Origin of the sequence: Haemophilus sp. HN_Hi16, assembly GCF_049823435.1 — a bacterium.
Taxonomy (GTDB): Bacteria; Pseudomonadota; Gammaproteobacteria; order Enterobacterales; family Pasteurellaceae; genus Haemophilus; species Haemophilus influenzae_D.
Window position 1 is genome coordinate 1,497,172 of record NZ_CP187500.1, and the last position, 115,343, is coordinate 1,612,514.

At 37.8% G+C, this 115,343-nt stretch carries 97 protein-coding genes, 1 tRNA gene and 4 pseudogenes (2 of these 102 only partly in view); 42 read left to right on the plus strand and 60 right to left on the minus strand.

Features of this window, described 5'->3' with window-relative positions:
• Both ACPT9C_RS07445 and ACPT9C_RS07450 read left to right on the plus strand, forming a co-directional pair.
• Positions 1-418 carry the 3' portion of a helix-turn-helix domain-containing protein gene (locus ACPT9C_RS07445; protein WP_080358487.1) on the plus strand. 245 nt of this gene lie to the left of the window's left edge, so only the last 418 of its 663 coding nucleotides appear in the window; the start codon falls outside the window, past its left edge; its stop codon occupies positions 416-418.
• Between the two features lie 215 nt (positions 419-633).
• Positions 634-1,058 (plus strand): annotated as a pseudogene (locus tag ACPT9C_RS07450) (IS1595 family transposase); the annotation flags it as partial.
• On the opposite strand, the pseudogene ACPT9C_RS07455 reads toward ACPT9C_RS07450, so the two are convergent.
• From ACPT9C_RS07455 to ltnD, 8 genes and pseudogenes are all read right to left on the minus strand, one after another.
• Positions 1,058-1,260: pseudogene (locus ACPT9C_RS07455) on the minus strand (cyclase family protein); the annotation flags it as partial. The pseudogenes ACPT9C_RS07450 and ACPT9C_RS07455 sit on opposite strands and share 1 nt — an antisense overlap.
• 11 nt (positions 1,261-1,271) lie before the next feature.
• Positions 1,272-2,615, minus strand: coding sequence for a phospholipase (locus ACPT9C_RS07460; RefSeq protein WP_050949268.1), 1,344 nt, complete (start codon positions 2,613-2,615; stop codon positions 1,272-1,274).
• Between the two features lie 58 nt (positions 2,616-2,673).
• Complete coding sequence (locus tag ACPT9C_RS07465) at positions 2,674-4,140, minus strand: GntP family permease (RefSeq protein WP_050949269.1); 1,467 nt, start codon at positions 4,138-4,140, stop codon at positions 2,674-2,676.
• A gap of 8 nt (positions 4,141-4,148) precedes the next feature.
• Complete coding sequence (gene denD, locus ACPT9C_RS07470) at positions 4,149-5,096, minus strand: D-erythronate dehydrogenase (RefSeq protein WP_050847019.1); 948 nt, start codon at positions 5,094-5,096, stop codon at positions 4,149-4,151.
• A 55-nt stretch (positions 5,097-5,151) separates the two neighbouring features.
• Positions 5,152-5,928, minus strand: coding sequence for a 2-oxo-tetronate isomerase (gene otnI / locus ACPT9C_RS07475; RefSeq protein ID WP_111695614.1), 777 nt, complete (start codon positions 5,926-5,928; stop codon positions 5,152-5,154).
• A 2-nt stretch (positions 5,929-5,930) separates the two neighbouring features.
• Positions 5,931-6,563, minus strand: coding sequence for an aldolase (locus ACPT9C_RS07480; protein WP_050949271.1), 633 nt, complete (start codon positions 6,561-6,563; stop codon positions 5,931-5,933).
• Entirely contained in the window at positions 6,560-7,801 is a 1,242-nt protein-coding gene (gene otnK, locus ACPT9C_RS07485) for a 3-oxo-tetronate kinase (RefSeq protein ID WP_050949272.1), read from the minus strand. Before otnK ends, ACPT9C_RS07480 begins: the two co-directional genes overlap by 4 nt.
• 2 nt (positions 7,802-7,803) lie before the next feature.
• Positions 7,804-8,709, minus strand: coding sequence for an L-threonate dehydrogenase (ltnD, locus tag ACPT9C_RS07490; protein WP_015702001.1), 906 nt, complete (start codon positions 8,707-8,709; stop codon positions 7,804-7,806).
• A gap of 170 nt (positions 8,710-8,879) precedes the next feature.
• On the opposite strand from ltnD, the gene ACPT9C_RS07495 reads away from it, so the two are divergent.
• From ACPT9C_RS07495 to ACPT9C_RS07505, 3 genes and pseudogenes are all read left to right on the plus strand, one after another.
• Positions 8,880-9,638 (plus strand): DeoR/GlpR family DNA-binding transcription regulator, encoded by a 759-nt coding sequence (locus ACPT9C_RS07495; RefSeq protein ID WP_041175318.1) that lies wholly within the window; start codon positions 8,880-8,882, stop codon positions 9,636-9,638.
• A gap of 45 nt (positions 9,639-9,683) precedes the next feature.
• Positions 9,684-10,337, plus strand: a complete 654-nt coding sequence (locus ACPT9C_RS07500; RefSeq protein ID WP_118879830.1) for an IS1595 family transposase — start codon at positions 9,684-9,686, stop codon at positions 10,335-10,337.
• Positions 10,338-10,358: 21 nt separating this feature from the next.
• Positions 10,359-11,225: pseudogene (locus tag ACPT9C_RS07505) on the plus strand (sodium-dependent transporter); the annotation flags it as partial.
• Positions 11,226-11,594: 369 nt separating this feature from the next.
• On the opposite strand, the gene ACPT9C_RS07510 reads toward ACPT9C_RS07505, so the two are convergent.
• The 9 genes from ACPT9C_RS07510 to modA all read right to left on the minus strand — a co-directional run bounded on the left by ACPT9C_RS07510 (position 11,595) and on the right by modA (position 21,093).
• Positions 11,595-12,821, minus strand: coding sequence for a fimbrial protein (locus tag ACPT9C_RS07510; RefSeq protein ID WP_050948440.1), 1,227 nt, complete (start codon positions 12,819-12,821; stop codon positions 11,595-11,597).
• Positions 12,814-13,443: a fimbrial protein gene (locus ACPT9C_RS07515; RefSeq protein WP_240030870.1), complete on the minus strand. Its 630-nt coding sequence runs from the start codon at positions 13,441-13,443 to the stop codon at positions 12,814-12,816. Before ACPT9C_RS07515 ends, ACPT9C_RS07510 begins: the two co-directional genes overlap by 8 nt.
• A gap of 13 nt (positions 13,444-13,456) precedes the next feature.
• The gene (locus ACPT9C_RS07520) at positions 13,457-14,077 is read right to left on the minus strand and encodes a fimbrial protein (RefSeq protein ID WP_240030871.1); all 621 of its coding nucleotides are present in this window, start codon (positions 14,075-14,077) and stop codon (positions 13,457-13,459) included.
• Positions 14,078-14,092: 15 nt separating this feature from the next.
• Positions 14,093-16,675: a fimbria/pilus outer membrane usher protein gene (locus tag ACPT9C_RS07525; protein WP_118879834.1), complete on the minus strand. Its 2,583-nt coding sequence runs from the start codon at positions 16,673-16,675 to the stop codon at positions 14,093-14,095.
• A gap of 116 nt (positions 16,676-16,791) precedes the next feature.
• Positions 16,792-17,499 carry a fimbria/pilus periplasmic chaperone gene (locus tag ACPT9C_RS07530; protein WP_423717257.1) on the minus strand — a complete coding sequence of 236 codons (708 nt, stop codon included), beginning with the start codon at positions 17,497-17,499 and terminating at the stop codon, positions 16,792-16,794.
• A gap of 78 nt (positions 17,500-17,577) precedes the next feature.
• Entirely contained in the window at positions 17,578-18,183 is a 606-nt protein-coding gene (locus ACPT9C_RS07535; RefSeq protein ID WP_240030872.1) for a fimbrial protein, read from the minus strand.
• A gap of 253 nt (positions 18,184-18,436) precedes the next feature.
• Positions 18,437-19,492, minus strand: coding sequence for a molybdenum ABC transporter ATP-binding protein ModC (modC, locus tag ACPT9C_RS07540; protein WP_050948446.1), 1,056 nt, complete (start codon positions 19,490-19,492; stop codon positions 18,437-18,439).
• Positions 19,479-20,207, minus strand: a complete 729-nt coding sequence (gene modB / locus ACPT9C_RS07545; protein WP_050948447.1) for a molybdate ABC transporter permease subunit — start codon at positions 20,205-20,207, stop codon at positions 19,479-19,481. The genes modC and modB overlap by 14 nt, the downstream gene beginning before the upstream one ends.
• 121 nt (positions 20,208-20,328) lie before the next feature.
• Positions 20,329-21,093 (minus strand): molybdate ABC transporter substrate-binding protein, encoded by a 765-nt coding sequence (modA, locus tag ACPT9C_RS07550; RefSeq protein ID WP_050948448.1) that lies wholly within the window; start codon positions 21,091-21,093, stop codon positions 20,329-20,331.
• Between the two features lie 137 nt (positions 21,094-21,230).
• Between modA and ACPT9C_RS07555 the strand changes: the two genes are divergently transcribed.
• Complete coding sequence (locus ACPT9C_RS07555; protein WP_050948449.1) at positions 21,231-21,998, plus strand: TOBE domain-containing protein; 768 nt, start codon at positions 21,231-21,233, stop codon at positions 21,996-21,998.
• 58 nt (positions 21,999-22,056) lie between these two features.
• Here ACPT9C_RS07555 and lsgF read toward each other — a convergent pair whose 3' ends face one another.
• Genes lsgF through lsgA form a run of 6 tightly spaced genes read right to left on the minus strand, consistent with a single transcriptional unit; the run spans position 22,057 to position 27,732 of the window.
• Positions 22,057-22,860: a lipooligosaccharide biosynthesis galactosyltransferase LsgF gene (gene lsgF / locus ACPT9C_RS07560; protein WP_050948450.1), complete on the minus strand. Its 804-nt coding sequence runs from the start codon at positions 22,858-22,860 to the stop codon at positions 22,057-22,059.
• 14 nt (positions 22,861-22,874) lie between these two features.
• On the minus strand, positions 22,875-23,756 hold the full coding sequence (lsgE, locus tag ACPT9C_RS07565) for a lipooligosaccharide biosynthesis N-acetyl-glucosamine transferase LsgE (protein WP_050948451.1): 882 nt from the start codon (positions 23,754-23,756) through the stop codon (positions 22,875-22,877).
• 11 nt (positions 23,757-23,767) lie between these two features.
• On the minus strand, positions 23,768-24,541 hold the full coding sequence (gene lsgD, locus ACPT9C_RS07570) for a lipooligosaccharide biosynthesis galactosyltransferase LsgD (protein WP_050948452.1): 774 nt from the start codon (positions 24,539-24,541) through the stop codon (positions 23,768-23,770).
• An 11-nt stretch (positions 24,542-24,552) separates the two neighbouring features.
• Positions 24,553-25,614 (minus strand): lipooligosaccharide biosynthesis family 4 glycosyltransferase LsgC, encoded by a 1,062-nt coding sequence (gene lsgC, locus ACPT9C_RS07575; RefSeq protein WP_050948453.1) that lies wholly within the window; start codon positions 25,612-25,614, stop codon positions 24,553-24,555.
• Between the two features lies 1 nt (position 25,615).
• A complete protein-coding gene (lsgB, locus tag ACPT9C_RS07580; RefSeq protein WP_050948454.1) occupies positions 25,616-26,530 on the minus strand; it encodes a lipooligosaccharide biosynthesis sialyltransferase LsgB in 915 nt (304 codons plus the stop codon).
• Positions 26,527-27,732, minus strand: coding sequence for a lipooligosaccharide flippase LsgA (gene lsgA / locus ACPT9C_RS07585; RefSeq protein ID WP_050948455.1), 1,206 nt, complete (start codon positions 27,730-27,732; stop codon positions 26,527-26,529). Before lsgA ends, lsgB begins: the two co-directional genes overlap by 4 nt.
• A gap of 131 nt (positions 27,733-27,863) precedes the next feature.
• Between lsgA and ACPT9C_RS07590 the strand changes: the two genes are divergently transcribed.
• A complete protein-coding gene (locus tag ACPT9C_RS07590; protein WP_050948456.1) occupies positions 27,864-28,607 on the plus strand; it encodes a YdcF family protein in 744 nt (247 codons plus the stop codon).
• Between the two features lie 79 nt (positions 28,608-28,686).
• On the opposite strand, the gene ACPT9C_RS07595 is transcribed toward ACPT9C_RS07590, so the two are convergent.
• Positions 28,687-29,361: a cytidylyltransferase domain-containing protein gene (locus ACPT9C_RS07595; RefSeq protein WP_050948457.1), complete on the minus strand. Its 675-nt coding sequence runs from the start codon at positions 29,359-29,361 to the stop codon at positions 28,687-28,689.
• A 113-nt stretch (positions 29,362-29,474) separates the two neighbouring features.
• On the opposite strand from ACPT9C_RS07595, the gene ACPT9C_RS07600 reads away from it, so the two are divergent.
• Positions 29,475-30,137 (plus strand): NAD(P)H-dependent oxidoreductase, encoded by a 663-nt coding sequence (locus ACPT9C_RS07600; protein WP_050948458.1) that lies wholly within the window; start codon positions 29,475-29,477, stop codon positions 30,135-30,137.
• Positions 30,138-30,183: 46 nt separating this feature from the next.
• Here ACPT9C_RS07600 and apbC read toward each other — a convergent pair whose 3' ends face one another.
• Positions 30,184-31,296 carry an iron-sulfur cluster carrier protein ApbC gene (apbC, locus tag ACPT9C_RS07605; RefSeq protein ID WP_423717256.1) on the minus strand — a complete coding sequence of 371 codons (1,113 nt, stop codon included), beginning with the start codon at positions 31,294-31,296 and terminating at the stop codon, positions 30,184-30,186.
• A gap of 150 nt (positions 31,297-31,446) precedes the next feature.
• Between apbC and metG the strand changes: the two genes are divergently transcribed.
• Both metG and tehB read left to right on the plus strand, forming a co-directional pair.
• On the plus strand, positions 31,447-33,495 hold the full coding sequence (metG, locus tag ACPT9C_RS07610; RefSeq protein ID WP_050948460.1) for a methionine--tRNA ligase: 2,049 nt from the start codon (positions 31,447-31,449) through the stop codon (positions 33,493-33,495).
• Positions 33,496-33,607: 112 nt separating this feature from the next.
• A complete protein-coding gene (gene tehB / locus ACPT9C_RS07615) occupies positions 33,608-34,468 on the plus strand; it encodes an SAM-dependent methyltransferase TehB (protein WP_050948461.1) in 861 nt (286 codons plus the stop codon).
• 43 nt (positions 34,469-34,511) lie between these two features.
• Here tehB and gloB read toward each other — a convergent pair whose 3' ends face one another.
• Together gloB and ACPT9C_RS07625 are read right to left on the minus strand one after the other, a co-directional pair.
• A complete protein-coding gene (gene gloB, locus ACPT9C_RS07620) occupies positions 34,512-35,228 on the minus strand; it encodes a hydroxyacylglutathione hydrolase (RefSeq protein ID WP_050948462.1) in 717 nt (238 codons plus the stop codon).
• Positions 35,229-35,399: 171 nt separating this feature from the next.
• Positions 35,400-35,471: pseudogene (locus ACPT9C_RS07625) on the minus strand (carboxymuconolactone decarboxylase family protein); the annotation flags it as partial.
• Positions 35,472-35,641: 170 nt separating this feature from the next.
• On the opposite strand from ACPT9C_RS07625, the gene ycaO reads away from it, so the two are divergent.
• Both ycaO and gyrA read left to right on the plus strand, forming a co-directional pair.
• Entirely contained in the window at positions 35,642-37,405 is a 1,764-nt protein-coding gene (ycaO, locus tag ACPT9C_RS07630; protein ID WP_425627458.1) for a 30S ribosomal protein S12 methylthiotransferase accessory factor YcaO, read from the plus strand.
• A 569-nt stretch (positions 37,406-37,974) separates the two neighbouring features.
• Positions 37,975-40,617 (plus strand): DNA topoisomerase (ATP-hydrolyzing) subunit A, encoded by a 2,643-nt coding sequence (gene gyrA, locus ACPT9C_RS07635; protein WP_425627459.1) that lies wholly within the window; start codon positions 37,975-37,977, stop codon positions 40,615-40,617.
• A gap of 54 nt (positions 40,618-40,671) precedes the next feature.
• On the opposite strand, the gene metX is transcribed toward gyrA, so the two are convergent.
• A complete protein-coding gene (gene metX / locus ACPT9C_RS07640) occupies positions 40,672-41,748 on the minus strand; it encodes a homoserine O-acetyltransferase MetX (protein WP_425627460.1) in 1,077 nt (358 codons plus the stop codon).
• 157 nt (positions 41,749-41,905) lie between these two features.
• Between metX and ACPT9C_RS07645 the strand changes: the two genes are divergently transcribed.
• Entirely contained in the window at positions 41,906-42,586 is a 681-nt protein-coding gene (locus tag ACPT9C_RS07645; protein WP_050948466.1) for a SanA/YdcF family protein, read from the plus strand.
• 903 nt (positions 42,587-43,489) lie between these two features.
• Complete coding sequence (locus ACPT9C_RS07650; protein ID WP_239683294.1) at positions 43,490-44,800, plus strand: hypothetical protein; 1,311 nt, start codon at positions 43,490-43,492, stop codon at positions 44,798-44,800.
• Between the two features lie 72 nt (positions 44,801-44,872).
• On the opposite strand, the gene folC is transcribed toward ACPT9C_RS07650, so the two are convergent.
• Together folC and accD are read right to left on the minus strand one after the other, a co-directional pair.
• Positions 44,873-46,177 (minus strand): bifunctional tetrahydrofolate synthase/dihydrofolate synthase, encoded by a 1,305-nt coding sequence (folC, locus tag ACPT9C_RS07655; protein ID WP_050948467.1) that lies wholly within the window; start codon positions 46,175-46,177, stop codon positions 44,873-44,875.
• Position 46,178: 1 nt separating this feature from the next.
• A complete protein-coding gene (gene accD / locus ACPT9C_RS07660) occupies positions 46,179-47,069 on the minus strand; it encodes an acetyl-CoA carboxylase, carboxyltransferase subunit beta (RefSeq protein WP_050948468.1) in 891 nt (296 codons plus the stop codon).
• 194 nt (positions 47,070-47,263) lie between these two features.
• Between accD and ACPT9C_RS07665 the strand changes: the two genes are divergently transcribed.
• The gene (locus ACPT9C_RS07665; protein ID WP_050948469.1) at positions 47,264-48,655 is read left to right on the plus strand and encodes a DegQ family serine endoprotease; all 1,392 of its coding nucleotides are present in this window, start codon (positions 47,264-47,266) and stop codon (positions 48,653-48,655) included.
• Positions 48,656-48,707: 52 nt separating this feature from the next.
• Here ACPT9C_RS07665 and mfd read toward each other — a convergent pair whose 3' ends face one another.
• From mfd to ACPT9C_RS07700, 7 genes are all read right to left on the minus strand, one after another.
• Entirely contained in the window at positions 48,708-52,148 is a 3,441-nt protein-coding gene (gene mfd / locus ACPT9C_RS07670; protein ID WP_050948470.1) for a transcription-repair coupling factor, read from the minus strand.
• A gap of 102 nt (positions 52,149-52,250) precedes the next feature.
• Positions 52,251-52,424, minus strand: a complete 174-nt coding sequence (locus ACPT9C_RS07675; protein WP_005657572.1) for a DUF5363 domain-containing protein — start codon at positions 52,422-52,424, stop codon at positions 52,251-52,253.
• Entirely contained in the window at positions 52,421-54,391 is a 1,971-nt protein-coding gene (locus tag ACPT9C_RS07680; RefSeq protein WP_050948471.1) for a tRNA(Met) cytidine acetyltransferase TmcA, read from the minus strand. Before ACPT9C_RS07680 ends, ACPT9C_RS07675 begins: the two co-directional genes overlap by 4 nt.
• 4 nt (positions 54,392-54,395) lie before the next feature.
• Entirely contained in the window at positions 54,396-54,737 is a 342-nt protein-coding gene (locus ACPT9C_RS07685) for a SirB2 family protein (protein ID WP_050846956.1), read from the minus strand.
• Between the two features lie 61 nt (positions 54,738-54,798).
• Complete coding sequence (ettA, locus tag ACPT9C_RS07690; protein ID WP_050848571.1) at positions 54,799-56,469, minus strand: energy-dependent translational throttle protein EttA; 1,671 nt, start codon at positions 56,467-56,469, stop codon at positions 54,799-54,801.
• Between the two features lie 94 nt (positions 56,470-56,563).
• On the minus strand, positions 56,564-56,827 hold the full coding sequence (locus ACPT9C_RS07695; protein WP_061671384.1) for a type II toxin-antitoxin system YafQ family toxin: 264 nt from the start codon (positions 56,825-56,827) through the stop codon (positions 56,564-56,566).
• The gene (locus tag ACPT9C_RS07700) at positions 56,824-57,099 is read right to left on the minus strand and encodes a type II toxin-antitoxin system RelB/DinJ family antitoxin (RefSeq protein ID WP_050948473.1); all 276 of its coding nucleotides are present in this window, start codon (positions 57,097-57,099) and stop codon (positions 56,824-56,826) included. The genes ACPT9C_RS07695 and ACPT9C_RS07700 overlap by 4 nt, the downstream gene beginning before the upstream one ends.
• A gap of 351 nt (positions 57,100-57,450) precedes the next feature.
• Between ACPT9C_RS07700 and zevA the strand changes: the two genes are divergently transcribed.
• Positions 57,451-58,071: a zinc transporter binding subunit ZevA gene (zevA, locus tag ACPT9C_RS07705; RefSeq protein ID WP_050846950.1), complete on the plus strand. Its 621-nt coding sequence runs from the start codon at positions 57,451-57,453 to the stop codon at positions 58,069-58,071.
• Between the two features lie 2 nt (positions 58,072-58,073).
• The gene (gene zevB / locus ACPT9C_RS07710; protein WP_050948474.1) at positions 58,074-59,048 is read left to right on the plus strand and encodes a zinc transporter permease subunit ZevB; all 975 of its coding nucleotides are present in this window, start codon (positions 58,074-58,076) and stop codon (positions 59,046-59,048) included.
• Between the two features lie 175 nt (positions 59,049-59,223).
• Here the strand turns inward: zevB and ACPT9C_RS07715 are convergent, their stop codons facing one another.
• Complete coding sequence (locus ACPT9C_RS07715) at positions 59,224-59,418, minus strand: hypothetical protein (protein WP_050948475.1); 195 nt, start codon at positions 59,416-59,418, stop codon at positions 59,224-59,226.
• 225 nt (positions 59,419-59,643) lie between these two features.
• Positions 59,644-59,865, minus strand: a complete 222-nt coding sequence (locus ACPT9C_RS07720; protein ID WP_050948476.1) for an ESPR domain-containing protein — start codon at positions 59,863-59,865, stop codon at positions 59,644-59,646.
• Between the two features lie 312 nt (positions 59,866-60,177).
• Between ACPT9C_RS07720 and ACPT9C_RS07725 the strand changes: the two genes are divergently transcribed.
• A tRNA-Asn gene (locus ACPT9C_RS07725) sits at positions 60,178-60,253 on the plus strand.
• A 419-nt stretch (positions 60,254-60,672) separates the two neighbouring features.
• Positions 60,673-62,712, plus strand: coding sequence for an excinuclease ABC subunit UvrB (uvrB, locus tag ACPT9C_RS07730; RefSeq protein ID WP_005628806.1), 2,040 nt, complete (start codon positions 60,673-60,675; stop codon positions 62,710-62,712).
• Positions 62,713-62,742: 30 nt separating this feature from the next.
• Here the strand turns inward: uvrB and ACPT9C_RS07735 are convergent, their stop codons facing one another.
• Complete coding sequence (locus tag ACPT9C_RS07735; RefSeq protein ID WP_192888181.1) at positions 62,743-64,668, minus strand: LTA synthase family protein; 1,926 nt, start codon at positions 64,666-64,668, stop codon at positions 62,743-62,745.
• A gap of 267 nt (positions 64,669-64,935) precedes the next feature.
• Positions 64,936-67,206 (minus strand): NADP-dependent malic enzyme, encoded by a 2,271-nt coding sequence (locus ACPT9C_RS07740; protein ID WP_050948477.1) that lies wholly within the window; start codon positions 67,204-67,206, stop codon positions 64,936-64,938.
• Between the two features lie 197 nt (positions 67,207-67,403).
• On the opposite strand from ACPT9C_RS07740, the gene ACPT9C_RS07745 reads away from it, so the two are divergent.
• The 3 genes from ACPT9C_RS07745 (at position 67,404) to ACPT9C_RS07755 (ending at position 70,017) form a co-directional block, all read left to right on the plus strand.
• Positions 67,404-68,024: a DUF1919 domain-containing protein gene (locus tag ACPT9C_RS07745; RefSeq protein WP_050948478.1), complete on the plus strand. Its 621-nt coding sequence runs from the start codon at positions 67,404-67,406 to the stop codon at positions 68,022-68,024.
• A gap of 96 nt (positions 68,025-68,120) precedes the next feature.
• Positions 68,121-68,819 carry a 16S rRNA pseudouridine(516) synthase RsuA gene (gene rsuA, locus ACPT9C_RS07750; RefSeq protein ID WP_050948479.1) on the plus strand — a complete coding sequence of 233 codons (699 nt, stop codon included), beginning with the start codon at positions 68,121-68,123 and terminating at the stop codon, positions 68,817-68,819.
• 1 nt (position 68,820) lies between these two features.
• Positions 68,821-70,017 (plus strand): Bcr/CflA family multidrug efflux MFS transporter, encoded by a 1,197-nt coding sequence (locus ACPT9C_RS07755; protein WP_061671383.1) that lies wholly within the window; start codon positions 68,821-68,823, stop codon positions 70,015-70,017.
• 32 nt (positions 70,018-70,049) lie between these two features.
• Here ACPT9C_RS07755 and ACPT9C_RS07760 read toward each other — a convergent pair whose 3' ends face one another.
• Positions 70,050-70,850 carry a hypothetical protein gene (locus ACPT9C_RS07760; RefSeq protein WP_050948481.1) on the minus strand — a complete coding sequence of 267 codons (801 nt, stop codon included), beginning with the start codon at positions 70,848-70,850 and terminating at the stop codon, positions 70,050-70,052.
• Positions 70,851-70,948: 98 nt separating this feature from the next.
• On the opposite strand from ACPT9C_RS07760, the gene ACPT9C_RS07765 reads away from it, so the two are divergent.
• Positions 70,949-71,611, plus strand: coding sequence for a trimeric intracellular cation channel family protein (locus tag ACPT9C_RS07765; RefSeq protein ID WP_050948482.1), 663 nt, complete (start codon positions 70,949-70,951; stop codon positions 71,609-71,611).
• Between the two features lie 20 nt (positions 71,612-71,631).
• On the plus strand, positions 71,632-72,885 hold the full coding sequence (proA, locus tag ACPT9C_RS07770) for a glutamate-5-semialdehyde dehydrogenase (protein ID WP_050948483.1): 1,254 nt from the start codon (positions 71,632-71,634) through the stop codon (positions 72,883-72,885).
• An 85-nt stretch (positions 72,886-72,970) separates the two neighbouring features.
• Here proA and dnaJ read toward each other — a convergent pair whose 3' ends face one another.
• Positions 72,971-74,119, minus strand: a complete 1,149-nt coding sequence (gene dnaJ, locus ACPT9C_RS07775; RefSeq protein ID WP_048949919.1) for a molecular chaperone DnaJ — start codon at positions 74,117-74,119, stop codon at positions 72,971-72,973.
• A gap of 227 nt (positions 74,120-74,346) precedes the next feature.
• Positions 74,347-76,254, minus strand: coding sequence for a molecular chaperone DnaK (gene dnaK, locus ACPT9C_RS07780; RefSeq protein ID WP_050948484.1), 1,908 nt, complete (start codon positions 76,252-76,254; stop codon positions 74,347-74,349).
• 252 nt (positions 76,255-76,506) lie between these two features.
• Here dnaK and ACPT9C_RS07785 point away from each other — a divergent pair, with 252 nt between their 5' ends.
• Positions 76,507-77,949, plus strand: coding sequence for a YdgA family protein (locus ACPT9C_RS07785; protein ID WP_050948485.1), 1,443 nt, complete (start codon positions 76,507-76,509; stop codon positions 77,947-77,949).
• 144 nt (positions 77,950-78,093) lie between these two features.
• Here ACPT9C_RS07785 and mgsA read toward each other — a convergent pair whose 3' ends face one another.
• The gene (gene mgsA, locus ACPT9C_RS07790; RefSeq protein WP_012054689.1) at positions 78,094-78,552 is read right to left on the minus strand and encodes a methylglyoxal synthase; all 459 of its coding nucleotides are present in this window, start codon (positions 78,550-78,552) and stop codon (positions 78,094-78,096) included.
• A gap of 299 nt (positions 78,553-78,851) precedes the next feature.
• On the opposite strand from mgsA, the gene aceE reads away from it, so the two are divergent.
• From aceE to hda, 8 genes are all read left to right on the plus strand, one after another.
• Positions 78,852-81,512 carry a pyruvate dehydrogenase (acetyl-transferring), homodimeric type gene (gene aceE, locus ACPT9C_RS07795; RefSeq protein WP_050948486.1) on the plus strand — a complete coding sequence of 887 codons (2,661 nt, stop codon included), beginning with the start codon at positions 78,852-78,854 and terminating at the stop codon, positions 81,510-81,512.
• Positions 81,513-81,573: 61 nt separating this feature from the next.
• Positions 81,574-83,466, plus strand: coding sequence for a pyruvate dehydrogenase complex dihydrolipoyllysine-residue acetyltransferase (aceF, locus tag ACPT9C_RS07800; RefSeq protein WP_423717253.1), 1,893 nt, complete (start codon positions 81,574-81,576; stop codon positions 83,464-83,466).
• 131 nt (positions 83,467-83,597) lie between these two features.
• Entirely contained in the window at positions 83,598-85,022 is a 1,425-nt protein-coding gene (lpdA, locus tag ACPT9C_RS07805; RefSeq protein ID WP_005657612.1) for a dihydrolipoyl dehydrogenase, read from the plus strand.
• A gap of 158 nt (positions 85,023-85,180) precedes the next feature.
• The gene (gene apt, locus ACPT9C_RS07810; RefSeq protein ID WP_014550691.1) at positions 85,181-85,723 is read left to right on the plus strand and encodes an adenine phosphoribosyltransferase; all 543 of its coding nucleotides are present in this window, start codon (positions 85,181-85,183) and stop codon (positions 85,721-85,723) included.
• An 11-nt stretch (positions 85,724-85,734) separates the two neighbouring features.
• A complete protein-coding gene (gene dnaX / locus ACPT9C_RS07815; RefSeq protein ID WP_050948488.1) occupies positions 85,735-87,801 on the plus strand; it encodes a DNA polymerase III subunit gamma/tau in 2,067 nt (688 codons plus the stop codon).
• 139 nt (positions 87,802-87,940) lie between these two features.
• Complete coding sequence (gene upp, locus ACPT9C_RS07820) at positions 87,941-88,567, plus strand: uracil phosphoribosyltransferase (RefSeq protein WP_050948489.1); 627 nt, start codon at positions 87,941-87,943, stop codon at positions 88,565-88,567.
• Between the two features lie 103 nt (positions 88,568-88,670).
• Entirely contained in the window at positions 88,671-89,915 is a 1,245-nt protein-coding gene (locus tag ACPT9C_RS07825; RefSeq protein ID WP_050948490.1) for a nucleobase:cation symporter-2 family protein, read from the plus strand.
• Positions 89,916-89,980: 65 nt separating this feature from the next.
• Positions 89,981-90,676, plus strand: a complete 696-nt coding sequence (hda, locus tag ACPT9C_RS07830) for a DnaA regulatory inactivator Hda (protein WP_005689548.1) — start codon at positions 89,981-89,983, stop codon at positions 90,674-90,676.
• A gap of 29 nt (positions 90,677-90,705) precedes the next feature.
• On the opposite strand, the gene yciH is transcribed toward hda, so the two are convergent.
• The 7 genes from yciH to cmk all read right to left on the minus strand — a co-directional run bounded on the left by yciH (position 90,706) and on the right by cmk (position 96,138).
• The gene (yciH, locus tag ACPT9C_RS07835) at positions 90,706-91,026 is read right to left on the minus strand and encodes a stress response translation initiation inhibitor YciH (protein WP_005657626.1); all 321 of its coding nucleotides are present in this window, start codon (positions 91,024-91,026) and stop codon (positions 90,706-90,708) included.
• Positions 91,027-91,032: 6 nt separating this feature from the next.
• Positions 91,033-91,725 carry an orotidine-5'-phosphate decarboxylase gene (gene pyrF, locus ACPT9C_RS07840; RefSeq protein WP_005657628.1) on the minus strand — a complete coding sequence of 231 codons (693 nt, stop codon included), beginning with the start codon at positions 91,723-91,725 and terminating at the stop codon, positions 91,033-91,035.
• 23 nt (positions 91,726-91,748) lie between these two features.
• Positions 91,749-92,939, minus strand: a complete 1,191-nt coding sequence (gene lapB, locus ACPT9C_RS07845) for a lipopolysaccharide assembly protein LapB (protein ID WP_005652936.1) — start codon at positions 92,937-92,939, stop codon at positions 91,749-91,751.
• Positions 92,939-93,232 carry a LapA family protein gene (locus ACPT9C_RS07850; RefSeq protein ID WP_005652934.1) on the minus strand — a complete coding sequence of 98 codons (294 nt, stop codon included), beginning with the start codon at positions 93,230-93,232 and terminating at the stop codon, positions 92,939-92,941. The genes lapB and ACPT9C_RS07850 overlap by 1 nt, the downstream gene beginning before the upstream one ends.
• 75 nt (positions 93,233-93,307) lie before the next feature.
• Positions 93,308-93,592, minus strand: a complete 285-nt coding sequence (locus ACPT9C_RS07855; RefSeq protein ID WP_005652932.1) for an integration host factor subunit beta — start codon at positions 93,590-93,592, stop codon at positions 93,308-93,310.
• A 122-nt stretch (positions 93,593-93,714) separates the two neighbouring features.
• Positions 93,715-95,364: a 30S ribosomal protein S1 gene (gene rpsA / locus ACPT9C_RS07860; RefSeq protein ID WP_050948491.1), complete on the minus strand. Its 1,650-nt coding sequence runs from the start codon at positions 95,362-95,364 to the stop codon at positions 93,715-93,717.
• A gap of 102 nt (positions 95,365-95,466) precedes the next feature.
• Positions 95,467-96,138: a (d)CMP kinase gene (gene cmk / locus ACPT9C_RS07865; protein ID WP_050948492.1), complete on the minus strand. Its 672-nt coding sequence runs from the start codon at positions 96,136-96,138 to the stop codon at positions 95,467-95,469.
• Positions 96,139-96,306: 168 nt separating this feature from the next.
• On the opposite strand from cmk, the gene pdxS reads away from it, so the two are divergent.
• The 4 genes from pdxS to ACPT9C_RS07885 all read left to right on the plus strand — a co-directional run bounded on the left by pdxS (position 96,307) and on the right by ACPT9C_RS07885 (position 102,845).
• Positions 96,307-97,182 carry a pyridoxal 5'-phosphate synthase lyase subunit PdxS gene (pdxS, locus tag ACPT9C_RS07870; protein ID WP_050838452.1) on the plus strand — a complete coding sequence of 292 codons (876 nt, stop codon included), beginning with the start codon at positions 96,307-96,309 and terminating at the stop codon, positions 97,180-97,182.
• On the plus strand, positions 97,183-97,764 hold the full coding sequence (gene pdxT, locus ACPT9C_RS07875; RefSeq protein ID WP_021035026.1) for a pyridoxal 5'-phosphate synthase glutaminase subunit PdxT: 582 nt from the start codon (positions 97,183-97,185) through the stop codon (positions 97,762-97,764).
• Positions 97,765-98,133: 369 nt separating this feature from the next.
• Complete coding sequence (locus ACPT9C_RS07880; RefSeq protein ID WP_076773374.1) at positions 98,134-99,732, plus strand: lactate permease LctP family transporter; 1,599 nt, start codon at positions 98,134-98,136, stop codon at positions 99,730-99,732.
• A 287-nt stretch (positions 99,733-100,019) separates the two neighbouring features.
• Positions 100,020-102,845: a TonB-dependent receptor domain-containing protein gene (locus ACPT9C_RS07885; RefSeq protein WP_050948493.1), complete on the plus strand. Its 2,826-nt coding sequence runs from the start codon at positions 100,020-100,022 to the stop codon at positions 102,843-102,845.
• A gap of 84 nt (positions 102,846-102,929) precedes the next feature.
• On the opposite strand, the gene ACPT9C_RS07890 is transcribed toward ACPT9C_RS07885, so the two are convergent.
• From ACPT9C_RS07890 to dsbC, 4 genes are all read right to left on the minus strand, one after another.
• Positions 102,930-103,619, minus strand: a complete 690-nt coding sequence (locus ACPT9C_RS07890; protein ID WP_050948494.1) for a 5'-methylthioadenosine/adenosylhomocysteine nucleosidase — start codon at positions 103,617-103,619, stop codon at positions 102,930-102,932.
• Entirely contained in the window at positions 103,616-104,311 is a 696-nt protein-coding gene (locus tag ACPT9C_RS07895) for a thiol:disulfide interchange protein DsbA/DsbL (RefSeq protein ID WP_076773380.1), read from the minus strand. Before ACPT9C_RS07895 ends, ACPT9C_RS07890 begins: the two co-directional genes overlap by 4 nt.
• A gap of 4 nt (positions 104,312-104,315) precedes the next feature.
• A complete protein-coding gene (gene recJ / locus ACPT9C_RS07900; protein WP_032824094.1) occupies positions 104,316-106,043 on the minus strand; it encodes a single-stranded-DNA-specific exonuclease RecJ in 1,728 nt (575 codons plus the stop codon).
• A gap of 291 nt (positions 106,044-106,334) precedes the next feature.
• The gene (dsbC, locus tag ACPT9C_RS07905; RefSeq protein WP_050948496.1) at positions 106,335-107,024 is read right to left on the minus strand and encodes a bifunctional protein-disulfide isomerase/oxidoreductase DsbC; all 690 of its coding nucleotides are present in this window, start codon (positions 107,022-107,024) and stop codon (positions 106,335-106,337) included.
• 132 nt (positions 107,025-107,156) lie between these two features.
• Between dsbC and prfB the strand changes: the two genes are divergently transcribed.
• Both prfB and lysS read left to right on the plus strand, forming a co-directional pair.
• Positions 107,157-108,255 (plus strand): peptide chain release factor 2 gene (gene prfB, locus ACPT9C_RS07910; protein WP_105880429.1). Its coding sequence is split into 2 segments (ribosomal slippage): positions 107,157-107,231 and positions 107,233-108,255, totalling 1,098 coding nucleotides; the frame shifts between segments, so codons are not numbered across the junction.
• A 152-nt stretch (positions 108,256-108,407) separates the two neighbouring features.
• Complete coding sequence (gene lysS / locus ACPT9C_RS07915) at positions 108,408-109,916, plus strand: lysine--tRNA ligase (protein WP_050838325.1); 1,509 nt, start codon at positions 108,408-108,410, stop codon at positions 109,914-109,916.
• 86 nt (positions 109,917-110,002) lie between these two features.
• Here the strand turns inward: lysS and mdh are convergent, their stop codons facing one another.
• Positions 110,003-110,938 carry a malate dehydrogenase gene (mdh, locus tag ACPT9C_RS07920; protein WP_012055457.1) on the minus strand — a complete coding sequence of 312 codons (936 nt, stop codon included), beginning with the start codon at positions 110,936-110,938 and terminating at the stop codon, positions 110,003-110,005.
• Between the two features lie 206 nt (positions 110,939-111,144).
• On the opposite strand from mdh, the gene argR reads away from it, so the two are divergent.
• The gene (gene argR, locus ACPT9C_RS07925) at positions 111,145-111,600 is read left to right on the plus strand and encodes a transcriptional regulator ArgR (RefSeq protein WP_050848262.1); all 456 of its coding nucleotides are present in this window, start codon (positions 111,145-111,147) and stop codon (positions 111,598-111,600) included.
• Positions 111,600-112,490: a TIGR01777 family oxidoreductase gene (locus tag ACPT9C_RS07930; RefSeq protein WP_050948497.1), complete on the plus strand. Its 891-nt coding sequence runs from the start codon at positions 111,600-111,602 to the stop codon at positions 112,488-112,490. The genes argR and ACPT9C_RS07930 overlap by 1 nt, the downstream gene beginning before the upstream one ends.
• Before the next feature lie 65 nt (positions 112,491-112,555).
• Here the strand turns inward: ACPT9C_RS07930 and purF are convergent, their stop codons facing one another.
• From purF to yfbV, 3 genes are all read right to left on the minus strand, one after another.
• Positions 112,556-114,073: an amidophosphoribosyltransferase gene (gene purF / locus ACPT9C_RS07935; RefSeq protein WP_050948498.1), complete on the minus strand. Its 1,518-nt coding sequence runs from the start codon at positions 114,071-114,073 to the stop codon at positions 112,556-112,558.
• A 10-nt stretch (positions 114,074-114,083) separates the two neighbouring features.
• Positions 114,084-114,575 carry a CvpA family protein gene (locus ACPT9C_RS07940; protein WP_005657117.1) on the minus strand — a complete coding sequence of 164 codons (492 nt, stop codon included), beginning with the start codon at positions 114,573-114,575 and terminating at the stop codon, positions 114,084-114,086.
• 86 nt (positions 114,576-114,661) lie between these two features.
• Positions 114,662-115,105 carry a terminus macrodomain insulation protein YfbV gene (gene yfbV, locus ACPT9C_RS07945; protein ID WP_050948499.1) on the minus strand — a complete coding sequence of 148 codons (444 nt, stop codon included), beginning with the start codon at positions 115,103-115,105 and terminating at the stop codon, positions 114,662-114,664.
• Between the two features lie 216 nt (positions 115,106-115,321).
• Here yfbV and ACPT9C_RS07950 point away from each other — a divergent pair, with 216 nt between their 5' ends.
• A protein-coding gene (locus ACPT9C_RS07950; protein WP_012054452.1) for an acetate kinase crosses the window boundary here: on the plus strand, positions 115,322-115,343 show its beginning. Its footprint extends 1,184 nt past the window's final position; 22 of the gene's 1,206 nt are visible here — the first part of the coding sequence; its start codon is at positions 115,322-115,324; its stop codon lies off the right edge, out of view.

The following is a 115,343-nucleotide window of genomic DNA, read 5'->3' on the forward strand; positions in this document are numbered from 1 at the left end:
AGTAGAAATTTTGGATATTGAAGCCAGTGCAGGAAATGGTACGTTTTTAACCCGTACAGAACAGGGCTTATTGGCGCAAGAGTTCGACTTGGATTTCTTCCGTCGCCAATTTGGGCGCACCGATACTAAAAATTTAAAAATTATTGCGGTGAAAGGCGATAGCATGGCGCCGACATTGGAAAGCGGCGATTTACTTTATGTCGATGTATCAGAAAATTATTTCAGTGCCGATGGGCTTTATGTGTTCACGTTTGATGATCACACATTCATTAAACGCTTGCAAAAACGTGGTCGTGAAATGTGGGCGATTTCTGATAATAAAGAAGAGTATAAAGAGTGGGAGATAAAACAGGATGATCCTGTCTATATTCACGGACGCGTGGTGTTTAGTTTGCCGATGAAGATGAAGAAGTGGTGATAAAATGACGGGATTTCTAGCATTTTTAGTTTTTGTAGCAGCGACTTACGGCTTTTATTATATTTTCCGCCTAAAAGCCGAATGAACTCGATTGGCTTCAGCGCCTCCTGCGGTGATTCTTGGTTGGTTAGCCACGGGGTTGTTTTATGCCTTAGCCACAACAGAGCATTATTTTAGGGGCTGACGTAGATTAGCAAGTGTGCTAGTCTATAAAAATGAATATAACTCATTGTAAATTAAAGAAATTTATACAAAATAAGCTCCTTGAGTTTTTTGTATTAGAAATTACAGCCTGAGCAGCGGCTGATTTACTCGGTATCCAAGCCAATTCAGCGATTTTTTTTACAGAAAAATTCGTGAAGTCATTAGCTATCATTTAGCCCTTGAAGCCGATGAGGTTGTTGATGGTCAAATTGAGCTTGATGAAAGCTATTTTGGCAGTCATCGTAAAGGAAAACGAGGTCGAGGCACAGCAGGAAAAGTTGCTGTATTCGGTTTGTTAAAGCGACAAGGAAAAGTATTTACGGTGGTGGTAGAAAATACCAGAACAGAGACATTAATGCCTGTTATTGTTAGAAAAATCAAGCCTGATAGCAGGGTTTATACCGATACTTATCGAAGCTATGATGCTCTTGATGTTGGCAATTCATTGATACTTAAACCATCTTTTACAAAGTAGCGTCCGCATCCATATGTGTACCGCAATGATTTGGTATTTTAGAGATAAAACTGCTAAATGGTATTATCTCATTTATATCAGTACAACGTATTACTTCAACGACAGGTTCGTCAGGTCAATCTAAATCATTTGGATCTAATGGGTGTGATAAATATATAAACATCATTGATTTCCTTATCTACGTTTTTGGTGTAATAACCATTGTATCACTTCAGGGCTGTTAAATACCGCATCCCATGTATTATGCGCATTATCATTTGCAATACCATTGTCACCCACTTTTTCTGTAGTAAATTCAGTATATTTGACATTTGGTGCATGAAGCTCTTTCAGGATGTTTACGTTAATTCGTGAGCCTTCAACTGGAGAGATTTTATCTTCTTTGCTGTGGAAGAACCACATAGGGATATCCTTAATGGAAGAAAGATTTTCTTTTGTTGCATTACCATCGACCCATTCATACGTATAAGCTTCACGCCCACTCATTAATAATGCACCAGCAAAAAAGTGCGGTCGAGTTAATAAGAGTTTTACTGCACCTTCAGAACCACGAGATAATCCCACTAAATAAATACGTGTTTTATCAATTTGTGGATATTGCATTAAAGTTTCATCAATTATTTTTAATACAAGATCTCGACGGTTTTCCGTTTGCCAATGGATACCACCTTGATGCCCTTTTGTAATATCATCAAAAGGATCAAAAACACTTTGATATTGCGGTGCTAACACGACACCTTCTTCATATTGTAAGGTTGAAATAGCGCCCTTACTTGAAAGCAAATGTGCTATATTATCCGCCCCTACTTGCCCTGAACCATGAAGAAAAATGGTTAAAGGATAAGTTTTTCCTGTTTCAAAATGTGGTGTAAAAATTCTGTAATTTAGAAAATTAGCTTTATCTTTCAAATAAACACTTTTCACTGCAAATTGATCAAGCCAAGGTGTTTTAACATGCTCCAAAATAGCAGGTTGCATTAGCTGGATTTTATCTAAGGTTTTACCATTAGTCAGTTTCAAATACCCAATTTGATTAATTTGATAAATTAACTTTTCACCATAATATTGAGGGACTTTGTTGATTTGTTTTTTCTCAATCACAATCACATTACCATCTTTATCTCTTCCTTTGAATTGCATAGATTGATTATTTTCAGTCTTAAGGCTATAAAGATCGGCATTCTTGTCTTGATTATCTAATTCAATAATGACAAATTTACCTATTTTAGGTTGAGCAGATAATGTTGGTTCATTATTTACATAAGCACGTAAAATAGTACGTGGTATAAATTCTTCTCCATTAAGTGCGGTAGAAATTTGATAAGTTTTTCGAAGATCAGAACCTGAAAGTATATTATCTTCATATTCTAATGCTACAGCATTAACCTTTTGACCTTGTGCGGTGATTTCAGCTAAAAGTGTTACTTGAATTGGTTTTATATTTTTAAAAACCTTATCTTGAGCCAAAACATGAAATGCTGCTAGAAGAGAAAGTAGAATGCATATTTTTTTTAACATCATATTCTCCTTAAAATGAAATCCCCATAATATTTTTATCATGGGGATATTTTCTGGCTTAGAGATTTTTATTCTGAAGTTTGATATAGAATAAAATGCTGGCTAACACGACAACAGGGAAAAGTAGATCAAATACAGAGCCATCGTTGCCAAAAATCAAGTTAGCAAGAATTACTGAAATACCACCAATCCCCCAAGCAATCGTGGTTGGTACAGACCAAACGACCATTTGTTTTTTCACATCATTAATTCCCATCATACGGTTAACCACCCAGAATAAACTATCATTGAAATAACCAAAGAAAAGCGATCCCATGGTAGCAGCTTGAGCGGCCAATAGCATATTGACACCGGGTATTTGCGTAAGGATTGGGGCTGAAATTGAAGCAGCGGTAATCATTGCAACCGTACCTGAACCTTGAATAAAACGCACTAAAGTCGATACGATAAATGGAATTAAAATTGGTGAAATAGGTAAGTTTGCGATCTGTTCTGCTAATTGTTTTCCAGCACCACTATCGCGTAATACCGCACCTAATGCACCACCCGCACCTGTTACTAATAAGATAATACCAGCTGTTTTAACACCTTCTTCAAGATGAAGTGCAGTCGTATTTTTATCGGCTTTTGGTAATAATGTGTAAACAGAAATTAATACGCTTAATGCTAAAGCAATAACAGGGTGACCAAGGAATGAAACGATTTGATAAGGTATACTTGTCAATGCTTCAGGTACATCTTTAACGAATAAATGTACAACTGCTTTAATAAAGATTAATATTATTGGTAATACAATTGGTAGTAAAGAAAGCCCTAAACTAGGAAGTTCTTTTTTCTCACGACTTTCAATATAACTATCATATTTTTGTTTTAATTCTTCTTCCGTGAACACTTCTTGATTAAAGTTAGGGTATTTTTTATCTAACCATTTAGCATACAGAACTATTCCTACAACAGGCAAGACAGCCATACACACTCCAGTGAGTAACATTGCACCAATATCTACACCAAATAACCCAGCTACTCCCAATGGACCTGGTGTTGGTGGAACGGTGTGGTGTGTCACAACCAAGCCACCAGCCAAAGCAACGCCTAGAGTTAATAATGAGCGTTTACCATTTTTTGCGAGAGCTTTTGCTACTGGATAAAGGATAACAAATGCAGAATCTACGAAAATTGGAATACTCACTACGTAACCTGTAATGGCTAATGCCCATTCTTCTTTTTTCTGACCTAGCATTTTGATAAAACTATATGCCATTTTTTCTGCCGCACCAGAAACTTCTAAGACGCTACCCATCATTACACCAAGTCCGATAACAATCCCAATACTACCTAGTGTGCCACCAAATCCTTTTGTGATGGAATTTAAGGTTTCATCAGCTGACATACCACCTACTAAACCCGCAATTGAAGCTGCAATTAGCATTGCGATGAAAGCATGAACTCGCGTTCTTAAGACGAGAAAAACGAGAACAAATACAGCGATTAATAATCCAATAATTGGAATAGGTAAGCCAAACATAGTGCCTCCTACATATCATATTCAATAAACTGTTGGATAACATTTTGGAAATTGCTATCCACTTTGAAACCAAGAGCTAATGCCTGGGTGTTATCAATTCTTGCAGGCCAACTAGCAACGATATTGTTAATGCTTTCATCAAACTCAAATTTAATATGTTCTAAAATTGCTTCACCTTTTACTTGAGTGAGATCAGATAACATTTGTTTTACGGTAACACTAAACCCTGGAAGATTAATAGTATGCCAACTACGCAATGGAAGTGATGGAAGTTGTAAAGCATGAATAAAGTTTGCAACTACTGTATTTGGGCTAGATAACCATAAACGTAATTCTTCCGATACGGGACACACAGCATCCTCCCCATGTAGAGGTTCACGCATAATACTGCTAACAAATGAGGATGCAGCTTTGTTTGGTTTGCCTGGTCGAATACAAATGGTTGGTAAACGAATAACAATACCATCTACAAAACCTTTTCGTGAGTAATCATTAATCAGCAATTCACACATTGCTTTTTGTGTACCATAGGTAGATTGCGGTGTGAATGCTGTACTGTCTAAAATAGTTTCAGGTAGTTCTCCACCAAATATGGCTAAAGAACTAGAGAAAATAAACCGCACTTTAGGATTATTTTTGCGACAAATTTCAAGGATATTTCGTGTTGCTAAGAAATTAATTTCATAACCTAAATCAGGATCTTGTTCTGCATGACTACTTACGATAGCTGCTAAATGAAAAATAGCATCCGTTTCTTCAGTAATTAATTCATCTAATCCTGTTGGATAACGTAAATCCATTTCATAACATCGAACACGAGGATCATTATTTGGCGCAATAGGCTTAACAACATCAATTAAAATTAAATCATCAATATGAACATCATTCTGGGCTAATAGCGTTTTGGCTAAACGTTGTCCTAAGAACCCTTGTCCACCAGTAATTACAACTTTCATTGTATCCTCCTTAGATAATATATGTTTTTAAAACCGCAGTTAAATTTAAGAATATTTATTTATACTTCTGAAACCAATCCAATCCCGCTACGGTTTCACCACGTGGTTTATATTCACAGCCAACATAGCCTGTATAACCGATTTCATCTAGTTTATCGAAGATATATTGGTAGTTAATTTCACCTTCGTCTGGTTCGTGGCGTGCTGGTACGGAAGCGATTTGTACATGGGCAAATTTACCGTTTAACTTATCGGTTAAACGAGAGAGATTACCGTCAACATTTTGGGCATGGAAGTAATCCAGTTGAACAAAAACGTTATCGCGATCTACCAATTCTACGATGTCCAACGTGTCATATTGGCTTTTTAAGAAATAGTTAGGTTTAACTTCAGGACTTAACGCTTCCAAACAAATATTAATACCGTGTGGTTTGAATTTTTCAGCAGCATAACGAATGTTTTCTACAAAGGTCTGTTTGTAATCTTCACGATTTGCACCTTCGGGAACAACTGCCGCCATAATATGAACTGTTGGGCAGTTTAAAGTAATGGCATACTCAAGGGCTTGATCAATATGTTGACGAGCTTCAGCTTCGCGTCCGGGAGTCGCCGCAATGCCCCATTCGCCTTTGGTCACATCGCCTGCAGAAGTATTAAATAATACTTGGGTCAAACCATATTGATCGAGTTTGGCTTTTAATTCTTTAGCGGGGTAATCATAAGGCCATAAATATTCCACGTATTTAAATCCAGCGTTAGCAGCAACTTCAAATCGCTCTAAAAATGGTACTTCATTAAACATCATGGTTAAATTAGCTGCAAATTTAGGCATAATTATTTTCCTCTGTGTTCCAAATCTTTAATTTCGTCATCTGTGAGATAACGGATTTTTTGTCCTTTCAATATGAAGAATAATTTTGCGGTTTCTTCTAACTCTTCTGTATTATCTGCCGCATCAAGCAAGTCTGAGCCAGTGACAACAACACCATGATTAGCGAGTAAGAAGGCTTTGCCTGTTAAAGCTCTGTTACTTAATTCTTCTGCAATCTTTGGTGAACCCGGTCTATAGTAGGGAATAACTTGCATTTTTCCCACGCGCATTACGTAATATGGTGTAAATGGCTCTATAGCATTATTAGGATCCAAATTATCTAAGCAAGAAAGTGCGGTCAAATAGGTACTATGTAAATGCACAATGGCTTTGCACTCAGGATTTTTCTTGTACATAGCCAAATGAAATACTGCTTCTTTCGATGGTTTATCGCCCCCTAAAAGATTACCTTCCATATCCAATACAGATAAACGTTCTACACTTAACCGACCGAGTGAAGAACCTGTAGGGGTCACTAACACACGATTGTCATCTAAGCGAACTGATAAATTACCTGCACCGCCCACGGTGTAACCTCGCTCATAAAAAGAACGTCCGAGCTGCACCATTAATTCTTTTTGTGCTAAATCCGTCATAGGAACATTCCTTGTGCATATTCAAAAAAGTCTTCTTTGCCGAAATTGCCTGATTTAAGCGCAAGGAAAATATCTTCTTCTACCGCTTTTAACCAAGGCACACCCGGGGCAATTTGTTTACCAATATGGAACCCAGTAAAACCAAGTTCTTGCACCACAATGCTAGAAGTTTCTCCACCTGCATTAATAAAGTTTGTTACGCCATATTGTTTTAACTTCGCGGCTAATTTAGCAAACGTGTTTTCAATAGCATGGCTGGCTTGATCCACACCAAATTGATGTTGAATCGCTTTTAATGCATCTGGTGGCACTGTTGCATAGACCATAGGGGCAAATTCGCTATCGAGATTTGCTATCACCCACTGATAAAGTTGTTCTATATAATTTTCATTATGGATGGCTTGCTCAACATCGAGTTGAAAGTGCGGTGCTTTTTCACGATATTTTTCCACTTGTTTATTGGTCATTACTGAGCAAGACCCTGAAAGCACCACAGTTTTACCTTTAGTTGGCGTAAAGGCATTGGTGCCTTTTTTGCCACCACTTAAACGTGCAGCCATATAAGCTCCTAAGCCTGAACCGCCTGTCACCAATTTGAAATCCGCCACTGCTTCAGCAAGTACTTCCAACTGCGAATTATCCACGGCATCAACAACCGCATAACGGTAGCCTTGTGCTTTTAATTCCGCAAAGCGCTCTTGCACACGCGAAGCCCCTTTAATCACATCAGAATACGCCACCAAACCAGTTTTACCTTTGGCTTGTGCATCCATTAAACGCATTAAATTAGCATCAGTCATTGGCGTAATCGGATGATTTTTCATGCCTGATTCACTTAAGAGCAGATCACTTACAAATAAATAACCATTAAAAATGGTGCGACCATTCACTGGAAGTGCCGGTGTAATAACGGTGAAATCTTCATTTAATTCATCTAGTAAAGCATCCGTGACAGGACCGATATTGCCTTTCGCTGTGCTGTCAAAGGTGGAACAATATTTAAAATAAAATTGTGTACAACCATTTTCCTTTAACCATTGATAAGCCCTCAATGACTGTTCAATGGCTTGATTTACAGGGTTGGAACGTGATTTTAGACTGATCACAATGGCATCTACTTTGCTGTTTAACGATTGTGTTGGAACACCGTTCATTTGCACCGTACTTAAGCCATTTTCAACCAAAAAACTGGCGATATCGCTTGCGCCTGTAAAATCATCTGCAATAACACCTAACATCGCTACGCTCCTTTTTTCGGTAAGTTAACACCACTAAAAATTTTAATCACTGCACTATCATCTTCTTTACCATAACCCGCATTGCTTGCCTCAGTGAACATAGAATAGGCTGTGCTTGCCAAATGAAGTGGGAAATGAAGTGATTTTGCAGTGTCATTAACTAAGCCTAAATCTTTCACAAAAATATCAACCATAGAAAGCGGCGTATAGTCACCTTCTACTACGTGTTTCATCCGGTTTTCAAACATCCAAGAGTTACCAGCTGCATTGGTCACAACATCATACATAACATCAAGTGGAATACCCGCTTTTGAGGCAAGAGCCATAGCTTCCGCACCTGCTGCAATATGTACGCCGGCTAATAATTGATGGACGATTTTCACCGTTGCACCTAAACCAATTTCTTCACCAATGTTATAAACTTTTGCCGCAGTGGCATCTAAAACAGGTTGTAACAACTCAAATGCTTGTTTTGAACCCGATGCCATAACAGTCATTTCACCTTTTAATGCTTTAGCTGCACCACCAGAAACAGGTGCATCTAACATAATCAAACCTAATTCTGTTAATTTTTGTGAAATTATTTGAGCATCTTGAGCCGCCATGGTAGAAGAAACCATCACCGCTGTACCTGCTTTTAATTTTTTAGCAATACCATTTTCGCCAAATAATACTGCGTTAGCTTGGGCTGCATTAACCACTAAAATCACTACAGCATCAAGTTCGTGAGCGAAGTCATAGCCATTTGCCGCTACAGCTTTTGCACCTGCCGCTTTTAGTTTTTCAAGTGCAACTGGGTTTAAATCAATACCATAGGTCGTTAATCCTGCATTAATGCAAGATACCGCTGCGCCCATACCCATAGAACCAAGACCAATTACTGCGACTGAATAATTTTGATTTTCCATTTTTAATCTCCCAATAGCTCTTAACTAAATTTATCTGTATATTAGCCGATACAATAAATTAAATCTGAGATCTAGATCACAGAATGATAAAAAATGTTATTTTTTGTTAATTTTGGTGATAAAACGTTATGAGCTCATAATCTGATTTGAAATCAGGTATGGAGAAAAAGATGATTCCTGCTGAACGGCAAAAGACATTATTAAACTTAATTAGTAAACAAGGCGTTATTAGTATAAATAACTTAGTCAATATCTTAGGCGTATCGCATATGACCGTACGTCGTGATATACAAAAGCTCGAAGAGGATGGAAAAGTCATCTCTGTTTCGGGGGGGGTTCAATTACTTGAACGTTTATCCAGTGAACCAACACATGACGATAAATCATTACTAGCAACGACTGAAAAGACGGCTATTAGTAAAAAAGCAGTTGAGTTAATACAAGAACATTCCACTATATATCTAGATGCTGGCACGACAACACTTGAAATCGCAAAACAAATCGCTAATCGAAACGATCTACTTGTAATTACTAATGATTTTGTTATTGCCCATTATTTAATGGTCAATAGCCAATGTAATATTATGCATACTGGTGGGCTCATTAATAAATCAAATCGTTCCTCTGTGGGAGAATTTGCTGCCCAATTTCTACATCAAATTTCAGTTGACATTGCGTTCATCTCGACTTCATCTTGGAATTTAAAAGGGCTAACCACGCCTGATGAGCAAAAAATTCCTGTCAAAAAAGCTATTATCCAATTTAGTCAAAAAAATATCCTTGTTACTGATTCATCCAAATATGGCAAAGTAGCAACATTTCTACTATATCCACTTAGTTCACTAGATACGATTATCTGTGATAAAGGATTACCCGAAAATGCTCAAGCTAGAATCGCTGAAATGAATGTTGAATTATTTTTAGTATAAAATAAAGGGGCTGACGTAGATTAGCAAGTGTGCTAGTCTATAAAAATAAAGATAACTCATTGTAAATTAAAGAAATCTATACAAAATAAACTCCTTGAATTTTTTGTATTAGAAGTGACAGCCCGAGCAGCGGCTGATTTACTCGGTATCCAAGCCAATTCAGCGATTTTGTTTTACCGAAAAATTCGTGAAGTCATTAGCTATCATTTAGCCCTTGAAGCCGATGAGGTTTTTGATGGTCAAATTGAGCTTGATGAAAGCTATTTTGGCGATCATCGTAAAGGAAAACGAGGTCGAGGCGCAGCAGGAAAAATTGCCGTATTTAGTTTGTTAAAACGACAAGGAAAAGTATTTACGGTAGTGGTAGAAAATACCAAAACAGAGACATTAATGCCTGTTATTGTGAGGAAAATCAAGCCTGACAGCTGGGTTTATACCGATACTTATCGAAGCTATGATGCCCTTGATGTGAGCAAATTTCACCACGAACGAATCAATCATTCCGAACTATTTGCGGTGAAACAAAACCACATAAATGGAATAGAAAATTTCTGGAGTCAGGCGAAGAGAATCCTCCGAAAATATAATGGAATCGACCGAAAAAACTTTCCTTTATTCTTGAAGGAATGTGAATTTCGGTTTAACTTTGGATTACCAAAAGAACAGCTTAAAATATTGAGAAAATGGCGTGGTATTTAGGGCTAATCTACGTCAGCCCCTTACATTATCTTGGCAAAGGGTATCATTGGTGGGATTGAACGTTCGGTAAAATATTTAATGCCACTGCTATTTATCTTCTTAATTGGAATGGTTATTCGCAACGTAACATTACCGGGCGCAATGGAAGGCATTACATTCTATTTAAAACCAGATTTCAGCAAAATTACGCCACAATTATTTATCTTCGTTTTAGGTCAAGTCTTCTTCGCATTAAGTCTTGGTTTTGGTGTATTAATTACCCTTTCCAGTTACCTCAATAAAGAAGAAAACTTAATCCATACTGCAGTGATTACAGGTTTCACCAACACAATTATCGCCGTACTTGCTGGCTTTATGATTTTCCCCTCACTTTTCACTTTTGGAATTGAACCAAACGCAGGGCCAACATTAGTATTCCAAAGTTTACCTATCGTATTTTCTCACTTATGGGCAGGTAAATTCTTTGCGATTATCTTCTTCGGCTTATTATTAATTGCTGCTCTAACGACTTCCATCACAATTTATGAAGTAATCATCACGGCATTGCAAGAAAAACTCAGAATGCGTCGTGGTAAAGCCATTATTTTTACGCTTGGAGGGATCTTTCTATTAGGCAATATTCCAGCAATTTTAGGGGATAATCTATGGAAAAGCGTAACCATCTTCGGCAAAAGCATTTTCGATTTCTACGATTACGCCAGTGGAAATATTCTCTTTATGCTGACCGCACTTGGCTGTGCTATTTTCGTTGGTTTTGTATTAAAAGATGAAGCCAAAAAAGAACTTTCTTCAACAAAATATTCAACTTTCATCAAAATTTGGTTTAACTACGTGAAATTTGTTGTCCCCGTGATCATCTTAGTGATTTTTATTAGCAATCTGTTCTAAAAAAGAAAAAACCGAGTAAATGCTCGGTTTTATTTTTTAAAATTTCTACAAAATATTATTAGTTTTAAGCTAATTCCTTGTCTTTCTTTTATTAGCTTTTTTAACCGCACTTTATGCTTGTTTTAGCTTGGTTATTGATATAACAACATATAATTCAATGTAGGGTGGGCGTAAGCCCACGCATTTAATTCAAACAATTATCTTTAGTCATATTTAATTTTTCATGGGCTTACGCCCACGCATTTAACTCAAATAATTATCCTTAGTCATATTTAATTTTTCATAGGCTTACGCCCACGCATTTAACCCAAATAATTATCCTTGTCATATTTATTTTTTCGTGGGCTTACGCCCACCCTACGGGCTTGGTTATTGATATGACAAAGTATAAGTTGCGAGGCCTTCTAATTCTCCACCTTCGATTTTTTTGGAATTATCCAATTTAATTAACTCGGGAGTGAAAGTAATAATATACTCATTTCGTTGTGGAAACTCTCTGGTTAATTTAATTTGGTTTTGAGTGCCTTTTTTAGGGCTGTCAGGTCCAAAACTGATGTAATCACCATTTTTTTGTTTCAGTTTTATGCCAACATTGGCAGTTTGCGCACCGTTATTTTTGTAAATCATTTCAAGTGTATCACTTCTGTTGGTACGATTATTTGCATCGGTAAATACGATCCACGGGTTAATATAAGCGTTTGAACCGCAGTTTACACGAATATCTACATCACTTGTTTTAATAGGCGTGGTAATGTCTGAACTCTTTTTCGTGCCGAAATCTCGAGTATAATCTGCCACTCCTTTAATATTACAGGTTACTGCAGTAAGGCGTATTGTTACGTTACTGCCGTTGATTGCTGTCCCAGCATCTTCGGTAACTACTGGTTTCGGTCCTGAACGACTGTATCCATTTAAAGAAAATGCCCCGAAATACGAGTTTTGTAATTTGAGATCAATATCTCCGCTTGGAAATTGAAAGCCATGTACTAAATGACTAAGATCAATCGGTGTAATTTCCATTATCGGTGTTATACGTAACTCTGCTGTAAATCCACAACCACTTCTAAATGTATTATCATAATCCTGTATATTATGCCAACCTTGAAGCTGAGAGTTTTCCCCAACCCTTGCAGGCTGACCTGATAAGCTAGATCTAACTCTAAAAGTAAAGCCTAAATAAGGGAATTCTTTTAGCTGAAAAATAGTCTGAGATGTATTACTAATCTTATTCCAAATAGAACTATCTAAATGTAATTCAGAGGAAAAACAGGAATGACTTCTTGAGCTTGATTTTCCTGGGATCCGATAAGTTTCCATTGCAATTTCGTGTTTACCTAAAGCTTGGATCAGTTTTGTCATATCAATAGGTTTTGAAGTCAAAACAGGATTATCTCGTGGAAAAAGATAACGTTCTGTTATTACTTGTTTTTTAGGATAATGTACTACAGACTGCCCACCGGGAAAACGAATACACTGTCCTGTATTGCAATCATTATGCCACTCCCCTACCTTATCCGCCTGCACCTCTTGAGGTATAGCATTGAGAATAATAAAAAGTGCGGTCAATTTTTGAAATGTTTTTACAAATTTATTCATAGAATACCTCAAAGGTCATTTCGCTGGCGACTTTGCCAGCTTTGTCTGAAGATCCAGCGGTTAAAGCATAGAATTTGGCTGTCAGGGTAATGTCAAAAGTGTCTCCATTTGCTTTTGCCCCAAGTTGATTGCCAGTGTATCCACTACCAGTGGAAGTATCTGTCGGTAAGGGTGGTTTTATTATATTAATCACTTTTCCAGCCTCACTGCCGCTTGTGGCAAAAATTTGGATACCAACACTATTTTTATTGCCCGAATCTAGCGTATTTTTTAAATAATATTGAAAGCTTAATCCACCAGTTGTAATTACTTTAAGATCAGCATAAGGCGAAACAAAATAGTATTTCAAGCGATTTGCCTTGTTCGTATTCGGTGTTTCGCCACAATTTCTTACAGAAAGAGTAAAGTCTTTTCCACCAACAGTTGTCCCTACACCTGTAAACTGATGGCTTCTTACCCGCCCTAAATCGACGGTTTTTCCCGCGGTTTCGGTGGTAATATTACATAATCTAGCTGCAAGCACCTTGCCTGAAAAAGTCACTTTGCCTTGATTTGCAGCATAGCCTTGTGGCAAGCCGAATAGCAAAAATAGCACGCCTGCCCATAAGCTCGTTTTTCTCATTTTAACTCCTTGCTTATTCATAAAAGGCAGCAAAAATCACTTCTGCTCGCACATCGCCTGCTTTATCATTTTTGCCACCTGTAATGGCATAAAAGCGTGCTTTTAAAGGCAATTTAAAAGCGTGCTTTTTCCCTATTACAACCTCTGCCCCGAGAGTATCCCCATTCGGGCTTAAAACAAGTGTTTCAGTGGGAGATGACGAGGCATTGTATTTAATTTCAATAGGACTACCTTTTTTGGTTAATAATTGCACACCAACGCTATCTTTATTGGCACCTGTTTCAAGATTTGGTAACACACCTTTGTCTAATAAACTAGGCTTGTTTGTGGTATTCATTAACACAAATTTCAGTTTATTGGTTTCATTGATTAAATCGCCGCACTCTTCCACCCAAAGATCGAAATCTTTTTCGCCTGCGGTATTGTTGGCTGTGCTAAGTTCATTGGCATACACTGTGCCGAGATCAACTTGTTTATTTTCATAGCCACTATGCACTTGGCAAGTACCGCCATTTTTAATCGTTACAGTAAATGTTACCCTACCATCAGATGCAGAGCTAAAAGGTGCCACAAATAACAAGCTGAATAAGCCTATTATTTGGCGGAATAAACCCTGCTTTTTCAATTTTTTCATTGGTTTATCCTCCATTTATTGACACACTTTTTCATATTGTTGCATTTGGGTGGCATTCTCTAAATTCACGCTGTAATCAAAATGGCATTGGTTTTGCTCGCCATTTCCCCAGCTGACTTTGATTGTGCCTTTTGGCTGTTGTAAACCACCAGCGAACAGCACACCATTTTGCACCACATAGCCGACAAATTGCCCTTGTTCATCATAAGCTTCGGATGCCATTGGCAATAATTCGCCGTTCGTACGGGTTAAGTTAAACAATACGAGGCGATTACGTTTGGTTTCAAAATCAATCACGTGAATACTATTGGCTCGCGGAATAATTTTTTTCTCCGTACCATCAAATTCAATATTTAACGGTAAATTTTGCGGATCGATACCAATTTCATTAATGCGATAAGGCTGGGTGTAAGGCACAATGGCATTACCGAACCAATCCAACATTTGCCCTTGTCCGCTATTCACTTCTGCACCTGCTGCACCATCTGCATGCACCACCGCAAAACTGTCGCCAACAGATTCGCCAAAGGTTATTCCGTGGCGATGTGCAACCACTACACCAGATAAATTAGAACTCATTTGACGAGATCCACGATTATCTCTAGAAGCAGAAGCATCAAAGTCGAAATAAGAATTACGATAACTCATATTTGCTGACATATTGCGATATCCCTCTTGTCCTGAGTTACCATATACGCCATAACTCCATTGGCTATTTTTACCAAAACTTCCATTAATACCAATTTGGCTACTGCTATTACCTGCCGAATTACGTGCGTAATTAGACGAAAGTGAATGGTTATGACCTAACGGCACACTCATACTCAAATAAATTTGGTTATCACGTTGCCCACTTTGTCGATCAATCGTTTGTGAAAAGCCGATTTGATAACTTAGCCATTTAAAACGATTCGCATAAGAGAGTTGATATTGATGATAACTGCCTGATTTATTCCAATAATTACGTGTTGCACCAACTAAATATAAACTTCCCCATTTATCAAAATCTTGAATAATGGATAGTTGATACTGATTTTTAGGACGCGGCGATAACACAGAAAAAAAGCTTTTCCCAATGACATGATTCGCATTAATCACGTCACTTAAACTATAAAAATCACGAGAAGAATAACGATAAGCTGCTAGTGTAATATTGGTGCGAGTGCGGTTAAAATTAATACTGTAATTACCATGTAAACTATAACCTTTTCGCACGCTTGGCTGAGTGTTCATTGCACCATTTTCATCCACAAGACTGTGCGGCAAAAAGGTACTACGAGTCCAAGTACTATCTACAGAAAACGCACCAATCGGGGTATTCAATCCTAACCCTAACGCACCTGACAAATAATTTTTACTATAAGTCACACCCGTATTAATAGTGATATTATTATACAAACCATATTGCAACATACTTTGTGCGACATTATCAGGATAGATTTCTTCCCCGCTGCGATAACGCCCTGCAGCGAGTTGATAGCGGAATTGTCCCATTCTAATCAGTGGGGCAACATTAGAAAACGGCACGATAAATGACCGCACTTTACCGTCTGCCTCTTTGATTTCCACCGTGAGATCGCCGTTATAGCCACTAGAATAAAGATCATCGATCACAAAAGGCCCAGGCGTGACATTAGTTTGATAAATGATATTGCCATTTTGATAAATGCTCACTACGGCATTACTATTTGCAATACCTTGCACACGAGGCGCAAAACCAAGTTGTGATGGCGAGAGCATTCGATCATCAGAAGAGATATCAATACCACGTAATGCAAACCCTTCAACAACTTGTCCAGATGTATAAAAATCGCCTAAAGTAACCAGCCCACGAATCGGTGCAAAATCTCTCTGTACATAGGTTTCGTAAGTTTGGTATGGCGTATTGTAGCTTTGACCTTCACTTTGGCTCCAACTTTTTGAACCAGAATGACGAAATGCCCAGTTACCTAAATTAACCCCTGTTCGCAAATTTAAAAACATTTGCGAAGATTGCGAACCTTGGTTTGCATAACGACTGTGGTTAATATTGTAATCAGCAAACGCTGCCACATCGCCTGTTTGCCAACGGCTTGGCGCAATGTAATCGCGAGGACGATTAATTGTTAAGGCTTGTGCAATCGTAAATTCTAAACGCTGTTGCCCTGTATTAAATACCGCTTTCCCATCAGGAATTGCTTCTTGAATAAACACGCACTCATTCTCACTTGGGGAGCGTTTGATAGCAGCTGATTCTAGATCCAACAAGGCTTCTAATTCAGGGGTAAAACAAAGCTGTGCAAAAGGCATATCTGCATTTTCATTATCACGAAAACGCAATGTCATTTCGCCTTTTTCTTTGCCATTTACCCAAACAGCAGCGGGGTATTCTCCAGGTAATACGCTGTTTTTTTGTTGAAAACGTGCAACATCAATGTTAGAACCATTACCGCCCATATTCAGAAAGCCAGCACTAAATTCCACATCTTCATCTTCTACATTCAAGCTTTCTTTTGGTGTATTTGGTACGTTTTCCGCCTTTGCATACAAGGGAAAAAAAGCCAATCCAATTAAAAAACCAATTAGACTTAAATGCGGATTAAAAGAAAATTCTCTCATAATATCTCGTTAATAATTACGTGGATTACGCTCACAATAAAATGAATATAACCAACGATAACAATTTGAATTAAACGCGTGGGCTCACGCCCACCCTACATTAGCTATCTCAGCGGTTAATTGATGGTTGATTCGCCTGCTACATCGCCGCCATAATCGTTAATTAACGACCATTTTACTTTTTGTCCGTTATTTACACCTTTTACGTCAAATTCTCCTTGGCTAAAAGGGGCAATCATCACGGCTTCAGGGGCGGATTTACCACCAACTGTGGCTTGGGTAAAGGTTAAATAATAAGGTGTTGGGTTGTCTGCCCAAAGTTTGCCACCTTTGGCAAGCCATTTGACTTTTTTGTAGGCTTCTGCTGGTGGATAAGGCAAATTGCTTGGGCGGTAAAAGAGTTTTAAACGGCTACGCACCGAAAACTGCAAATAATTCGGGTTGTCTTTTAAATAGGCTTTACTTGGCTTAGGCGGAATATCCAATAAGTTAAAATAATAAAGCGATTCGCGATCTTGTGGTAAAGCTTGTGTGCCAGTAAAGGTGATACGCAAGGTTTGCCCTTGATTACCCTCCACACGCGTGACAGGTGGCGTAATAATAAATGGCACCTGTGCTTGGCTGCCTTGTTTGTCTTCAATCCAGCTTTGCACCAAAACAGGGGAAGAATCTTGATTATTCAATTGCACATTGAGACTGCTTTGATCCCCTGGGTAAATTAAACGCGTACCAAGAATAATCACACTAGCGTGAGCAGAAAAGGTGGCAAATAAACAAGATAAAATCGCAGAAATAAAAATAGATTTTTTAGAAAAGGACAACATACATCACTCTCTTAGCATAAATAATGATACCGAAAAGCCCACCAAAAGGTGGGCAAGGGAATAAACGTAATATTTTGATTATTCGTATGCTAAGTCTAATTCAGCTTCAGCTTTTACTTTACCTGCTGTAGATTGAGCTGTTGCGTAATAGCGAGCAAGGAAGTTTATCTCTGGAGTTGTAGAAAGATTAGTTACACGTAATTTAGCATCTGTATCATTTTGTCCAAGTTTTAATCCATTGCCATTAACATCAGCAAATTGAATATTAACATTTGAAGCTGGATCATTAGTCTCAATATTTTTTAATGTAAACTGATTAGCTGTATCTACCTTTTCAGTATGGTTAAAGGTAACTGAGACTTTATTTTGAGTAGTTTGATTATCTGTACCTGTATGTGGAGTATGAACGCCATTTGTAATGGTACAGTTTTGTAAATGAATAGTAACTAATTGTTGAGCTGCCACATCACCTTTTTGTTTTAAACTATTTTTACCTACTGTATCCAACTTGACAACTTTATTTCTATCATTTGTAGAAATTTCACAAGTTTGAGTCACGACTTCGCCATTAACCGTAATTTTTGCATGAGTTGCGGGTTGGTTTTGTGTTGTTACCGCCGCTGCAAACGCACTATTAGCACCAAATACCCCTAATGCTAATAAAGCTAAGATTGTTTTTTTCATTTTAAACATCCTATATAAAAACTTTAGAATAAATTTCATCCTAGATTGGATGACCACGTTTAAACCCGATAATTTAGAGTAAAAACTTATCCATTATAAAAAAAAAAAAAAAAATGCAAGCTGGATAAATATCAGGGGAATTTGATAAATTTCTTTATTTTTTAGATGTTAAGCAAAAAAAAACGCTTGTAATATACACTACAAGCGTTTTTTATATTATGTCATATTAGTGTTTTATTCAGTAAAGCGTTTACTACATCACCGACACCGCTTTAATTTGAACATAAACATCTTGCCCAATAGAAAAACGCAGTTCATTTTGCGCCCATTTACTGATACTTGCCCAAATCTTATGTCCATCCACCAGCACCGCAATATCTACCCGAGAATCTTGTATCTCAATTTGTGTAACTTGACCACGTAAAATATTACGAATGCTTGTTTTTTCTGGCTTTTCCAGCGTGATAGAAACATCTGAACTATAAATACAAACTCGTACTCGCTCGCCTACATTTGCAGGCACTTGATGAATCCAAAGCGCTTGTTCGCCTAAGGAAAGTGCGGTCATTTTATAAGGTGGATTATGCAAATGAACTGGCAAGGCGAGCACACTACTCTGTTCGCTTTCCCCTTTCCAAGGGGCAAAAATAGGGCTATTCCAAATTTTTTCTACGCTGTCATAGGCTTTCACAATGCCGTTTTCCATCAGCACAACGCGATCAGCTAAACGCAACAGTTCGTCCAAGCTATGTGTAACATATAAAATCGGGATATTAATTTCTTTAGAAAGACGTTCCAAATATTGCATTAGCTCGCGTTTGCGGGGAACATCAAGGGCAGAAAGTGGTTCGTCCATCAGTAAAATATCAGGATCAGTCAGTAGCGCACGCCCTATTGCCACACGTTGTTTCTCTCCGCCAGAAAGCGTAAGCGGATAACGCTTTAATAAATGAGTAATGCCGAGAAGATCGACAATATAGTTAAAATCATCTTGCGAGACATTTTTCATGCCATAGCGCAAATTACCTTTCACAGTGTAGTGAGGAAATAAGCGTGCATCTTGGAACACATAGCCAATTTTACGCAAGTGGGTCGGCAATGATTCTTGCGTTTCCATATTCACTAAAGTGCGGTCATTTAAACGGATGAATCCTTCGTCTGGTTGTATCAAGCCACTGACAAGATTAATCAACGATGTTTTGCCTGAGCCAGACAAACCGAAAATGGCGGTTACGCCTTGATCTGGCACTTGTATATTCGCTTGCAAGGCAAGTTGCCCGAGCTGTTTTTTCACATTAATTTGCAACATTTCCTTGTCCTAATTTTTTCTGCACTCGCTTGCTCAACCACTCTGACAATAGCAAAGAAATCAATGAAAGAATGATAGCAAATAAACATAAGCGAGCGGTTTGTTCTTCTGCACCTGGTGTTTGAATAAAAGAATACATCGCAAGGGGAATCGTTTGAGTTTCGCCTGCAATGTTCGATACAAAGGTTATAGTCGCACCAAATTCTCCTAATGATCGAGCAAAACCAAGAACCAGCCCAGCTAAAACCCCTGGTAAAGAAAGTGGCAAGGTTATTGTAAAAAATACACGCCAAGCAGAAGCGCCCAATGTTTGCGCTGCTTGCTCCAATTTAATATCAATATTTTCTAAAGAAAGTCGAATCGCACGAACAACCAATGGAAAGGCAACCACTGCAGAGGAAAGCACCGCGCCCTTCCAACTAAAACCAAAAGATAAGCCAAACCACTGATATAAATACTTGCCAATAAAACCATTGCGCCCCATTGCCACAAGCAATAGATAACCGATAACCACAGGTGGCAACACTAAAGGCAAATGAATTACGCCAGTAATAAGGGATTTGCCATAGAAGTTTTTGCGTGCTAAAAGCCACGCAACAAAAATGGCTAACGGCAAACTCCAAAGCATGGAACTGACAGCGACACTCAGGCTTAAATTAATCGCTGAGATTTCCATTGGCGTCAAATTGAAAAATGAAAAAAATTGGGTAAGCAAAATAAATAGCCTCTGTTTAAATGCCTGATTGATAGGAAAAATCCCACATTTGCGAGAGATATAATAACGCTAATAACAAAGGGCAGAAATATCCGCCCTTAATAAATATTAAAATACCATCTTATTTTGCAGAGAAACCATATCCCACCAGCGCTTTCTTCGCTGCATCTGATTCTAAATATTTCAAGAAATCGCGAGAATCCGCATTATCATGACCTTTTACAATAGAAACAGGATAAACAACGGGTTTATGACTATCCGCTGGAAAAACCGCAACCGTTTTAACTTGTTGGCTCACTTTTGAGTCAGTACTGTACACAATACCGTAAGGTGCTTCTGCACGTTCAACTAAAGCCAATGCACCACGCACATCTTTTCCACGCGCTAAACGATCTTGCACTTTATCCCATAAATTTAATTTGGTTAATGCTTCTTCTGCGTATTGCCCCGCTGGTACGTGCGCAGGATCTCCAACAGATAAATAGCTATCTTTTAGTGCGTTAATCCATTCGCCTTTTGCAATATCCACAGAATTTACCGCACTTTTTGCTGGTGCAATTAAAACTAAATCATTACCCACTAAAACTTTTTCGGTTTCTTTCACGGTTAAATCTTTTTCAGAAAGATATTTCATCCATTTATTGCTTGCAGATACAAAAATATCCGCTGGTGCGCCTTCTTCAATTTGTTTTGCTAAAGTTGAAGAAGACGCGAAAGAAAACACTACTTCATTTTTCGGATTTTGTTTTGCGTAATCTTTTGCAACTTGTTGTAAAGCATCTGTCATTGAAGCCGCTGCAAATACAGTCACTTTAGCAGATGCCGCAAAAGAAAATCCTAATCCTACGATTAAAAGTGCGGTTGAAATTTTAGTTAATTTTTTCATAAATCATCTCCTATGATTGAACATTATATACTTAATTATATATTGAAATAAATAACAATCATATAGCAAAAGAAAAATTATTTAGTAAAATATATAACGCTTAGGCTTACCACTTAGGATTACTTAGGAACAGCAAAATGAAAAACACCGAAATTTTACTCACAATTAAACTTCAACAAGTACTTTTTATCGATCCAAAACGAGTTCGTTTACTCAAAGAAATTCAACAATGCGGTTCGATTAATCAAGCTGCGAAAAATGCAAAAGTGAGCTATAAAAGTGCGTGGGATCATTTAGAAGCCATGAATAAAATCAGCCCTCGCCCATTGCTGGAACGAAATACAGGTGGAAAAAATGGCGGAGGCACGGCACTTACCACTTATGCAGAGCGTTTGCTACAGCTTTATGATTTATTAGAACGTACGCAAGAACATGCGTTTCATATCCTACAAGATGAATCCGTGCCGTTAGATAGTTTACTCACGGCAACTGCACGTTTTTCTTTACAAAGTAGCGCACGCAATCAATTTTTTGGGCGAGTGGTACAACAACGAATCATTGACTCTCGTTGTGTCGTGGATGTGAATGTGCAAGGATTACCAACACCGTTGCAAGTTTCTATTACCACAAAAAGCTCGGCGCGTTTGAAACTGATTACAGAAAAAGAAGTGATGCTGATGTTCAAAGCTCCTTGGGTGAAAATTAGTGAACAACCATTAGCAAATCAACCTAACCAGTTCCCCGTAAATATCAAATCACTAAATGAAGAAGAAGCCATCCTTCAATTTGCTGAAAGCGATATTGAATTTTGTGCCACAGTCCACCAGCCAAATCAATGGCAAATCGGACAACAGGTTTGGATTCACATTGATCAAGAGCAAATTATATTAGCGACGCTGGGGTAATTTCAATGTATAGTTAATACTCAAATTTTAAATACCATATTTAATTTCATCGGATTTCCTATTTACGTAAAAAAGTTTGATAAAGGTTTTTCAATAACGAGGTTGGCAATAAACGAGAACCAAAACGCAATGCAAAAGTAAATAATCCAGATAACAATCCTTGAATACCCAAACGATATTTTAATTTGAACAAACGCCATTCTGCTTTGGCTTGATTGACGCCACGACGGCGGCTTACCATGCCATTTCCGACTCGTGCATAAACTAAAATATCAGGCAAATTCGCCACATATAAACCTTGTGCAACAAGTTTTATCCACAAATAATAATCTTCTTGAAGATCTTCATATCCACCACAATTAATGACCGCACTTTTTTGATATGCCACCGTCATATGATTAAACGGACAACGTTTTTGCGTAAATTTGATAATTTCTTGAGCAGACGTTGGCACATTACGATATGCCACAATATCATTTACATTTTCACCAAATTCAGCAATTTGTCCGCCAAAAATGATGGTTTCAGGATGCTGTTCAATAAACGCCACTTGCTTTTCAAAACGATCAGGCACGCAAATATCATCGGTATCCATACGGAACACCCAGTCATAAGCACAATGCAATAAACCCTCGTTTAAGGCTTTGCCTAAGCCTCGATTTTGCGGCAATTTAACTAATTTTAATGGCAGTTTTGTTTCAAATTCTGCCACAACAAATTCTAATTCTGGCGTTACTGCACCATCAAAAACCAATATAATTTCATCAGCTTGACGAGTTTGTGCCACAAGACTTTCAAAACACGCCCGCAAAAATTGAGGATTTTCCTTAATATATAAGGACATTAGGACTGAAAATTTCATTTTATTTTACTTTCCTACATAAACCGTTTTAAATTAATGGCTAATTTTGGCGAAATTAAAATAACCAAAGTAATAATCAATTGCTTAATACTTTTTGTTTTCTTAAAAATATCAAAGTAATATTTTGCCGCTTTACGCGATAAATTCATGATATGGGGATAAGCCAAAATATAGCTCGCGTTAATATCAAAATTACGAGCTTGCTCTACCGTTTTCACATAATGCTCGCGAATATAATCAATGGCTTTTTGCGTATTGGTAGTATCCGTAGAAACACTTGAACGTTTAGTATGGAAAGTACAATAAGTCAGTGGTTCATTAATTTTATAAGGGGTAAAACTCGGCTCTTGTAGTAGTTTTAATAAGAAATCATAGTCTTCCAAAGAACGAAGTGCGGTGGATAATCCGCCTATTTTTAAAAACATCTCTTTTTTAATTGCAACCATTGGCATGCCACCAATCTTATTGGCTAACAAAATACGTTCTGTCGAGATTTCTTGGGGTTCAATCGGTTGAGTCACATAACTAAACCCTTCATTGACCATTTCACACTTAGCTGGATGATAAATAAAATTAATATTCGGATTTTGCTCAATCACTTTTAGTACTTTTTCACATTTTTCTGGCATAAACCGATCATCATCATCAAGAAAAAGCAACCAATCTCCCTTTGATGCTCTCGCACCAATATTACGACTTTCTGCCGCACCTTGATTGGTTTCGTTACAGATGACCTTTACCAAAAATGGATAAGATTGTGTCACTTCAACGGGGTCTTTCGAGCAATCATCCACAATAATTACTTCAAAATTACTCGATGTTTGTTGATTTAAACTTTCTAATAAAGCAGGCACTTCTGCTTTTCGATTATAAGAAGGCACAATAATGCTTAACATAATTCCTTCCTTTAATTAGCCAAATTTTTCTTAATCGCAAAGATTTTTTTCAATGGATATTTCATTAATTTTTTAAATAAATTATTTGATAAAGATCCACGAACACTTTCTAAATTGCTTATCAATACAGGATTTTCAATAACCATAAGAGGGCGAAGCACTTTATTTCTTATATTAAAATCCTGTTCAAAGAGTAAAAAATCATCCGCTAACCAAAATGGTTTGTTTTGAGAAATTTGCTGGATAAATCTTCTTGCGGCTGATTTTTTTATAAGATAGCCCACCGTTCCTGCAAAATAACTTTTATAAGGGAAAGCGTAATTTACATCGCCTGTTTTTTTGCATAAAAAAGAAAAGGTTGTCGGATAATTAATTTCTAAATCAAAATCATTGAAATCATTAATTTTTGACTGCCCAACCAATACAATTTCAGACTCAAGTTTTTCTGATAAAAGTGCGGTTAAATTTTGCTGAAAATTTGGGTGGAATAAAGCGTCGTCTTCACAGACTAGTGCATAACTATCTTCAGCGATGTCGTTGTCTTCAACAATTTTTTGATATACCGAAAGATGGCTTAATGTACAGCCGATTTCGCCCTTAGTGACATTACGTCCATAATGCGCTTTAAATTGTTCAATATTAAAAATAGTGGCTAATTCATTACAATCTTTTTGCATGGTATTAATGGCAGAAAAAATTTGGAAATCCTCAGTATTTTTTTGAGAAAAGAATAATTCCCGACGCTGAATATCTTTATCTAAAGAGATCAAATATTTTTTTAACATAAAATTATTCCTTATAAAATCCCTTTCCATTCTTCAATAATTTTCTCAATGCCATAATCTTCACTTATTACACGAGATTTTTTTGACATTTGCTGATAAAGTTCAGGATTATTTATTAATAAATCTAAAGCATTAACCATTTCTTCAATATTATTTTTTTCACAAAGAAAACCATTTTTTTTATTTTCAACTAATTGCTTTACGCCCGATGAACAATAAAAAGCAACAATGGGCAAACCAAATGCCATTGCCTCAATAAGCACTAAAGGCAAGCCTTCTGTTTGTGAAGGTAAACAATAAATTGAACTGCTTTCATAATAAAAAGCGACATCATTGGTACGAGGAATAAAATTAACTGAATCTTCAATATCCAATTCTTTAGCAAGATTTTTTAAATTCTCTTCTTCCTCTCCAGAACCCACTATTTTTAAATTCCAATCTGGATATTTTTTTGCCAAAACTTGCCAAACTTTTAATAAATAATCAAAACCTTTATAAGAAAATAAATGACCTACAGATAAAATAGTTTTATTTTCCCATTTTGCTAATTTATTCTTTGGCAAAAGCGTATTTGGATTAGCAATACTGATTATATTGTTCGTTTTAAATTTTTCTTGCCACTGCGTTTTTTCTGCTTCTGTCAATGTAACTATTTTATCGCAAGTTGTTACAGCTAAATATTTACCGAGTGTGCGAACAAGACGATTGCCAGTAAAGTTAAAAGAATAATGCTCCCATAAAATATGCTTTATATGTAAATTGACCAACGCCAAAGCAGAAAAAAGCATAATTGCACCATCAACCACAATTAAGGTATCTAGCTGCAATTCTTTAACCAATTCTCTTAATTTTTTTGTGATAGAAAAATAGTCTTTTTTCAATGAATAGGGCAATTTATTCATTGCGTAAATATTAATTTTTTCATCGACTTGGAAAAAAGGCTTATTACCGCCAATGCTAATAAAAGAAACATCATATCCCTGTTTAACAAGAGCATTAGCAACATTAATGGAAACGCGCTCCGTTCCCCCCGCACTTTCGATATTCATAATAAAGAAACCAATTTTTTTCATCTTAAATTTCCTTATAAATCGTTAATCCAAGCTTAGGGAATGAATCGTAACAGAATTGCCATCTTGGAATACTGGTTCTAATAAAACGAATTTCTACATTAGGATGACTTAATAAATTAAATGCAACAGAACTGAAGAACGTATAAATAATTACTTTTTTATTTGATAAATGTTTAAATACGTAATCTTCAAAAATTAATTCAGATTCAACATAATTTACCCCATCCACTCGATAATCTTCTGCAGGATGGGGGAAATAATAATCAAAAGGAATTTGTTCTTTTAATTTTTTAATTAATGATATGTTTTCCTCTTTTGTATTTAATAATGGTTGTCCGATAAAAAATGAGACCTCGCCATCTATATCACTATTTACTTTATTATTCCATAAGGAAATTGCTTCAATATTAGAAACAATATTTTTGTAATTAGGATAAACCGTATAATGTTTTTTTATTTTATTAAATAACTTATTTACACTATATTTATCACCAATAAAGGCTTTAATCAGTTTATATTTAAACGTGTCAGGCTCTCTCAATAAATTGGGGTGTGGGAAAATATTATCCGAGCCATCATCAAAGGTATAAAGCTCTTTAAATGAAATATGACTAAGATAAGTTTGTAGCCATAATGAATTAAGATTGGCAAGAAAAACCTTATCAAAACCTTTGTGCGTAATTTTATTCTTAAGCTGGCGTATTAACTTGAGAGAATCGAAACCTTTTAGATCTTTTCCCGTATCAATGTTCACCGAATCACTACAAACTTCCGCTAATTTACTCGCGTACAAGGTTCTTTTTTTATCCCATACACCACCAAACATGACGCCAAAAAATTGCTCGTTAGGATGTAATTCAATGATTTTTCTCGCAATTAATACTTGCAATGGTGTGCAACAAAGAATGAGATTCATAGGGTTTTACTCACTTTAGATGTCATAAAATAAAGAATAGGAATAATGGAAAGCGAACCAATAATTCCAGCATAAGGGATATATTTAATTTCTGTAAAAGTTAAAGCCACAAGGCTCGCTACATAAATAATTGTAGATAAAACCGAACATTGGGAAATAAGTTTATTTTTTCCATAATAGAAAAGATAATTAACTAAAATCAAATAAGGAATACTTAATGTGGTCGAAATTAAAAATAAAATAAAATAATATTTCGTTCCCACAAATTGACTACCTAAAATCCAAACTAGCACATCTTCAGGAATAATCCACATTATTAAGGCAGGAATAGGTATCAGCAAAAAGGAAAATAGCGCCCATTTATGTAATTGTTGAATTACTAATTTTTTTTGTTTCAACGCTTCATAAAAATAAGGAATGATCGCTTTATTAAGTGCTTGAATAGCAATAGAGACAACTAAAGCAAGTTGAGCCCCCATGGCATAAAGCCCTAAATCTGTTTCACTGAATTTGTGATAAATAAAAATACGGTCTAACTGCCCTTTTAAGAAAAAACTTGCATAATGTAAAACAAGCGGTAATCCAAATCCTAAAATATAAAATAATGCGGATTGATAATGTTTAAATTGATATTTTTTAGATGTTGCATTCTTTCTGTAAAAAAAATAAGAAAAAAACCAAACAACTAAATTGCTTAATAAAATTGCCAAAATTCTTTTTTCAATAAGATCATTTTGATAATACTCGAGCAATGCGATGGTAAATACCGCACCAGTAACAGTGAGTGAAAATTGAATAAAAGTATAAGACCAAGCCTTTTTCTGGCATTGTCTCACGCTTAACTGAACATTTAAGAAAGACTGAAAAATTGAGGAAAGTGCGGTATAAAATAATATTTCAGACTGAGCAATCCAACAACCCATTAAAATAATACTGCCAATTATCGTGGTATAAGCATAGCCTGTATTCACCACTAAATTTAATGAACGTTTTCCGTAAAAATAAAAATAACGGGAAATTGCGCCTTCTTGAGTTAAAGAAACCACAATCAAAAATAAACTTAAAAAAGTTTGATAATAAGAAAGTGAGCCATAACCCTCTACGCCTAATTTACGCGATAAATAAGGCAAAAGTAAAAAAGGAACTAACTTTGACGATAATTCCCCAACAAGGTAAATGACACTGTCTTTAAAAACTTTCATAAATATCACCGCACTTTTGATGAATTTAGGCGTTTGTTTATCAAAAATAAGGGATTATTTTAACAAAATCAACATAGACAAGCTATGACTAATCATTATAATAAAACCGCTCTATATCAAGGATCTTATCTATGTTAGAACTAGGAAAACTTCTTACCGCACTTATCGCACCGCCTCTCAATACCTTTGTATTACTGATTATTGCAGCGATTCTTTATCTTGTTCATTTCAAAAAATTAGCCAAATTTATTGCGCTTATCAGTTTCACTTGGCTTTATGTCATGAGTGCGCCTTTGACCAGTTTATTGCTAACAGATAATGACGATTCTCCAGCCCTTACCCTAGATGACTATAAACAAGCTCAAGCCATCGTCATATTAGGCGGTGGATCTTACCCAACAAAAGAACTGTATGCAGAAACAACTTCTGGCGCACCGCAACTAGAACGTTTACGTTATGCGGCATTTTTACAAAAAGAAACGGGCTTGCCTATTTTAACTACTGGCTATTCTTTGATAGGCATTTCTGAAGGTGACTTAATGGCAAAAGAACTTAACCAATTCTTTAATGTACCAACACAATGGATCGAAAATAAAGCCCGTAATACGGAAGAAAATGCCAGTTTCACTAAAAATATTTTAGTTAAAGATCATATTCAAAAAATTATTTTAGTAACAAATCAATGGCATATGAAACGAGCCAAATATCTTTTTGAAAAACAAGGATTTGATGTACTTCCTGCTGCAGCGGCAAGCTATAGCAGCAAAGGAAATCTATCTGCACAATCTTTTGTTCCTGACTTAGGTGCGTTAAATAGCAATATGGTTTTACTAAAAGAGTGGATTGGTTATTGGAAAGCCCATTACGTAGAATAATTTACTTGTAAAATCCTCTTTTCTAAATGTAAATAAACAAAATAGACATAAAAAAGACCGCAAAGTGCGGTCAATTTTTTTAGAATTCTTTTGAAATTAAACTTTCGGCTAATTGCAAATCAAGTGTGGAATCAATATCAATGGAACGATAGGTTGGCATTAAATAAAAACGCGTTGGTGCAATAAAAAAGCGTTTTTCTTCAAAGAGACTTTGGATGTCATTAATATAAATTGCGCCATTTGCACGATAAGATTTCGGTAATTTTTGGCGAGGGGCTTCAAAATCCGTTAATTCGTGAATAGGCTGAACTTCAGTGCCTTCTAAAGTGAAGGATTTATAAGGATGATGCTCACATTCGCAAGCGGAAACCACTGATTTATATTTGCCGCCAAGGAAAATTTCCATTGCATTACGAATATCTAAAGCATTGCGCAATGGGCTAGTTGGCTGCAAAAGTACAGTCGTACCTTGTGAAATATTGAGAGTTTCTAAGCAATGCAAAATAGCATCAATGGTGCGTGTATCACTTTGCGCCAAACTTTCAGGGCGAGTCACTGCTTTTGCACCATATTTTGTGGCTTCTTTTAAAATATTTTCGCCATCTGATGTCACCACAATCTGATCAAACATACCCGATTCTTGTGCCGCTAATATCGCACGTCCCACTAAAGAAACGCCACCAACAAGCTGTAAATTTTTATCTTTAATGCCTTTAGAACCTGCTCTCGCAGGAATAATTGCAATTCTTATCATTATTTTCACCCTCTGTGATAAAAGTGCTGACCATTCTAGAATCTTTCCCTTGTTTTAGCAAAAACTAATCTTTAATATGGCACCACATTTTTGTTTAACAAAGAGGAAATAAAATGACTCAACTTACTCGTGAACAAGTTCTAGAACTCTTTCATCAACGCAGTTCAACACGTTATTACGATCCCGCAAAAAAAATCAGTGATGAAGATTTTGAATGTATTTTAGAGTGCGGTCGATTATCGCCGAGTTCTGTAGGCTCCGAGCCTTGGAAGTTTTTAGTGATTCAAAATAAAACCCTGCGCGAAAAAATGAAACCTTTTAGCTGGGGAATGATGAATCAGCTTGATAATTGCAGTCACCTTGTGGTGATTTTAGCGAAGAAAAATGCCCGTTATGACAGTCCATTTTTTGTGGATGTGATGGTTCGTAAAGGCTTGAACGCAGAGCAACAACAAGCCGCTCTCGCAAAATACAAAGCCTTGCAAGAAGAAGATATGAAATTGCTCGAAAGCGACCGCACTTTATTTGATTGGTGCAGTAAACAAACTTATATCGCTCTTGCAAATATGCTCACTGGCGCTGCCGCCCTTGGCATCGATTCTTGCCCAATTGAAGGTTTTCATTACGATAAAATGAATGAATGCCTCGCCGAAGAAGGATTATTCGATCCTCAAGAATATGCGGTTTCTGTCGCCGCAACCTTTGGCTACCGCTCACGTGATATTGCGAAAAAATCCCGTAAAGCGTTGGATGAAGTAGTGAGATGGGTGGAGTAAAAATCCCATTAAAAAAGGGCTGCAAATGCAGCCCTATCTTTTTTGACTATTTCACTTCTTTAAATAAAATCTCACTTGGGATTACAGAACCTTGCCAGTAAAGTTCTGTAGAGACTTTTTCGGCAAGTTGTAGGAACGATTGTGAAATTTCATTTTCAGGCACTCGCACAACAGTTGGATTGCCTGCATCTAAATCTTCACGGATACGAATGTGTAAAGGAAGTTGGGCTAATACTTTCACATTGTATTTTTCCGCCATTTTCTCTGCACCGCCTGTGCCAAAAATCGCTTCGTGATGACCGCACTTACTACAAATATGCATCGACATATTTTCCACAATGCCTAACACTGGTACGGATACTCGCTCAAACATTGAAATACCTTTTACTGCGTCAAGCAAAGCAATATCTTGTGGAGTTGTCACAACCACTGCGCCAGTCACAGGAATTTGTTGTGATAAGGTAAGTTGAATATCGCCAGTGCCTGGAGGCATATCGATAACAAGATAATCTAAACTATCCCATAGGGTTTCATTTAATAATTGGCTTAATGCACTGCTCGCCATTGGGCCACGCCAAATTGTTGCGCTATCTTCATTCATTAAAAAGCCAATGGAATTTGCAGATAAACCATGGGCTTTAATTGGGGTAATGTGTTGATTATCTGGCGAAGTTGGACGTTGATCCGCTGCGCCTAACATATGGGGAATAGAAGGGCCATAAATATCCGCATCTAAAATCCCAACACGTGCGCCTTGTGCTTGTAATGCTAAAGCTAGATTAACAGAAACCGATGATTTCCCTACACCGCCTTTGCCAGAACTCACAGCAATAATATTTTTCACACCTTTTACAGCAGGTTGATTATTTGCACGTTTAAGTGTAGCGATTTGATACGAGATCGCCCATTTAATTGATTTACAATCTGTTGCTTTCAACAACGCATCTGAAACCGCTTGTTTTAACTGTTCTGCACCAGAATTCCATGCAAAAGGTAATTTCAATTCAATGCGTAAAGTATCACCGCCCTTTTCCACTTTTTTCAAAGTATTAAACACAATCAGATCCTTTTGCAGGGTTGGATGCTGAAATTGTTGAATAATCTGCTGAACTTGATTTTGCTGCTCGGCAGTCAAATTATCAGAAAAGTAGGTTGCCATAATAACTTCCTGTTTAGTAGAGTAAATTTGTCGAGCATATTTAATCACGGAAAGTGCGGTATGTTAAGTTAAAGTTTTTCAAACTAGAAAAAATCCCCTATTTAAAGTAAGATAAGCACAATTTTTGTATGCTAAAAAAGAGAATAATAAATGACAACTCAACCCCGTAAAATTTTAGTCACTTGTGCCTTGCCTTATGCCAATGGGGCAATTCATTTAGGCCATATGTTAGAACATATCCAAGCGGATATTTGGGTGCGTTTTCAACGTATGCGTGGCAATAAAATCCATTTTGTCTGTGCAGATGATGCGCACGGCACACCGATTATGCTGAATGCCGATAAACTTGGCATTACACCTGAAGAATTAATTGCTAAAGCAAAAGCCGATCACCTGCGTGATTTTGCAGGGTTCAATATTAGTTTTGATAACTATCATTCCACTCACAGCGAAGAAAACAAACAACTCACTGCAGAAATTTACAATAAACTCAAAGCCAATGGCTTTATTAAGAGTAAAGTTATTTCTCAGTTATTCGACCCTGAAAAAAATATGTTCTTGCCTGATCGTTTTGTGAAAGGCACTTGCCCGAAATGTAAAGCAGAAGATCAATATGGCGATAACTGCGAAGTGTGTGCATCTACTTACAGCCCAATGGATTTAATTAATCCTCGTTCAGCTGTTTCTGGCGCAACACCTGTTGTAAAAGAATCTGAACACTTTTTCTTTGACTTACCTGTATTTGAAGGGATGTTAAAAGAATGGACATGTTCTGGCTCACTTCAATCTGAAATTGCCAACAAAATGCAAGAATGGTTTGAGAGCGGTTTACAACAATGGGATATTTCACGCGATGCGCCTTATTTCGGTTTTGAAATTCCGGGCGCAAAAGATAAATTCTTCTATGTTTGGTTAGATGCACCAATCGGCTATATGGCTTCATTCAAAAATCTATGCAATCGTGAAGGTATTGATTTCAATGAATTTTGGGCGGAAGGCAGTGATGCGGAGCTTTATCATTTCATCGGTAAAGACATCGTTTATTTCCACAGTCTATTCTGGCCTGCAATGCTTGAAGGCAGTGGCTACCGTAAACCGACTAATGTGTTCACTCACGGTTATGTCACGGTGGATGGGGCGAAAATGTCAAAATCTCGCGGGACTTTCATTCAAGCCAGCACTTATTTGAATCATATCGATCCTGAATGTTTGCGTTATTACTATGCAGCAAAATTAAATGATCGCATTGAAGATTTAGACTTTAACCTTGAAGATTTCGTACAACGTGTAAATACGGATATTGTAAACAAATTAGTGAATCTGGCTTCACGCAATGCCAGCTTTATTGCGAAACGCTTTGAAGGCAAACTTGCGGATAAACTGGAAGATGAAACATTATTTGCAGAATTTACCGCCCAAGCCGAGCAAATCGCCGCTTATTACGAAAGCCGTGAATACAATAAAGCCATTCGTGAAATTATGGCATTGACGGATAAAGCCAATAAATACATTGATGAAAAAGCCCCTTGGGTGATTGCAAAAGAAGAAGGTAAAGAGGCAGAATTGCAAACCGTATGTTCAATGGGAATTGAGCTTTTCCGCGTGTTGATGTCTTACTTAAAACCGGTTCTTCCAAAACTGGCAGAACGTGCAGAAGCCTTCTTACAAGCTGAATTACGTTGGGATAATATTCATCAACCATTACTTGGTCATACCCTTGCACCGTTCAAAGCCTTATTCTCTCGTTTAGAGAAAAAACAAATTGATGCCGTTGTGGAAGAAACCAAAGCCTTATTTGCCGCAGCCAATAAAGCAGCAGAAAAAACTGAAGCAAAACCAACCGCACTTTCTGCCGTTGAACCTATTGCGGAAACCATCACGATTGATGATTTCGCTAAACTTGATATGCGTGTAGCAAAAGTACTGAAATGCGAAGCAGTGCCAGAATCCAATAAACTTTTACGTTTTGAATTGGATCTTGGCGATCATACTCGTCAAGTCTTCTCTGGCATTAAAGCAGCTTACAATAAACCTGAAGAATTAGAAGGTCGTTTTGTGATTATGGTAGCAAACCTTGCACCACGTAAAATGAAATTCGGCGTATCTGAGGGAATGATTCTATCCGCAGGAACAGGCGGTAGTGATTTATTCTTGTTATCTGCCGATAGTGGTGTCACTGCGGGCATGCAAGTAAAATAATCAATTCAATCTAAATGAGGGCAACATCACGTTGCCCTTTTATTTTCTTGTTGAAAATAGGCGACTTATAACCTACTATAACACTCAACTATTTACCTATTTGGAGAATATTATGAAAAACGAATTAATTTGCTATAAACAAATGCCAGTGTGGACAAAAGACAAATTGCCACAAATGTTCCAAGAAAAGCACAACACAAAAGTCGGCACTTGGGGAAAATTAACTGTATTAAAAGGTAAGCTCAAATTTTATGAGCTAACCGAAAATGGCGATGTCATTGCTGAGCATATTTTCACCCCAGAAAGCGAGATTCCTTTTGTTGAACCTCAAGCATGGCATCGTGTTGAAGCGCTTTCTGATGATTTAGAATGTACCCTAGGTTTCTATTGCAAAAAAGAAGATTATTTCAGTAAAAAATACAACATGACTGCCACTCACGGTGATGTAGTGGATGCAGCAAAAATTATCTCGCCTTGTAAAGTATTAGATTTAGGTTGCGGCCAAGGGCGTAATTCACTTTATTTAAGTTTATTAGGCTATGATGTAACCTCTTGGGATCACAATGAAAACAGCATTGCCTTTTTAAATGAAACCAAAGAGAAAGAAAACCTTAATATTTCTACCGCACTTTACGACATTAACTCTGCCAACATTCAAGAAAACTATGATTTTATTGTTTCAACGGTAGTTTTTATGTTCTTAAATCGTGAACGTGTGCCGTCAATCATTAAAAATATGCAAGAACACACCAATGTTGGCGGGTATAACTTAATCGTTGCCGCTATGTCCACTGATGATATGCCTTGCCCACTTCCGTTCTCTTTCACTTTTGCTGAAAATGAATTAAAAGAATATTACAAAGATTGGGAATTCTTAGAATATAACGAAAATATAGGCGAATTACACAAAACCGATGAAAACGGCAATCGCATTAAAATGAAATTTGCCACGATGTTAGCAAAAAAGAAATAATCTGCTAATTTAAAAAATCGCCGCACTTTGTCCTCACCCAATATTAGAAAATATCTTTGGCCTTGCGAAGTGCGGTAAATTCTTCAAGTGTTTTTGCTTGTAAAAACGGATTAATTTCTCGCTCTAGTTTTAAGGTTGTTGGCAAACTAGGTTTATTTTCAGCCCGTTGTGTTTCAACAAAAATACGTTGTTTTTCCACCGCACTTTTTTCTACCGCACTTTTTTCCACCAGCACAGTTTCCGCAAATGCTAAATTTCCCAAGGTATATTCATGAGCAGGGCAAACAATCGTCTCGTCAGGCAATGCATTCAAACGCTGTAAACCTTCAAACATCTGCGCATAATTACCTGTGAAAACACGTCCGCAACCTGCAGAAAATAACGCATCGCCACAAAATAAATGATTATCCACTAAAAAACTAACGTGCTGTTTAGTGTGTCCACCCGTCGGAATGACATCAATTTGATAATGTGTGGTAAGGATCGTCCCTTCGTTCACAATTTGAGTTGCACCTTTTTTCTCACATTCTTGCGGCCCATAAATCGGCACCGTTGGATAACGTTTTTTAAATGCTGACACACCTTGTGTATGATCGTCGTGTTCGTGAGTAAGCAACACCGCTTCAACTGTTGCGTTTTGCTTATCTAGCCATGTAAACAGCTTGTCCGTTTCAGGCAAATCGACAATAATAAGAGGCTGATTTTCTCGTTGATAAAGCCAAATGTAGTTATCATTCAGCGCAGGCAAAGCAAATAACATAATCGTCCTTTTCATTTGTGATGGAGGAATAAAATGATTGTAAACTGGAATGCCAACGCGACCAAATTTTTCTTTTTTGAGTTATCCTAGATAACAACTAAAAATTTGATTTAGGCTAAAATAACCAAATGAAGAAAAGTCGCCTAAGCCACTAGAAATAAAATAAACTTATTTTACCGCAGTTAAAGCCTCGATTGCGGCTTCAGGTGCAGTTTCAACAGTATGAATTTGAAATTTAGACATTGTGTTTCTCCTAAATAAATATAAATAGATATGTTTTGTGTGAGAAATAATACGAAGGTTTTTTAATAAATAAAAAGAAATAAAATGCACTTTATAGATTAGAAAGTTATAACTAACGATCAAATTTTGCTAGAATACGGCAATTTTTAACGATATTAATAAGGTACTTTATGTCTGAACAAACATTTATCCTTGGCAAAGATGCCGCATTGGAAGATAGCATTGCAAAATTTCAGCAAAAATTGACCGCACTTGGTTTTAATATTGAAGAGGCATCTTGGCTTAATCCTGTGCCAAATGTGTGGTCTGTGCATATTCGCGATAAAGACTGCCCACAGTGTTTTTCTAATGGTAAAGGCGCAAGCAAAAAAGCGGCATTAGCTTCTGCCCTTGGCGAATATTTTGAACGTCTTTCCACTAATTATTTCTTTGCTGATTTCTATTTAGGGCAAGAGATTGCAAACGGCGATTTTGTGCATTATCCCAATGAAAAATGGTTCCCGATTGAAGATGATGCTTTACTGCCTAATGGCATTTTAGATGATTATTTATTGGATCATTTTGATCCTAATGCCGAGCTTACGCCTGAATTATTGGTAGATTTACAATCTGGCAATTATGATCGCGGGATCGTGGCGATGCCTTATGTTCGTCAGTCGGACGAACAAACCGTTTACATTCCACAAAGTATTATTGCTAACCTTTATGTCTCAAATGGCATGTCTGCTGGCAATACAAAATTTGAAGCGCACGTGCAAGGCTTGTCAGAGGTATTTGAGCGTTATGTGAAAAACAAAATTATCGCCGAAGCGATCAGTCTGCCAGAAATTCCAAAATCTATGATGGATCGCTATCCATCTATTCAGGCTTCCATTGCAAAATTAGAGGAAGAAGGCTTCCCAATTTATGCTTTTGATGCTTCACTTGGCGGAAAATACCCTGTTATTTGTGTGGTGCTACTCAATCCAAATAACGGCACTTGCTTTGCCTCTTTTGGTGCACATCCAAATTTCCAAGTGGCATTAGAACGTACGGTGACGGAACTTTTACAAGGTCGTAGCTTGAAAGATTTAGATGTTTTCTCACCGCCCTCTTTCAATAACGATGATGTGGCTGAACACGCTAATTTAGAAACCCACTTTATTGATTCGAGCGGTTTAATTTCTTGGGATTTATTCAAAGAAACGCCTGATTATGAATTTGCTGATTGGGATTTCAGTGGTACAACGCAGGAAGAATACAATAATTTAATGGCAATTTTCCGTGCCGATGAAAAAGAGGTTTACGTAATGGATTACAACCATTTGGATGTCTATGCGTGCCGTATTATTGTGCCAGGCATGTCTGATATTTATCCTGCAGACGATTTAATTTATGCCAATAACAATATGGGAATGGATTGGCGCGAAATTTTACTGGATTTACCAAACTGGCATCACGATGCAGAAACCTATCAAGAATTATTAGAAGAATTAGATGGCCAAGATATTGACGATGCGACTCGCGTGCGTGAATTTATCGGCATCGTTGCACCTAAAAATAGCGGCTGGACAACCTTACGCGTGGGTGAATTAAAATCAATGCTCCACCTTGCATTAGGCGAATTAGAACAGGCATTAGATTGGGCAAACTGGACGCTGAATATGAACAGCTCCGTATTTACCACAGAACCTGTGAATTATTACTGCGCATTAATTTCCATCATTGAATTACATTTAGATCAAAATCGTGAACCAGCGCAATATCGTGCAGTGTTTGAGAAAATGTATGGTAAAGATGCAGTTGAACAAGCTTGGGCAGCTGTCTCTGAAGGTGGCAATCCGTTCTACAATCTTCCTGCAAGTGATGAAAATTTGGAAAACTTTAAGGAACATCAGGCGTTGTTGGGGGCTTATGGGAAGTTGCAGAAAGCAAAGCGAGCACATCAAAAATAAATTAGGCTTATTTCGTACTTTCAATTCTTGAAAGTACGACCTACTTTTCTTTGCTTCGCCAAAGAAAAGTAGGCAAAAGAAAAGCGCCCCTGCTTTTCCTTATTTCCTTTGTTTCATACAATTTGCTTAACGGAAATTTTCTAAACTCGCCGCAAGCGGCTCAAACAGACGAAAATTTCCTACAAATTCTGTGAAACAAAGGCGGAAAAGAAGGGAACCCATTTAATTCTACCAACAAATAAAACGACATATAAAAACCGCTCTAAAACCAACCGCACTTTTTAAATGATCCTCCGATAAACTCGGGCCCCATATAAATCGCCTTTGCGACTTTCAATTTTTAGGCAATTTTCGTCTGTCTGAGCAACGTAGTTGCGAGTTTAGAAAATTGCCGTAAAGAAAATTGAAACAAAGCAAAGATTAGCGATTTAACTGGGGGGTACTTTTCTTTGCTTACTTTCTTTTGTACAAGCAAAAGAAAGTAAGTCGCCATCAGGCGAAATCCTAATGTAAAAAACATACCTTTATGCTATAATCCGCCACAATTTTTGATCAAAAAAGGAATACCAATGACGGATTCAATCCAATCATCTATCACCCCTGTCAATATCGAAGAAGAACTTAAATCTTCCTACCTTGACTACGCGATGTCGGTTATCGTTGGGCGTGCATTACCTGACGTTCGAGATGGTTTAAAACCTGTTCACCGCCGCGTGTTGTTCTCAATGGATCGCGAAGGCAATACCGCCAATAAAAAATACGTAAAATCAGCGCGTGTTGTGGGTGATGTAATCGGTAAATATCACCCGCATGGTGACTTAGCCGTGTACGATACCATCGTTCGTATGGCACAACCATTCTCACTTCGCTATATGTTGGTTGATGGGCAAGGTAACTTTGGTTCAATTGACGGTGATGCGCCTGCTGCAATGCGTTATACCGAAGTGCGTATGCAAAAAATTACGCAAGTATTACTCACGGATTTGGATAAAGAAACCGTCAATTTCTCGCCAAACTATGATGGCGAATTAATGATTCCAGATGTATTGCCGACTCGTATTCCAGCACTTTTAGCAAATGGTTCTTCTGGTATTGCGGTGGGGATGGCAACTAACATTCCCCCTCACAACTTAAACGAAGTATTAAATGGTTGTTTGGCTTATATTGACAACAATGAAATTACCATTGATGAATTAATGCAACATATTCCAGGGCCTGACTTCCCAACCGCTGCGTTAATTAATGGTCGTAAAGGGATTGAAGAAGCCTATCGCACTGGTCGTGGTAAAGTGTATGTTCGTGCTCGTGCAACGGTAGAAACCAACGAAAAAGGACGCGAGCAAATTATCGTGTCTGAATTGCCATACCAAGTAAATAAAGCAAAATTAGTCGAGAAAATTGCCGAATTAATTCGCGAGAAAAAAATCGAAGGCATCAGCAATATTACTGACCTTTCAAATAAAGAAGGGATCCGTATTGAAATTGATATTAAACGTGATGCAGTGGGGGAAGTGGTATTAAACCATCTTTACTCACTCACTCAAATGCAAGTGACCTTTGGTATCAATATGGTGGCATTGGATCACGGTCAGCCACGTTTATTTAATCTTAAAGAAATTATTGAAGCCTTTGTTTTACACCGCCGTGAAGTGGTTACACGTCGTTCTATCTTTGAGCTTCGCAAAGCACGTGAACGTACGCATATTTTGGAAGGTTTAGCGGTTGCTCGTTCTAATATCGATGAAATGATTGCGATCATTCGTAACTCTAAAAACCGTGAGGAAGCGGCAACAGCAATCAGTTCACGCTCTTGGACGTTACATAGCGATATTATTAATCTTCTTGATGCTTCTGCTCGTCCTGATGAGTTAGAAGAAAATCTTGGTATTCAAGGCGAACAATATTACTTATCGCCAGCGCAAGTAAACGCAATTCTAGAACTTCGTTTACACCGTTTAACGGGCATTGCGTTTGAAGAAGTTATAAAAGAATATGAAGAATTATTAGTTAAAATTGCGGATCTTCTTCATATTTTAAGTCGCGCAGAACGTTTAATGGAAGTAATTCGTGAAGAATTGGAAGAAGTAAAAGCACAATTTGGTGATGATCGTTTAACTGAAATTACCGCTGCTTCTGGCGATATTGATTTAGAAGATTTAATCGCACAAGAAGACGTGGTTGTGACGCTTTCTCACGAAGGTTATGTGAAATACCAACCACTGACTGACTATGAAGCACAACGCCGTGGCGGTAAAGGCAAATCTGCAACGAAGATGAAAGAAGAAGATTTCATCGAAAAATTACTGGTGGCAAATACTCACGATACGATCCTCTGCTTTTCTAGCCGTGGTCGTTTATATTGGTTGAAAGTATATCAACTTCCGCAAGCGAGCCGTGGCGCACGCGGTCGTCCAATTGTGAATATTCTTCCGTTACAAGAAAACGAACGTATTACTGCAATCTTGCCAGTTTCTGCTTACGAAGAAGATAAATTCGTAGTCATGGCAACTGCTGGCGGTATTGTGAAGAAAATCGCCTTAACCGAATTTAGCCGTCCACGTTCAAACGGTATCATCGCATTGAATTTACGTGACGAAGATGAATTAATCGGCGTGGATATTACTGATGGCAGCAACGAAATTATGTTGTTCTCATCGCAAGGTCGCGTGGTGCGTTTTGCTGAAAATGCCGTGCGTGCAATGGGGCGTTTAGCAACAGGTGTTCGCGGTATCAAACTGGCTTTAACAAACGATATTTCTGACGATGAAAGTGCGGTAGAAATTGAAGAAATTTCTGATGACAACGCTGAAGCATCATTAGACTTAAATATCGATAAAGTGGTTTCTCTTGTTGTACCAAAAGGCGAAGGTGCCATTTTAACCGCAACGCAAAACGGCTACGGAAAACGCACACAGTTAAGTGAATACCCAACTAAGTCACGTAATACAAAAGGTGTGATTTCGATTAAAGTGAGTGAACGCAATGGTAAAGTCGTTGCCGCAACCCAAGTAGAAGAAACAGACCAAATTATGTTGATCACTGATGCAGGAACCCTTGTTCGCACACGCGTAAGCGAAGTGGGTATCGTAGGTCGTAACACGCAAGGTGTTCGCTTAATTCGTACCGCAGATGATGAACACGTAGTAAGTTTAGAGCGTGTTTGTGATGCGGATGAAGAAGATTCTTTGGAAGAAAGTAGTTCTGAAGAATAACCTATTATAAGAGAAGAAGTGCGGTGAAATTTCACCGCACTTTTTTATGACTAATTAATTACCCGCCAAACCGTCTCTAATTCGTTTTTCAAACTGATCATAATCCACTAAAAACGCATCGTGTCCGTAATCTGATGGGAATTCATAAAAATGTAGATCGACTCCACTTTGTTCTAAAAGCTGTTTACTTTTATAAAGATCAATGGGTTTAAAAAGTTGATCCGTTGTCACTGAAACCAATGTATAGCGTGCTTTAATGCGTGACAATGCTTCTTTAACATTGTCATACCCCAAACTGGGATCATACATATCCAACGCACGTAACAAATGCAAATAACTATTTGCATCAAAACGTTCTAAAAATTTTTTACCTTGGTAAGAAAGATAAGATTCAACTTGAAAGTAATCGCCCCAAAAACTGCCATCTGATTTTGTGGCACGCCCAAAGGCTTTCGCAAGTTGTAAATCAGTGCGGTAAGTCAGCATACCTAGCATACGCGCAATAGATAGCCCTTGATCTGGCGGTGTACCATCATAGTAATCGCCACCGTTAAAATTAGGATCATTAATGACCGCTTGACGCATCACGTGGTTAAAGCCTATGGCTTCAGCACTAAAATAAATGGATGAACAAAGATTCACGATATTATCCATAAAATCAGGATAATCAATCGCCCATTGATTCGCTTGCATACCGCCAAAAGATCCGCCAATAATCGCTTTTAAATGGCTAATGCCAAGATGATCAAGCAAGGCTTTTTGTACTTTGACAATATCCTGCACAACGATATTAGGAAATTGGCTACCATAAGGTTTACCCGTCTGCGGATTAATTGATGAAGGCCCAGTTGTTCCCTTGCAACCACCTAATACATTCGAACTAATAAAGAAATAACGATCTGTGTCCAACGCTAAACCTTTGCCCATAAAATTCTGCCACCATCCATTGCGACCATCATCGAAATAAGGCTCAGCATCGCCAGTCAAAGCATGGCAAATTAATACCGCATTATTTTTTTCGGCATTGAGTGTGCCATATGTTTGATACGCGACATTAATATGGGAAAGTTTGCCGCCAAGCATCAGAGTTAAAGGCTGTGTGTCAAAAAGCACTACATTTTGCACAGACATTGAAAACCTATCGTAATAATCAGAATGGCGTTTAAACTATCAGTAAGTCGATTAGCTTGTCAAGAAATTTTAGCCGTCTAAACGGCTAAATTATCGCACATCAATGCGATTCACAAAATCCATCAAATTCCCCTTGAAGTGCGGTCGATTTTTCATTATGTTTACCGCTATGCTAGTAAAAAAATTCTCCCCAAAATTCACCGCACTTTTTCGCGCACTACTCTACGCAATCTTTGCATTGATTATACTTTGCTTGCTAGTTGATCGAGGCGTAAGTTTTTATGTTCGCGATAAAATATTCACAAATATTGATGAACTCCCCTTTCGTCCTTACGCCCTTGTGCTTGGCACATCAAAATACACCGTCAGCGGAAAACCGAACGTTTATTACGATAGTCGCTTAACCACAGCTAAAAGCCTAATCGAACAACAAAAAGTGAATTATCTTTTATTAAGTGGTGACAACCGAACTTTGCAATATAACGAACCTCGAGCAATGTTTCGCGATTTACGCAAAATGGGCGTACCAGAAACTTCAATGTTCCGTGATTTTGCAGGCTTTCGCACCCTTGATTCCGTTATCCGCGCCGATAAAATTTTCCAAGTACAAGCATTTACGATTGTCAGTCAAAAATTTCATTGCGAACGCGCACTATTAATTGCCAAAGCACATAATATTGATGCCATTTGCTTTGTGGCAAAACAGCCAGAATTACATTTTTCCACACAAATAAGAGAATTTTTTGCCCGCATAAAAGCGGTTTTTGATTTGATATTAGGGGTTGAGCCTTATTTTTTAGGAGAGCCAGAACCTTTGCCGAAGAAAAATTTTCAGTGAAATAATCGCTGAAATCTAATCAGTATTTCTACCAAAAATTTCCGCTAAAAATTTGCAAGCTTACTTAAAATTGGTTAAAATCTACACGCTTTTGCAAAGAATGTTAGGTATTACGTAAAGTCCCACGTTCAAATCCTTAAATTAGCAAAATTTATCAGGTGAATTATGAAACTCTCCCAAGCAAGCAAAATTGTAAAAAAAACTTCTTAGTATTCTAGTCTCTTCTGCGCTTTCTACTACCTATTATTCACTTAGTACAACTCCAGTCTATGCAGCTTTAACAGAAAATATTACAACAGACACCACGCTTACTGGTGAAACAGATACTCTTCCAGATAATAAACAGCTTTCTGTACAAAACGGTGCACATTTAACATTAAAAGGCGAAGAAACCATAAATGAAACAATTACAGGAGACGAGATAGTTCCCTTATATGTAGAAGGTTCCAAACTAACAGCTGAAACATTAAATATCAATGTCACCCCTAGTGACAAGGCAACAAACAATCGCCCTAAAGGAATGATTGTTCGTGGTAATTCAACTGCCGAGATCAAAAACCTTAATATCAATGTCACAAAATCCAATTGTGAGAAAAATACAAGTCAATCAGCTGATTCTGACGCAGCTTATGGGCTGGCTGTAGGGTATAACTGGAATGGGGGAGTAATACTGGTAATGCTCATGTTAATGTAGAAAACGCAAATATTACAGTAAACAACACTAAAGATACTGTCAGAGGGAATTATACTGGAATTCCTATTTCTGGTGGAAAATTTGAAACTGGCTATCAATATTCTGGTATTAGAGTATATCGTTCAACAGGTTCAACACCAGAATTTCATTCTACAGGAAAAGTAGATATTAAAGTTTCTGACGTAAGTACAAATAAAGTCGCAGATTATATGGTGGGGATTTACGTGTCAGGTAATGATGCTAAGGCTATTTTTGACGGAGATACAAATATCAGTGTCACCGCAAAGGGTATTAACTCTGCAGGTATAAAAATCGGTAAACCCGGCAATGGAGATGCGGGTAAAAATGCAACCGTAGAAGCCAATGGAAAATTAACCGTAGACACTACCGCAACGATTGGAACAACTATTGCGAAAAGAAAAACTTATCGCGGTTCAGGTGCGGTACGTTTATTTGATGAAAACTCAAAATTCACTATTACAGGTAAAAATAATACTGAAGCTTCTGAAATTCAAGCCAGTACGAATACTTTAGTTTTCGATACTATTGATTATGAGAATCTTGGGGAAGTAAAAAAATTTTTTACTTTTTACGAAATGCTTGCGAGAGGTAAAGATAATAAAAACAATCAGGTTAGCTTAGTTAATACCAAACTTTCTACTACTTCGGAAACGGATAGCCTTATTCTTGCCAATTCCCGTTTTAAAAAAGAAGGTGACTTGATGTGGGGAGCAAAGCTATTAGGTAAACAAGACGCTTTACTACGCTATTTTACTTGGGGGGCATTTAATGTAAAAAATGCAACATTTAAACTTTCAGGCGACAAATCCACAGCTACCGCTGCATCAAAGGGATGGGCTGTGTATGCTAAATCAGAAGAAATTGACGAAACCAATAAAACTGCCAAAGCCCATTCAGAACTTACCACCACCTTTAGCGAGGGTGCCCAATTAATAGGTTTAGTTCATCAAGATATTGGTTCAACCTTAACAATGAATGTGGACAAAAAAGCTGTTTGGACGTTGAAGAAAAAAGAAGATTTAGATTCAGACAAACAACGTTCTACTGCAAAATCAGTTACGTTAAGTCAAGGCGGTGTATTAGATGTGGGAAGCAATTCTGGGGAATACATCGTTAAAATATCATCAAATGGTGTAGATAATGACGGAACGTTTACCAACGATCACGGCATCATTACCCTCGCCAATCAATCCTATGAAGATAAACTTACCATTGAAGGGAATTATGATGGTAAAGACGGTGTGTTAAAAGTGAATACAGAATGGAACTCGCCGGGCGATGATCAAGGAGGGAATTCTAAATCTGATTTACTTGAGATCACAGGCAATGCATTAATTGGTCGTGACAAATTAACCGAGAAATTTGACCGCACTTGGTGGGAATTAGGCTTAGGTTCTCAATTCTCCTTAAGTGAAAACACTTACCTTTATGCAGATGCTCGCTACGAAAAATCTTCGATAACAACAGACATAAAGGCTACCAAGGCACTGTGGGTGTGAAATATTCTTGGAAATAATCTTATAAAATAAGGGCTGATTTTAAAGATCAGCCCTTTGTTTTAATGGTAAATTTTATTCCAATACCGCCCAAAATTCAGCAACGGTGTGGAAAGATCCAAAGACTAAAACAACATCATTTTTTACCGCACTTTTGAGCGCTGTACGCACACCATCCATAACAGAATTATCTGATGTAGCTTGAACGTGTGGGAAATGACTTTTCAGTTTATCAGCTAATTCATCGCCTGACTGCCTGCGATAGCCGCCTAAGGTTACACAATGCCATTCATTAATAATAGGCGTTAAATGTGCAAATACCCCATTTGCATCTTTATCTTTTAGCATTCCACATACGGCAATTATTTTGCCCTCAATGTTGCATTTAAGTGCGGTTAATTTTTCAGATAAATATTTTGCAGCGTGAGGATTATGCCCCACATCAACGATAATTGTTGGTAAGGTTTCAACTGATACGCCAAGATAATCCGCTAATTTTTTACGTCTATCTGCTTTTATTGCTTGAAAACGACCAACCAACTCCACCTCTTGCAGAGATTTTCGCAAAGTCTGTTCAGAAATATCAAAAGGTAAACATTGAACAGCAGCAAGAGCCGTTGCGGCATTCGCCAATGGAATCTGACAAAACGGCAAATTTTCTAACCGCACTTTTTTATTTTGCCATTGCCAATTTTCAGCATTTTGCTCAAATGACCAATCCACATCACGACGAGAAACTTGGCAATATAATTTTTCAGCCTGATCTAACATTGTTTGAGGAACATTAGGTTCGCCAATCACGACAGGGCAATTTTCGCGGAAAATTCCTGCTTTTTCAAAAGCAATAGCCTCTCTGGTATTCCCAAGAAAATCGGTATGATCAATATCGATGCTAGTAATCACAGCAAGATGGCTATCCACAATATTGGTCGCATCTAAACGACCACCCAACCCCACTTCTAAAATCACCACATCTAACTTTGCTTGCTTAAATAAATGCAATGCAGAAAGGGTGCTAAATTCAAAATAAGTCAGCGATTCTGTTTTGTTTTCATCAATAAAAGCAAAAGAGGCTGTATGTGCTTCATCGGGCAAATCTTGATTTTGAATGCGTACTCGCTCGTTATAACGCAACAAATGGGGCGAAGAATACACACCCACACGTAATCCGTGATTAAGCAAAATCGTTTCTAATAAGCGGCAAGTGGTGCCTTTACCATTCGTCCCTCCCACTGTTATCACATAAGGGGCTGGATGAAGTAAATCCAATTTTTCTGCCACAGATTTAATACGATCTAAACCGAGATCAATGGGTTTAAAATGACTTTTTTCTAAATAAGAAAGCCACTCAGCGAGTGGCGAAGTGGCTTTAAGTTGCATATTATTCATCTTCTGAAATGAGTTCAGGTTCTACAAAAGGAGAAGGTTGATTCGTTAATTTACTCAGTACACTTGCCAAAGTTTTACGCATTTCTGAACGTTTCACGATCATATCAATTGCCCCTTTCTCAAGTAAAAACTCACTGCGTTGGAAACCTTCTGGTAATTTTTCACGTACGGTTTGTTCAATAACACGAGGGCCAGCAAACCCAATTAAGGCTTTTGGCTCGGCAATATTTAAATCCCCTAACATCGCAAAACTGGCTGATACGCCACCTAAAGTTGGATCCGTTAATACTGAAATAAACGGCACACCTTTTTCACGCATTTGGGCAAGCACCGCACTAGTTTTTGCCATTTGCATTAAAGAAAACAAGGCTTCTTGCATACGCGCACCGCCACTTGCAGAGAAACATACAAAGGGACAATTAATTTCCATTGCTTTTTCAGCCGCTTTAACAAATTTTGCCCCAACTACAGAACCCATTGAACCGCCCATAAAAGCAAAGTTTGATGCAGCCACAACAATTGGCATATTATAAAGTGTACCTGTCATGGTAATTAATGCATCTTTTTCACCCGTTTCTTTTTGTGCCGCACTGATACGATCTTTATATTTCTTTAAATCTTTAAATTTTAAAATATCTTTTGGTTCTAAATCTGCCGCAATTTCTTGGCTTGAATCTTCGTCCAATAAGTTTAATAAACGCTCACGGGCATCAATACGCATATGATGACCGCATTTAGGGCAAACATACAGATTACGTTTGAGTTCTTCACTATAAAGTACTTGTTCACAAGCAGTGCATTTTGTCCATACGCCTTCTGGCACATTGGCTTTTCGAGTGGAAGAAGAAGGACTTTTACTAAAAATTCGGTTAATCCAGCTCATTTTTTGACCTTTTTATTGACTAGAAAATTGCGCGTATTAGAACATAAATTTATAGAATTTGCTACTTGTAAGGCCGTTTTTATACTGCTCCGATTTCCTTTTTAACAAGATAATTTGCTCTCCTCTTATTGAACATTTTTTCTATTTTTTTGTCTTATAGACCACGTTGTCTGAAATCTATTTTGGAGTATTTTATGAAAAAAACACGTTTTGTATTAAATAGTATTGCACTTGGATTAAGTGTATTAAGCACATCATTTGTTGCTCAAGCCACTTTGCCAAGTTTTATTTCGGAACAAAACAGTCTTGCACCAATGTTAGAAAAAGTTCAACCTGCCGTTGTCACTCTTTCCGTTGAAGGAAAAGCTAAAGGAGATTCTCGTTCTCCTTTCCTAGACGATATTCCTGAAGAATTTAAATTTTTCTTCGGCGATCGTTTTGCGGAACAATTTGGTGGACGCGGAGAGTCAAAGCGTAACTTCCGTGGTTTAGGTTCTGGTGTCATTATTAATGCAAGCAAAGGCTATGTTTTAACCAATAATCATGTTATTGATGGGGCTGATAAAATTACCGTGCAATTACAAGATGGTCGTGAATTTAAAGCAAAATTAGTGGGTAAAGATGAGCAATCAGATATTGCGTTAGTTCAACTTGAAAAACCAAGTAATTTAACAGAAATCAAATTTGCTGATTCCGACAAATTACGCGTAGGCGATTTTACTGTTGCAATTGGTAATCCATTTGGTTTAGGTCAAACTGTGACATCAGGTGTTGTTTCTGCATTGGGTCGTTCAACAGGCTCTGATAGCGGTACTTATGAAAACTACATTCAAACCGATGCAGCCGTAAACCGCGGTAATTCGGGTGGTGCGTTGGTAAATTTAAATGGCGAACTTATTGGCATTAATACCGCAATTATTTCTCCAAGCGGTGGCAATGCAGGAATTGCCTTTGCGATTCCAAGTAATCAAGCAAGCAATTTAGTGCAACAAATTTTAGAATTTGGTCAAGTACGTCGCGGATTGCTTGGTATTAAAGGGGGCGAACTCAATGCTGATTTAGCCAAAGCCTTTAATGTGAGTGCGCAACAAGGCGCATTTGTGAGCGAAGTTTTACCGAAATCTGCTGCTGAAAAAGCAGGTCTTAAAGCGGGCGATATTATCACGGCGATGAACGGTCAAAAAATCTCAAGTTTTGCTGAAATGCGTGCAAAAATTGCCACCACTGGTGCAGGCAAAGAGATTAGCTTGACTTACTTACGAGACGGCAAATCCCACGATGTTAAAGTGAAATTACAAGCGGATGATGGTAGCCAACTTTCCTCTAAAACTGAATTACTCGCATTAGATGGCGCAACATTGAAAGACTACGATACAAAAGGCGTTAAAGGCATTGAAATCACAAAAATTCAACCTAATTCGCTGGCTGCACAACGTGGTTTAAAAGCGGGCGATATTATTATTGGTATTAATCGTCAAATGATCGAAAACATTCGTGAATTAAATAAAGTGCTTGAAACTGAGCCATCAGCAGTTGCACTTAATATTTTACGAGGTAACAGTAATTTCTATTTATTAGTGCAATAATCTGCTTGATATATTTAAGAAAAAAGTCCGATCACAATGATCGGACTTCTTTTTATGCAGCAATCGTTCTTAACAAATCCACCACAAATTCTAACCGCACTTTGTTATCGGATAGATCTTTCATAAACTTAAATTTTAATGGACCATCAAATCGATACACAATAGGTTCTTTTTGAATTAATTGAATAAATTTATCTGGATTCACTTGTGCTTTTGCTGAAAACTCAATAAAACCGCCTTGTGTTCCAGCATCAATTCGCACAACTTTTAACGGCTCAACCAATAAACGCAACTCTGCAATTTGTAATAAGTTTTTCGTTGCATCAGGCAATAATCCAAATCTGTCAATCAACTCGACTTTTAATTCATCTAATTCTGCTTTACTCTCTGCTGCAGCAATGCGTTTATAAAAGGATAAACGCATATTCACGTCTCCTAGATAATCATCAGGCAGTAAAGCAGGAACGCGCAATTCAATATCCGCTTGTTGTTGCGTCAGTTCTTCTAAGGATGGTTCTCGCCCTTCTTTTAACGCTTTAACCGCCGCATCCAATAATTCCATATAAAGCGAAAAACCGATGCTTTCGATTTGTCCGCTTTGTTCATTTCCGAGTAATTCGCCTGCACCACGAATCTCTAAATCGTGGGTTGCCAAGATAAAACCAGCCCCAAGGTTATCAAGATTTTCTAACGCATCTAGACGGCGTTCAGCATCTTTTGTCATCATTTTTGGCGGTGGCGTAAGCAAATAAGCATAAGCCTGATGATGTGAACGCCCGACTCGTCCACGTAATTGATGAAGCTGAGCCAAGCCAAAATGATCCGCTCGTTCAATAATAATGGTATTTGCTGTTGGCACATCAATACCTGTTTCGATAATGGTTGAACAAACTAAAACGTTATAACGCTGATGATAAAAATCACTCATCACACGTTCTAGCTCACGTTCTCGCATCTGTCCATGCCCCACAATCACTCGTGCTTCAGGCACAAGTGCGGTGAGTTTTTCCGCTGTATTTTCAATACTTGCAACATCGTTATGAAGATAATAAACCTGTCCGCCACGCAAGATTTCACGCAAAATCGCTTCTCGTACAACAAGATCATCATTCTGGCGGACGAAGGTTTTAATACTTAATCGGCGAGCAGGAGGTGTGGAAATAATGGACAGATCACGAATACCATTCATCGCCATATTAAGCGTACGCGGAATTGGCGTTGCCGTTAGGGTAAGAATATCGATATTCGCACGAAGCTGTTTGATTTTCTCTTTTTGCCCTACACCAAAACGGTGTTCTTCATCAATAATCAACAATCCAAGATCGTTAAATTTGACATCTGATTGAATTAATTTATGGGTGCCAATCAATATATCGACTTTTCCTTCTGCGAGATTTTCCAGAATTTGTTTTTGTTCTTTTGCAGTTTTGAAACGCGATAACACTTCTACGTTCACAGGCAAATTCGCAAAACGATCTTTAAAATTCTCGTAATGCTGTTGGGCTAACAGTGTAGTTGGCACTAGTACTGCTACTTGCTTATGATTCATCACAGCCAAAAATGCGGCACGCATTGCCACTTCAGTTTTACCAAAACCCACATCACCACAAACAAGGCGATCCATTGCCTTAGGCTGGCACATATCCGAAATTACCGCATTAATTGCCATTTCCTGATCGTAGGTTTCTTCAAAAGGAAAGGTTGCGGCAAATTGTTGAAATTCTTCACGATCATATTTAAAGGCAAAGCCTTTTTTCGCTTCACGTTGTGCGTAAACATCTAATAACTCGGCCGCCACATCACGAATTTTCTCCGCTGCTTTTTGGCGTGATTTAGCCCAAGCCTCGTTACCCAATTTATGTAATGGCGCACTTTCATCAGAACCACCCACATAACGGCTAATCAAATGTAATGAAGTCACTGGGACATAAAGTTTTGATTCATTGGCATAATTTAACAGCAAATATTCTGCTTTAATGCCGCCTGTATCTAAGGTGACCAAACCACCATAACGCCCCACACCGTGATCAAGATGCACAACTGGCTGCCCTATTTTCAGTTCGGCAAGATTGCGTACAAGCGTGTCAGGATTAATTGTTTTACGTTTGTCTCTAGAACGTTGTTGAACGCGCTCGCCAAGTAAATTAGCTTCGCCAATAATCGCAACAGGAAGCGATTGTTCAATAATAAAACCTTGTTCAAGAGAGCTGACTAACAAGCTAAATTTTTCATTTTCAGCCTGTTCCAAGGATTGAATTTGTTTTGGTTTAAGTTTTAACGCTGAAAGCAAATCAAGCAAAGTCTCTCGGCGACCTTCCGTCTCCACAGAAAACAGTATATTTCCTTTAAAATGCTCAATAAATTGGCGTAATTGCCCCAATGGTTCTTTTTGCTGGGATTGAATGGTCACTTCTGGTAAAGCGGCAACAGGTAAATTTTTCTGGCGTACCGATGACCGCACTTTTTCCGCTTTAAATGTAATGCGTGGATAAGATTTCAATCGGCGATTAACTTCATCTACATTAAGCCATAATTTTTCAGGCGATAAAAGCGGACGCATCGGATCCACTTTACGTTGTTCATAACGCTGTTTGGCATCTTGATAAAAACGCTCGCCTTGCATTTGGTTGTTTTCCATATCCACAAACAGCGTTTGTTCTGGCAAATAATCAAACAACGTCGCCATTTCAGAAAAGAAAAGAGGCTGCCAATATTCAATGCCAGAAATCAAAGTACCTTTACTGATTTGCTGATAAATATGTTCGGGATCTCGACGAATCTCCCCAAAGGTTTCACGAAATTGCGCACGGAAAAATTCAATCCCTTTGTCATCTGTTGGAAATTCGTGCGCCGGTAAAAGATTAATTGATGTAATTTCATCAAGAGTACGTTGCGTGTCCACATCAAAAGTGCGAATGGAATCAATTTCATCATCAAAAAAATCAAGACGAAAAGGCATCGCACTTCCCATTGGGAAAAGATCCAACAAAGCTCCACGAACAGCATATTCACCATGTTCTAATACTTGCTCCACAGCACGATAGCCCGCGGCTTCTAATTGTAAGCGTATTTTATCGATGACCAAACGATCGCCTTTTTTAATCAGAAGCACATTGTGTTGTAAATATTGTGGCGGGCAAAGGCGTTGCATTAACGTCGAAATCGGCAATAAGAAAATGCCTTTTTTCGCATTTTGTAAATGGAAAAGCGCACTTAAACGAGAGGAAATAATTTCTTGATGGGGAGAAAAGGTATCGTAAGGTAAGGTTTCCCAATCAGGAAAAAGACATACATTTTGGCTGCTTAATTCCGATAAAATCCGTGATAAACGTACCGCACTTCGTGTATCTGGTGTGACTACTACAGTTAAATTTTGATTTTGCTCTGCAATTTCACTAATCGCCAGTGCATCAGCACCTTGTAAGACATTGCCTAAAATTTTATGATCATTAGGTTGGGTTGGAATATCAGGTTGGAAAAAAGCCGTTTTCATAAATATAAATAATGTGTCAATCTTGTATAAAAATTGACGAATAGTGTACTGGAATTTGACCTATCTTTCAATAAATTTACTGTTTAAAAAACCAGTTAATATTTATTTCTTTAAAGAAGATTCTTCTTTCTTCAAATTACCATTTTCATCTTCTGTTGCTGACATAGGCACGCAGCTACAATTAGGTTGATCTAACCCCCATTCTTTAATGAAGTTGTCATATTTTTCAAGTGCGCGTTTAAACCAGCCTTTTGGTTTTGCGGTTTGCTCTGTCATAAAGTTCCTCGCGCTAAATATTGTTTAATTTCTAAACGCAAACATTCTACGCCTTTTTTCTTGTTAATGGGAAGTTGTTTTTTTGTTAAATAAGCGGAAATTAATGGGAAGTTTTCTTTGCCCGCTAATTTTAATAAACGCCTTATCGCAGGAATGCTCGAAAATAAAGTGCGGTGAAAATTAGCGAAGTTTTTTAAGCTCAGCCAATCGAACTCATCAAGCTGCCAATCAAACTGATTTTGCTCAAAATTTATGGCGAACGGATGAAAAGATAAAGGGATATTACGCTGAAATTGTTTGTGTGCAGTATCAACTAAAGCCAAGCCTTCTTTGGAAAGACCTTTAAGAGCAATCGCTGAATAACAACCACTACTCGCTTCTTGATGTTCGCCTAAATGCACCAAAACAAAACCGCACTTTTGCCAAAATTTTGCCAATTCGTCAGTGTAACCAAAACTTACCGAAAGAAAATCCACTTCTGAATTTTCCATAAATTTCATTAGATTTTGACCAATGCCCTTTTGCTGCCAATTTGGTTGCACGGCGATACGTGAAATGCGGAGTGAACGCAGTTTACAGGCTTGGGAAAGATTTTCGTGGAAACACAAGGCTTGTGGCACAAGATTCCCTTTCGGGCGGCGCTTGCCTTGTTGAATTTGAATAATCAATTCGTCATCCGACATATTTCCTTCTTCTAACGCCCAAATTGCACCGAGCAAATTCTGTTGATATTCAGCAAAATAAAAACGTTGATTTTCCCCATCCAGTAAACGACGAAGATCGAGTGGCGATGTGCGGTAGTGAGCAATCGTCATTAGCCCATAAAAATCTCGAAAGAAAAATTGATGACTATATTCCTCTTGGCTGCCCTTGCTTGTGAGGGGTGCTACCGAAGGCTGAGGGGAGCTGGCTATATCTAAGTCCCCCTTCCGCCCTACGGGCACCTTCCCCCGCAAGCAGGGGAAGGAAAGGTTTTTAGCGTTTTTCTCAATGTTATAAGTAATATCGCTATAGTCGAAGTGCTGAAAATCATCTTCGGCATTTAGTAACAAAAGATCATCAATAAAATGTTCTAATGGATCATTTTCTTGCCAACGTAGGGGCTGTTTAAGCTCAAAATGCTGAAAAGTGCGGTGAATTTTCCGTTTAAATTTTAATTCGAAACCACGCCCCGTTCCTTCATAGCTATGAATTGTTGTGCTGAAGACAATATGTTGAAAATATTGAGAATATTGTTGCAATAATGGCAATGGGATCATCGCTGCTTCATCTACGAGCAACCAAGCAGATTGACTAAATTCTGGTTCATTTTGTAACCGAATAGTCAGTTCATCGGGCGCAATAAATTCTATCTCTCGTTCTGAAAATTCAATAACCGAATGTACCGCACTTTTATTTGGTGCAGTGAGATAAACTGGCGCTTGAATTTGGTTAGCAAGCATCCCCAATAATGCGGATTTTCCTCTTCCTCGCTTGGCGGTTAGAAAATAAATATCCTGCTCAGTTTGTAAAATAGTCTCCATAATTTGTTGTTGAGCTAACGTGGCATTTTTGTGATGCTCGTTAGAATAAAAAATGGGAGGAAATTCAACCGCACTTTCCTCTCTGAAAATGGGGAAATGATAGCGTTCAATGCACTGTTTGAAATGATCAATAAAATTAGGCGTGGCGATTGCTGACTGATTTCCATTCCAACGTAAACTATCTTGATCAGTCTGCTGAGATAAATTTTCCCAATCGGATAAGACTAAACAAAATGTACCGCCCATTTTTAGTGTTCCAGCTGCAATAGCCAGCGCTTCAAGATGAATGCCATTTCGTCCATCAAATAAAATATGTTCAAATTCTTGTCCAAGCAAATTTGTTGCTTTAGAAAAAGCAATGCCACTTTCGCCGATAATCAAAACGTTATCAGGCACAAGTGGCAAGGTTTTGCAGATTAAAATTTGAAGATGGCGAGATGGCATCGTGTTATTTTAAATAGGCAATTAATATCGCACCAATAAAACTTACGCAAGCAAGCCAAAAGAAAATGCTTTTGGGTTGAGAAACTTTTTTACTGAAAAATTTTGCAGCAAACAGGATATACAAAATCAGTAATGCAAATTTAGCCACTAACCATAATTCAATATCAAAAGCGAAGAGATATAAAATGACGACACCAGACACAATCAGCAAGGTATCTGATAAGTGCGGTAAAATTTTTAATAATTTTATCGAACGCCAATTTTTACCATTAAGCTGCATTGCACCACGAATTACTAACAATGCCAAACTTACAAAGGCGAAAAAAATATGTAAATGAACTAACATAATCACTCCCAAAAAAGTAAGAAAAGTGCGGTCAAAATCCACCGCACTTTCTCAATCTAAATTACTTCGCAATACGTTTATATTTAATACGATGTGGCTGAGTAGCGGCATCGCCTAAGGTTTTCTTTTTCCACTCTTCGTAGTCTGAGAAGTTACCTTCATAGAACGTGACTTTACCTTCATCGCCGTAGTCTAAAATATGCGTTGCGATACGGTCTAAAAACCAGCGGTCGTGGGAAATAACCATTGCACAGCCTGGGAATTCTAAGATCGCATTTTCTAAGGCACGCAAGGTTTCAACATCTAAGTCATTGGTTGGTTCGTCCAGTAATAGCACGTTACCACCACGTTGTAGAAGTTTAGCTAAGTGTAAACGACCACGTTCCCCACCCGATAATTCGCCTACTCGTTTTTGTTGGTCCACACCTTTGAAGTTGAAACGCCCCACATAAGCACGGCTTGGAATTTCAAAGTTGCCGATAGTGAGAATGTCTTGTCCATTAGACACTTCTTCCCACACGGTTTTCTTGTCATCCATAGCGTCACGGAACTGATCCACCGAAGCAAGTACAACGGTTTCGCCCATCGTAATAGATCCATTATCTGGTTGTTCTTGACCTGAAAGCATACGAAATAAAGTTGATTTACCCGCACCATTTGCCCCGATAATACCAACGATTGCGCCTTTTGGAATACTGAATGATAAATCATCAATCAAAGTGCGGTCGCCATAAGACTTGGTTAAGTTTTGCACTTCAATCACTTTATCGCCTAAGCGTGGACCTGGTGGAATAAAGAGTTCATTCGTCTCGTTTCGTTTTTGATATTCGCCAGAGTTCAATTCATCAAAGCGAGCCATACGTGCTTTGCTTTTCGCTTGACGACCTTTTGGATTTTGTCGAACCCATTCCAATTCTTTCGCAATGGATTTTTGACGCGCATTTTCAGCTGCTTGTTCTTGTTCTAAACGTTTCTCTTTTTGCTCTAACCAAGAAGAATAGTTACCTTCCCAAGGAATACCCTCGCCACGATCAAGCTCTAAGATCCAACCTGCTACATTATCTAAGAAATAACGGTCGTGGGTAATTGCCACAACAGTGCCTTCGTAGTCATGTAAGAATCGTTCTAACCACGCCACAGATTCCGCATCTAAGTGGTTAGTTGGTTCATCTAATAAAAGCATGTCTGGTTTTTCAAGTAATAAGCGGCAAAGTGCCACACGGCGACGCTCTCCCCCTGATAAATGCTCAATTTTCGCATCCCAATCTGGTAAACGTAACGCATCTGCGGCACGCTCTAATTGGTTATCTAAATTATGCCCATCGTGCGCTTGAATAATGGCTTCAAGATTGGCTTGTTCAGCCGCCAGTTTATCGAAATCAGCATCGGGATCCGCATAAAGTGCATACACTTCATCTAAACGAGTCAGTGCATTTTTCACTTCAAAAACTGCTTCTTCCACAGCCTCACGCACGGTTTGTTGCGGTTCTAATTTGGGTTCTTGCGGAAGATAACCAATTTTAATTCCTGGTTGCGGACGAGCCTCCCCTTCAAACTCTTTATCTACGCCTGCCATAATGCGTAAAAGGGTCGATTTCCCCGCACCATTTAAGCCCAATACCCCGATTTTCGCACCTGGGAAGAAGCTCAAAGAAATATCTTTCAAAATATGACGCTTCGGCGGCACCACTTTGCCGACACGGTGCATCGTATATACAAATTGAGATGACATTAATAATTCCTCACAAAAAAATTCGCCCTATTCTACTGGAAAATAGGGCGAAAATATAGAATACCAAGAACAAGATTTACTTAAATTCTTACCATTAACCAAAAATTTCTGAATGAGTATTAAGACGAGCTAGTCTTATTTCATCCCCCACAATTTTATAAATAAGCACGAGATCATTCTTAATATGGCAATCTCGCCAACCTTTCCAATTGCCAGTTAAAGCGTGATCTTTATATTTTTCTGGCAATGGTAAGCTATTCAAAAGACAATACATAACTTCAATATATTCTGGACTATTTATAATAAGAGGAATATGTTTTTTAAATTCTCTTTTATATTCCCCACTCACTGAAATCATGATTTCATCTCCGATAGCATCGCTTGATGGAATTCCTCCAATGTTTTGTATTCACGCCCATTATGATTATCCAACTCTGCCATAGCCATTATCGTTTTTGAGTTAGGCATCTGTTCAGTTTGATAATCTAATGATACTGGAATCGCTTTCGTTTTAGCTATTTGAGCTAAAAACATATTAAGTGCTTGAGTTGGGGAAAGACCATAACTTTTAATCACTTCAAACGCTATATTTTTAGTTTCATCAGGTACTCGAAAGCTAACTGCAGCCATATTATTTTCTCCTTATCAATGATGCTTAACATACACAATAACATACAATGAAATACAATTAAAACACAAAAGATATACAAAAATGCGTTCCTAATAAATTTTAGATAAAAAAAACCACCCGAAACGGGTGGCAGGAAAGTAGTTTAGCTATATTTATGATTATTTTATTTAGGAACTTTATGAATATCAAGCAATTACTTGACGGGAGCAATGTTACTGAATATTCAGAGACGAGGGAAATGCTATTGAGAGTTTTTTTGATTTACATCAATATTTTTGACCGAAAAATTCATTTTTGCGTGTAGAATAAACAACTTCTAATGCTAACGTTCAAAATAATTAGGATTTTTTGTGAAAACGTATTCATTATTACTCGGTCTATTCTTTAGTTGCAGTGCTTTATCTCACCCCCATGCATTTATTGATATACAAAGCACGCCCATTATAGAAAATAATCAACTTACTGGTTTTTCAATGAAATGGACATTAGATGAACCAAGTTCGTCTGCAGTTATTTATGATATGAAACAAGCTAGAACTAAATCGGAGAAACAAAAACTTCTTGATGACGTCATGGGAAATATCGTCAGTGAACATTATTTCAGCTATTTATATGACAAGCAAAATAATAAAATCAAATATTCCCCTCGCCCAAAAAATTACGGCATTAACGTTCAAGGTTTACAACTGCAATATTATTTTGATGTACCACTCGCCCATTCTCAAAAGTTAGAAAAAAACACATTTAGCTTACAAACTTACGATTCCACTTATTATGTGGCGATGACTTACGCCTCAAAAAGTGCGGTAGATTTTTCCGCACTTCCGAAAAATTGCCAAGGAAAATTAATTGAACCTAATGTGGATGAAAAAATCCAAGCCTACGCATCTTCACTTGATAAATCCCAAAAGAACGAAGATGATTCCTTAGGCGTAATGTTCGCACAAAAAATAATAATTCAATGTGAGTAGAAATGAAAAAATATAAAACTGGGCTCGTGTTATTAGTGATTGCACTTTCCTTACTTGTCTATTTTTCCCCTTGGTTTTTCTTACATATTGCTGCATGGCAAAAAGATTTTAATCAACTTATTTCGGAAAATTTACATCAAATTCAAAATAATAGCATCAAGGCAGGCATCACGCTTATTTTCGCCAGCTTTATTTATGGCGTACTCCATGCCCTCGGGCCAGGACACGGCAAATTTATTATTGCCAGCTATCTTTCCACGCATGAAAGCCAATTAAAACAAAGCACTATCTTGAGCTTACTTTCATCCTTAATGCAAGGCATTGTCGCGATTACAGCAACAACATTGCTTGTTGTAGTGCTAAATCTTTCATCACGTTATTTCAAATTAAGTCAGCTTTGGTTAGAACGAACTGCCTTGCTATTATTGGTATTTCTCGGCTGTTATTGGATTTGGCAAGGTTTACGTGCCTATCGTAAAAAAGCTAAATTAACCATTAAATCCCTAAATCCCCTCTCCCTACACGAAAAAAGTGCGGTGAAAAATAACCGCACTTTTCAGCCAAACACATGTAGTTGTGGACACCAACATTTACCAAGCCCCACACAAACTGCACAAGCAACCAATCTAAAATCACAATTTCTAGTCATTTTAACAATTGGTATGCGACCATGTAGTGGTGCAATTTTCGTTTTATTTTTAGCTTATATGCTTGATCTTTATGGCTGGGGAATCTTAGCTGTATTAGCTATGTCTTTCGGCACGGGGCTTATGTTGTCAGCCTTCGCAGGAATTGTACGTTATGCACGAAATACCGCAATTCACTTAGGGCGTTGGTATAGTTCAAAAAATACGAAAGGAAAAAGCGAAAGCATCGTGAAATTAATAGCAGGTGGAATAATGCTATTTTTTGCCTTGAGTTTGTTGTATGGAACGCTAAACCCAGTAAATGGAGGCACTATTTTATTTGGAAATTAATAAGCTATTAAGGCTATTTTATTATCAAGAGATAATAAGTTGCATTGATATTTTATTAAATTATAAAAAACGGTCAGATATAAATCTTATTAGAAAATACCTCTTAATCCACACATCAACAGAATATATTGAACATATTGAATTAATTTGGTACTTCAAACAATAAAAAACTCTCTCAAAAACATTTTTCGTCAGTTGCTTTGATTACAGAATAAAGCTGTGAACCAGTAATAGCATCACTAGAATTTTCAGAGATCTCGCCTGCACCAACGTTTTGGATTTGTCGTTTAACATTGTTATTACCAAAACTTACTGTGCCATTATCGGTTGCGGCAACACCTTTAGATAGCGTAGTGTCTCCGATTTTCATATCACTTACTGCATGTTTAGTAGATGTACTTGAAAATTGACCAATAGCAATTCCATTTAAAGCTTCACGATATTGATCTCCCCAATAATTATTAACATTTGCACGAGAACCAATAGCAATGGAATCCGTCGCTAATGCGTTGGCATATACGCCGACAGTAACTGAACCTTCAAGAGCAACATTTTTCAGAATTTCACTATTAGGATCTGATACGACTGCAACACCTTATTTAGAAATATCATTGTAATTAATAGTGGCAGCATTGCTAACTGAAGCTAGCAATGTTGATGTTATAAGAACTGTAAGAATAGATATGATAAATTGTTTTGTGGCTTTTTGAGTATTATTAGAAGCAAAACTTGCTTTTGCACTACTTTTCGCTAATTCTGAAACAACCTCTTGTCTCTGCGTTGTTTTGTTCCAAATAATTTTAAATACACGATTCATAAATAAATAACCTTCATTTCAGGGGTATAGATAGCCCACATATTTTTTAACACATTTTCTAGATAGTGACGTTTAAATAAGCGTGAGATAAAGGTTGGCGATTATATATATCAATATGATTAATGCTTGTTTTTTGTAAAGATTTGTAAAGAAAGAAGATATTCAAATTAACTTCATAAACATAATGTGGCAACTAATTATCAATTCAATAAATAAAATGTAAATTAAATTTACATTTTTATACATTTTGATTGACAAGGAATGAGCTCCTTATTAAAATGCGCGCCCTATTCCTTGTGATACAAAGTTTATTCCTCCTTAGTTCAGTCGGTAGAACGGTGGACTGTTAATCCATATGTCGCTGGTTCAAGTCCAGCAGGAGGAGCCAATTTTTCTTTTGGTTTAGAGTTTGTTTGTCTCCTTTTACAAATTTCTAAATTAGCAACCAAAAGATTTTAAGTCCATCCTGTTGATGGGCTTTATTTTTATCAATATCATCTCTTTTTTCTATCCACAGAGCCTGTGGATAACTTTGTGGATTAACTTTTTAAAATTTTGCGGATCCCTTGTTCTTACAAGGATTATTCGATCTTGATTACAGATTAGCCTAAATTTAAATTATCATTTAAAATCAATAAGTTAAGTTTTGTCTAGCAAAAAATTAAAGTTTTTTTTATGAATTTGTGAGATCTTCCTCTTGACATCACTAAGTCTGTGTAAAACTTAGATTTTTGCCTAATCAATTTTCCCCGTTAAATATGCTAAAATAGGCATTATTCAAAATTATCAAAAAATCAACCGCACTTTATGTCTGAAAAAATCAACACAAAACCATTCATTCTTCATTCCGACTTTCGCCCCTCTGGCGATCAGCCACAAGCTATCGAAAAATTGGCTGAAAATTTAACGGATGGATTGGCACATCAAACTTTGCTCGGAGTAACAGGCTCGGGGAAGACGTTTACTATCGCCAACGTAATCGCTCAATTAAATCGCCCCGCAATGTTACTTGCACCGAATAAAACCCTTGCCGCTCAACTTTATGCAGAAATGAAAGCCTTTTTTCCAGAAAATGCGGTGGAATATTTTGTGTCTTACTATGATTATTATCAGCCAGAAGCCTATGTGCCTAGCAGTGATACTTTCATTGAAAAAGATGCTTCTATTAATGATCAAATCGAACAAATGCGACTTTCTGCGACAAAATCTTTTTTAGAACGTCGAGATACCATCGTAGTGGCTTCCGTTTCTGCAATTTATGGTTTGGGCGATCCTGATAGCTACTTACAAATGATGTTGCATTTACAACAAGGTGCCATTATAGATCAACGCCAAATTTTAGCGAAGTTAGCGGAATTGCAATATACCCGCAATGATCAAGCATTTCAGCGTGGAACTTTCCGTGTTCGTGGGGAAATTATTGATATTTTCCCTGCAGAATCCGATGATCGTGCGGTGCGTATTGAATTATTTGATGATGAAATTGAACGATTAAGTTTATTTGATCCGCTCACTGGCAGTAGTTTTGGTGCTGTTCCACGTTTTACGATCTATCCTAAAACGCACTATGTTACGCCAAGAGAACGCATTTTAGATGCGATAGAAAACATCAAAAAAGAACTCGTATCACGCCGTGAATACTTCATTAAAGAACATAAACTTTTAGAAGAACAACGAATTAGCCAACGAACCCAATTTGATATTGAAATGATGAATGAATTGGGCTATTGCTCGGGTATTGAAAACTACTCTCGCTATTTGTCAGGCAGAAATGAAGGCGAGCCACCCCCAACATTATTTGATTATATGCCCTCTGATGCCATTTTAATTATTGATGAATCTCATGTGACCGTGCCTCAAATTGGTGGAATGTATCGTGGTGACCGTTCGCGCAAAGAAACCTTGGTTGAATATGGTTTCCGTTTACCGTCCGCATTGGATAATCGTCCGTTACGCTTTGAGGAATTTGAACGCTTAGCCCCACAAACCATCTATGTTTCCGCAACACCAGGGCCCTATGAATTAGAAAAATCAGGCAGTGAAATCATCGATCAAGTGGTTCGCCCGACTGGTTTACTTGATCCGCTTATTGAAATTCGTCCAGTCTCAATTCAAGTGGATGATTTACTTTCGGAAGCTCGCCAAAGAGCGGATAAAAATGAGCGCGTTTTAGTGACAACACTCACTAAAAAAATGGCGGAAGATTTAACGGATTATTTAGATGAACATGGGATCCGAGTACGTTATCTACATTCTGATATTGATACGGTGGAACGTGTGGAAATTATCCGTGATTTGCGTTTAGGAGAATTCGATGTGTTAGTCGGCATCAACTTGCTACGTGAGGGATTGGATATTCCAGAAGTGTCTCTTGTGGCGATTTTAGATGCGGACAAAGAAGGATTTTTACGCTCCGAACGCTCTTTAATCCAAACCATCGGCCGTGCTGCACGAAACTTAAATGGTAAAGCGATTTTATATGCGGATAGCATCACAAAATCGATGGAAAAAGCTATTACGGAAACTAATCGTCGTCGTGAAAAACAAACAAAATATAATGAAGAACATGGCATTGTGCCACAAGCATTGAATAAGAAAGTTGGGGAATTGTTAGATATTGGGCAAGGTGCAAACCAAAAAGCGAAAGCCAATAAACAACGTGGAAAAATGGCGGCAGAACCAACCGCACTTTATAATGCACCGAAAAATGCCAAAGAATATCAACAACAAATCAAAAAATTGGAACAACAAATGTATAAATTTGCACAAGATTTGGAATTTGAAAAAGCCGCGGCAATTCGCGATCAATTACATCAATTGCGTGAACAGTTTGTTTTTGAAAACTAAAAGAAACGCCAGCTTAAGCTGGCGTTCCGTTTATTTATTTTCATCTGAAGAATACAAGCGATTCTTATATAAATAACTGCCTAATAAAGCGTGAGCTAATGCCTCTTTTTTCATTGCATCAGGCACCTCTTTTGGCGTTAAAGTGTCTGTTGATTTATCATAACGATAACCTTGCGCTGCTTTATTTGGCATTTGAATCACCACATCATTATTGCCTTTCATCATTGCTTGAGTTTGATCGTATTGCATAAAGGCACGATCTGGGTTTACATCTTGCGTTAAATCAAAACCAATCATTGGATAATTACCACTTACACCTGCTAAAGAAAGTAACGTGGTTGGCATATCAATTTGGCTCACAAGACGGCTGTCACGACGTGGCATAATGCCCTCCCCGATAATCAAAGCTGGAATATGGAAATGCTTAATTGGCACAAGGCTTGCTCCACCTACACGAGAATCGTGATCCGCAACAATTAAGAAAATCGTATCTTTCCAATAATTAGACTGTTTTGCCATTTTAAAGAAATGACCTAAGGCATAATCCGCATATTTTGCTGCATTATTACGAGTGGCTTTTGGTTGTTCATAAAGCTCAATCCTGCCATCTGGATATTCAAATGGATCATGATTGCTAGAGCTAAACACTAAACTAAAAAACGGTTTACCTTCATTTTGTAATTTCGTGAAAGTTTCATTGGCTTTATCAAATAAATCCTCGTCACTCACGCCCCAAGTGCCAGTAAATTTTGGATTCTGGTAATCTTGTTGATCCCAAATATCTTTAAAGCCATTACCGTAGAAAAAGCTCGCCATATTGTCGAAGTGCTTTTCTCCGCCATAAATAAAGGAAGTGTTATAACCTTGTTTATGTAATAAATCCGCAATAGTAAAGAAACCACTTTGAGCATTATTAAGTTTTACAACTGCACGAGCTGGCGTTGGCGTAAAACCTGCGGTTGTTGCTTCAATACCGCGTACTGAACGTGTGCCTGTTGCATAAAGATTTTCAAATAACCACCCTTCTTTTGCAAGCTGATCCACATTTGGAGAAAGTGGTTTGCCACCGAGCGTTCCAATAAATTGAGCACCGAGACTCTCTTGTAACAAAATCACGATATTTTTAGGTTTACCCTGATAAGTCGCGACATTTTTCGTTAAAGTTGGGTATTTATCTGAAATGTAATCGCTGTCTGGGCGGCCTCGACTTGCTTTAACAATACGAAACATTTCGTCTACATCCATTTTTCCGTACATTTCTGAAGATTTTTCTTCATCTTTAAATTGCTGTGCGGCATAAATCACGGAATAGCCCGAATTAAGCACCAAAGAATTCACTAACGCATCAGAGGAAAATGCCACCATGGCGGGATTAATTCCGCGGTGTTGAAAACTTGAACGCGCCCCAAGGAAGCTCACGACAATAACAAGCAAAGCAATCACAGGGCGAAGTTTCCAACTTATTGAACGTAAATTTTTGACTGCCCAACCAGAAATTTTCCAATAAATCACGGCAGATAAAACTGTGAAAACAAGGCTAAAAATCACCGCACTTAAATGCCCTTCAGCAAGCATTAAAAAAACTTCTTTCGGATAAATCAGGTATTCGATAAATAAACGATTTGGACGGTAATCGTAGGTTTCAATAAAGGCAGGTGTGGCAATTTCCATAAAGATAATAAACACACTACCAAGGGTTAGCCAAAGGCGTAAAATTTTTACCCAAACTTTGCTACTATGGAACAATGTTGTGAGCAATGCAGGTACACCAAATAAATAACAAAGTGCCACAATATCCATTCGTACGCCTTGCAAAAATAATTGCAACCAGCCATCTACGGCGGATACACGTTCTGATTGCCATACAGCTAGTCCCAAACGGGATAAAGAAAGGATGATGAGATTAATCAACACGAATGTGAAGATGGGGAATAAAGGGGAATACGCTTTTTTCATTGTAAAAATCATTAACAAAACGGCATTCAAGCCGTATTAAATTGAAGAAATATAGGTTACTGCCTATCAGCTCCTTTTCGACAAGATAAAAGCCTTAAAGTGCGGTAAATTTTTACATAATTTTCGTTAATCTTAATGTAAACAATATGCCAAATTCTGTGTGGTACATTTTAGCTAATAACATTCAATAGAATGATAAAAATAAAGCCTCGAAAAAAATCGAGGCTTCATTAAATAAACGACAGAAATTTACCGCACTTTTTTCAATTACTCTTGTTGTGCTTTCACTGCTGCATAGGCAATCATATTGATAATACGACGAACAGATGCACCTGGATTAAGAATATGCGCAGATTTATTCATACCCATTAAGATCGGGCCAACGGTAATTGCGGTGGTTGTTCCACGTAATAAGCTATAACTAATACGTGATGAGCTCAAATCAGGGAACACTAATAAATTTGCACATCCTTTCAGTGGGCTATCAGGCATTAATTCTTTTCTGTGTGCTTCGTTCATCGCTAAATCTCCACGCATTTCCCCATCGATCATTAAGTGCGGATTACGCTCTTTGACGATCTGTAATACTTCACGCATTTTTGGTGCACCGAGTGAATCAGAGGAACCAAAATTAGAGTGAGAAAGTAATGCTACTGCAGGTTCAATACCAAAACGATGAATTTCTTCTGCTGCCATTAAGGTAATTTCAGCTAATTCTTCTGCTGTAGGATTACTGTTTACGTGAGTATCTGTTAAGAATACGTTACCAGTCGGTAATACAAGACTATTTAAAGCAGCAGCAGTTTTCACGCCATCTTTTAAGCCAATAATATCGCGAATCGATGCAAGGTGTTTTCCGTATGAACCAAATAAACCACATACTAAAGCATCGCCATAGCCTAAGCTCAGTAACGTAGAAGCTAATACGGTAGTGTTAGAACGCACAACACGTTTTGCGATTGCAGGTGTAATGCCTTTACGTTTGGTAAGTTCGTAATAGTGTTTCCAACATTCTTCATAGCGAGGATTATCTTCGTTATCCACAATTTCAAAATCCACACCTGCAGTTAAACGTAAACCAAGTTTTTTAATTTTTTCTTCAATCACGCTGCGGCGACCAATTAAAATTGGATTTGCCAAGCCCATTGAAATCACTTCTTGGGTGGCGTGTAATGCTTTATTTTCTTCCCCTTCCGCTAAAATAATGCGTTGTTTTACCGCTTTTGCTTGGCTAAAAATAGGGCGCATAAACAAATTAGTTTTGTAAACAAACTGAGTAAGTTGGTCAATATAAATATCCCAATTTTGAATTGGACGAGTTGCCACACCAGATTCCATTGCAGCTTTTGCTACCGCTGGTGCGATACGCACAATCAAGCGTGGATCGAATGGACGAGGAATCACATAATCTGCACCAAAAGTCGCCCCTTCACCACCGTAAGCAGAAGTTACCACTTCGTTTTGCTCTTCTAATGCAAGGTCAGCAATGGCATAAACTGCCGCACGTTTCATTTCTTCATTAATAGTGGTTGCACCCACATCTAATGCACCACGGAAAATGAATGGAAAACAAAGCACGTTATTTACTTGATTTGGATAATCAGAACGGCCTGTACATACAATCGCATCAGGGCGAACCGCTTTCGCTTCTGGCGGGGTAATTTCAGGATTTGGGTTAGCTAAAGCAAGAATAATTGGATGTGCAGCCATACTTTTAACCATATCTTGTGTAAGCGCACCCGCCGCAGAACAACCTAAGAAAATATCTGCATTTGGCATCGCATCGCCAAGTGTACGCCAGCCATTATCTTCAATTGCATAATCTTTTTTGGTTTGATCCATTTTGTCATCGCGACCTTTATATACCACACCTTTCGAGTCGCAAACTGTGATGTTTTCACGTTTCATACCTAAAGAAAGTAATAAGTTCAAGCACGCAATAGATGCAGCCCCCGCACCAGATGCCACAAGTCGAACATCTTCAATTTTTTTACCTACAATACGAAGAGAATTGATGATCGCGGCAGCACTGATGATCGCCGTACCATGTTGGTCATCATGGAATACAGGAATGTTCATTCTCTCACGCAATTTTTGTTCAATATAGAAACATTCTGGTGCTTTAATATCTTCAAGGTTTACCCCACCGAAAGTTGGCTCTAACGAGGCAATAATATCAACAAGTTTATCGGGATCATGTTCATTCACTTCAATATCAAATACGTTGATGCCCGCAAATTTTTTGAACAATACGCCCTTTCCCTCCATTACAGGTTTGCCCGCTAGTGCGCCAATATTGCCAAGTCCAAGCACCGCTGTACCATTAGAAATAACAGCAACTAAATTTCCACGTGCTGTATATTTGTAAGAGGCGGCAGGATCTTTTTCAATTTCTAAACAAGGCTCTGCCACACCTGGCGAATAAGCTAAGGCTAAATCGCGTTGTGTTGCGAGTGATTTTGTTGGAGTAACTTCAATTTTTCCAGGAATTGGAAATTCGTGGAAATCTAAGGCTGCTTGACGTAATTGTTCGGTCATAATAAATGCTCCATTTTCTTGAAACAGGATTGAAATATTGCGTCGATTATATCTGTTTTTTATTCAAAAAATTGTGACGAACTGCAAACTTTTACAACTTTATAACAAAATTTTTTTGATGCGAAGCATTAGCTAGACTTTTCATTTTTCAGCAAAAAAGGTAGGATTTTCGCAACAAAAGCATAAAGGATAAGAAAATGAATCCATTTCAAAAAATTAAAAGTGCGGTGAATAAATGTCAAAGATTTTTCATTAATCGCACTCTGCAACATAAACTAATAAATCAAGGTATGACTGTCATTTCTGCCAATTGCGTGGGGGCTTTTATCTTGCACGATTTACATCAGCCGTTTAATTCGCCTTTTGTAAATCTCTATCTCTCGCCACAAGATTTTTTGCGTTATTTACAAAATATGGATTTCTATCTCAATCAACCTCTCACATTTGTGCAAACAGAAAAAAATTATCCAGTAGGAAAACTTGCCGATCTTGAAATTCATTTTATGCACTATCACAGTGAGCAAGAAGCTAATGAAAAATGGCAACGTCGCACGTCACGCATCAATTTAGACAATCTTTTTATTATGATGGCAGATCGAGATGGCGTGACCGAAAAAGACATTCAACTTTTTGATCAACTCCCTTTTAAAAATAAAGTGATTTTTACTCACAAGCCCTACCCTGCTTTTAAATCAGCTTATTATATAAAAGGCTTTGAGAAGCAAAATCAGGTGGGCGATATTTTTGAATTTTCAGGCTGGAATGGAAAAAAATATTACGATCAATTTGATTACGTGAAGTGGTTTAATCAAGCTTAATCAATAAAGGCTGCAGATTAAATGCAGCCTTTTTTGTTTCGTTATAAAAGCAAAAACCTGTACAATACCCAGCGAATTTTAACAAGAGAAAACATAATGAGATTAGATAAATTTATTGCTGAAAATACGGGCTTAACGCGTTCTCAAGCAACGAAAGCAATCCGTCAAAGTGCGGTAAAAATTAATGGCGAAATTGTCAAAAGTGGCTCGGTACAAATTTCACAAGAAGACAAAATTTATTTTGAAGATGAATTATTAACTTGGGTGGAAGAAGGTCAGTATTTTATGTTAAATAAACCACAAGGTTGTGTTTGTTCTAATGATGACGGCGACTATCCAACAATTTATCAATTTTTTGATTACCCTTTAGCGGGCAAATTACATAGCGCGGGTCGCTTAGATGTGGATACAACAGGTCTCGTCTTGCTTACCGATGATGGACAATGGTCACATCGCATCACTTCGCCAAAGCATCATTGTGAAAAAACCTATTTGGTAACTTTAGCTGATCCCGTAGAAGAAAATTATGCCACAGCTTGTGCGGAAGGCATTTTATTACGCGGAGAAAAAGAACCCACTAAACCAGCAAAATTAGAAATTTTAGATGATTACAATGTAAATCTAACCATTTCTGAAGGCCGCTATCATCAAGTAAAACGTATGTTTGCCGCACTTGGGAATAAAGTCGTCGGATTACATCGCTGGAAAATTGGTAATGTAGTGTTGGATCAATCCTTAGATGAAGGGGAATACCGCCCATTAACTCAAAGTGAAATTGAAAGATTAGTGAAATAATATGAATCAACAAAAATCGACTTTCATCTTTATTCTTACCCTCGGTATTCTCTCTATGCTACCGCCTTTTGGCGTGGATATGTATTTGCCGTCTTTTTTAGAAATTGCAAAGGATCTCGACGTAAGTCCAGAACAAGTACAACATACGCTAACCTCTTTTGCCTACGGTATGGCATTTGGTCAGCTTTTCTGGGGGCCTTTTGGCGATAGCTTTGGACGAAAACCGATCATTTTGCTCGGTGTCATTGTAGGCGCGCTAACAGCTTTGGTGCTTACCGAAATAAATTCAGTCGGAAATTTCACCGCACTTCGTTTCGTACAAGGTTTCTTTGGTGCCGCACCAGTTGTGCTTTCAGGCGCATTATTACGTGATTTATTTAGTAAAGATCAGCTATCTAAAGTGATGTCTACCATCACGTTAGTGTTTATGCTTGCGCCTTTAGTTGCACCAATTATTGGGGGTTACATCGTTAAATTTTTCCACTGGCATGCGATTTTTTACGTTATTTCGCTGGTGGGATTGCTAGCCGCTACATTGGTCTTTTTCATCATTCCAGAAACCCATAAAAAAGAAAATCGCATTCCTCTGCGATTAAATATTATCGCTCGCAATTTCCTTCTGCTTTGGAAACAAAAAGAAGTGCTAGGTTATATGTTTGCCACCTCCTTTGGCTTTGGCGGATTATTTACCTTTGTCACCGCAGGCTCGATTGTATATATCGGCATTTATGGGATTCCTGTCGAACAGTTCGGTTACTTCTTTATGATGAATATCATTACGATGATCTTTGCTTCCTTTTTGAATACCCGATTTGTCACCAAAATTGGTGCAGAAACAATGCTACGTATAGCCCTCGCAATTCAATTTATTTCAGGAATGTGGCTAATTTTGACCGCACTTTTAGATCTCGGCTTTTGGTCAATGGCAATTGGCGTTGCCCTTTTCATCGGTCCAAACCCTGTGATTTCATCAAATGCAATGGCATCAGCTTTAGAAAGATGTCCTCAAATGGCGGGGACTACAAATTCTTTGATTGGTAGCGTGCGTTTTGCAGTGGGTGCAATGATGGGAAGTTTAGTTGCGTCAATGAAAATGGATACTGCTGCCCCAATGCTCTTTACTATGGGAGCATGTGTCGCGATTTCCGTATTATCCTATTATTTTCTAACCAGCCGAAATCTAAAAAGCCGTGGATAAATATCCCCACGGCTCAATGATTGTTTTCTTTATTAAACAAATACCATCCATAACGGCAAGCAAGCAGCAATAAATAATAGGATAAATAAGCTATTGGCAGATAATTTCCACTTTTGGAAACCATGCAGAATCAGAATAGCCGCAATAACAAAATGGCAAACAAAATAAATGATGTAGGCAAAAACACTCTCAGAATTAACCGCACTTTCCATGCCATTTAAAAGTAAAAATAAAAACATTGCCAAGGCATTTAAAGCAAGCAATATAATCATGGCTAAGGGCAACAATGCGATAAAACCGTCCAAACGACTACGTGCAATCACAAGCGAAAGATTTGCTAAAATCACACCAGATAAAATCGGTGCAAAAGGGTTATATTCAGCAAAATCACTCGCAGGAAGCACGGTAAAAATCATTAAATAACTCAAGCAACCTAAACCCGCAATTAATGCAGCCATCAATAAAAAGCTGTTACGGATTTTTTCAGTTTTTGGTTGTTTCCAAATAAAATACACGACAGAAAGACCACATACGCTCATCACGTTAGTAAGCGTGTGATTATTTTGTAATAGGCTTATCAGCAACCAAACCGCCCAATAAATGGCAAAAGTGAGATTAACTTTGATTAAACGACCACGTTGTCCTGGGCAAATTTCGCCGCGATAAAATACCAACAAAGAAATTAACTGTGCAACTAACACGCCTACACCTAAATTAGGCATTGTTTGCTTTTCAGATTGCAAAGAAAAAATAAATAGATCGATGCCAAGCACCATTGAGATCGATAATACCGCAAGCAATGCTGCGATATATTTAGAAGATTGTTCTGACATAATTTTGACGTCTGAAAAAAATAATGCGCCATTATGCTAAAAATTCATTAAATTTTAAAGTAGAATGAAACCAATTATAACCGCACTTAGGTACATGAATGTTACTTAGTATTTTATATATCATCGGTATCACTGCTGAAGGAATGACAGGCGCACTTGCGGCTGGTCGTGAAAAAATGGATATTTTTGGCGTGATAATTATCGCATCCGTCACTGCCATTGGCGGCGGCTCAGTGCGTGATGTACTGCTTGGGCATTATCCTCTCGGCTGGGTTAAGCACCCAGAATATTTTTTAATGGTGGCAAGTGCGGCAGTAATTACCGTATATGTTGCACCGTTCATCAATCATTTTATGCGCTACTTTCGCACTATTTTCTTGGTGCTCGATGCGATGGGTTTAGTGGTGTATTCCATTATTGGCGCACAAATTGCGATGGATATGGGACATAGTCTCACTATTGTTTGTATTGCAGGCTGTATTACGGGTGCCTTTGGCGGAGTTCTACGCGATATGCTATGCAATCGAATTCCTCTCGTATTCCAAAAAGAACTCTATGCCAGCATTGCACTATTTGCCACGCTGACTTATTACGCATTAAGCACAATTCAAGTAGAACATACGCTTGCCGTGTTACTCACACTTATTAGCAGCTTTACTTTACGTATTTTAGCTATTCATTTCGAATGGGGGTTGCCAGTATTTAATTACCAAGAACTCACATCGGAAGAACAAGATAAGCTGCCAAATAAAAAGAAATAAATACAATAAAGGGAATAACTATGTTAGAACAAATGGGTAAACAAGCCAAAGATGCAGCATTTATCTTGGCTCAACTCACCACTGCTGAAAAAAATCGTGCATTATCCATTATAGCAGAACAACTCGAACAACAAGCACCGCTTATCTTAGCCGAAAACGCAAAAGATATTGAACTTGCCAAACAAAATGGATTGTCTGATGCCTTGATTGATCGCCTACTGCTCACGCAAGAACGTTTGCAAGGCATTGCTAATGATATACGCCACGTTATTTCTCTAGCAGATCCCGTGGGGAAAATCATAGATGGCGGTACATTGGATAGCGGACTTAAAATCGAACGCGTACGCACGCCGCTCGGCGTCATTGGCACAATTTATGAAGCTCGCCCAAATGTAACCATTGATGTGGCAAGTCTTTGCCTTAAAACAGGTAATGCAGTGATTTTACGCGGCGGTAAAGAAACACAGTTTTCTAACAAGATTCTAATCGAAGTTGTGCAAAATGCTTTAGAGCAAGCAAACTTACCAAAATTTGCAGTGCAAGCTATTACTGATCCAAACCGTGAACTCGTTATGCAATTATTAAAACTAGATCGCTATGTGGATATGATTATTCCTCGTGGTGGTGCGGGTTTACATGAATTGTGTAAACAACATTCAACTATTCCTGTTATTGTAGGTGGCGTGGGTGTTTGCCATACTTTCGTTGAAGAAAGTGCGGATCAAAATAAAGCAATTTTTGTTATTGATAACGCTAAAACACAGCGTCCAAGCACCTGTAACACATTAGAGACGTTGTTAGTACAACGTTCTATTGCTGAAGAATTTTTACCCAAACTCGTCTCTCATCTCGCTGCCAAAAACGTAAAATATCACGCAAAATCCACCGCACTTAATATATTGAAACAAGTGGGTGCGAATGTCTGCGAAGTGACAGAAAAAGAATTGCACGAAGAATGGGGATCATTGGATTTGAATGTGGTTGTTGTGGAAGATATTCATGCAGCTATTGAGCATATCCGCCAATATGGTACGCAACATTCTGAAAGTATTTTAACGTCCTCACAAAACCTAGCCCGTCAATTTATCAATCAAGTTGATGCCGCTGCCGTTTATGTGAATGCAAGCACACGCTTTACTGATGGCGGACAATTTGGATTAGGCGCAGAAGTCGCCGTAAGCACCCAAAAACTTCACGCTCGTGGCCCAATGGGATTAGAAGCATTAACGAGCTATAAATGGGTTTGCGAAGGCGAATACACCGTCCGCAGATAGTGTTATTGAACAAAAAGTGCGGTAATTTTTGAAAGAGATTATTCGCATATAAAAAAGTCCGCAAAAGCGGACTTTTTTATTATCTTTATTTGTCAGATTTACCCAAGTTATCAAAGAATTTTTTCACACCGTCCAAAAATCCTGAAGATTTTGGTGCATGTTTACTTAAATCTTTACCTTGTAAACTTTCTTCAAGTTTTTGAAGTAATTCTTTTTGTTCGCTGGTTAAATTAACTGGCGTTTCTACCACAATACGGCAAATCAAATCGCCCGCGTAGCCACTACGTGTAGATGCGACACCTTTGCCTCGCATACGGAATAATTTTCCAGTTTGGGTTTCTGCAGGAATTTTAAGCTTTACTCTGCCATCTAAAGTTGGCACTTCAATTTCCCCACCTAATGCCGCAATTGCAAAGCTAATTGGTACTTCGCAGTAAAGATTAGAACCATCACGTTCAAAAATATGATGTTCTCTTACGTGAATGACCACATATAAATCGCCAGCTGGTGCACCATTTTCGCCCACTGCGCCTTTTCCAGCTAAACGAAGTTGATTGCCCGTATCTACGCCTGCAGGAATTTTTACTGAAAGATTTTCTTTCTTATGAACGCGTCCTTCTCCATGACAGCTGCGACAAGGTTTTTCAATTTTCTTACCGCTACCATGACAACTTGGACAAATACTTTCAGATACGAAGAAACCTTGCTGACGACGAATTCGACCAGAACCGTGGCAATGCGGACAAGTTTCCACTTTAGAACCTTTTTCAGCCCCTGAACCACCACAGCTATCACAATGTGCAAGGGTATTGATTTGAATATCTTTGGTTGTACCTTTTACAGCTTCTTCTAAAGTGATTTCTAAGTCATAGCGTAAGTCTTCGCCACGAACAACGCGCTGACGACCACGTCCACCGCCACCGAAAATATCGCCAAAAATATCGCCGAACATATCGCCGAAATCAGCACCACCAAAGCCGCCACCGAAACCACCAGCTCCCCCACCTTGTTCAAAGGCTGCGTGGCCATATTGATCGTAGGCTGCGCGTTTTTGATCGTCGCCTAATACTTCATAAGCTTCATTAATTTCTTTGAATTTTTCTTCTGCTTCTTTACTGCCTTGGTTTTTATCAGGGTGATGTTTAGACGCTAAACGTTTATAAGCACGTTTAATATCGTTCTCACTCGCCCCTTTTTGTAGGCCAAGGACTTCGTAGTAATCTTTTTTTGCCATAGTGTTTCGTTTGTAAATTTTATAGAAATTTGACCGCTTGTAACATACTCCCCTCTTTAGCAAAGAGGGGTGGGGGGAGATTTGGCAGAAGTAAATTTAGCTCATAAGAAAATTTGATATCGCTATCAAATCTCCCCTAACCCCTCTTTTCTAAAGAGGGGGATCATTTATATACACCAAAAGGGCGTGTTTCCACGCCCTTTGTTTATGTTAAGAAGAGCGGTGAATTATTTATTATCTTTCACTTCTTCAAATTCAGCATCTACCACACCATCATCTTTTGCTGATGATTGTTGTGGTTGCTCGCCACCAGCTTGTTGAGCTTTTGCTTGCGCTGCTTGCATTAACGGTTCAGAGGCTTTAATTACAGCTTCAATTTTCGCTTCAATTTCTGCTTTATCTTCGCCTTTTGCTGCTGTTTCAAGCTCAGCGATTGCAGCTTCAATTTTCTCTTTATCTGCAGCACTCAATGCGTCGCCAGCTTCTGCAATTTGTTTACGTGTTGCGTGAGCAATGCCATCTGCTTGATTACGCGCTTGAACAACTTCTTCAAATTTACGGTCTGCATCAGCATTTGCTTCTGCATCACGCACCATTTGTTGAATTTCTTCATCAGATAAACCAGATGATGCTTGAATACGAATTTGTTGCTCTTTACCCGTATTTTTATCTTTTGCAGATACGTTGATTACGCCGTTTGCATCGATATCAAATGTTACTTCAATTTGTGGCATACCACGCGGTGCAGGATTAATACCTTCTAGGTTGAATTGACCTAAAGATTTATTGTCTGCCGCACGTTTACGTTCACCTTGAAGAACGTGAATGGTTACCGCACTTTGATTATCTTCTGCTGTTGAGAATACTTGCGATTTTTTGGTTGGAATCGTTGTATTTTTCTCAATTAAAGTGGTCATCACGCCGCCCATGGTTTCGATACCAAGTGATAATGGAGTAACATCTAATAAAAGAATGTCTTTCACATCGCCTTTTAATACACCACCTTGTACTGCCGCACCGATTGCCACCGCTTCATCAGGGTTTACATCTTTACGTGCTTCTTTGCCGAAGAACTCAGCCACTTTTTGTTGTACAAGTGGCATACGAGTTTGGCCACCCACAAGAATAATATCGTGGATTTCACTTACACCTTTACCAGCATCTTTTAATACAGTTTTGAGTGACTCAATTGAGCTTGCCACTAAATCTTCTACCAATGCTTCTAATTTTGCACGAGTGATATTTAATGCTAAGTGTTTAGGGCCAGTCGCATCTGCAGTGATGTAAGGTAAATTGACTTCGGTAGATTGAGCTGATGAAAGTTCAATTTTTGCTTTCTCTGCCGCTTCTTTCACACGTTGTAATGCCATCGCATCATTACGTAAATCGATGTTTTGTTCTTTTTTGAATTCATCAATGATGTAATCAATTACACGGTTATCAAAGTCTTCCCCGCCTAAGTGAGTGTTACCTCCCGTTGCTAATACTTCGAAAGTTTGTTCGCCATCAAAGTTATCAATTTCGATGATTGAAATATCGAATGTACCACCACCTAAGTCGTAAACTGCGATCACTTGATTCTCTTTACTTGAACCTAAACCGAACGCTAACGCAGCCGCTGTTGGTTCATTAATGATACGTTTAACGTCTAAACCAGCGATCTTACCTGCATCAATCGTTGCTTGACGTTGTGCATCATTAAAGTATGCAGGAACAGTAATTACTGCTTCTGTTACAGATTCACCCAAGAAATCTTCTGCAGTTTTTTTCATTTTTTTCAATACTTCGGCAGAGATTTGCGGTGGTGCTAACTTATCACCTTTTACGTTTACCCAAGCATCGCCATTGTCAGCACGAGTAATTTCAAAAGGCATAATTTTAATATCGCGTTGAACTTCTTCGCTTTCAAAACGACGACCAATTAAACGTTTAATCGCAAACAATGTATTTTTCGGGTTAGTGATTGCTTGACGTTTTGCTGGCTGACCCACTAAAGTTTCATTATCTGTATAAGCAATAATTGAAGGGGTTGTACGCGCACCCTCTGCATTTTCAATTACGCGAGCTTTGTCGCCGTCCATTACTGCTACACAAGAGTTTGTTGTACCTAAGTCAATACCAATAATTTTTCCCATTTTGTACTCCTAGTAAAAATTTTAAAATTCGGGGTAATTTATTACGAGTTTTAAGATGTGGATATTCCTTCGCATTTCAAGAGAAAATTTTAAAAATTTTTTATTTCTTAAAGTGCGGTAATTTCCGTTCTTGTTTTTCAAAATAAGTCTCAAATGATGAACTTCAAGGGGAAAACAAAAATTTTCAGGCAAGAAAAAGGGATTTGTGATAAATTTGGCGAAAATTTTTACTTTAAAATAGGAAAGAAATAAATGAAAAAATCAAAAATTGCTGCAGGCGTAGTCGTTGCGCTTGCTGCCGTTTGGTGTACCAGTGCATGGTTTACAGGGAAAAAGGCTGAAGAAGAATATTTACATCAACTAAAACAATTAAATCAACTATTTGCCAAAACTGAGGCATTAGAAGAAAGTAAAATTTTTTATAAAAATATAAAATATGACAGAGGATTATTTGCGTCTCATATTCAAGATCAAATTGAAATTCATAAAGCAAATGAAACGATCATTATTCCTTTATCATCAATACTTTATCACGGGCCTTTGCCGCTTGATCGTGTGGCAAAACTGAATTTCGTTCCAACCATTTTCTCAAGCCAAACCTTGTTAGGAAAAAATGCAACAACTCAGGCACTTTTTGACGTCACAAAATCAGAAAAACCGCTACAACTGAATTTTGCAATGAATTATGCCTTAAACGGTAATGCGGAATTAAAACTTGCATCGGGGCAATATCACAATGAACAATCTAAGGCTGAGCTTGATTGGTCAAATGTCGTATTAAATGTTGATTTAGACAAAAATGAACCCAGCCATTATACGCTATCTGTAGATGCATTTAATTCAAATGTCCCTAATCATACAGCTTCAACCGCTTCATCAATTAAAATAAAAGATCTTGTCGTACAAGGCTCACTACAAAGCACAAAATGGCCATTTATTTATAGTGGAAATATCAATAGTAAAATAGGCTATTTTGAGCAAAATACCGAATCTGCAGAGACTGGCGGAAAATTCTCTCTTATTCAGAAAAACAGCCAAACAAATTTAACTACACAAGTTGAGGGTGATACAGTAAATATCATCAATAAAACAAATCTGGATGAATTACATATTAACGGTAACAACTTAGGTAAAGTGACCAACAATGTAGAATTCAACCATATTGATGGCAATGCATTACAAGAGCTTTTAAACATTTTAGTAGCAATAGGCAAGGCTGATTCAGATATGCCGTTACCTAAACCATCGGTGCAAAAATTACAACAAGCAGGTATGGAAATTGCGAATAATCAGCCTCAAATTAAGTTTTCCCCTCTTTCTATTTCTGATGAAAAAGGCAAAGTGGCATTGGATCTGAATATTGCTTTAGTGCCAAATCCTAAATTTGATTTAATGCGTAGTGGCTTATACAAACAATTCAAAGATTTTTCCATCAATTTTGATGTGAATAAAGAAACTACAATTTCATTGTTATCTAAATTCACACCAGAAAACCAAAAGCAAGATTTAGTTTACAGAATAGATGAATTAGTTGCTGAAGGCGAAGCAAATGGCATTATCGTAAACACCGATAAAACCGTCACATTAACGCTTGCTTTAGAGAATAACGAATTGAAACTAAACGGCAAGCCAATCCCAGAAGAACAATTGAAAATGATCCTCTTCATTCTTGTAATGGGAGGATTTGGGAGATAACTAAAACAGGGCGATAAATTTTGTTCGCGTTTTTCAGTATCGTAGGGTGGGCTTCAGCCCACCGTTTTTATTCATTTTTTATGGTTAATTGGTGGGCTAAAGCCCACCCTACAACTATAAAGTGCGGTAAATTTTCGTTGCAGTTTAAGCTAAACGCTCTTTTAAATACCCTTCATAATCTGGCACGTCAATTTCCACATCTTGTTCAAATAAAACTGAAGTTAAAAGAAAATCTGCAGAACTTTGATTAATAGCAACAGGGATATTCCACACTGTTGCAATACGCATGAGGGCTTTTACATCAGGATCGTGTGGTGCGGCATTCATTGGATCCCAAAAGAAGATCATCATGTCAATTTTCTTTTCTGCGATTAATCCACCAAGTTGTTGGTCGCCGCCCATCGGACCACTTAATAAAGATTGAATGCTTAAACCTGTTTCTCGTTCTAAAATATGTCCAGTCGTACCTGTTGCATAAAGTATATGTGGCTTAAGAGCCTCTTTGTGTTTTTGCGTCCAATTCAGTAAATTTTTTTTGCAGCTATCATGAGCCACTAGTGCAATACGTTTGTGTTGAGTGAGGGTTCGTGTGGTTGTATGCATTGCTGAGTCCTTTTTGAAAAAAATTTGAAAAAACTTTAAAACAAAGCCCAATGGAATGCAATATTTTACGGGTTATTTTAGCGAACAAAAAAACACGAAAAAATTACCGCACTTTCAAATAATTATTTATGCCAAAGCTGATTTGATATGATGATTTGATGAAAATTCACTATCTTTATCTCAAAAAATCTTCTAAAATTTACAAGATTTGTTAAATGTTTGTGAAAAGCAAATGTTGCCGTATTCGTGTTTAGCCTTGTCTAAACTAATATTCACTCAAAACAGATTAAGGAAAACCTATGTCTGAGATTTTAAAAAATGACGTTGATCCAATCGAAACACAAGATTGGTTGCAATCATTAGATTCATTAATTCGTGAAGAGGGCGTTGAACGTGCTCAATATATCGTTGAGCAAGTTATTGGTCAAGCACGCACAAGTGGTGTTTCATTGCCAACAGGGGTAACCACTGATTACGTGAATACTATTCCTGTGGCTGAACAACCTGCTTATCCAGGTGATCACGCCATCGAACGTCGTATTCGTTCAGCAGTACGTTGGAATGCGATCGCAATGGTTTTACGCAGTCAGAAGAAAGATCTTGATTTAGGTGGGCATATTTCCACTTTCCAATCTGCAGCAACAATGTATGAAGTGTGTTATAACCACTTCTTCAAAGCTGCAACAGAGAAAAACGGTGGCGACTTAATTTTCTTCCAAGGCCATGCAGCACCAGGTATGTATGCGCGTGCATTCTTAGAAGGTCGTTTAACTGAAGAACAAATGGATAACTTCCGTCAAGAAGCCTTTACGGACGGTTTATCTTCATATCCACACCCTAAATTAATGCCTGAATTTTGGCAATTCTCTACGGTTTCTATGGGTTTAGGCCCTGTAAACGCCATCTATCAAGCGCGTTTCTTAAAATACTTAGATAACCGTGGCTTAAAAGATACCAAAGATCAAAAAGTTTATGCGTTCTTAGGCGATGGCGAGATGGATGAAATTGAGTCTAAAGGAGCATTAACTTTCGCAGCACGTGAAAAATTAGATAACTTAATTTTCACTATTAGCTGTAACTTACAACGTTTAGATGGCCCTGTGAATGGTAATGGTAAAATCGTTCAAGAATTAGAAGGATTATTTACTGGTGCTGGCTGGGAAGTCATTAAAGTTTTATGGGGCAGCGATTGGGATAAATTATTCGCTAAAGATACTTCAGGTAAATTAACTCAGTTAATGATGGAAGTGGTTGATGGCGACTATTTAACCTTTAAATCTAAAGATGGTGCGTATATTCGTGAACACTTCTTCGGTCGTTACCCAGAAACTGCGGCATTAGTAGCAGATATGACCGATGATGAAATTTGGGCATTACGCCGTGGTGCACACGATAGCGAAAAATTATATGCAGCCTATGTAAAAGCACAAAATGCAACGAAACCAGTTGTAATTTTAGCCCATCAAGTTAAAGGTTATAAAATTCCTGAAGCGGAAAGTAAAAATACCGCTCACCAATCTAAAAAAATGTCTTACGAAAGCCTTAAAGGTTTCCGTGACTTCTTTGAACTACCATTAACCGATGAACAAGTAGAAAAATTAGAATACATTAAATTTGCTGAAGGCACACCTGAGTATGAATATTTACATGGTCATCGTAAAGCATTAAACGGTTATGTTCCTGCTCGTCGTACTAAATTTGATGTTGAATATAAAGTTCCTGCATTAGAAGAGTTTAAAGCATTATTAGAAGAACAACCACGTGGTATTTCAACCACTATGGCGTTTACTCGTGCATTAAACATCTTATTAAAAGATAAAAACATTGGTAAAACTATCGTTCCGATGATTGCGGATGAAGCGCGTACATTCGGTATGGAAGGTTTATTCCGTCAAGTAGGAATTTATAATCCTCACGGTCAAAACTATGTGCCTTCAGATCGTGACTTAGTTGCTTACTACCGCGAAGCAAAAGATGGTCAAGTTCTACAAGAAGGTATCAATGAATTAGGTGCAACCGCATCTTGGTTAGCTGCAGCAAATTCATATTCTGTCAATAACCAACCGATGATCCCATTCTTTATTTATTACTCAATGTTTGGTTTCCAACGCGTAGGCGATTTAATGTGGGCAGCGGGAGACCAATTAGCGCGTGGCTTTATGGTAGGGGGTACTTCTGGTCGTACAACCTTAAATGGCGAAGGTTTACAACACGAAGATGGTCACAGCCATATTCAAGCTGGCGTTATTCCTAATTGCGTTACTTACGATCCATCATTCGCATTTGAAGTCGCTGTAATTATGCAAGACGGTATTAACCGTATGTACGGCGAAAAACAAGAAGATGTGTTCTATTATATGACTACATTAAATGAAGTGATGGATCAACCTGCAATGCCAGCTGGTGCGGAAGAAGGTATCCGCAAAGGTTTATATAAATTTGAAACAGTGGAAGGCAAAAAAGGCAAAGGTCACGTTCAATTGTTAGGTTCTGGTGCGATTATGCGTCACGTGCGTGAAGCAGCACAAATTCTTGCAAAAGATTATGGCGTTACATCAGATGTATTCTCTGCCCCATCTTTCAATGAATTGGCTCGTGAAGGTCACGATGTGGCACGTTGGAACTTATTACACCCAACAGAGACACAACGTGTGCCTTATGTTACTCAAGTATTAGCTGATTTACCAACAGTTGCTTCAACTGACTATGTGAAAGGTTACGCTGATCAAATTCGTGCGTTCGTTCCAAATCGTCACTATCACGTATTAGGTACAGATGGTTTCGGTCGTTCAGATAGCCGTGCAAACTTACGTGAACACTTTGAAGTCGATGCTCGTTATGTGGTGGTTGCAGCACTTTCACAATTAGCAAAAGAAGGTACAGTTACTAATAAAGTAGTGGCTGATGCGATTGTAAAATTTGGCTTAAATGTAGATCGTATCAATCCGCTTTATGCGTAATTGATAAGAACGCGGTTAAAATTTTGGTAAATTTTGACCGCACTTTAAAAGGAACAAACAAATGTCAAAACAAATTAATATTCCAGATATTGGTAGCGATGAAGTTACCGTAACAGAAGTGATGGTAAATGTGGGAGATACTATTTCTGTTGATCAATCCATTATTAACGTTGAGGGCGATAAAGCTTCAATGGAAGTCCCTGTACCAGAAGCTGGTGTTGTAAAAGAAGTTTTAGTCAAAGTGGGCGATAAAGTTTCAACTGGTACTCCAATGCTTGTATTAGAAGCGGCAGGTGCTGCACCAGCAGCTGATGCACCTACTGCACCAGTGGTTGCTACCGCACCAACAGCTTCAGCTATTGTGGAAGTAAATGTGCCAGATATTGGATCTGATGAAGTCAATGTTACTGAAATTATGGTTAAAGTGGGCGATAGCGTTGAAGTTGATCAATCGATCATTAATGTTGAAGGCGATAAAGCTTCAATGGAAGTTCCTGCTCCAATCGCAGGTGTGGTAAAAGAAATTTTAATCAATGTCGGTGATCAAGTTTCAACTGGCAAATTGATTATGAAATTTGAAACCGCATCAGCTGCTCCAGTTGCTGCAACAGCACCTGCTCAAACTGCTGAGCCTGTAGTTGCTACAACATCTGCAATCAAAGATGTGAATGTGCCAGATATTGGTGGCGATGAAGTCAATGTAACCGAAATTATGGTCGCAGTTGGCGATACAATCACTGAAGAACAATCTTTAATTACCGTTGAAGGCGATAAAGCCTCAATGGAAGTTCCTGCTCCATTCGGCGGTGTGGTAAAAGAAATTCTAGTGAAATCAGGCGATAAAGTTTCAACTGGTTCATTAATTATGCGTTTTGAAGTAGCAGGTACAGCTCCAGCAGCAGCAACATCAGCATCAGCACCACAGGCAGCAGCTCCTGCACCTACTGCACAAGCACCTCAATCAAATAACAACGTATCTGGATTAAGCCAAGAACAAGTAGAAGCAAGTACAGGCTATGCACACGCAACACCTGTAATTCGTCGTTTAGCACGTGAATTTGGCGTAAACTTAGATAAAGTAAAAGGTACAGGTCGTAAAGGTCGTATCGTTAAAGAAGATATCGAAGCTTATGTGAAGACCGCAGTTAAAGCCTATGAAAGCGGTGCAACAGCCCAAGCATCAGGCAATGGCGTAGCAAACGGTGCTGGCTTAGGCTTATTGCCGTGGCCAAAAGTTGATTTCAGTAAATTTGGTGAAATTGAAGAAGTTGAATTAAGTCGTATCAACAAAATTTCAGGTGCTAACTTACATCGTAACTGGGTAATAATTCCACACGTTACTCACTTCGATAAAGCAGATATCACTGATTTAGAAGCCTTCCGTAAAGAACAAAATGTATTAGCAGAAAAACAAAAACTTGGTGTAAAAATCACGCCAGTTGTGTTTATTATGAAAGCAGCGGCAAAAGCATTAGAAGCCTACCCTCGTTTCAACAGCTCAATTACCGAAGATGCACAACGTTTAATCTTGAAAAAATACATTAATATTGGTGTTGCTGTAGATACTCCAAATGGCTTAGTCGTTCCAGTATTCAAAGATGTAAACAAGAAAGGCATCATTGAACTTTCACGTGAATTAATGGAAGTGTCGAAAAAAGCACGTGAAGGCAAATTGACTGCATCAGATATGCAAGGCGGCTGTTTTACTATTTCAAGTCTTGGTGGTATTGGTACAACTCACTTTGCGCCAATCGTAAATGCGCCAGAAGTAGCTATCCTCGGTGTGTCTAAATCATCAATGGAGCCAGTATGGAACGGTAAAGAATTTGCGCCACGCTTAATTCTTCCGATGTCATTATCATTTGACCACCGTGTCATTGATGGTGCAGATGGTGCTCGTTTCATTAGCTATCTTGGCTCTGTTTTAGCAGATTTACGCCGCTTAGTAATGTAATCCGTAGGTGGGTTCAGCCCACCTATTAATGAGATCTATTAGAAATCTTTGGTGGGCTGAAGCCCACCCTACAAAGACTACAAAGACCGTAAAAGTGCGGTCAATATTTTTAACGTTTTTACGAGGTAAAAATGAGTAAAGAAATTAAAACCCAAGTCGTTGTACTTGGTGCAGGTCCTGCAGGTTATTCAGCCGCATTCCGTTGTGCGGATTTAGGATTAGAAACTGTTATTGTTGAGCGTTATTCAACCTTAGGTGGGGTGTGTTTAAACGTAGGTTGTATTCCATCTAAAGCGTTATTACACGTTGCAAAAGTAATTGAAGAAGCAAAGCATGCTAATAAAAATGGTATTTACTTTAGTGAACCACGCATTGATCTAGATGAAGTGCGTGCAGGTAAAGAAGCCGTTGTTGCTAAATTAACAGGCGGTTTAGCGGGAATGGCAAAAGCACGTAAAGTGACTGTTGTTGAGGGTTTAGCGACTTTTACCGATTCTCACACATTAGTTGCGCGTGATCGCGATGGAAACCCAACGACTGTTAAATTCGACAATGCCATTATTGCGGCAGGTTCTCGTCCAGTTCAATTACCCTTTATCCCACACGAAGATCCACGTATTTGGGATTCAACAGATGCGCTTAAATTAAAAGAAGTACCGAAAAAACTACTTATTATGGGCGGTGGTATCATCGGCTTAGAAATGGGTACTGTATACAATGCTTTAGGTTCTGAAGTTGAAGTTGTTGAAATGTTCGACCAAGTGATTCCTGCAGCAGATAAAGATGTTGTTGGTATTTACACTAAACAAGTTGAGAAAAAATTTAAGTTAATGCTTGAAACCAAAGTGACGGCAGTTGCAGCAAAAGATGACGGCATCTATGTTTCAATGGAAGGCAAAGCATGCAATGACACCAAACGTTATGATGCGGTGCTTGTCGCTATCGGTCGTGTACCAAATGGTAAATTAATTGATGCAGGTAAAGCAGGTGTTGAAGTGGATGATCGTGGTTTTATTCACGTTGATAAACAAATGCGTACCAACGTGCCACATATCTACGCAATTGGGGATATTGTAGGTCAGCCAATGTTAGCACATAAAGGTGTTCACGAAGGTCACGTTGCCGCAGAAGTCATTGCGGGACAAAAACACTACTTCGATCCTAAAGTGATTCCATCCATAGCTTATACTGAACCAGAAGTAGCTTGGGTAGGTAAAACTGAGAAAGAATGTAAACAAGAAGGTTTAAACTACGAAGTCGCTAAATTCCCTTGGGCTGCATCAGGCCGCGCGATTGCTTCTGAATGTTCAGAAGGTATGACGAAGTTAATCTTTGATAAAGATACACATCGTGTACTGGGCGGTGCAATCGTTGGTTCTAATGGTGGCGAATTATTAGGAGAAATTGGTTTGGCAATTGAAATGGGTTGCGATGCAGAAGATATTGCATTAACTATCCACGCTCACCCAACTTTACACGAGTCTGTTGGTTTAGCCGCGGAAGTATTTGAAGGCTCAATCACTGACCTTCCAAATGCAAAAGCGAAGAAAAAATAATTTCTATTTAAGAAGTTTTAATTAATCTTAAATTGTAAATTCAAACTTAAATAAAAATCCCCAATAGGGGATTTTTATTTTCCTATATTTTTGTTTTTTTATGATAAAATACCGTCCTAAAAACGTTTATTTTTTTACCGCACTTTTGAGCATTATTTATGACTACACAACTTGATTTAATTAAATCTTCTATCAAATCAATTCCTAACTATCCAAAAGAAGGCATTATCTTCCGCGACATTACTACCCTTTTAGAAGTTCCAGCAGCTTTTAAAGCAACAATAGATCTTATTGTGGAACAATATCGAGACAAAGGAATCACAAAAGTACTTGGAACTGAATCTCGTGGTTTTATTTTTGGCGCACCGGTAGCTTTAGCCTTAGGATTGCCTTTTGAATTAGTACGTAAACCTAAAAAATTACCACGTGAGACTATTTCGCAATCTTATCAATTAGAATATGGTCAAGATACTTTAGAAATGCACGTTGATGCAATTTCACAAGGAGATAATGTTTTAATTATTGATGATTTATTAGCAACAGGTGGCACCGTTGAAGCAACGGTAAAATTAGTCCAACGTTTAGGTGGAACTGTAAAACACGCTGCATTTGTGATTAATTTACCTGAATTAGGTGGCGAAAAACGCTTAAATCATTTAGGTGTTGATTGCCATACACTCGTCAATTTTGAAGGTCACTAATTAAGGATTCGATGAGCTATCAAGTCTTAGCCAGAAAATGGCGACCAAAAACATTTGCTGATGTCGTTGGGCAAGAACACATTATCACGGCATTAGCAAATGGATTAAAAGATAATCGACTACATCACGCCTATCTCTTTTCTGGTACGCGTGGTGTAGGAAAAACCTCTATTGCTAGATTATTCGCAAAAGGATTAAATTGTGTTCACGGCGTAACAGCAACCCCTTGTGGAGAATGTGAAAATTGTAAAGCGATCGAGCAAGGCAATTTCATTGATTTAATTGAAATTGATGCGGCATCTCGCACAAAAGTTGAAGACACGCGTGAATTATTGGATAACGTGCAATATAAACCTGTTGTGGGAAGATTTAAGGTTTACTTAATCGATGAAGTCCATATGCTATCCCGTCATTCATTTAATGCGTTGCTCAAGACTTTGGAAGAACCGCCCGAATACGTAAAATTCTTACTCGCGACAACGGATCCACAAAAATTACCTGTAACTATTCTTTCTCGCTGTTTACAATTTCATCTTAAAGCATTAGATGAAACCCAAATCTCCCAGCATCTTGCCCATATTCTGACGCAAGAAAATATTCCTTTTGAAGAACCTGCATTAGTTAAACTTGCAAAAGCGGCGCAAGGAAGTATTCGTGATAGCTTAAGTTTAACGGATCAGGCCATTGCAATGGGCGACCGACAAGTTACAAATAGTGTTGTAAGCAATATGTTAGGGTTGCTTGATGATAACTATTCTGTTGATATTTTATACGCCTTACACCAAGGCAATGGCGAACTCTTAATGCGAACACTGCAAAGAGTTGCAGATGCAGCAGGTGATTGGGATAAATTACTTGGCGAATGTGCAGAAAAATTGCATCAAATTGCACTCATGCAACTTCTTCCACAAAAATCTTCAGATAACAATGAACATTTTTCATTTTTAGCCAAACATATCTCTCCAGAAGATGTTCAGTTTTTTTATCAAGTGATCATTTCTGGTAGAAAAGATTTATCAAATGCGCCAAATCGTCGTATTGGAGCAGAAATGACATTATTGAGGGCATTGGCATTCCACCCAAAGTTCCTTACGGCAGTACCAAAGGCTAACACTACAATTACTCCACCGCCATCAACGCCAAGTGCGGTTGAAAATACTGGTAATTATGTAGATGTGCCAGTACTGTCGCAAAGTATAAAATCAGCTTATTCTCAAGCAAAACCAAATAAAACGAGCATTCCAAATTTGGCAAGCCTTTCCGCTTTAGATGCGCTGGAACATTTAACACAACTCGAAAACCAAGAACGTCAAGAACACAAAGCTGAATCATTAGCTGCAGTAAGTGAGACTTTACATCACATCCAAGAACTGGACGAAGAAAAATCTCATAAAAAAATGACCGCACTTCCCGTGCGAGAAATGACTGAACCAAAGCCCAAGCACATAGAAAAACCAACATCACCACCAAATGCCACACAAGCTCCACAAGAAAATAGCACAGAAGAAAATTCAAGTGATGATAATGCAGAAGTTGCTCAAGATGAACAAGAAATCTTGAGTGCTGACACCTATCGTTGGGAATGGAGCAATCCAGAACTTGCTAAAGCCGATACAGGCGTTCGTCCTTCTGATATAAAACAGGCGATTTTAAAAGATATTACGCCTGAATTACGTTCAAAAATCATTACCCAAACTCAACAACAAGATGAGTGGGCAGATATAGTTGAACGTTCTGGCGTAACAGGATTTAGCAAAGAATTAGCGTTAAATTGTTTCTTACAAAGCAAAACCGATGATGAAATCAATCTTGGACTACATTCAGAAAAATCTCATTTACGCCAAGACAGAAGTATAAAAAATTTGGTTGAAGCTTTAAGTAAATTGCAAGGTAAAGATATTCGATTAACAATCAATCTTGATGATAGCAATGTCACGACGCCAATTGAATATCGCCGTAATATTTACCAAGCATTGCGGGAAAAAGCTCAAAATGAGTTGCAAAAAGATAACAAACTACAAATATTACTCAATGAGTTCGATGCAAAATTAGACGTAGAGAGTATTCGACCAGTTTAAAAATATTGTGTTTTCCCCTCACAATTTCCCTATCAAATTTATAAAACCATCAGAATATTTTTATTAAACTCTACCATTTTGTATGTTTTTAATCTAAAATTCGTCAATTTGTTTTTTAAGAGTCAAAAGGAGAGTGAAAATGAAACTAGTTGAAGTAAAACACCCACTTGTAAAACACAAACTAGGTGTGATGCGTGAAGCTGAGATTGATACAAAAAAATTCCGTGAACTGGCAACAGAAATTGGTAGCCTATTAACCTATGAAGCAACCTCTAATTTAGAAACTGAAAAAGTAACGATCAACAGTTGGAATGGCCCTGTAGAAATTGATCGAATTAAAGGTAAAAAAGTAACGGTTGTGCCAATTTTACGTGCTGGTTTAGGTATGATGGATGGTGTACTTGAACATGTACCAAGCGCACGTATCAGTGTAGTGGGAATCTACCGTAATGAAGAAACCCTTAAGCCAGTCCCTTATTTTCAAAAATTAGCCAGCGATTTAGAAGAACGTCTTGCAATTGTTGTCGATCCAATGCTTGCAACAGGCGGTTCTATGATTGCCACCCTCGATCTTTTAAAAGCAAAAGGTTGTAAACATATCAAAGTATTAGTATTGGTCGCTGCGCCAGAAGGAATTAAAGCTCTTGAGGCTGCGCACCCTGACATTGAACTCTACTGCGCTTCTATTGATAGCCATTTAAATGAACAAGGTTACATTATTCCGGGTCTTGGTGACGCGGGCGATAAAATTTTTGGGACAAAATAATCCCCAAAACAAGACGGCATTTAAGCCGTCTTTTTTCCGTGCGTGAAACACAAGAAAAACTGACCGCACTTTTAAGTTAATTCAAACAGAGAGTTGAAACTAAATGACAAACCAAACTTCTTCTTTTCCTTCGGAAAATCAAAGCAAATTAAAACAATCTTTCGTTGGCCTACAAATGCTCTTCGTCGCATTTGGTGCGCTTGTTCTTGTACCATTAATTACAGGCCTTGATTCCAATACGGCATTATTAACAGCAGGCGTTGGCACTCTACTTTTCCAATTTTGTACAGGCAAACAAGTGCCTATTTTCTTGGCATCATCTTTTGCCTTTATCGCGCCCATTCAATATGGTGTTCAAACTTGGGGTATTGCGACTACGATGGGCGGTTTAGCGTTTACTGGGCTTGTTTATTTCGCCTTGAGTACGTTAGTAAAATTACGGGGAGCAGAAGCACTACAACGTTTTTTCCCACCAGTGGTTGTTGGGCCAGTAATTATTATCATTGGCATGGGGCTTGCACCTATTGCGGTGGATATGTCCTTAGGCAAAAACAGTGCTTATGCGTATAACGATGCGGTATTAGTTTCAATGGTAACGCTTCTTACCACTTTATCTGTGGCAGTATTTGCCAAAGGATTGATGAAACTTATTCCAATAATGTTCGGTATTACCGCAGGCTATATTTTGTGTTTGTTTCTGGGTTTAATTAATTTCCAACCAGTGATTGATGCACCTTGGTTCAGTTTGCCAAAATTAACGACACCTGAATTTAACCTAGAAGCTATTCTTTATATGTTACCAATTGCTATTGCCCCTGCCGTAGAACACGTTGGTGGTATTATGGCGATTAGCTCTGTGACAGGTAAAGATTTTCTAAAAAAACCAGGATTACACCGCACTTTATTAGGCGATGGCGTCGCTACTGCTGCAGCTTCTTTAGTGGGCGGTCCGCCTAATACGACTTATGCGGAAGTTACTGGTGCTGTGATGCTAACACGCAACTTTAACCCCAATATTATGACTTGGGCTGCTGTTTGGGCTATTGCGATTTCATTCTGTGGAAAAGTAGGCGCATTCCTATCAACCATTCCAACGATTGTAATGGGTGGAATTATGATGCTTGTTTTCGGTTCAATCGCAGTCGTGGGCATTAGCACCTTAATTCGTGGCAAAGTTGATGTTACCGAAGCGCGTAATCTATGTATTATTTCTGTCGTAATGACATTTGGTATCGGCAATATGTTTGTAGATGTGGGTAACGTATCACTAAAAGGTATCAGCTTATGTGCGATTGTTGCTATCATCTTAAACCTTGTTTTACCGAAAGCAAAAAATGAAGTAGAATAATCCTCATTTCAAAGGGTTAAATTATCATTTAGCCCTTTCTTACTTAATCTGTACTACATAAACATTTGAATAAACAGCTTCCCTTACCCATTCATCAAATTGATGATGCCACATTAGAAAACTTTTACGGCGATAATAATCTTTTATTGCTTGATTCTTTACGCAAAAATTCATCTGATTTAAAACAACCGTTTTTCTACATTTGGGGAGATAAAGGCTCTGGTAAAACCCATTTACTTAGAGCATTCAGTAACGAATATTTAATCAATCAACGTACTGCTATTTATGTACCCCTTAGCAAATCTCAATATTTTTCTACCGCAGTTCTTGAAAATTTAGAACAGCAAGAATTGGTATGCTTAGATGATTTACAAAGCGTCATAGGAAATGATGAATGGGAATTAGCTATTTTTGATCTATTCAATCGAATTAAAGCAAGCGGAAAAACGCTGTTACTAATTAGTGCAGATAAATCTCCCTCCGCACTTTCTGTAAAATTACCTGATTTAAACTCTCGCTTGACTTGGGGGGAAATTTATCAATTAAATTCATTAACAGATGAACAAAAAGTCGAAGTACTACAGCATACAGCTTACCAACGAGGATTCCAATTATCTGACGAAACTGCAAATTTTTTAATTACACGACTAGCACGAGATATGCATACTTTATTTGAAGCACTTGATCTACTAGATAAAGCATCATTGCAAGCACAACGAAATCTCACAATTCCTTTTGTCAAAGAAATTTTAAACCTATAACAAAAAAGGCACTAATGTTGCCTTCTTAATCATCCACCTGATAATTTAACTTTAAACCCTTTTTGCTCTAATAATTGCTTGAGCAAATCTCGTTTTTCCCCTTGAATTTCAATAATACCATTTTTAACTGATCCGCCACATCCACAACGTTTCTTTAATTCTACAGCTAATTTTTTCAAATCCTCGTCAGATAAATCTAAACCAGTTATAACCGATACGCCCGCACCTTTCCTACCACTTGTTTGTTTTTGGATACGTACAACACCGTCTCCTTTTGGGCGAACTACAGAAGCCTTTTCCTCTTTAATTCGCCCCACATCTGTAGAATACACTAAAACAGAATCTGACATTTATGATTACCCAATAGATACATTAATAGAACGGAGAACCTCCGCAGGATTATCCGCTTGAGTTATAGGGCGTCCAATAACTAAATAATCTGAACCTGCACGAATTGCTGCAGTAGGCGTCATCACACGTCGTTGATCACCAAAATCAGTTCCTATTGGACGAATCCCCGGTGTAACTAATTTAAACTCTTTACCACAAGTATTACGTAAAATTTCAACTTCTTGAGGGGAACAGACTACACCATCTAAACCCGCCCGTTGGGTTAAATGAGCTAAGCGTAAAACTTGTTCCATTGGCGATGCATTAATCCCAATTTGTAATAAATCCAAATCTTCCATACTGGTTAATACCGTCACGGCAATAAGCAATGGTGCATCTTTCCCATAAGGTTCAAGAATTTTCTTCGCCTCTTCCATCATACGCAAGCCACCACTTGCGTGTAAATCCACCATCCATACGCCTAAATCAGCAGCAGAACGAACTGCTCTTGCTACCGTATTTGGAATATCGTGATATTTAAGATCCAAAAAAACATCAAAGTTACGTTGATGTAATTGTTTTACAAAATTAATACCAAGTGTAGTAAACATTTCTTTACCCACTTTTAATCGACACAAACTTGGATCAATTTGATCAACTAAAGCAAGAGCCTCTGCTTCTTTCTCATAATCCAATGCCACAATAATTTTGCTTGTCATAATATTACCTCACTGAGTATCAATTAATTATGTTCTTGATTTGAAACCGGTTTAATACTTTCCCATTGACGGCAAGATGGGCAATTCCACAATAGCTTATGAATTTGATAACCACAATTTGTACAACGATAAGGCGATGTTTGCTTAATCCTTTCGCCAACCATTTTATGTAATAAAATTAAGCTTTCTTTTCCCCGCCCGTCTTCTGCATCATCAATTTGATACTGCATAAAACGATGGAAAATTAAAGTACTTGGATTTTTTGTAAGTTGTTGATAAAGCTTAGCTTGCGCAGCAGACTTACCATCTTTTTCTTCAATTAATTTGACTAGAGCTAGTTCTACTTCATCATTATTAATAATTTGACCTGCACGAATTAAAAATAACTCAAAATTATCTAACTGATTTAATTCTTCATAACAATGTTTTAAAGGTGACAAAATTTCACCCGTATAATCTGGATTTTGCTCCAAAACATTTTCTAAAATTTCTACTGCTTGTTGATATTGACCGTCAAGCATTGCTAAATTTGCAAGCAATAAAGAAGCGCGAACACAAGTCGGAGAAACCGACAAAGCCTTTTGTAAAACACTGCGTTTTTCAACCGCACTTTCAGGCTCTAAACTTTGTGAATATTCACAATAACATTGCGCAAGTTCAATATTATTCTCTTGTGGCTTTATTTTAGCGAGTTTTTCAGCAATATTGACTGCTTTTTTCCATTCTTTTGTTTTTTGATAAATCACTAAAAGTTGCTGTAAAGCATTTTCTGCAAATTCAGGTTCATCTACTAGTAAAATATAAAGATTCTCAGCACGGTCAAAAAAACCAACCACCATAAAATCTCGAGCAAGCTGTTGTTTTGCAAGTAATTTTTGTTCAAAAGTATAATTAGGACTAAGATCTAAAGCTTGATGAATACGCAATGCACGATCAACTTCGCCTCGAGAACGAAACAGATTACCAAGTGTAAGCTCGGCTTCAAATTGGGAGTGGCTTTCGATTTCATTTTCGATTTCTTGCTTTTGCAACATATCTAAAAACAAATCTACAGCTTTATCAGTTTGATTAGAAAGTAAAAAATTCACTCCCGTAACATAATCTCGGGAGAGTTTATTACTTATGTCATCTTGATCTTTCTTCGCACTACGCCGTCCCATATACCAGCCATAGGCAGCAGCAATAGGCAATAATAGAAAGAGTAATTCTATCATTAAGCGACCTTATCGCGCGTAGTCGTCAATTCATTGATTTGTAAAGTCTGACGTTTCACTTGACGAGCTAGTGCCATATTTTTTAATTTTAACTTAATATAGAAAAAAGCAGTAATTAGCCAACCAAGAATTAAACCTAACCCAAATAAAATAGCAACGAGGCTTGAAAGCTGAAACTGACTTTCTGCCACAATATAATTAAATGTAATAATCTGATCGTTATTCGCACCAATAGTAATTGCAACTAACACAATCGCAATAAAGATCACAATGCCTAAAATATATTTAATCATTTCATTTCCTTTAAAATATTTGTAACCCAAAATAAACTTTTTAATCAAAAATATTTTATATTAAATTTTAATCAATTAAGCCTGAACATCCACTCTAGCTTTTAATTCTTTACCCGCTTTAAAATATGGAACAGACTTAGCTGATAAGTTTACTGAATCGCCTGTTTTCGGATTTCTTCCCAAACGTGGTTGCCGATGATGTAAAGAAAAGCTACCAAAACCTCGAATTTCAACACGATCACCATTTTCAAGAGATTGAGAAATAAACTCTAAAATATCTTTTACCATATTTTCAATTTCTTTTGCAGGTAAAGTCGGCTGTTTTGCTAACAATTTTTCTATAAGTTCTGACTTAGTCATCGTCTATGCTTCCTTAATATTATTTAAATTAAGATCTATTGATAATAAATTACACAAATATATTAGCAATAACTCCTAACAAATAAGGCTGGACATCAGCCCAGCCTTATTACGTGAATTAATTATTCACCTTTAGCTGCTTTAAATGCTTCAGCCATTGCATTTGGAATAACAACATCTTCTTGTTTGTTATTTACGCTTGCAACTGCCGCAGCTTCTTCAGCTTGATCTTTTGCTTTCACTGATAAGTGAACAATACGAGATTTACGATCTACCCCAGTATATTTCGCTTCAACAACATCGCCAACAGCTACTTCATTTGTTAAATCAGCAGAACGGATATAACCTTCAACACCACCTGCTAATTCAACTTTAGCACCTTTAGCATCTGCTTCAACAATAGTTGCAGATACTACCGCACCTTTTTTGTTGATTGCGACGAAGTTATTGAATGGATCTTCTTCAAGTTGTTTAATACCTAAAGAGATACGTTCTTTTACTGCATCAACAGCTAATACAACAGCTGACACTTCGTCACCTTTTTTGTATTGACGAACAGCTTCTTCGCCTGAAATACTCCAAGAAATATCAGATAAGTGAACTAAACCATCGATACCACCTTCAAGACCGATGAAGATACCGAAATCAGTGATAGACTTGATTTTACCCGTTACTTTATCGCCTTTGTTGTGAGTATCAGCAAATTGAGTCCAAGGGTTAGCTTTACATTGTTTTAAGCCTAAAGAAATACGACGACGTTCTTCATCAATTTCTAATACCATTACTTCTACAGTATCGCCTAAGCTAACCACTTTAGATGGGTGGATATTTTTATTAGTCCAATCCATTTCAGAAACGTGAACTAAACCTTCAACGCCATCTAAGATTTCAACGAAACAGCCATAGTCAGTTAAGTTAGTTACTTTACCTGTTAATTTGCTGTTTACTGGATGATTTTCAGCAATTGCTGCCCATGGATCTTGACCTAATTGTTTTAAGCCTAAAGATACACGAGTACGATCTTTATCGAATTTTAATACTTTAACAGTTACTTCATCGCCAACATTTACGATTTCACTTGGGTGTTTAACACGTTTCCAAGCCATATCTGTGATGTGTAATAAACCATCAACACCACCAAGATCAACGAATGCACCGTACTCAGTTAAGTTTTTAACGATACCTTTAACTTCTGAACCTTCAACAAGATTTTCTAATACTTGTTCACGTTCTTGGCTGTTTTCAGATTCAATTACTGCACGACGAGAAACAACAACGTTGTTACGTTTTTGATCTAATTTGATTACTTTGAATTCTAATTCTTTACCAAGTAAGTGATCTGCTTCACGCGCTGGACGAGTATCAACTAAAGAACCTGGTAAGAATGCACGAACACCGTTTAACTCAACTGTGAAGCCACCTTTCACTTTGCCGTTGATTAAACCGATAACGGTCGCTTTTTCTTCGTAAGCTTTTTCTAATTCAATCCAAGATTCGTGACGAACAGCTTTCTCACGAGAAAGTTTAGTTTCGCCGAAACCATCTTCAACTGCATCTAAAGCAACATTTACAGTATCGCCAACTTGGATTTCAAGTTCGCCTTGTGCATTTAAAAATTCAGCAACTGGAATTGCAGACTCAGATTTTAAACCTGCATCAACAAGCACAAAGCCTTTTTGGATAGCTACTACAGTACCGCCAACGATTGAACCTTGACGAGTTTCAAGGCCTTTTAATGATTCTTCAAAAAGTTGAGCAAAAGATTCTGACATATAAATAATCTTCTTAATTTAAGTTAATAACATCCACATTAAAATCCATAAAATGCGGGGTTGAGGATAAATGCTTATTCTTCCTTGAACAAACAGTTAAATCTAAACTAATACCTTTTCTTGAATATAAGCTAACGCCTTATCGATCACTTCATCGATACTCAAGCTTGTGCTATCCAATAATAAAGCATCATCTGCTGGTTTTAGCGGCGCAACTTCACGATTTCTATCACGAAAATCACGCTCTTTTATCTCGGCTAAAATCTGTGCAAAGTTACCATTTATTCCTTTATTTTGCAACTGTTTATAGCGTCTTTTTGCACGTTCTTCAGCACTTGCATCTAAAAATAATTTTACTTGTGCATTTGGGAATACAACTGTTCCCATATCTCTACCATCCGCAATTAATCCATCATTTTTCGCAAAATCTTGCTGAAGTTGTAATAAAGCTGACCGCACTTTTTGAAAAACTGCTACTTTTGACGCAGCATCTGCCACTTCTTGCGTGCGAATTAAACGGCTCACATCCATTCCTGCAAGCAAAATGTTTACCTCGCCATTTTGAGGAATAAATTGAATATCTAAATGACGTGCTAATTCTGCTAAATCTGTTTCATTTGTTAGATCAGTTTTACGTTGCAACGCTGCCAATGCAGTAACGCGATAAATCGCCCCACTATCCAACAGTGCATAGCCCAACTTTTCAGCCAACGCGTAACAAAGCGTCCCTTTCCCAGCACCACTAGGCCCATCAACAGTAATAATCATTCCCATACAAATTATCCTTTCATTATCAAAATTTTGCGCATTATAGAGACAATTTCCCCTCATTACCATCCTAGAGATTATTACTAGCTTTTCAAACTTGTTCTAAAGACTTTTCTACATTACAATAAAAAACGTAGCTATCAATACAAATAATCAAATAATGAGGACAAAGAAATGGCTGAAAATCGTTATGAACTAAATAAAAACTTAGCACAGATGCTCAAAGGTGGAGTTATCATGGATGTTCAAAACCCTGAGCAAGCTCGCATTGCAGAAGCTGCTGGTGCAGCTGCAGTGATGGCTTTGGAACGAATTCCTGCAGATATTCGTGCTGTTGGAGGTGTCTCTCGCATGAGCGATCCTAAGATGATCAAGGAAATCCAAGGAGCAGTTAGCATTCCAGTTATGGCAAAAGTTAGAATTGGACATTTCGTTGAAGCTCAGATTTTGGAAGCCATTGAAATTGACTATATCGATGAAAGTGAAGTGCTTTCTCCAGCTGACAACCGTTTCCATGTGGACAAGAAAGAATTCCAAGTACCTTTTGTATGTGGTGCCAAAGATTTGGGCGAGGCCTTGCGTCGTATCGCTGAAGGGGCTTCAATGATTCGTACAAAAGGAGAACCAGGAACAGGGGATATCGTCCAAGCTGTTCGCCATATGCGCATGATGAATCAAGAAATTCGGCGCATTCAAAATTTACGTGAGGACGAACTCTATGTTGCGGCCAAAGATTTACAAGTTCCTGTAGAATTGGTTCAATACGTCCATAACCATGGGAAATTGCCAGTTGTCAACTTCGCAGCTGGAGGAATTGCAACTCCAGCAGATGCAGCCTTGATGATGCAACTTGGCGCAGAGGGTGTCTTTGTTGGTTCAGGTATTTTTAAGTCAGGAGATCCTATAAAACGTGCGAGCGCTATTGTCAAAGCTGTAACTAACTATCAAAATCCACAAATCCTAGCACAAATCTCCGAAGATTTAGGTGAAGCCATGGTTGGTATCAATGAAAATGAAATCCAAATTCTCATGGCTGAGCGAGGAAAATAAATGAAAATCGGAATATTAGCTCTACAAGGTGCCTTTGCGGAACATGCACGAATGCTAGAAAAATTAGGAATTGAAAGTGTCGAACTGAGAAATTTAAAAAATTTTCAACAATATTACAGTGATTTATCAGGTTTGATTCTGCCTGGCGGTGAGTCAACCGCCATAGGAAAACTTTTAAGAGAGCTGCATATGCTGGAACCGATGAAACAAGCTATCTCTTCTGGCTTTCCTGTCTTTGGAACTTGTGCTGGTTTGATTCTGTTGGCTAAAGAGATTACTTCTCAGAAAGAGAGTCATTTTGGAACGATGGACATTGTAGTTGAGAGGAATGCCTATGGACGCCAATTAGGAAGTTTCTATACAGAAGCAGATTGCAAAGGGGTTGGTAAAATTCCTATGACTTTTATCAGAGGACCTGTTATCAGTAGTGTTGGTAAAAAAGTCAATATTCTTGCAACGGTAAATAATAAAATCGTTGCAGCTCAAGAAAAGAATATGCTGGTAACATCATTTCATCCTGAATTAACAAATAACATGAGTTTGCATAAGTACTTTATTGATATATGTAAAGTAACAAGTTGAGAAAATATTTTCTCAATTTGTTACTTGGATAGTATTGAAATTATCTCTGCCACTCTACACCTTTCTCCAAGTCTCGGCTAGTTTCTCCTTGTTTTGATTATTACCACTATCCTTGGCTTATTCGGTACGTATATTTTTATATAATATGTATTCGATTCTGTGAATCTTTTATCTATCCATCTAATCAATATTTCATTTTATTCTATTAATTATCGGATAAATAAAAATTAGTAATAAAAATGTAAAAAATGAAAAAAAAATGTTAAATTTTATGAGATATTGATCACATTTTCTTAAAATAGGTATATGATTTTTTTATATAAATCCATAAAATCATCACATCTTTTACTCTAACTTTGAGGATATTTTATGCTGTCTTTTATTCTAAGTATTTTTCCTATCGTTTTACTGATTTATCTTATGGTAAAAAGAAACGCGCTACCTTCTTATGTTGCCTTACCTTGGATTGCGACATTAGTTATGGGCGTTCATCTTTTACACTTTAATACAGATATTGTTACTATTAGTGCAAATGTTGTTTCTGCAATTGTTGCGGTACAAACTCCTATTACAGTAATTTTTGGTGCGATTCTCTTTAACCGTTTCTCTGAAATTTCAGGCGCAACAAATATTATGCGAAAATGGCTAGGAAATATTAATCCAAATCCTGTTGCACAATTAATGATTATTGGTTGGGCATTTGCCTTTATGATCGAAGGGGCAAGTGGTTTTGGTACACCAGCAGCAATTGCTGCACCTATTTTAGTGGGATTAGGTTTTCATCCATTAAAAGTGGCGATGTTGGCACTGATTATGAACTCAGTTCCCGTATCCTTTGGTGCGGTAGGTACACCAACTTGGTTTGGTTTTGGTGCTTTAAAATTATCAGAAAATATGATTTTAGAAATTGGGTCTATTACAGCATTTATACACTCCGTTGCTGCACTTCTTATCCCATTATTAGCACTTCGTATCTTAGTAAGTTGGGATGATATTCGTAAAAACATCGTATTTATCTATATTAGCGTACTGGGTTGCGTAGTACCTTATTTCTTGATTGCTCAAGTCAATTACGAATTTCCATCACTCGTTGGGGGTGCAATCGGCTTATTTATTTCTGTATGGGCTGCTAATCGCAATATTGGTTTAGCAAAAGTAACAAATAACCTTGATAATAATGCGGTAAGTACGGGAGAAGTAGTTAAAGCATTATTCCCTACAGGTTTACTTATTGCATTTTTAATTGTAACTCGTATTCATCAATTACCATTCAAAGCAATGATGAATGACGCAACTATTTGGTTCTCAACCACATTAGGTTCGTTAGGATTATTTGAAATTAGTAAAGGTTTAATCTTTAGCTTAAAAAATATTTTTGGCTCAAATGTTTCATCAAGCTATAAACTTCTTTATGTACCTGCATTGATTCCATTTGTCATTACAGTACTAATTGCGATTCCTTTCTTTAAAATTTCCAGTTCAAATGTTAAACAGATTTTTGTATCAAGTTTACAACAATCTAAAAATCCATTTATTGCCTTAATTGGTGCCTTAGTGATGGTAAACCTAATGTTAGTGGGTGGCGAACATTCTATGGTAAAAATTATAGGTAGAACTTTTGCTGAAATTTCTGGTAGTAACTGGACTATTTTCTCCTCTTTCTTAGGTGCGATTGGATCGTTTTTCTCGGGTTCAAATACCGTATCCAACCTAACATTTGGTAGTGTTCAACTTTCTACCGCAGAAACCACAGGCATTTCTGTCGCACTTGTTCTTGCTTTACAATCTGTCGGTGGGGCAATGGGGAATATGGTATGTATCAATAACATTGTAGCGGTAAGTTCTGTGTTAAATATTTCAAACCAAGAAGGCACAATTATTAAGAAAACCATTATACCTATGATCATTTACGGTATCATTGCCGCACTTGGTGCACTGTTCTTAGTACCTTTATTTTATAATCTATAAAATTTACGCCAAAAATGACCGCACTTTTGCGGTCATTTCCTATTTTTCTCTTTTATATTTCTACTATCAAAAATGACCTTTAACCCATTAAAGTGCGGTTGATTTAGCGAATGAATTTGCCCATTTAGCAAAAACCAAACTTTCTTTTTCTTTATCTTCTCAACATATTTCCTCTCTAAAAATTAATTTTTTTCATTATTTTTAGGTATTTTCATTAAATCATTCCTTGAAATCCCTCTTATAAAATGGATAATCGTAATCCTTCTCAAAAATAAATAGGAACGATAATGAAGAAAGCTATAAAATTAAATTTAATTACACTTGGCCTAATTAATACGATCGGTATAACGATTACACAAGCTCAAGCCGAAGAAACATTAGGACAAATTGATGTCGTAGAAAAAGTGATATCAAACGATAAAAAACCTTTCACTGAAGCCAAAGCCAAAAGTACGCGTGAAAATGTCTTTAAGGAAACCCAAACCATTGACCAAGTCATTCGGAGCATTCCTGGGGCATTTACTCAACAAGATAAAGGCTCGGGTGTGGTTTCTGTAAATATTCGTGGCGAAAATGGATTAGGTCGTGTCAATACGATGGTTGATGGTGTAACCCAAACCTTCTATTCTACAGCCTTAGACTCTGGTCAATCAGGCGGAAGTTCTCAATTTGGTGCGGCAATCGATCCTAATTTTATTGCAGGTGTAGATGTTAATAAAAGTAACTTTTCGGGAGCAAGCGGTATAAATGCGTTAGCAGGCAGTGCTAATTTTAGAACATTAAGCGTTAATGATGTGATTACTGATGACAAACCATTCGGCATTATTCTGAAAGGAATGACAGGGAGCAATGCCACTAAATCCAATTTTATGACGACGGCTGCAGGCAGAAAATGGCTTGATAACGGTGGCTATGTAGGCGTGGTGTATGGTTATAGCCAACGTGAAGTTTCACAAGATTATCGTATTGGTGGCGGAGAACGATTAGCATCATTAGGGCAAGATATTCTTGCTAAAGAAAAAGAAGCCTATTTCCGCAATGCAGGTTATGTTTTAAACCAAGCTGGACAGTGGACTCCTGATTTATCTAAAGCCCATTGGTCTTGTAACCTAAGTAAGCCTGAATATTTAGGAAGTCAAGATCCTATTGTCACAAAAAATGAACTTACACAAGAAACAGAGACACGCTACACTGATGCGAATTGTAATGTACACATAAACTCAAACAACTATGGAAATGTTTACAAAGATGAAACAAGAAAGAAAATTTTAGAACAACTTATTAAAGAGAACAAAGATCCATCAAAAATTAAAGAATTACAAGAAGGTGCTGATGGAATTAAAAAAACTGATGAAAGCTTTGAACGCAATAAAGAGCAATATAGTGTTGCACCTATTGAACCAGGCAGTTTGCAATCACGCTCGCGTAGCCATTTATTAAAATTTGAATATGGCGATGATCACCATACGCTAGGGGCACAAATACGTACCCTTGATAATAAAATTGGTTCTCGCAAAATTGAAAACCGTAATTACCAAGCCAATTATAACTTCAATAATAACAGCTATCTTGATCTTAATTTAATGGCTGCACATAACATTGGCAAAACTATTTATCCTAAAGGCGGTTTTTTTGCTGGCTGGCAAGTGGCAGATAAACTTATCACAAAAAATGTAGCGAATATTGTTGATATTAACAACAGCCATACTTTCTTACTGCCAAAAGAAATTGATTTAAAAACCACATTAGGGTTTAACTATTTTACCAATGAATACAGTAAAAACCGTTTTCCAGAAGAATTAAGTTTGTTTTATAACGATGCTTCACATGATCAAGGCTTATATTCACACAGTCAAAGAGGGCGATATTCTGGCACAAAAAGTTTATTACCACAACGTTCAGTAATCTTACAACCTTCTGGCAAGCAAAAATTTAAAACAGTGTATTTTGATACCGCACTTTCTAAAGGTATTTATCATTTAAATTACAGCGTGAATTTTACCCATTATGCCTTTAATGGTGAATATGTCGGGTATGAAAGTACGCAAACACAAATTAATGAACCTATTTTGCATAAATCAGGTCATAAAAAGGCATTCAATCATTCTGCCACATTAAGTGCAGAACTGAGTGATTATTTTATGCCATTTTTTACTTATTCACGCACTCACAGAATGCCGAATATTCAAGAGATGTTTTTCTCTCAAGTGTCTAATGCAGGGGTAAACACAGCATTAAAACCTGAACAATCTGACACCTATCAACTAGGCTTTAATACTTATAAAAAAGGTCTATTCACTCAAGACGATGTATTAGGCGTCAAATTAGTGGGCTATCGTAGTTTTATTAAAAACTATATCCATAATGTTTACGGTGTTTGGTGGAGAGATGGCGTACCTACGTGGGCAGACAGTAATGGTTTTCGCTTTACTATCGCACATCAAAATTATAAGCCTATTGTGAAAAAGAGCGGTGCTGAGTTAGAAATTAACTATGACATGGGACGTTTTTTTGCGAATGTCTCTTATGCATATCAACGTACTAATCAGCCAACCAATTATGCCGATGCCAGCCCACGTCCGAATAATGCTTCACAAGAAGACATTTTGAAACAAGGTTATGGCTTATCTCGTGTTTCAATGCTACCAAAAGACTACGGCAGATTAGAGCTTGGCACACGTTGGTTTGATCAAAAATTAACCTTAGGTCTGGCAGCTCGTTATTATGGAAAAAGTAAACGTGCGACAATTGAAGAAGAATATATCAATGGATCTCACTATGAACAAAAGACTTCAGGTTCTCGTACTTACTATGCCGTGAAAAAAACGGAAGAGATTAAAAAACAACCGATTATTTTAGATTTACACGTCAGCTATGAACCAATCAAAGATTTGATTATTAAAGCGGAAGTACAAAATCTATTAGATAAACGTTATGTTGATCCGTTAGATGCTGGAAATGATGCGGCTTCGCAAAGATATTATTCAAGCTTAAATGATTCAATTTGTAGTAAAAAAAATAATGCTTGTGAAGATGGAGGAAAAGATAAATCTGTACTTTATAACTTTGCACGTGGAAGAACTTATATTCTGAGTTTAAACTATAAATTCTAATAGGTTCATATAAAAAGGCATAGCTAATAGCTATGCCTTTTCAATAATGTTTATGAAATTTGTGATCTTATGAAAAGATTATGGCTACAGTCTATCTATCATCTCTAACACTAATGCGGAAGACTGCTTCGCCGCCAATGGTAAAAACTCTTCAAAAGACATACTTGCTTTGCCATCGCCGCCATCAGAAATAGCACGAACCACCACAAAAGGCACATTAAACGCATAGCAAACTTGTGCAATCGCTGTGGCTTCCATTTCAACCCCCGTCACATTCGGGAAATCTGCTTTTATTTGTGTAATTTTGTCTTCGCTATTAATAAAACTATCGCCAGAGCAAATTAAACCACGTTTTACCGATTGCCCTTGCTTTTCTGCAATTTCTTGAGCGAGATCTGCCAATTTTTTATCCGATAAAAATGCAGCAGGATTAGCAGGTAACTGCCCTTTTTCATAGCCAAAAGCGGTCACATCTGCATCGTGGTAGCGTGTTTCATCAGAAATTACAAGATCCCCGACTTTCAAGCCTTTTGCTACCCCACCTGCAGAACCAGTATTGATCACACAATCTGGCTTGGCTAATTGCAATAACGCCGTCGTGCCAATGGCAGCTGCCACTTTGCCAATGCCTGATTGTAATAATACAACATCTTTACCATTAATTTTGCCTTCAAAAATGACCGCACTTGCTACTCGAGTTTCCGTTCTATCAGCCATTAAATTTTTTAAAATTTCGACTTCTTGTGCCATTGCACCAACAATTCCTATTTTCATTGTTTTTGTTCCTGTTCTATTTTATTTACCAAAAAATCTAACACTGCTACGCTATAATCATCGTTATAAAGCGTACTCGCAGTGAGTACATATCTTCCACCAATGACAACGTAAGGATAGGTAAAAACACCATATTCTTCCGTCAATTCAATCGCATTTTGGATCTGTTCTTTTACGCTTTGTGAATTTTCAGTTTGAATAAATAACTGTTTATCTAGCCCTTGTTCTTCCGCCCATTGTTGAATTTTATTTGTCGCAGACAATTCTGTATAACGGGATTTTTCTGAAGTTTCAAATAACAAAACATTGGATAATTCGCTCGCACTTAATGCTTGCAAAGTATAAAAAATACGTGCGCTAAACTGGCTATCGGCAGTTGCAATAGGATATTCTTCCAACGCAACTTTATATGTGCGTATTTGGCTATAAAGTTCTAAAATATCCTGCGCTGAAGAACACACTCGACAATCATAATCAAAAAAGAATTGAATGCGGATTTTTTTATCGGTTCGAGACGCTTGTTCAATAGGTTCTTTATAAGAAAAATAATCCCGTCCATCTTCAAAATAAATTGTGTCCCTTGATGGCAAGTGCGGAGAATTTTGCACTGAAAATTCTTTCTGATTGACTTCTGCTAAAACAAACGACGATAAAAAAAGCAAACAAAATGCCAATATTCCCTTTAATTTCATTCTATCACTCATCTATCGGCTCAATATAATCTACCAATAATTGTAGGCTACGATTGCCACGAAATTCGTTAATATCTAATTTATAGGCTAAACGAGCCTGTTTAATTGAAAGATCAGGATACAATCTTGTATCAATATTAAACGCAATGGCATCTAATAAAACCCCGCCCTGTTTCGGTTCTAGCAACATTTTTAGATGATTTTTATTTTGCCCAATTGCACGCTGGTCTAAAATTTTAAATTCGCCATCAAAGCAAGGCTCAGGAAACCCTTGCCCCCAAGTGCCTACCGATTTTATCAGCTCTGCCGTTTCAAGATTAAATTCATTTGAATTCAGTTCGCCATCTGTCCAAATTACGCCTTGCAGATGTTCTTCATCAAACCAATCGGCAACGGTTTGATTAAAAATATGTTGGAAATCGTCAAAATGTTCTTCGCGAATACTCAAGCCTGCCGCCATTGCGTGTCCACCAAATTTTAAAATCATATTAGGATGTTGCGAATGAATACGCTCCAGAACATCACGCATATGTAACCCCTCAATAGAACGAGCAGAACCTTTCAAAATTCCCTCACTATCTTGTGCAAAGGCAATCACTGGACGATGATATTGATCCTTAATCCTTGATGACACAATGCCTAATACGCCTTGATGCCAATCTGGTTGATAAAGTGTAATCCCCGAAGGTAACTCTTTAAAAAGTGCGGTAAGATTTTGACAAATTTTTATTGCCTCAAGCTTCATACCCGCTTCAATTTCTTTACGAGTTTGATTGAGCTGATCGAGATCTAAAGCTAATTCTCTGGCTTTTGACATTTCGTTCGCCAGCAAAAGTTCTACACCAATCGACATATTATCTAAACGCCCTGCTGCATTTAAACGCGGTCCGATACAAAAACCGAGATCACTTGAAGTAAACTGCTCTACATTACGGTTAGCCACTTCAGCCAACGCAATAATACCAAGACGGCAGTGTCTAGCACGGATACGCATTAAACCTTGATAAGCAAGGATACGATTATTTTGATCTAAAGGCACAACATCAGCGATGGTGCCAAGTGCCACCAGATCGAGCAAATCAGTAAAATTAGGTTGTGTTTCTGCCGTAAAAATACCGAGTTCACGAAATTTTGCTCGTACGGCTAACATCAAATAAAATGCCACACCAACACCAGCTAAAGATTTTGAAGGGAAATGACACTGAGTTAAATTAGGATTAACAATCGCATCGGCTGGCGGCAAAGTTTCGGGGGGTAAATGATGATCCGTGACTAAAACTCGAATGCCTTTGTCTTTCAAAAATGCCACACCGTCAAAAGACGAAACGCCGTTATCCACCGTCATTAAAAGCTGAACGCCCTTTTCAATTGCCATTTCAGCCACGGGAATACTCAAGCCATAACCCTGTTCAAATCGATTTGGCACAAGGTAATCCACATCAGAAAAGCCAAGTTGTCTTAAAGCCAGCACACTCAATGCTGTGCTGGTTGCACCATCAGCATCAAAATCCCCAACAATCACAATTTTTTGCTGTTGTTGATAGGCTTCCACTAATAAATTTACAGCTTGATCAATGCCATATAATTGATTTGGATTAAGCATTGATTTCAAAGTGCGGTCTAATTCTTTGGTGTTTTGAATACGACGAGCGCGATAAAGGCGATCTAATAACGGATGGGTTGAAACAGAATTTCCAACTGGAATTTCACGGCGTTTGATAAGTTTTTTCACTGGATATTAATTCATACCTAAAAGCAAAAAGCTGTTGAAATCAACAGCTCTTTTATCTATACTTTTTCCTGTCGGTCAGGGCTTTTAACCCTGAATGCTGACAGGGGTTAAAAGCCCTGCTGACCATTAGTCTAACTATTGTGTCAGCTAAGGATTTTAATGATGCCTAAATTATGTATTTATATCATAATTTTTGTGTTGTTAATGCTTTTAAGCTCCCCAGCATATTAAGCATTACCGACTATTAAAACACAAGGGGTAGGCAACTGCCCCTTGCTCTTTATTATAAAATTATTGTGCCGTTTCTTCAAGAGCTCTTAATAAATCAGCTGGTTTTAAATAACCGCCAATAACTTCTCCCGTTGAAGTCACAATACTTGGTGTTCCTCGTACACCAAATTGAATACCTAATTCATAATGTTTTTTCACGATATTTGGCGTTTTAACTTCTTTTGGTAGATTACCGTTTTCAGCTTCGTTTAAAGCAAAAACGGGATCTTTCGCCGTCCAAATCGCTTCCATTTGTTTCGCCGTTTGATTATTCATACCTGCGCGAGGGAAAGCTAAATAACGTACAGTAATACCAAGATCGTTATATTCTTTTAATTGCTGATGTAACAAATGGCAATAATGGCAGGTAATATCCATAAATACTGTTACTACGTGTTTTTCATTTTTCGCAGGATAAACAATCATCTCGTTTTTGTAAGAATTAAGTTTATCTACTAAAATTTTACCTGCGACATCAACAGGGCCATTATTTGTGAGTTCATAAAGTTTACCTTCAAAAAGATATTTTCCATCTTCGCTCACATAGAGTATACCTTGATCCGTGACAGCCGTTTTAATGCCTGAAATCGGCGAAGATTTAATAACAATATTTGATATATTAAAAGACTGTAATTTGCGTTTAATTGCCGCATCATCTGCCATTGCATTAGCCGCAGCCACGCACAAAAGTGCGGTAAAAATTTTCTTCATTTTTTGTTCCTAAATTAGCTTGAGTGAGAAAGCCTGAAATTATAGAGAGATTGCTAATTTCTGCAAGGTCAAACTATCCAAAAATCAGAAAATAGCATATAATTCCACACTTTATCACACAGTGAATTTATTATGTTTGAAATCAATCCTGTAAAAAATAAAATCATCGATTTATCTGACCGCACTTCGGTGCTTCGGGGGTATCTTTGACTTTGATGCCAAAGTTGAGCGTTTAGAAGAAGTCAATGCCGAACTAGAACAGCCAGATGTTTGGAATGATCCAGATAAAGCTCAAACGCTTGGTAAAGAACGGGTTTCTTTAGAACAAGTTGTAAATACCATCAAAAAGTTAGAACAAGGTTTAGAAGATGTCGATGGGTTGTTAGAACTCGCTATTGAAGCAGAAGACGAAGACACTTTCAATGAAGCAGTTGCTGAATTAGATGAACTCGAACAACAACTCGAAAAATTAGAGTTCCGTCGAATGTTTAGTGGCGAACATGATGCTTGCGATTGCTATGTGGATTTACAAGCTGGTTCTGGCGGTACGGAAGCTCAAGATTGGACAGAAATGTTGCTCCGTATGTATCTTCGTTGGGCTGAAAGCAAAGGTTTTAAAACAGAACTGATGGAAGTATCTGACGGTGATGTAGCTGGATTGAAATCGGCAACCATTAAAGTGAGCGGAGAATATGCCTTTGGTTGGTTACGAACAGAAACGGGCATTCATCGTTTAGTGCGTAAAAGTCCATTTGATTCCAATAACCGTCGTCACACATCATTCAGTGCAGCATTTGTCTATCCTGAAATTGATGACGATATTGATATTGAAATCAATCCAGCTGATTTACGTATTGATGTTTATCGTGCATCAGGGGCAGGTGGTCAGCACGTAAACAAAACTGAAAGTGCGGTGCGAATTACCCATATACCAAGTGGTATTGTAGTGCAATGTCAAAACGACCGTTCACAGCACAAGAACAAAGATCAAGCGATGAAACAATTAAAAGCGAAATTGTATGAGCTTGAATTACAAAAGAAAAATGCGGATAAGCAAGCAATGGAAGATAATAAATCCGACATTGGTTGGGGAAGCCAAATTCGCTCTTACGTATTAGACGATTCACGTATTAAAGATTTACGTACTGGCGTGGAAAACCGTAATACGCAAGCCGTATTAGACGGGGATTTAGATCGATTTATTGAAGCGAGTTTAAAAGCTGGCTTGTAAAAATTTCTTGCCTTCCCCTGTTTACGGGGGAAGGTGGCGCGAAGCGACGGAAGGGGGCTTTCGATAATATATTTCCTTTAGTCTTCAACAGCTCCTAAAGTAAACAAAGAAAATAAAAATTTCTTATTAATTTATAAAACAAGGTAAACAATATGTCAGAACAAGAAGTTAAAGAATTAGATCTCAATGGCGAAATGCTCGTTCGTCGTGAAAAATTAGCCGCATTACGTGCAAAAGGTAATGCCTTTCCAAACAAGTTTCGTCGTGATGCGCTCGCACAAGATTTGCACAATCAATATGATGCAGAAGATGGGGAAATCTTAAAAGAGAAAGGCATTGAAGTACAAGTTGCTGGTCGTATTATGACTCGCCGTGCAATGGGTAAAGCAACGTTTATCACTATTCAAGATATGAGCGGTAAAATCCAGCTTTATGTTGCACGCGATAATTTGCCTGAAGGTGTTTATAAAGATGACGTTGGTACTTGGGATTTAGGCGACATCGTTGGCGTTAAAGGCACTTTATTTAAAACAAAAACCGATGAACTCACTGTAAAAACCACTGAAGTTCAACTTTTAACTAAAGCACTTCGCCCATTACCAGATAAATTCCACGGTTTAACCGACCAAGAAGTTCGTTATCGCCAACGTTATTTAGATTTAATTTCTAACGAAGAATCTCGCCGCACTTTTATTATTCGTTCTAAAGTTGTCGCGGGTATTCGTGAATATTTCATTTCTAAAGGCTTTATGGAAGTGGAAACGCCAATGTTACAAGTTATTCCAGGCGGTGCATCTGCGCGTCCTTTCGTAACCCATCACAATGCATTAGATGTGGATATGTATTTACGTATCGCACCTGAACTTTATTTAAAACGCTTAGTAGTGGGTGGCTTTGAACGAGTATTTGAATTAAACCGTAACTTCCGTAATGAAGGGGTTTCTGTTCGTCATAATCCAGAATTTACTATGCTTGAATATTATCAAGCCTATGCGGATTACCATGATTTAATGGATAACACCGAAGAACTTCTGCGTAAATTAGCGATTGATATTCTTGGTACTACTATTGTGAAATACGGCGAATACGAATTTGATTTTGGTAAACCATTTGAACGTATTACATTACACGATGCAACCATTAAATACGGAGCAGACAAAGGTATCGTAAAAGAAGATTTATATGACTTTGATCGTGCAAAAGCCACGGCGGAACGCTTAGGTATTGAGGTGCAAAAATCTTGGGGTTTAGGCAGCATTGTCAATGCAATTTTTGAAGAAGTGGCTGAACATCACTTAATTCAACCAACCTTCTTAATGGCTCATCCTGCGGAAATTTCTCCACTTGCACGTCGTAATGATGAAAATCCAGATGTAACAGATCGTTTTGAGCTCTTTATCGGTGGTCGTGAAATCGGTAATGGTTTCTCAGAATTAAATGACGCAGAAGATCAAAATGAACGTTTTGATGCACAAGTGGCTGCAAAAGAAGCTGGCGATGATGAAGCGATGTTTAAAGATGAAGACTTTGTTGTTGCATTAGAGCACGGCTTACCACCAACAGCTGGGGAAGGTTTAGGTATCGACCGCCTAGCAATGCTTTATGCAAATGCACCATCAATTCGTGATGTGATCTTATTCCCTGCAATGCGTCAGAAATAATAAAGATACAAACAAAAGCCACCATTTGGTGGCTTTTTTATTTTAATAAAAAGAGAATTTTATATTCCCTTCTTATTGTTTAACGATTAACCATTAATAAATTTTTCGCCTAATTCAATATCTGCACGTAAAGTTGGCAACATATTTTCTAAAGCTTGTTGTTCAAAATTGCTTAATGGGCCAATTGGTAAAATTTCTTCTACACCCTCTTTGCCTAAACGAACGGGTTGAGAGAAGAAACGAGCATATTTGCCATCGCCTTCAACATAAGTACATTCAACCACTGTCTCGCCACTTAATCCTTTCACTAAAGAACGAGCAAAACGTGCCGCAGCTTGCGCCATTGAAAGCGTTGCAGAACCGCCACCTGCTTTTGCATTGACCACTTCTGTACCTGCATTTTGGATACGTTTTGTTAATGGTTCGATTTCTTCTTCGTTCCATTTTGCATATTGAACTTGAGAAAGTAATGGAAGAATAGTCACACCTGAGTGACCACCAATAACAGGAACGCTCGTACGAGAAACATTTAAACCTTTTAATTCAGCCACAAAAGTTTCAGAACGTAACACGTCTAAAGTTGTCACACCAAATAATTTACGTTTGTCGTAAACACCTGCTTTTTTCAACACTTCAGCCGCAATCGCAACAGTAGTATTTACTGGGTTAGTGATGATACCAACACAAGCTTTTGGGCAAGTAATCGCGACTTTCTCAATTAAACCACGCACGATACCTGCATTAATATTGAATAAATCTGAACGATCCATACCAGGTTTACGCGCAACACCAGCAGAAATTAATACAACATCCGCACCTTCAAGTGCTGGTGTTGGATCTTCACCAGAAAAACCTTTCACATTCACTGCCGTTGGAATATGGCTAACATCCACTGCAACACCTGGTGTTACTGGGGCAATATCATACAATGCTAAGTCGGTGCCTGCTGGCAACTGAAGTTTTAGTAATAACGCTAATGCTTGACCAATACCACCTGCGGCACCTAATACAGCAACTTTCATAAATACTCCTTATGTGTTAGTTAATTTAAAACAGCCTGATTTTAAAATGTTCATCTTACAATTACAAATAGAGAAATATCATTCTATGATCTAGTTCACATTTCTGAGATAAATATTTTCTTCTCTTTATTCTTATTCATATTTCAGTTGATGAAAGTGAATTTTTATGCAATTCTTATGCAAATTTTGACTATTAAAAAATAAAGATGACTGACAATTTAACTCGTGCTTTTAAAGAATTACTCAATCAAGAACGCTTTGGTTCTCAAAATGAAATTGTCGATGCCTTAAAAAAACAAGGCTTTACTGGTATTAATCAATCAAAAATATCGAGAATGCTCAGCAAATTTGGTGCGGTTCGCACTCGTAATACCAAAATGGAAATGGTCTATTGCTTACCAAATGAATTAAGTGTTCCCAATACCAGTAGTCCATTAAAAAATCTTGTCTTAGATGTTGATCACAATTCGATGTTAATCGTAATAAAAACGACGCCCGGTGCTGCTCAATTAATTGCACGATTACTTGATTCCATTGGAAAATCGGAAGGCATTTTAGGCACTATCGCAGGCGATGATACTATTTTTGTCACGCCCACAAGCGATAAACCTATCGACGAATTATTGCAAAATATCCAACGCTTATTTGAAAACGCATTGTAATGAATATTCTATTAACAGGAGGAACAGGACTTATCGGCAAAGCACTTGTCGAACAACTCTGCTTACGCAATGAACAAGTGACGATCTTAACGCGCTCAAGTTCGCCGCACACTTTCTCAAAGCAAAAAAACATCAAATTTATTACCGCACTTTCAGAACTCGATTTACAAGAACAGTTTGATGCCATCATCAATCTTGCTGGCGAACCAATTTTTCATAAAGTTTGGTCGAAAAATCAGAAATCTATTTTACGAGAAAGTCGTTTAAGCCTTACCACTCAACTGGTTGAATTCATCAATCAGTATCAGCAATACCCAATTTTTATATCAGGTTCAGCGACTGGAATTTACGGCGATCAAGACGAACAAACAATTACTGAAACAAGCAAAACAGCAAAAACCTTTACCGCACAATTATGCCAAGATTGGGAAAATATCGCGCGACAAGCTAATGCGAGAGTTTGTTTGATTAGAACAGGAATAGTCTTTTCTAAGAAAGGAGGCGCGCTTGCAAAAATGTTGCCTTTATACAAATGGGGACTTGGCGGTAATCTGGGCAAGGGAGAGCAATATTTCCCTTGGATTGCTTTAGAAGATATTGTAAACGGCATTTTATTTTTACTCGATCATTCAGAATGTAGAGGGGCATTTAACTTCTCAGCCCCGAATCCCATAAAACAGCATAAATTTAACCGCACTTTGGCTGGAATATTAAAACGTCCTGCCTTTGCAACCATTCCCAAATGGATATTACATTTCATGCTTGGCGAACGAGCGAATCTATTACTAGAAAGCCAAAATGTTGTGCCTGAAAAATTACTCAACGCTGGATTCCAATTTCAATATTCTGATTGCGAAAACTATCTAGAAGAAATCCTAAAAAACAAATAAAAAAATCACCGCACTTTTTTAATGCGGTGATTTTTATCGGACTAAATATCTCGCCTTATCGCAATTTATTGTTCATTATAAATTTCAAGATTGGATGCTTGTTTTTCACGTTTTTTCTTTGCACTATCATTGCGTTGAGTTGCGATTTTATTAAGATATTCAGGGCTAATATCGCCTGTAATATATTCGCCTGTGAAAACAGAACAATCAAAACCTTGAATGGCTGGGTTTTCCAATTGAACAGATTCAGTAAGTGCGGTCAGATCTTGGAAAATTAATTTATCTACGCCGATCAAATGTGCAATTTCCTCAACATTTCGACCGTAAGCGATCAGTTCATCACAACTCGGCATATCAATACCATATACATTCGGATAACGAATTTCAGGAGCAGCAGAGGCAAAGTAAATTTTCTTCGCACCAGCTGAGCGAGCCATTTCAACAATTTGCTCAGAGGTTGTGCCACGAACGATAGAATCGTCCACCAATAACACATTTTTATCTTTAAATTCAGCTTTAATGGTATTCAATTTGCGACGAACAGAACTAATACGCTGTGCTTGTCCTGGCATAATAAAGGTACGACCAACATAGCGATTTTTCACAAATCCTTGGCGATAAGGTTTCCCTAGTACACGAGCTATTTGTAACGCAATATCTGTGGAGGTTTCAGGAATAGGAATGACCACATCAATATTATCAATTTCATCCGCCCATTCTTTTGCAATTTTTTTCCCGAGTTTTTCCCCCATATGAACACGTGCCGCATAAACAGAGACGCCATCAATCGTTGAATCTGGGCGTGCAAAATAAACATACTCAAAAATACAAGGATTTAACACCGCACTTTCGGTACATTGTTGTGAATAAAGCTCGCCATCAAACGTTACATAAACGGCTTCGCCCGCAGCAATATCACGTACAAACTCGAAACCGACAATATCTAAAGCCACTGTTTCAGAGGCGAACATATAATCAGTTTTGCCATTTTCTTCACGTTTACCCAACACCAAAGGACGAATACCAAAAGGATCTCTAAATGCAACCATCCCATGTCCAATAATCATCGCTACGCAGGCATAAGCACCACGAATATCATTGTGAGTTTTACGAACGGCATAAAAAATATCTTGTGGATCAAGATGGTTTTGAGGAATGTGATCAAGATGATTAGCGAGAATATTAAGAAGAAGTTCAGAATCTGAATTAGTGTTTACGTGACGGCGGGCAGTTTTAAAGACTTTTTCTTTTAACTCCACTGAGTTGGTTAAATTGCCGTTATGCACCAAAGTGACACCATAGGGAGAATTTACATAAAAAGGTTGTGCCTCTGAGACGCTAGAACTTCCTGCCGTAGGATAGCGAATATGCCCTAATCCAGCATTTCCTTGCAAGCGTAGCATATGCTCTTGACGGAACACATCGCTGACTAAGCCATTAGCTTTACGTAAGCGGAAACGGTTTTCATCATCAACCGTTACAATACCCGCCGCATCTTGTCCACGATGTTGCAAAAGAGTTAATGCTGCATAAATAGATTCATTAACCGGACTTTGGCTAACAATACCGACAATACCACACATTTTGTGTTCCTTATTGATTAAGCGTTGGATTTAAAAAACTTGAACTTGACTGAAGCTGTTGAAAGAACCATTCAATAATAAAACCAAAGTGCGGTATTAATTGAGATTCTTTCCACCAATCAGTTTGTTCAAAATTGGTAAAAGTATCCATAAAAAATAACAACGCAGCCACAATCAATGCACCGCGCACTAAACCGAAAGCTGCACCTAATACGCGATCAGTGCCGCTTAAACCCGTCTTATCTACTAATTGACTAATCACATAATTTACTATTGCGCCCACGATTAAAGTCAGAACAAACAGAATGGCGATTGCAGTTCCATTACGCACATACATTGATTCAATTTGCGTAAGATAAGTGGCAAGATAAGGATAGAACTGGCTTGCTACGATAAATGCCACAACCCAGCTACCAAGTGAAAGTACTTCGCGTACAAAACCACGTAATAAACTGACAAGAATGGAAAAAGCGATAATGCCAATAATAATGTAATCGATCATTAAAAAATCTCTCAATGAAAAACGGCCGTTTAAAACGACCGAGGTATTCTACAAAAATACAGCCAAAAAGAAAACGTTTGCGTAAACTAAATTTCCTGCCAAAAAGCACGTTCAAATTTGCTTTGAGCTTTCCTTAAGACCTCTGCTAAATGTTGATATGTCGGTTTTTCTTGCACAAAAGGCAAGGGTTCATTTTGTTGTTTTAAGCGTTCGCAAATATCGTAAAACCATACCGCACTTTGATTTTCTAATGGCGAATTTGCACGCTTACCAAGCCAATAAAGCCCTTGAAAAGGAATAAGCAAGGTAAAAAGTGCGGTCAAAATTGCGATAGAAAATGCCATTAAATCATTTTTTGCATAAATCTGTTGCCACAGTATTGCAAATACAGCAACAAAAGGCATAAATTTTTGTGCAAAACTCGTGGCTTTCATAATACGGTTTTCAGGGAAAATAATCCCTAACTTCGCCTCCTGCGGCCAAGTATTAAGATAAATTTGTCCCTGTTTAAAAATGGAAAAAAACGCCATAAAAAACACCTCAAAAAATTGACCGCACTTATCATACGCTATTTTAAGTCTATTTTTAGTAAAAATAGTTTAATTTTTCAAAAAATACGATAAAGTTTGTATTTTTTCCTTACCGATGAATTTATTTTATTCATCAAAAGGTGTATCCTATACCTAATTTTTCAAACCATCTTAAATGATGGATTTTTATTAACCTCAATCAAATATAGGGTTCCTATGTCAAAACTTGTTCTTATCC

Coding starts and splice junctions, on each gene's coding strand:
- ACPT9C_RS07460 (WP_050949268.1), bottom strand. CDS start 2,615: ATGTTAAAAAAAATATGCATTCTACTTTCTCTTCTAGCAGCATTTCAT.
- ACPT9C_RS07465 (WP_050949269.1), bottom strand. CDS start 4,140: ATGTTTGGCTTACCTATTCCAATTATTGGATTATTAATCGCTGTATTT.
- denD (WP_050847019.1), bottom strand. CDS start 5,096: ATGAAAGTTGTAATTACTGGTGGACAAGGGTTCTTAGGACAACGTTTA.
- otnI (WP_111695614.1), bottom strand. CDS start 5,928: ATGCCTAAATTTGCAGCTAATTTAACCATGATGTTTAATGAAGTACCA.
- ACPT9C_RS07480 (WP_050949271.1), bottom strand. CDS start 6,563: ATGACGGATTTAGCACAAAAAGAATTAATGGTGCAGCTCGGACGTTCT.
- otnK (WP_050949272.1), bottom strand. CDS start 7,801: ATGTTAGGTGTTATTGCAGATGATTTTACAGGCGCAAGCGATATCGCC.
- ltnD (WP_015702001.1), bottom strand. CDS start 8,709: ATGGAAAATCAAAATTATTCAGTCGCAGTAATTGGTCTTGGTTCTATG.
- ACPT9C_RS07495 (WP_041175318.1), top strand. CDS start 8,880: ATGATTCCTGCTGAACGGCAAAAGACATTATTAAACTTAATTAGTAAA.
- ACPT9C_RS07510 (WP_050948440.1), bottom strand. CDS start 12,821: ATGAATAAATTTGTAAAAACATTTCAAAAATTGACCGCACTTTTTATT.
- ACPT9C_RS07515 (WP_240030870.1), bottom strand. CDS start 13,443: ATGAGAAAAACGAGCTTATGGGCAGGCGTGCTATTTTTGCTATTCGGC.
- ACPT9C_RS07520 (WP_240030871.1), bottom strand. CDS start 14,077: ATGAAAAAATTGAAAAAGCAGGGTTTATTCCGCCAAATAATAGGCTTA.
- ACPT9C_RS07525 (WP_118879834.1), bottom strand. CDS start 16,675: ATGAGAGAATTTTCTTTTAATCCGCATTTAAGTCTAATTGGTTTTTTA.
- ACPT9C_RS07530 (WP_423717257.1), bottom strand. CDS start 17,499: ATGTTGTCCTTTTCTAAAAAATCTATTTTTATTTCTGCGATTTTATCT.
- ACPT9C_RS07535 (WP_240030872.1), bottom strand. CDS start 18,183: ATGAAAAAAACAATCTTAGCTTTATTAGCATTAGGGGTATTTGGTGCT.
- modC (WP_050948446.1), bottom strand. CDS start 19,492: ATGTTGCAAATTAATGTGAAAAAACAGCTCGGGCAACTTGCCTTGCAA.
- modA (WP_050948448.1), bottom strand. CDS start 21,093: ATGAAAAAATTAACTAAAATTTCAACCGCACTTTTAATCGTAGGATTA.
- ACPT9C_RS07555 (WP_050948449.1), top strand. CDS start 21,231: ATGAAAAACACCGAAATTTTACTCACAATTAAACTTCAACAAGTACTT.
- lsgF (WP_050948450.1), bottom strand. CDS start 22,860: ATGAAATTTTCAGTCCTAATGTCCTTATATATTAAGGAAAATCCTCAA.
- lsgE (WP_050948451.1), bottom strand. CDS start 23,756: ATGTTAAGCATTATTGTGCCTTCTTATAATCGAAAAGCAGAAGTGCCT.
- lsgD (WP_050948452.1), bottom strand. CDS start 24,541: ATGTTAAAAAAATATTTGATCTCTTTAGATAAAGATATTCAGCGTCGG.
- lsgC (WP_050948453.1), bottom strand. CDS start 25,614: ATGAAAAAAATTGGTTTCTTTATTATGAATATCGAAAGTGCGGGGGGA.
- lsgB (WP_050948454.1), bottom strand. CDS start 26,530: ATGAATCTCATTCTTTGTTGCACACCATTGCAAGTATTAATTGCGAGA.
- lsgA (WP_050948455.1), bottom strand. CDS start 27,732: ATGAAAGTTTTTAAAGACAGTGTCATTTACCTTGTTGGGGAATTATCG.
- ACPT9C_RS07590 (WP_050948456.1), top strand. CDS start 27,864: ATGTTAGAACTAGGAAAACTTCTTACCGCACTTATCGCACCGCCTCTC.
- ACPT9C_RS07595 (WP_050948457.1), bottom strand. CDS start 29,361: ATGATAAGAATTGCAATTATTCCTGCGAGAGCAGGTTCTAAAGGCATT.
- ACPT9C_RS07600 (WP_050948458.1), top strand. CDS start 29,475: ATGACTCAACTTACTCGTGAACAAGTTCTAGAACTCTTTCATCAACGC.
- apbC (WP_423717256.1), bottom strand. CDS start 31,296: ATGGCAACCTACTTTTCTGATAATTTGACTGCCGAGCAGCAAAATCAA.
- metG (WP_050948460.1), top strand. CDS start 31,447: ATGACAACTCAACCCCGTAAAATTTTAGTCACTTGTGCCTTGCCTTAT.
- tehB (WP_050948461.1), top strand. CDS start 33,608: ATGAAAAACGAATTAATTTGCTATAAACAAATGCCAGTGTGGACAAAA.
- gloB (WP_050948462.1), bottom strand. CDS start 35,228: ATGTTATTTGCTTTGCCTGCGCTGAATGATAACTACATTTGGCTTTAT.
- ycaO (WP_425627458.1), top strand. CDS start 35,642: ATGTCTGAACAAACATTTATCCTTGGCAAAGATGCCGCATTGGAAGAT.
- gyrA (WP_425627459.1), top strand. CDS start 37,975: ATGACGGATTCAATCCAATCATCTATCACCCCTGTCAATATCGAAGAA.
- metX (WP_425627460.1), bottom strand. CDS start 41,748: ATGTCTGTGCAAAATGTAGTGCTTTTTGACACACAGCCTTTAACTCTG.
- ACPT9C_RS07645 (WP_050948466.1), top strand. CDS start 41,906: ATGTTTACCGCTATGCTAGTAAAAAAATTCTCCCCAAAATTCACCGCA.
- ACPT9C_RS07650 (WP_239683294.1), top strand. CDS start 43,490: ATGGTGGGGATTTACGTGTCAGGTAATGATGCTAAGGCTATTTTTGAC.
- folC (WP_050948467.1), bottom strand. CDS start 46,177: ATGCAACTTAAAGCCACTTCGCCACTCGCTGAGTGGCTTTCTTATTTA.
- accD (WP_050948468.1), bottom strand. CDS start 47,069: ATGAGCTGGATTAACCGAATTTTTAGTAAAAGTCCTTCTTCTTCCACT.
- ACPT9C_RS07665 (WP_050948469.1), top strand. CDS start 47,264: ATGAAAAAAACACGTTTTGTATTAAATAGTATTGCACTTGGATTAAGT.
- mfd (WP_050948470.1), bottom strand. CDS start 52,148: ATGAAAACGGCTTTTTTCCAACCTGATATTCCAACCCAACCTAATGAT.
- ACPT9C_RS07675 (WP_005657572.1), bottom strand. CDS start 52,424: ATGACAGAGCAAACCGCAAAACCAAAAGGCTGGTTTAAACGCGCACTT.
- ACPT9C_RS07680 (WP_050948471.1), bottom strand. CDS start 54,391: ATGCCATCTCGCCATCTTCAAATTTTAATCTGCAAAACCTTGCCACTT.
- ACPT9C_RS07685 (WP_050846956.1), bottom strand. CDS start 54,737: ATGTTAGTTCATTTACATATTTTTTTCGCCTTTGTAAGTTTGGCATTG.
- ettA (WP_050848571.1), bottom strand. CDS start 56,469: ATGTCATCTCAATTTGTATATACGATGCACCGTGTCGGCAAAGTGGTG.
- ACPT9C_RS07695 (WP_061671384.1), bottom strand. CDS start 56,827: ATGATTTCAGTGAGTGGGGAATATAAAAGAGAATTTAAAAAACATATT.
- ACPT9C_RS07700 (WP_050948473.1), bottom strand. CDS start 57,099: ATGGCTGCAGTTAGCTTTCGAGTACCTGATGAAACTAAAAATATAGCG.
- zevB (WP_050948474.1), top strand. CDS start 58,074: ATGAAAAAATATAAAACTGGGCTCGTGTTATTAGTGATTGCACTTTCC.
- ACPT9C_RS07715 (WP_050948475.1), bottom strand. CDS start 59,418: ATGAAAATCGGAGACACTACGCTATCTAAAGGTGTTGCCGCAACCGAT.
- ACPT9C_RS07720 (WP_050948476.1), bottom strand. CDS start 59,865: ATGAATCGTGTATTTAAAATTATTTGGAACAAAACAACGCAGAGACAA.
- uvrB (WP_005628806.1), top strand. CDS start 60,673: ATGTCTGAAAAAATCAACACAAAACCATTCATTCTTCATTCCGACTTT.
- ACPT9C_RS07735 (WP_192888181.1), bottom strand. CDS start 64,668: ATGAAAAAAGCGTATTCCCCTTTATTCCCCATCTTCACATTCGTGTTG.
- ACPT9C_RS07740 (WP_050948477.1), bottom strand. CDS start 67,206: ATGACCGAACAATTACGTCAAGCAGCCTTAGATTTCCACGAATTTCCA.
- ACPT9C_RS07745 (WP_050948478.1), top strand. CDS start 67,404: ATGAATCCATTTCAAAAAATTAAAAGTGCGGTGAATAAATGTCAAAGA.
- rsuA (WP_050948479.1), top strand. CDS start 68,121: ATGAGATTAGATAAATTTATTGCTGAAAATACGGGCTTAACGCGTTCT.
- ACPT9C_RS07755 (WP_061671383.1), top strand. CDS start 68,821: ATGAATCAACAAAAATCGACTTTCATCTTTATTCTTACCCTCGGTATT.
- ACPT9C_RS07760 (WP_050948481.1), bottom strand. CDS start 70,850: ATGTCAGAACAATCTTCTAAATATATCGCAGCATTGCTTGCGGTATTA.
- ACPT9C_RS07765 (WP_050948482.1), top strand. CDS start 70,949: ATGTTACTTAGTATTTTATATATCATCGGTATCACTGCTGAAGGAATG.
- proA (WP_050948483.1), top strand. CDS start 71,632: ATGTTAGAACAAATGGGTAAACAAGCCAAAGATGCAGCATTTATCTTG.
- dnaJ (WP_048949919.1), bottom strand. CDS start 74,119: ATGGCAAAAAAAGATTACTACGAAGTCCTTGGCCTACAAAAAGGGGCG.
- dnaK (WP_050948484.1), bottom strand. CDS start 76,254: ATGGGAAAAATTATTGGTATTGACTTAGGTACAACAAACTCTTGTGTA.
- ACPT9C_RS07785 (WP_050948485.1), top strand. CDS start 76,507: ATGAAAAAATCAAAAATTGCTGCAGGCGTAGTCGTTGCGCTTGCTGCC.
- mgsA (WP_012054689.1), bottom strand. CDS start 78,552: ATGCATACAACCACACGAACCCTCACTCAACACAAACGTATTGCACTA.
- aceE (WP_050948486.1), top strand. CDS start 78,852: ATGTCTGAGATTTTAAAAAATGACGTTGATCCAATCGAAACACAAGAT.
- aceF (WP_423717253.1), top strand. CDS start 81,574: ATGTCAAAACAAATTAATATTCCAGATATTGGTAGCGATGAAGTTACC.
- lpdA (WP_005657612.1), top strand. CDS start 83,598: ATGAGTAAAGAAATTAAAACCCAAGTCGTTGTACTTGGTGCAGGTCCT.
- apt (WP_014550691.1), top strand. CDS start 85,181: ATGACTACACAACTTGATTTAATTAAATCTTCTATCAAATCAATTCCT.
- dnaX (WP_050948488.1), top strand. CDS start 85,735: ATGAGCTATCAAGTCTTAGCCAGAAAATGGCGACCAAAAACATTTGCT.
- upp (WP_050948489.1), top strand. CDS start 87,941: ATGAAACTAGTTGAAGTAAAACACCCACTTGTAAAACACAAACTAGGT.
- ACPT9C_RS07825 (WP_050948490.1), top strand. CDS start 88,671: ATGACAAACCAAACTTCTTCTTTTCCTTCGGAAAATCAAAGCAAATTA.
- yciH (WP_005657626.1), bottom strand. CDS start 91,026: ATGTCAGATTCTGTTTTAGTGTATTCTACAGATGTGGGGCGAATTAAA.
- pyrF (WP_005657628.1), bottom strand. CDS start 91,725: ATGACAAGCAAAATTATTGTGGCATTGGATTATGAGAAAGAAGCAGAG.
- lapB (WP_005652936.1), bottom strand. CDS start 92,939: ATGATAGAATTACTCTTTCTATTATTGCCTATTGCTGCTGCCTATGGC.
- ACPT9C_RS07850 (WP_005652934.1), bottom strand. CDS start 93,232: ATGATTAAATATATTTTAGGCATTGTGATCTTTATTGCGATTGTGTTA.
- ACPT9C_RS07855 (WP_005652932.1), bottom strand. CDS start 93,592: ATGACTAAGTCAGAACTTATAGAAAAATTGTTAGCAAAACAGCCGACT.
- rpsA (WP_050948491.1), bottom strand. CDS start 95,364: ATGTCAGAATCTTTTGCTCAACTTTTTGAAGAATCATTAAAAGGCCTT.
- cmk (WP_050948492.1), bottom strand. CDS start 96,138: ATGGGAATGATTATTACTGTTGATGGGCCTAGTGGTGCTGGGAAAGGG.
- pdxS (WP_050838452.1), top strand. CDS start 96,307: ATGGCTGAAAATCGTTATGAACTAAATAAAAACTTAGCACAGATGCTC.
- pdxT (WP_021035026.1), top strand. CDS start 97,183: ATGAAAATCGGAATATTAGCTCTACAAGGTGCCTTTGCGGAACATGCA.
- ACPT9C_RS07880 (WP_076773374.1), top strand. CDS start 98,134: ATGCTGTCTTTTATTCTAAGTATTTTTCCTATCGTTTTACTGATTTAT.
- ACPT9C_RS07885 (WP_050948493.1), top strand. CDS start 100,020: ATGAAGAAAGCTATAAAATTAAATTTAATTACACTTGGCCTAATTAAT.
- ACPT9C_RS07890 (WP_050948494.1), bottom strand. CDS start 103,619: ATGAAAATAGGAATTGTTGGTGCAATGGCACAAGAAGTCGAAATTTTA.
- ACPT9C_RS07895 (WP_076773380.1), bottom strand. CDS start 104,311: ATGAAATTAAAGGGAATATTGGCATTTTGTTTGCTTTTTTTATCGTCG.
- dsbC (WP_050948496.1), bottom strand. CDS start 107,024: ATGAAGAAAATTTTTACCGCACTTTTGTGCGTGGCTGCGGCTAATGCA.
- lysS (WP_050838325.1), top strand. CDS start 108,408: ATGTCAGAACAAGAAGTTAAAGAATTAGATCTCAATGGCGAAATGCTC.
- mdh (WP_012055457.1), bottom strand. CDS start 110,938: ATGAAAGTTGCTGTATTAGGTGCCGCAGGTGGTATTGGTCAAGCATTA.
- argR (WP_050848262.1), top strand. CDS start 111,145: ATGACTGACAATTTAACTCGTGCTTTTAAAGAATTACTCAATCAAGAA.
- ACPT9C_RS07930 (WP_050948497.1), top strand. CDS start 111,600: ATGAATATTCTATTAACAGGAGGAACAGGACTTATCGGCAAAGCACTT.
- purF (WP_050948498.1), bottom strand. CDS start 114,073: ATGTGTGGTATTGTCGGTATTGTTAGCCAAAGTCCGGTTAATGAATCT.
- ACPT9C_RS07940 (WP_005657117.1), bottom strand. CDS start 114,575: ATGATCGATTACATTATTATTGGCATTATCGCTTTTTCCATTCTTGTC.
- yfbV (WP_050948499.1), bottom strand. CDS start 115,105: ATGGCGTTTTTTTCCATTTTTAAACAGGGACAAATTTATCTTAATACT.